The following is a 115,098-nucleotide window of genomic DNA, read 5'->3' on the forward strand; positions in this document are numbered from 1 at the left end:
TAATCGTGGGCTTTAGCTGCGCGGCGAATAACGCGGCTAAATATTTGTACGACGACAAGCCGATGAAGGTGGAAAATATCAATCCGTATTTGGTTGACGGGCCTGTAATTTTTATTGAAAATCGCAATAAGCCTTTATGCGACGTGCCTAAGATGTCTACAGGTAATCGACCGGCAGACGGCGGCGCGTTGATTATTGAAGCGGAGGACTACGATGATTTTATAAAAAAAGAACCGCTTGCAAAGCCGTTAATCAAAAGATTAGTTGGAGCTGTCGAGTTCATCAACAATAGAAAAAGATATTGCTTATGGTTAGTGGGAGTTAGTCCGGCTGAATTACGAAAGTTGCCTGAAGTTATGAAGCGTGTTGAAGCTTGTAAAAATAATAGGTTAAACGGAGCTGTTGATAGGCAGAAATTAGCAGATACGCCACATCTTTTTAGAGAAACAAAAAATCCTGAAACTTATGTTATAGTTCCTGCAACTTCATCTGAAAACAGAAAATATATACCAATAGGATTTTTAGATAGTGACACTATACCTACAAATGCAGCTCTTATAATACCTGATGCAATGTTATATTCTTTGGGAATTTTGTCATCTAACGTCCACATGGCTTGGATGCGTGCGGTCGCAGGCAGATTGAAAAGCGATTATCGCTACTCGAAAGATATCGTCTACAATAATTTCCCGTGGCCCACGCCGACGGCGGCGCAACGCGAAAAAATCGAGCGCACGGCGCAGGGCATTTTAGACGCGCGGGCGCTGTACCCGGACAGCAGCCTGGCGGATTTGTACGACGAGCTGACGATGCCCAAAGAATTGCGCGACGCGCACCGCGCCAACGACCGCGCGGTGATGGAAGCCTACGGCTTTTGGGGAAAATTAAACAGCGAAGCCGCGTGCGTGGCGGAGCTGATGAAGATGTACCGCACGTTGGCGGGGGAATCGTGATAAACTCCCCCGGTCATTTTGCAAGCAAAATGCCAGCCCCCTCTAAGAGGGGGCAAAAAATACAGTTTAAAGCATAAAGTATTTTCCTCCCTCTAAGAGGGAGGTGCCGAACAAAGTGAGGCGGAGGGAGTTTTCGAGTAACGAAAAGCTTGGCAAAAAATGCTTTACCATTATCCACAAGGGGATAGATGTAAGCGAAATGTTACTTCTATCTTACGGTAGCAAGGCCGCGCAGACCGGAACGTACGACGGCTACGGTCGTTTTGCGATGTGCAGAGAAAGTTGTGTCGCAACGGACCAAAGGGACGCCCGTTCACTGCGCGTGTGTTCTGCGCTTCTATTTTCGTTTTCCTTAGCGCATACGCGGAATGCAGCGGGGCGTGACAGTAGGCGGCGGAATCCGGCAAGCGGCTAAAGCTTCTTTTTGCATACTTTTTACCCTAAAGGGCACACGTCTTACATTAAGAAAAAGTATGAATGAGACAGAGTTAAGAGTAACGAAACGATACCGGAAAGAATGTTCGCAAAAAAATAAAGCGCGGGGGCGGTGGTGAAGTGCGGAATGAGAAAAATTTCTGTAAACGCTTCGCCATGCCTTGCGCCCAAGCTAAAAATGTAATATAATTATAAATGAAAAAGGACGTTGCCGATAGACGGTTGTCCCTAGAAGTTAATTGATTAAAAAATAACCGTCAACTTTGGTAGGGTGTGGCGGTTATTTTTTTGCATTCTGAACAACGGACAGAATAATTTCTATAATCTTAATTGCCAAATTCAGCAATCGAATCATAGTATCTATATCCATCACATCACCCTCTTTCCTTCTAATTTCCCGTAACCTAAGCTATGAGATTTCAAACTGAGAGGGCTGCAACCCTCTCCAAGGAAGAGGGACTCCCGCCTACCGTTATGGCAACGCCAAAAGTATTTTACCATAAAGCCACTATAAAGTAAACATTCTTTTTGGAAACGCTTGGGGGCGCGAAACGCGCTAGGAAAGAATGTTCGCAATAAGTAAGGGCGCAGGGGCGGTGGAGAAGTGCGGAATGAGAAAAATTCCTGTAAACGCTTCGCCATGCCTTGCGCTCAAGCTAAAAGTGTAATATAAATTATAAATGAAAAGGACGTTGCCGATAGACGGTTGTCCTTGGAAATAATTCAGTTAAAAATAACCGCTCGTTTTCTCAGGACGGGGCGGTTATTTTTTTGCACTTTTACCGCACGTTGGCGGGGAAGTGAGGGTAGCAAGGCCGCGCAGACCGGAACGTACGACGGCTATGGTCGTTTTGCGATGTGCAGAAAAATTTGTGTTGCAACGGACCAAGGGGACGCCCGTTCTCTGCGCGTGTGTTCTGCGCTTCTATTTTCGTTTTCCTTAGCGCATACGCGGAATGCAGCGGGGCGTGACAGTAGGCGGCGGAATCCGGCAAGCGGCTAAAGGCTCTTTTTGCATACTTTTTACCCTAAAGGGTACAGGTCGTTTCTTTACGAAAAAGTATGAATAAAAATATTCGTATGGAGTTTTCGAGTAACGAAACGTTACTGGAAAGAATGTTCGCAATAAACAAAACGCGGGGGCGTATCGCGATTGTTTAGCAGTACGCCGCCGCGTTATGCAATAAAAAAAGCTCCGTCCATACTGCCTGCGCAGTACGGACGGAGTATTGGAATGATGCGTCAGCTGATTTACTTTACTGGTGCAGCTCCATGTCGCGGCTAGCGACGATGTTCACGCCCAGGCCTAAAATATTTTCTACGACTACGTCGCCGGTTTTTACGGGAGCGTGCAGCTTAACGCCGCGCAGATAGCGGGCGCAGTCCAAAATGCGCTCCTTGGGCAGCACGTTGGCGCTGACTACGGGCAGCAGCGGCAGCGCGCCGCCTTCGATGGCCACGGTGGAGGTCAGCATACGCTTGGGCGCGGTTACTTCGTCGTTAGCGTATTTAGCGCCGCGAGGGCAGGTGTTGCCGGTGACGTTGGTAACGGCTCCGTTTTCAATGGTGACGGTCAGTTCGCAGCCCATGGGGCACATAATGCAGTTCATAACGCGAGTTTCAACAGCCATTTTATACCCTCCTTACAGTACCAGGCCGACGGTAACTTCGTCGCCGATTTGGTTGAATTTAGCTGCGGGGATTTCTACCGCGATCATTTCGCTGGGCTTAGCCACAGGCAGCGGTTTGGACAGCAGCGTGTTTTCGCCGCTCTTGACGACCAGCTTGACCTTGCGGTGGGGCGCCGCTACGCGCATGAACAGCTTGATTTTTTCGTCGGCCGGAATGGCGGCTGGCAGGGTGAGCTGCTGCGGTACGCAGGTGCGCACGCCGTCGACGGCTTTGACGGTAACGGTGCGGTTGTCGGCGGCCAGCTTGCCCTGCGCTTTGAGGGCGGCGTATTTGCCGGCGATTTCCGCCTCTTCGGATACGAAGTCTACCAGGTCGTGAACGTGTACGACGTTGCCTGCGGCAAAGAAGCCGTCCAGGCTGGTTTCGCGGTGCTGGTCGACAACGGGGCCGTTGGTCAGCGGGTTCATGGCTAAATCAAGGCCGCGGGACAATTCGTTTTCGGGAATCAGGCCTACGGACAGCAGCACGGTATCGCATTCGATATCAAATTCCGTACCCGGAATCGGCGTCATATGGTCGTCTACTTTGGCGACGGTGATACCGGTCACGCGCTCCTCGCCGTGGATAGCCACGATGGTGTGGGACAGGTACAGAGGAATATTGTAATCGTTCAGGCATTGTACGATATTGCGGGTCAAGCCGTTGGAGAAGGGGCAGATTTCCAGGCAGGCCTGCACCTTGCAGCCTTCCAGGCTCATGCGGCGGGCCATGATAAGGCCGATGTCGCCGCTGCCAAGGATAACGATTTTATGGCCGGGCAGATAGCCTTCCATATTTACCATGCGCTGTGCGGCGCCGGCGGTGAACACGCCTGCGGGGCGTTCGCCGGGAATGCGGATAGCGCCGCGGGTACGCTCGCGGCAGCCCATGGTCAGGATAACGGTTTTGCCTTCTAATTTCAATAAGCCTTTTTCCGGGTTGACGGCGATAACGGTTTTATTGCTTTGCACGTCGAGTACCATGGTATCGACCAGGGTTTCGATTTCAGGCTTATCTTTAATCAGCTCGATGCAGCGGTGCGCATAGCCGGGACCGGTCAGCTCCTCTTTGAAGTGATGCAGGCCGAAGCCGTTGTGGATGCATTGCTGCAGAATGCCGCCCAATTCGCGGTCACGTTCGATAACGATGATTTTTTTTGCGCCGTTCTGCCAGGCGCTGTAAGCGGCAGAAAGACCAGCAGGGCCGCCGCCGACAATAATTACATCATATAACTGGCTCATAATTATTCCTCCCCGCCGTCTACAGGATATTTTTCATAGAACATATTGGAATCTGCGCGCTCCTTGAGTACATCCGGAATGGGGATATTCAGCTCGCGGGCCAGAATCTGGGTAACGCGCGGGCCGCAGAAGCCGCCCTGGCAGCGTCCCATGCCTGCGCGGGTGCGGCGTTTTACGCCGTCCACGGTGCGGGCGCCTACGGGGGAGTTGATAGCTTCCACAATTTCGCCTTCGGTTACGGTTTCGCAACGGCAGATTACGCGGCCGTAGAGATGGTTTTCCGCAATCTTTTCCGCTTGCTCGGAGGCGGTCATGCGGACGAAAGATTTTTTCTTGGGCAGCGCAGCTTTGAAATCGGCTTTTTTGGCCGCGCCGGATACGCGGGCGATTTCGTTGGCGATGAGTTCGCCTACGGCGGGAGCCGCGGTCAGGCCGGGGGATTGCATACCTGCGGCGTTATACAAACCGGGAACGGCGTCGCAGGGGCCGATAATGAAGTCGCCGGTGCTGGAAACTGCGCGCAGGCCGGCAAATTCGGTAATGGCGGCGCCCATGGGCAGATTGGGGATGAGCTTGCGGGCGGAAGCGATGATTTCGTTCATGCCGCCGGTAGTAACGGCGTGGTCCTCTTTGGATTCCTGTTCGTTGGCGTTGGGGCCGATGAAGGTGTTGCCGTGAGTAGTGGTGCAGACCAGAATGCCTTTGGATTTTTTCGTCGGCGTGGGGAATACGACGCCGTAAACCAGGCTGCTGCACGCGGTCTTGTCGAAAAGAATATATTCGCCTTTGCGCGGGGTGATGGTAAAGCTGTCGTCGCCCGCCAGCTTGGCGATTTCATCCGCATAAATACCGGCGGCGTTGACTACGTATTTAGCTGCGATAACGCCTTTAGTGGTTTCTACGCCGGTAATGCGGCCTTCTTCTTTAATAAAGCCCAATACCTTGCAGTCGCGGATTACTTCCGCGCCGTTTTGCACCGCGCATTGAGCGAAAGCGATGGCTGCGCCGAAGGGCCAGCATACGCCGGCGCTGGGAGCCCACAAAGCTCCTTTGACGGTCGTCAGGTTAGGCTCCTGCTCTACAACCTCTTCGTGAGTCAGGATTTGCAGGCCTTCCACGCCGTTGGCGCGGCCGCGCTGCATAAGCTCCTGTAAAGTCTGCATTTCTTCGTCGGTTGTTGCAGCTACTAAAGAGCCGGTCCATTTGATATCGAGGTCGAGCTCCTTTTCCAATTCGTGATACAGTCTGTTGCCGCGAACATTGGTAATAGCCTTGAGGCTTCCCGTAGGGGCGTCGAAGCCTGCGTGCAGGATAGCGCTGTTGGCCTTAGTCGTGCCTAAAGCGACGTCCGGCTCTTTTTCAACCAGTACGCATTTCAGGTCGTACTTGGAAAGCTCGCGCAAAACGGCAGTACCCACAATGCCGCCACCAATAACGACTACATCAGCGGATTTTACAAATTCCATTCTGTCACTTCCTTGCCGAATTTTCTTGAAAATTACAAGTAAATTTTATCACATTTTGCACAAAAAAAGAACTGCCGCAGAGCAGTTCTTCGCAGATTTTTTCACAATTTCATCAAAATTTGTCCGCGCGGGACACGGTCGTTACCGCTTGAGCATGAAATAACGCAGGGGCAGACGCTTTTCCAGCCATTCGATAAAAATATCGGCGGCGGGAGTCAGGAGCAGCCAGCTTAAAATCACCAGCGCGAAGGAAACGGAACCGACGGCTATATCCGTAAACCAGTGAGCGCCGCTCATAACGCGCGGCAACGAAAAGATAAGAAAAACCGCAAGAGCTTTATAAAAAGCGTCGCGCCCAATATATTTCCACATATAGGCGGCGAAAATCAAAAGCATCATGCCGTGGTCGCCGGGAAAGCTGGCGCCGCTGCTGTCCTTTGCAGGCCAGCCGCTGAGCAGGCGCGTGAAATTAACATTATGATACACACTGTCGAAATAAACGCTGGCGCTGACGCGGTCGATGGGCAGCATGCGGTCGAACTGCTTCATGATGACGGCGCTGGCCAGCATGGCGACGCCGATGCAGAAAAGCCAGCGTTTGCCCTCGACGTTGGCGCGACGGTAATAGCCGTAGTAAATCAGCAGCATAATCGCAAAAGGCACTAAATCGAAGAGGCGCAGGTTGACGAAAGCCACGAGATATAAAAAGCCCTGGCTGAGCGCTAATTGCCGGTTGAAAAAATAAAAAACAGTTTTATCAATTTCAAACCAAAAGCCTTGGAAGGCTGTGGCGTACCAGCTGCCGAAAAGCGCAAACCCTATAAAATTGCAAACGCCGAGTAAAAGCAATTTTTTGTTTCGCATCTGCGTATCCTACTTTCAAAAAAAGTTTGCTGAAAATTCATTGCACAATTTCTTCAATATATGATACCATATTCTTGAAGGTAATGTAAGAAAACAACTTGTGAAAATAATTTACTGCCGCAAGACCAGGCCGAGGGGGGATATTTATGCGCAGGTGGTTGTTTATCGTTTTAGCGTTCCTGGTGAGCGTTCAGGCGGCGGCTTTCGCCAAAGAAAAGCAGGCGGACGTTAAGGAAGAAGGCGCGCGTCCCGCAGCTACGATTACGGTTGAAGAAATGGAGCGCCGCTGGCCGGAGCAGGACGCGGACGCAGATGTGCTTTACGTCAAGGTCAAGGACGATCAGGTGGAGGTTTACGAAGGGCTGGCGAAGGACCGCTCTTTGCGCAAGCAGCTTATTTTGCAGCTGCCCAACGCCGAAATGCTGCGCCTGTACACTTTGAATAAAGCGACCTACGAGCAGATGAGCAAGATGCTGCTCGATTACGAAAACGACAACACGAATTTTAACGGCTATAAAATTATCACGGATAAGGACTTGCCGCGCAAATTGGATAACGGCGCGCAGGTTTACCGCTTCTGGTTCATGAAGATCGAGCGGGAGAAGGCCAGCCGCCGCGGTTGGAACGTGCCTATCGGCATCGGTATCGGCATTGGCGGCCACCGGCACCACGGGCCGTGGATTGGCGTGGGCTGGTAACGGCAGAGTAAAGTTAAAAACGAAAACCAGCCCTGGCTTATGCGGCCGAGGGCTGGTTTAATTTTTCGCAGGGAAATTAGCGATGAAGTTTCAATTTTATTTGGTATGCTCCGTGTTCACCGCCTGTTGGTTGGGCGCGGCGGTGGCGTACTTGCTGAGAGCGACCTTAGTGATACGGAAGTCGCCCACCGTTCCCGGTCCGTCCAGGCAGCCGTTGGGGCAGGCCATACCTTCGAGGTAGCTGCAGTCGAGCTTGCCCGCTTCGGCGTCTTTGACAGCTTGCAGGCAGTTGTCCAGGCCGCCGGCGTAATGCGCTTGGCGCACCTGCCCGCCCATAGCGGCGACGGTGTCCTTAACTGCGGCGGTAACGCCTGCCGTCAGCGGGAAGCCGAGGCCGAGCCTGGAAGCTTCGCGTTCGTATTCGCCTGCGGGCTGCTCGGCAATTTTAATATCCTTGCCCTCCAGCATGCACATAGCTTCTTCAAACGTCAGCACATAATCGATAATGTCGCTGTGCTCGCGGGCTTCGTTTTTCTTGGCGATGCAGGGGCCGATAAAAACAGTGACGGACTTAGGCCGCTGCGCTTTGACGTAACGCCCGGCGGAAACCATCGGCGAATCGGTTTCGCTGACTTTGACTGCGGCCTGGGGCGCTTGCGTTTTAACAAGCTTGACGAAGGCCGGGCAGCAGGAGCTCGTCATATAATTTTGCTGCGCGGGAACTTTTTCGATATATTCTTTGGCTTCTTTGACGCTTGTGATATCCGCGCCGAGCCCGACCTCGACGACGTCGGCGAAGCCGGCTTTTTTCAGCGCGCTGTAAATTTGCCCCATCGTAATCTTCAACCCGAACTGGCCGACGATGGATGGCGCTACCAGCGCGACGACTTCCCGCCCGCTCTTGATGGCGGTAATGACGCGCACGATATTACTGCGCTCGTCGATAGCGCCGAAGGGGCAGGCGTTGCGGCACGCGCCGCAGCTGACGCAGATTTCGTGGTTGATGACGGCCTTGCGGTCTTCGCCGATGCTGACTGCGCCTAAAGCGCAGGCGCGGACGCAGGGACGGTGAATTTCGATAATCGCGCCGTAAGGGCAGACTTGTTTGCAGCGACCGCATTCCACACATTTGGTTTTGTCGATAAAGGCGCGGTTCTGCACCAAGCTGATAGCTTTGCGCGGGCAGTTGTTCATACATTTATGGGCGATGCAGTGGCGGCAGATATCCGTCACGTGGTAAGCTTCGATGGGGCATTGGTCGCAGGCGGCGGGCAGCACGTCGATGAGCGGCAAATCCTTGCGCTCCGGCTCGTGCAGCGTCAGCTTGGACGCTTCGATAATATTTTCTTTACACTCTTGTCCCAGCGCCATGTCGATGCGGTTTTTTAAAACGGCGCGCTCCTTGTAGACGCAGCAGCGGTAACGCGGCGTGTCCTCGCGCACCTCCTGCAGGATATCGTAAACGCGGTCGACGAGCACGTCGTTCCAGGTATAGCGGGATAAATGCTCCAGCACCATGCGGCGCAGTTGGGCAACGGCGGTCAGCTCCATATTTTGTAACCTCCTTGACAATATATTATTTAATTCTGCGTTTTAGTTTAAATTCCTGCCCAAGATTGCAGAAAAAGATTTGGAGGCGCTTAGAAAAAATAAAAAAATTTTGCTTTACCCCCTTTACAAAATCGCCGACTGGCTTTATAATAAGCCCATGAAGCAACAATGCCGTTGTTGGATGTCAATCCAAACTCCATTGTTGCTTTTTTGTTTTAGGTTTCGCAAGAGAAAATTTTTTCCTTGCGGGATAGTGCAACGAAGCACCGGGGTTGCGTAAAGCGGCCTGCGGTGCTTTCTCATTTTCGCAGGGCTAGAGAGAAAAACTTGCGAAAGCACCAAGCCAATATTATTTTTTTGAGAGGGGCTTACGTGAGTAAACCCAAAAGCGCTTCTGGTTTTTAAAACGAGAGAGATTAGGGAGGTTTTACGTATGAACGACGTACCGAAATTATTTGGCAGCTTAGTATTTAACGAAACCGTTATGAAAGACCGTCTGCCGACCGTAACTTACAAAGCCTACAAGGCTGCGGTATTAGAGGGCAGACCTTTAAATTTGGAAATCGCTAATATCATCGCTAACGCAATGAAGGACTGGGCCTTGGAGCACGGCTGCACGCACTTTACCCATTGGTTCCAGCCCATGACCGGCATCACCGCCGAAAAGCACGAAAGCTTTATTTCTCCGACCGCCGAAGGCCGCGTTATCATGGACTTTTCCGGCAAGGAATTGATTCAGGGCGAGCCCGACGCCTCCAGCTTCCCGTCCGGCGGCCTGCGCGCTACCTTTGAAGCCCGCGGCTATACCGCCTGGGACCCGACGTCCTACGCTTTCGTAAAAGATAATTGCTTGTGCATCCCGACGGCGTTCTGCTCTTACACGGGCGAAGTGCTGGATAAAAAGACGCCGCTTTTGCGCTCCATGAACGCAGTAAGCAAAGCGTCCTGCAAGATTTTGAAGCTCTTCGGTATCGATACCGTGCGCGTTAACAGCACCGTCGGTCCCGAACAGGAATACTTCCTGGTAGATAAAAAAATGTGGGAAAAACGCAAGGATCTGGTTTACTGCGGACGCACCTTGTTCGGCGCAAAATCTCCGCGCGGCCAGGAGCTGGAAGACCATTACTTCGGCATCATTAAACAAAGAGTTTTGGCCTTTATGAAGGATTTGGACGACGAATTGTGGAAGCTGGGTGTGCTTGCTAAAACCGAGCATAACGAGGTTGCTCCGGCGCAGCACGAATTGGCGCCCATCTTCTCCTCCACTAACGTAGCGTCCGACCACAACCAGCTGATGATGGAATTTATGAAGCGCGTAGCGCTGCGTCACGGTCTGGTTTGCCTGCTGCATGAAAAACCCTTTGAAGGCGTGAACGGCAGCGGCAAGCATAACAACTGGTCCTTGAGTACGGAAGAAGGCATGAACCTTTTGGATCCCGGCAAGGAGCCTTACAAGAACCTGCGCTTTTTGACCTTCCTGGCCGCAATTTTGAAAGCGGTCGACGAATACCAGGATCTGCTGCGCGTATCCGTAGCGAGCGCCGGCAACGACCATCGCTTGGGCGCTAACGAAGCGCCTCCGGCTATCGTTTCCGTTTTCCTGGGCACGGAATTGACCGCAGTTTTGGAAGCTATCGCCGCCGATAAGGTTTACACCGGCAACCCCGAAGCCTTTATGAAAATCAGCGACGACACCATTCCCGCATTGGTAAAAGACAATACCGATAGAAACCGTACTTCTCCCTTCGCTTTCACCGGCAATAAATTTGAATTCCGTATGCTGGGCAGCATGTTCTCCATTTCCGGTCCCAACATCGTTTTGAACACCATCGTCGCCGAAGAGTTGGACGGCTTCGTCGACAGGCTGGCGAACGCTCCCGATTTGGAAGCCGCAGTTTACGATTTGGTAAAAGAAACTTACCTGGCGCATAAGCGCATCGTTTTCAACGGCAACGGCTACACCGACGAATGGGTGGAAGAAGCCGCTAAGCGCGGCCTGCTGAATCTCAAATCCACGCCGGAAGCTATTCCGTACATGGGCGCTCCGAAAAATGTGGCGCTGTTCACGAAGCATAATATCTTTACCGAAGCGGAAGTTAAATCCCGTGTGGAGATTTTGCTGGAAAACTACAGCACGACAATTTCCATCGAAGCCGCTACTGCGCTGGATATGTTCCACAAGGATATTTTGCCGGCAGTCAGCGCTTATACCAACGATTTGACTAAAGCCGCTTTGGATAAAAAAGCCGCTGGCATCAGCGCAGGCTTTGAAGCGGAGCTGGCAGATAAGTTGAGCAAACTGAGCGCAGAAATGTACGCCGCTTCCGTGAAACTGGAAAAGGATATGCACGAAGCAGCAGCTATCGAGTGTAGCAAGAAGCAGGCTACTTTCTATCATGACGTAGTATTGGAGGATATGGGCGCGCTGCGCAGCGCGGTCGATGCGGCCGAAGCTTTGACCGGCGGCAAATATCTGGATTATCCGACCTACGGCGAGCTGCTCTTCGGCGTCAACGAGTAAGACGCTCGCGGCGAGCGCAACTTAGCTACATTGTTTTGATACACAACGAGGTGTATCCCGCAAGGGGTACGCCTCTTTCTTTTAGCTTTTCATTTGCGAACACTAAAGAGTGCCTAAAAAATAACATGCCGCAGGCATGAAAGATATAAAATATCCATATTTGTATTTTGTTTTGAGGGGTGACTAAGAATGGATAAATTTGCAGCAACCGACACCATATGGGTACTCATTGGTGCTTTCCTTGTATTTTCCATGCAGCCTGGCTTCGCAATGGTAGAAACAGGCTTTACCAGAGCTAAGAACGCGGCCAATATCGTTATGAAAAACGTTATGGACATGTGCTTGGGCTCTATCGTCTTTTGGATTATCGGCTTTGGACTGATGTTCGGCACGGATATCGGCGGCTTCATCGGCACGCCGGACTTTTTCGTACAGGGCGACTATGGCGCCAGCTATCCGTCCACCGTATACTTTATTTTCCAGACCATGTTCTGCGCTACGGCGGCGACTATCGTTTCGGGCGCTATGGCCGAGCGTACTAATTTCCTCGTCTATTGCATCTACAGCGTTGTTATCAGCGCCTTTATTTATCCCATCAGCGGCCACTGGATTTGGGGCGGCGGCTGGCTGGCGCAAATGGGCTTCCATGATTTCGCCGGGTCCACGGCGGTACATATGGTCGGCGGCGTCGCTTCCTTAATCGGCGCGCGCATGATTGGCGCTCGTATCGGCAAATATAATGAAGACGGCAGCGTTAACGCTATTCCGGGACACAGCATTCCGCTCGGCGCTTTGGGCGTGTTCCTGCTGTGGTTCGGCTGGTTCGGCTTCAACGGCGCTTCCACCGTCTGCGCTACGGGCGACGACGTGCTGACTTCCATCGGTTCGATTTTCATTACTACTAATATGGCTGCCGCAGCGGGCGCTACGGCGACGATGATTTACACCTGGGTTCGTTATGGCAAGCCCGATGTTTCCATGACGCTGAACGGCGTGCTGGCCGGTTTGGTCGCTATCACCGCGGGCTGCGATATGGTAAGCCCTGCCGGAGCTTTGATTATCGGCTTGGCCGCAGGCGTGCTGGTAGTTGCTTCCGTCGAATTTTTTGACCATACCTTGAAAATCGACGATCCTGTCGGCGCAATTTCCGTACATGGCGTGTGCGGCGCTTTCGGCACTATCGCAACCGGCCTTTTCGCGTTGGACGGCGGCCTGCTGTATGGCGGCGGCACGGATTTCCTGCTCATTCAAATTCTTGGCGTTGTAGTCGTAGCGGTTTACGTAGCGATTGCGATGACCATCATCTTTAAAGTTTTGGATAAAATCTTCGGTCTGCGCGTCAGCGAAGAAGAAGAAATCAAGGGCTTGGATATGGAAGAACACGGTCTGCTCAGCAGCTATGCCGACTTCATGCCCACAGCTACCGTTGAAGCTCCTGTCGCTGCTTATACCGCTCCCGCAGCAGTAAAAACTCCGGCTGTTAAACCTGAAGGCGCGGCTAAGCTGAGCAAGGTGGTTATCATTACTTCGCAGAACCGCTTTGAAGCTTTGAAAACTGCGCTGGATAAGTTGGGCATCACCGGCATGACCGTAACTAAGGTTTTGGGTTACGGCATTCAAAAGGGCCAGACGGAAATGTACCGCGGCGCTGAAATAGCTGCGCATCTGTTGCCCAAAGTTAAAGTAGAAATGATTGTGTCCGCTATTCCTGTGGCTGACGTAGTCAACACCGCTAAAGCAGTGCTGTACACTGGTAAATACGGCGACGGCAAGATTTTTGTTTATGACGTCGAGGACGTTGTGAAGATCCGCACCGGTGAAACCGGCTTCGACGCTTTGCAGGACAAACCTATTGAAGGTTAATTATATTGCTTCTCCCTAATTACTCCCTAATATAGCAGAAGAGACCGAAAGCCCTTGCGTCATGCGGGGTTTTTGGTCTCTTTTGCATTGAAACAGAGTTAAAACAGCGCAATTTATTTTTAGAGCTGCTTTTTGGGGCAGGGCTTTTACATATAAACGTATTTTTATATATACAATCAGTATACAGCGTGATAAAAACAAACAAAACGCGACAGAATGAATAAATGCCGTATATTTATGCAGCTATACTGCATAAATACGCATAGAAAAATACAGAAAGACAGGAAAATAATCAAGTTACGTCCGATAATATAAATTATGTGAAGAATGCACTGCTGCTATGTTTGCAATAGCACTGCGCCGGGGACAAGGTAGCAGCGCCGTCAATTCTCTTTTCTTTTTAAAATTATAGGCCTCTATTGTAGAGCTGTGCTGTGACAGTAATTTTTATAAATGCCGGGTAAAGTGGCATGGTTGAACGATTTTTGCCGTTTTTAGGGCTTAAAAAAGTGTCACAAGTGTCACAAAAGATTGTTTAAAAACAGAAAACATAAAGCGAAAATTAAGCAATTTTCAACGATTTGGTCATAAAAAATGTGCAAATTTCTGTGACACTGTCACAAATTATTTATTAAACTTTATAAAACGGCTCTTTTTGCGTGAAAACGGCGGCGAAAAAGCCAAAAACAAACCAGCAAAGCGGCCACTATCTAACGCTTGCAATGCGTATAAATGCGCGTTATAATATAAATAAAAGGCGGTGAAGTGTTGAAAACGGCAGAGCTTATAAAGCTTCTAAAGAAGCACGGCGTGTACCTGCTGCGCGAGGGCGGGCGGCATAGTCAATATTACTGCCCTCCGACGGGCAAGGTTATTATGATATGGCGGCACGCTAAAGAAGTACCAACGGGGACGGCCAACGCGATATTAAAGGACGCAGGGCTTAAATAAGCGCGGATAGAATGGAGAGTGAAACGCATGAAATATATTTACCCGGCTATTTTTACGTTAGATAAGAGCGATAAGGCTTTTCCCAACGGCGTATATCAAGTAAAATTCGTTGATTTGGATACTTGCTATACATTCGGTAACACGTTGGAAGAAGCTTATGAAAACGCGGCGGACGCTTTAAATCTTGCTTTATGGGATTTGGAGGAACGCAAGGCCGCAATACCGGCGGCGACGGCGGTCAGCGAGGTACATTGCGGCACTGATGCCTTTGTTTCGCTTGTTACTGCTGATACCTTAGAGTATCGCAAGCAGTACGACACAAAAGCCGTCAGAAAGTCGCTTACTATACCGCGCTGGCTGGATACGCTGGCGCAGGAAAATAATATAAACTTCTCCAACATTTTGAAAAGGGCGCTGCTGAAAGAGCTGAATATAAGCCCGCAATAGCAAAGCGGGGGCTTATGGACAAAAGTGGACATATACAAAATTAAAGCCTTTTGCGATATTAGCGGCGTGTAAAGGGCAAAGACAAAAGGCAAAAGCACTGCAAGCGCAAATAGCGGCAGCTATGGGCTTTTTGTCACTAGATATTTAACATAGGGGCAAAGGGCAAAAGGCGGGAGAGCAAAAGCTTTTCTGCCTTTAGTGTTTTTTTGGTAGCATATAGCTGCTATAATAATCTTGTTAGGGGGTGGCCAGCTTGCAGACAATAGCGGTATTTGAGGAATTACAAAGGGCACGCGCCGCAAGAAAAAGAGCTTTGGAAGAATTTGAAGCGCTAAAGCAGAGGGCGGACGGCGTGGGCGCGGTAAAATACAGCGCCGCAAAGAGCTGTAACACCGGGGCAACGCATAGCAGCGTGGAGAGCATGGCAATTTTGCTAGATATGGCACACGAGCGCTTTGCCGACGCAGTAAATAAGGAATGCGGGTTGATGAAAGAAGTTATGCAGCTTATAGATTTAGCGCCTATGAGTATAGGCCGGGTAGTCCTTTCGCGGCGCTATCTTTTGGGGCAGAGCATAACAGAACTAGCAGAGGAGCTAGACATATCAATCAGCTATGCACACCGGGCGCGAAATAAGGCCATGAAAGAGCTAGCGGCTATACTTGAGAAGCAAACGGCAGCTTGAAAGTATATAGGGACGTGCTTTTTGTTTGACAGCGCCTTTTATAGCAGCCCGCTAGAGCGTTCAATTTTTGTTTGCAAGTAAATTTACCTGTTGACGATAAAAACCGCGTGGCGGTGCAAAGGCGGCGACGTGGGCGGCATATTTGCATAATCCGGCTTGAGTATTACGCAAAAAACTTGTCACGCAGCTTTATTATATAATAAGCAATAACTTAAAAGTGATTGACAATATAATAACTTAAAAGTATAATGAGAGCAGGGAGGGGAAAACGGTTTGCACAAGATATATTTTTACAAAGACAAAAGCGGCAAAACACCAGTGGCCGATTATATCAGAGAATTAGCGGGCAAATCTGATAAAGATAGCCGTATAAAGCTTAGGAAAATACAAGATTATATCAACGCTTTGCGCGAATATGGCTTGAAGCTTACAGAGCCATATATTAAACACCTTGACGGCGAAATTTGGGAGCTAAGGCCATTACGGGACAGAATACTTTTTGTTACATGGTATAACGGCGGCTTTGTGTTGCTTCACCAATTCATGAAGAAAACGCAGAAAACACCTGCGCGGGAGATTGAGAAAGCAAAGCGGGAGCTTGCCGACATGATAGAAAGGGGCGTTGATTATGAATAATTCGGTTATCGGCGGAACATGGGACGAATTAGAAAAAGAGCTTTTCACGCCTGAGGAAATAGCGGCCAGCAATTTCAGAGTGGCCATTATCGGCGAATTGATTAAAGCGCGGCAGGCGCAAGGCCTAAGCCAAAAGAAGCTAGAGGAATTAAGCGGCGTGAAGCAGCCTATTATCGCAAGAATGGAAAAGGGCGTCACAAGCCCACAAATCGATACGCTTTTAAAAGTGCTTGCGCCATTAGGTAAAACGCTTGCGGTCGTGCCGTTGGAAAAATAAAGGGGCGTTGCATACCGGCGGCGGGATAGTTTGTATAAAGCTATCCTGCTTTTTTATTAGCAGGGCGGCGACAAGGATTATTTCCGCGCGAAAAGCGACTAGGGCAGAAACGGAGGCATATTATGGCGATTACACGCAAGATGATTTATAAAGACGAACCGCTTACAGAAGCGCAGATTAAAGAATTGGACGCGCTGGAAAGCCGCCCGGTAGAGTTCGACGCAGACTGCCCGGAATTGACGGCAGACCAATTAAAGCAAATAGCGGCGCAGGCCAGGGCTAAAAGAGTTACCCGCCGTCAAGTGGTAGCATTGAGAGTGTCGGCTGCCACGCTGGAAAAGGCTAAGGCAACAGGCCATGGCTATACTGGATTTATGAGCAGGCTTTTAGACCTTGCGATAAATAATCCGGAAATGGTAAAGCGCTGCCTATAAGAGCAAAGCAGGAGTGTAAAAGCTTCTGCTTTTTTTTATTTTGCCGACGGCATAGCCGCACACTATGCTTGCAAATGGCTGGATAGGTATTAGAGCAGTAACAGCCCAAAGAAAAAGCAGCGTTCGCACACGCGGCTTTTATATCGGCGGCAAAATAAAATGCCCCACAGTCTAGCACACTGCGGGGCATTGCTCCTAGTGGAGAAGCGTTAAAACTCTTTGCACGGTAAGAATACCACAAGAGCCAAAAAAGTCAAATGACAAAACAGCATGAGGTGGCAAAATTTACTTGCAGGGCTGACCAGCGGCGCGGCAAAGCCTAATAGCAAGGGGCTATTTTTCGGGGGCGGGGGTAGAGTTTGGCTTAACGTCGTCGGCGTGCGTTGGCGGCGTTTTTGGGCGTTGGCTACGCAGAAACTCTATATAAGTTTTTATTTTGTCGAATTCATCTTCACTAATACCAATTAAAACAAGCATGGCAAAATAATTAAGCCATTCTATATTTTTGGGCTTGCTTTTATAAAACCATAAATCCAATAACATAAATTTATCGGTTGTAAAAATTGCTTGGCGTTTTTGCTGATGGACTAGAGATAAAAAAGCAGAAATAGAATTACAAGCAAGCTCATCTGAGGGTATTAGTTTATCTAGCGGTACATCTAGTGCGCTATGTAGCTTTAGGAGCATTTCAAGCGGAATATCTGTTACTATCCTCTTTTCGTATTTATATATAGCAGGAGCTTGAAGCCCCAAAAGTTGCGCTAGAGCCTCTTGCGTCATTCCTTTATTTTTTCTAGCTTGTCTTATTATTGCGCCAGCGTCTTTTGATACTTTCATTTTTGCGTATTCCCTTTCAATATGTACTTGTATTATACGAAAGTTCAACGAAAAACGCAAGGAACGCAAGAAAAACATCTTGCAAGACATTTATTTTTGTGTTAAGAAAAAACATCTTATAAGACAAAAAGGAGGGCTGCTAAAATGAATAAAGAGTTGTTCAAATATCATGCGGCTAAAAATCGCGATACTATGCGAGATGTTGCCGAAATTTTGAATATCTACCCGCAAACTTTATCAGCGCGCTTAAATGGCCGTTATGGCAAGTTTTCACTAGATAATATAGCCATTTTGCGCGAGCGTTGGCATTTAACGGCGGAACAATGCGCCGAAATTTTTTTAGATTAAATACATCTTGTGAGATGTATTGGGCGGGCAAGCTGGCGGCGACTTGTCAAAACTTGTCATTGAAAACCTTATAAAACCTAATACGCTACTTATTTTTCGTTGTTGGTAAGTTCAGAGCCATAAATTTTGTTTCTAAAGGCGGGGTCAGCAGCTAGTTTATAATAAAAAGCTTCTAAATAACGAATTTTATTTTTTATTTGCTTTATTTTTTCAATATCTAAATTTTTGTTTAAAGCTTCTAATTCATTGTTTATTTCTTCAAATATTTCTTCTTGTGACACAAAGGCATAATCTGAAAAAATTTCAGCGTTCAACTCTTTTGCAAATTTATCACGAAAGGCTACATTGGCAGCCTTTTGCCCTTTGGCTATTAGCTTTTTCACAAAATCAAAAAAATCTGTTGCTGCTAAATTTAAATTTACCCCAGTTTCTAGGTGATTTAAAATATATCCATTTACAATAGATTTATTGTCTTTGACAGCGTCTTTAAATGACAAATACTCTGTAAAAGTACCTTTAGTTACGCTTATACCGTATTGAGACAATAAAGAAATATATTCTTGCTCTGTACTTGTTTTATAATTTAATAGTTCATTTGGCGTTATATTTAAAACCTTGCATAATTCAATAATAAAGCCTATGCGCGGCTCCGTATTAGTGGTTTCATACCTGCCAATCATAGACGCAGGCACCAAAAGGAGCTGGCCTAATTCTTTTTGTGACAATCCAGCTTTTTCACGCGCTGCTTTTAAGCATTCGCCGAAATTCATAAAACAACACCTGCCTTTTTTTGTTTAAGTTTATCATGTAAAAAGCTAATACGCTATAAAAAGCTTGACAATATAGCTAAATAGATACTAAAATAAAAACAGTATCTATTTAGCTATTAAAGTGGGGTGAAAATATGCAATTAGTAATTAACACAAAAACTCTAGGCTTAGCCATGGCAGAGCAACAACTTAGCATAACAGAATTGCAAGAAAAGGCAAAAATAAGTCAAGCTGTTATAAAAAGCATTAACGCCGGAAAATCGGTAAAGCCTGCAACGCTGGGCAAGTTAGCGGCGGCGTTAGGCGTAGAGCCTAAAGAGCTAGTATAAAAGCCTTGCCCTATTATCGGCAGAGCTAGAAAGCGAGGCGAAACACATGAACAAACTGGAAAAAGACTGGGTATTTAACGAAATTATGCGGCATTTGTCAACACATGGGCGCGGCGGCGATTTTGGCAGTTATACGGCGGGGCGCGTTGACGCGCTTGTCGAGTTTCTACGGAATGCCGGGTATTACAGGCAGTTTTTAAAATGGCGCGCGAAGCAATGCAAGTAAACGCCTATTTTGGGGCGCGTAGGACGCGCTAGGAACGTTATTTGGCAATGCAAACGCTCAACAGGTATAAAGTATCGCGCCGCCGATTTGCAACGCTTAAAATGGCGTTAGGGCGGTAATATGAAGAAAGGAATGGTAAACCATGTTAAACAATCAAAACGCTATTACAGAACAAGAAACAGCCCTGCAAAACAATATGGAGGCAGAGCCGGTTTATATTAACTGCCGCGAGGTTATGCGGATAACGGGCTTGTCGCGCGGCAAAGCCTACGAGCTTATCAGACAGTGTAATAAAGAATTGGCGGCGGCGGGCAAGTTCATTCGGCGCGGCATGGTCAACAGACACTACTTGAATAAAAAATTATAAGCCCTGACTTGCAGGGCTTTAGCGAAAGGGGCGTTCAACATGAGAAAAGCTAATTATCAAAAAGCCGCTTTTTACGTATGGCTGGCGGCGATGCTGGCCTTTATCGCCACTAATGCGGCGGCGAAATTCTTTTGGCTAGGGGGTCGTATAGCATGACTGGACAAAAGCAAATCGGGGGGGTACTTTGCCGCAAATGATTTATGAAATTGTATTGCATACGCCGTGCTTACTGGACGATGCAGAACACGCGCAAGCTTTCAATGGCGTGTTAAAGCGTCAGGGCGAATATAGCGCACGCTGGACGTGTATGCTAATATATACGGCTGGCGTTCTGATGGGCATAAGGCAGGAACGGCAGCGCAGACATAAAAAAAGACATTCCAGCGCGGGCGGCGCGGAATGCCTAAGGCTAAGAAGCGGAAAATAAAGCTTTTTAGCAGCTGTTAGTTCTTTAATATTTTAACAAATTAAGCCGCTTTCCGTCAAGCAATAATGCAAGGCGGGGCGGCTCATTTTATATATTAAGGGGGTACACTATGCAGAAAAAATTATTAACGCTTGACGATATAAGGCCATTGTTAGAGGGAGCAAAAGAAAAGGCGAACGGCCATATAATAGCCACGTGCCCGCTATGCGGCAAGGCGGAACACCTGCATATTGACGAAAAGGACGGCGGCCAGCTTTTAGTTTATTGCCAAAAGTGCAGTGCGCCGGGCGCGGATTTTTTCAAAGAATGGCACAGACTGCTTGACGATGGCAGCGCACACGGGCAGGATACTTACAGCAAGGCCGCCGCTAAGCCAGCGCCGCCAAAGGCAACGCCGCCAAAAGACCACGGGGCGCAAATAGAGGATTATTACCACGTTTACAGAATGCCGGACGGCGCAGAGGTTTTCCGCAAGCGGCGCAGGAAATGGGCAGACGGCCACAAGGCTTTTAGCTTTGAGTTTATGGACGGTACCGGTAACAAGCGTTATTCTAAGCCGGAAAACAGCAATAATTTATATAATCTAGACCTGCTGGAAAAGGCCGCGCCAACGGATACGCTTTACATTGTAGAGGGCGAAAAGTGCGCCGACGCTATGACGGGGCAGGGCTTTTTGTGTACGACGGCTTGCACGGGCGCGCAGAAAAGCATTAAGTTTACTGATACGGACAAGGCCGCGCTGGCCAAATTCCAAAAGCTGGTTATCATTCCCGACAATGACGAAAAAGGGCAAAGCTACGTAGAAGCCTTTGCAGAATTTAGGCCGTATATCTTGCGTCTGCCGTCATTGTGGCCAGTTTGCCCGCCTAAAGGCGATATAGCAGATTATTTTGCACAGGGCGGCGAAGCGGCGGCGGTAACAGGCGCGGAATGCGAAGCGCCGCCAGCCCTGCCGCTGGAATTAAACGCGGAAACGATAAAGGGCTTTAGCGCTGCCGACATAATCGGCGACGGCGTTTTTACGGCGCTTTTCGCTATTACAGACCAATACAAGCGGGCGCAGATAGAGGCGCTGCTGAATACCAGAGCGGCAGAGCTAAAGACCGCGCGGAATTTTGCCAAATGCCTAAAGGCTTATAAAATGACGCGGGCGCAGGAAAAGCGCGGCGGCCACGTTACGCAGTTCCCGGAGCAGCCGTTAGAATTGAAGCTATCCGACAAATGGGGCGGCGATGCAAGCGGCGTGTACTGCTGGAAACAGGCGGGCGACGAATACGTTAAAGAATACGCCAGCTATACGCCTGTTATGCCAATAAAGCTTTTGCACGATGTAGAGCAGCGCACGGATAAGATAGAGCTTGCCTTTTATCGATACGGCCACTGGGAGAGCATTATTACAGACATGAACGCTATCGCCAGCAAGTCCAAAATATTAACGCTTGCTAATTACGGGCTGGACGTAAGCGAAGGAACGGCAAAGCTTTTAATAGAGTATCTTGCGGCGGTTAGAGCTTTAAACAGCGACACGCTGCCGCGCCAAAACATTGTAAGCCGTTTGGGATGGATTGGCGGCGACTTTGTGCCGTATAGCGGGGGCTATGTTATCGACGGCGGAAGCCACGCAGACCTATTAGAGGCAGTGACGCTTAAAGGCAGCCTGCAGGCTTGGGTTGATGCCGTAAAGCCGCTGCAGCAGGATATCCGTTTTAGGTTGACGCTTGCGGCGGCGTTTGCAAGCGTGATGCTGGAAAAAGTAGACGCGCAGCCGTTTATCTTGCATTTGTGGGGGCAGAGCGGCAGCGGTAAAACAGTAAGCTTGCAAATTGCGGCCAGCGTATGGGGACATAATACGCTTATCGGCTCAATGAACGCCACAACTAACGCGGCAGAACATAAAGCGGCGGCGCTCCATAACATACCGGTATTATGCGACGAATTGCAGACCGTCAAAACATACGGGCAAAATAATTATGATGCGGTCATTATGCGCTTGTGCGAGGGCACGGGCAGGGCAAGATTAAACGTAGAGGGGGCAAGCCGTCCGGTTACAAAATGGCATAACTGCTTTATCGTTACAGGGGAGGAAACACTTTGCAAAAAGAACAGCGGCGGCGGCGCGGCTAATCGTGTTATAGAAATTGAAACTGGCGCAAGTATATTGCCCGCCGGGGTCGACGTTGGGGAATTGCTGGCCACGGCGGCGACTAATTGCGGCAACGCCGGGAAAGCGTTTGTAAATGCCCTGCAAAGTATGGAGCTGAAAGAGCTGCAAGACCTTTGCAAAATGTCAGTAAGCATTATAACGCAGACTTGCAAAACCACAGGCAAGCAAGCGGCGGCGATGGGGCTAATATACGCGGCAGACTGCCTTGTAAGCGAGCATATTTTTAATAACCGCGCCGACATACTCAAACCGGAACAGTTAAAGCCGTTTGTAAAAACTCTTGCCGCCGTCGACGTAGCGGAACGCGCCAAAGAATTTATTATAGGCCATATAACAGCACATCAAGCTAATTTTGCGCCGGTAGGGGAAAAATTCGCGCCGTCTTATACCTTTTGGGGCAAATTACTTTGCAGAAACGCAGACCAGCAGGTCGATGGCGTGCAGATAATTAAGCAAGTATTAGACGCAGAGCTTGCGGCGCAAGGATTTGATTTAAAAGCAGTTTGTCGGCGCTGGATTGAAAACGGCTTTATGCAAGAGGGCGGCGCGCAGCAAATACGGCTAAACGGCAACGACAGGACAAGGGTATTAACGCTAAATTTCCGCCTTGCTATCTAGTTTTATAAAGTTTTATAAATGTTTTGTGACAGGCTGTGACAAATTTTGTGACAGAAAAATCGCTCAACCATGCGGCTTTAAGCCCTGCTGTCACAAAAATATTACTGTCACAAGAAAATAATATATACTTAAGTAAAAAAAGAATTGGAGGGGAAACGCTTAATGACAATAGAGCAGTACGAAACTAAAACAAAGGGTAAGCTATGGCGTTATGAATGCGGTTATCGTGATTGGCAGGGCATTTATAAACGGCGCAAGCAGTCGGGATTTAAGACGAAAAAGGAAGCAAAGGCAGCGCAGCAATATTTCCTCGATACGGTAAGCCAGCAGCCTAATATATTATTTGCAGCGCTGGTCGGCGAATACCTAGAGTATTACAGGGCAAGGCGCAAAAAGCAGACAGTGGCCACGGCAGAAAGCTATATAAAATACGCTATATTGCCGTTTTTTAAGGATATGTTGATAACGGATATAACCGCCGCCGCCGTGAGCCGCTGGCAGAACGAAATAATAAAGAAATATGCCTTGACTACACAAAGGCAGATACAAGGCAGGTTGTCGGCGATATTAAACTATGCAATGCGCTTTCGCGGCCTGCGTATGAATGCGGCGCGTGAAGCCGGGAGTATAGGCAAAGACCGCGCAGGCCGGGAACAGATATGGAAGCTGGAAGAATTTAACCGATTTATCGAATGCGTACCGATGGAGTATAAAGCGGCGTTTATAGTGCTATTTTATAGCGGTATGAGGGTAGGGGAATTATTAGCGCTGACGATAGCTGACTACAACGCGGCAGAGCGCAAGCTTAATATCGATAAAAGCCTTTCGCGCGTACATGGGCAAAACATTATAGGGTACACTAAGAACGATAGCAGCAGGCGCGTTATTACGGTGCCTGACATTGCCGCCGCCGCGCTAGACGAATATATAAGCCATTTATACAAGCCGCGGCCATATGAGCGCATTTTTGAGCTTATAAGCAGGGATAAACTACAATACAGGCTAAAGAGGGGAGCAGATGCGGCCAACGTGCCGCCGATACGCATACATGACTTAAGGCATTCACACGCTAGCTTACTAGTGCATATCAACGAAAATATTAAGGTTATACAAAAGCGGCTGGGGCATAGCAGCATTAAGACAACGCTAGGAACATATGGCCACCTATACGAGGAAGCCGACGCGGAAACAGCGGCGCGGCTGGACGGATTAACAGAGCAGAAAAAGGGGCAAAAATTTTAAAACCATGAAAACGCTAGAAAAGAAAGTTAAAATACAGTAACCATAAAAACAAGAAAGCACTATAAAAATTAAAAGTAGGGATATTCGAGGTTACTCCCTAATATAGCAGAAGAGACCGAAAGCCCTTGCGTCATGCGGGGTTTTTGGTCTCTTTTGCATTGATTGGCTTCGGTTTGGTTTTAGAAGCTGCGACTAAGCTTGTCAATTAGCTTTTATATTGGAGTTTATGGCGCAGTGAAGTATAATATAGATATAAAATCCATTAAAAAACAGGATTACAATTAATAGAGAAAGGTCGTTTTAAAATGAAGAATATTGCGTTATATAAAGCCATGCTGCAATATTTCAGCGGTGATCCGCGCCGCTGCCAGCATTTAATTAAGGTTGCCAGCCTGGCGCGGGAAATAGCGCTGCTGGAAAATTTAGATGAGCAGACCGTTGCGCTGGTGGAGGCTGCCGGTTTAGTCCACGACTGCGGCATTAAAATTGGCGAAGCTAAATATGGCGCAGGCAAATGTACCGGCAAGATTCAGGAGCAGGAGGGCCCGGCCGCCGCGCAAAAAATTTTAGCGGAGCTGGGCTATGATGCCGCTGCGGCAGAGCGCATTTGTTATCTCGTAGGACACCACCATACCTATAATAATATCGATGGACTTGATTATCAGATTTTAGTGGAAGCCGACTTTCTCGTAAATTTTTATGAGGACGAGTTGAGCAAAAATGCGATAGCTCATGCCGTGGAGAAAATTTTCCGCACGGACAGCGGCAAATTGCTGGCGCAGGCAATGTTTGGGTTGAAATAAAATAAACTCCTAAAGCAGACCGTCTTGATTTCAAGTAGCTGCTTTAGGAGTATTATATTTTAATGCAGGAAGTTTATTATTTTTTAGCGTGGAGCTTTTTCAGCTTGCGCATCAGCGCTTCTAAATCAAGCCTTTGCCCTTGCAGTAATGCGGCGGCGCGGGCCTTGATCAGCTCGTCTGTGCTGGTGCGGATTGTTTGGCGCAGGGCATCCCTGATTGCCGGTGTCAGCTGCTGTGGCTCCCAGCTTTCCAAAGCGTCGCAGGCACAGCCGCGCAGCAGCTCGTGCAGCGAACCCAGAGCGGCCGTAATAATGGCTTCGCCCTGTCCCGGATGGGTTTGCAGATAGCGGAGCGGCACTACTAAAGCGTGCAGCTCGGCGGCATACAGCGGCAGCCGGTCAGTGATAAGCTGCAGGACGCGCTGGGAACGGTCGTCGCCTTCGTAGGACAGCAGGTAAGGAAAGAGCGTATATTCCAAGGGATGCTGCTGCCAGTAGGCAAACAGCCGAGGCCAAACGTCCATTTCCGTTTCGTAAGCAAAATCAGCCAGCTGGTAATTGATTTGACCGTCGATAATCAGGCGCTGGTGTATCTGCTCTTGCCAATCCTGACAGTAGACCATATTATCGCAGCGGGCAATCAGTTCGTGGCATTGATTTGGCGACAAGGAATAAAGAGTGTTTTCCTCCAGCAGGCTGCGCAGAGTGTTGGCAATAGTTATCATATCCAGCAGGTCTTCGGGGATTACGGCCAGGTATTGCGCATGGCGCAGCAGGCTGCATAGCATGGAATAGATGTCGATGCTATGCAGATTATGGCTTTCGCGCACATTTTGCGGCGGATAATGCAGCAGCATAAATAAATAATTGCCAATTATGGCCATGGCGCTTTTATACACGGCAAAGGAAATTACCGGCCGCTGCAGCACCTGGGCCAGCTTTGTGGCCTGCATCAGCTTAACGGACAGGGGCGGATATTCCACTTCGATATCGGGGCCGTTTTTCAAAAGCCACAAGCGCTGAGCTTCGTCGGCGCATTGGCAGTCGATGATAGCGAAAACCTTGCCCCAGCCTTTGGTACAGCCTAACAGCTCCCATACTGCTTTTTGCGGCGTGTAGTTGCCGATGCGGCAGCCGTATAAAAAGCTGAAGGTAAATTCCTCGCAGTGAGCCAGTGTGACAATATCCTGCCACAGCTGGGGCTCTTCTTTTTGCAGGCGTTCCATGCCGTACAGGCCGAAAAGTATCAGGGCAAATTTCAGCGGCTCGCGGTGGCGGGCGTTGTAGAAGAAGCTACGCGCTAGGTCGAGGGCCACGATGTTCATATCGTCCGCGTCAAAGGAGGATATAAAGGGGTCGCAGTATTCGGCCATGGACATACTTTTGAGATCCTGGTATAGACGCTGGCGATGGGGCTGCAGGGGCTCGGCCAGATAGGCGCGCAGGTCCTTGAGCAGCAAGCTGGCGTCGTCGACCGCAGCGGGCATATCCATGGTGTAGTAAAAAGCGTCGGTATGACCGGGCTCCGTAAAGTAGGGATAATCGCTGCTGTCAGGCAGGTCTGGTTCGGTGTAAAAACCGTCCTCGTCAATATGATTTTTGATGTAATGGTACAATGATTTATTCATAGATTTATTCGCGAAAAAACTTTTACTAAATTTAATTATATGGTACAATAAAGAGGCTGCGACTCTTTCCAGTAGGAGGGAGGTGTCTGGCGTTGGAAGATAGTATCCATACCTTTGTCGTATCTGTTGGAGCAAGTATAGTCGCCTACTATATTTGCAAATGGCTGGACAGATATTAGAGCAGCACCAGCATAATAAAAAAGCAGCGGTCGCCTCCGCTGCTTTTTTTGTGCCACGCTTTGGAAGAAACGTGCCCATAACCTTTTGTGCTTAAAGTATAGCATAGAGATAAGAAAATAGCAAGTTTTTGTTTTACATTTGCGTTGTAATCTCCATCAGGCAGTCGCCGCTTTCCACGCGCTCGCCGGCAGCTACATGAATAGCGCTGACGATACCGGAGATAGGCGCTGATAAAGTCGTTTCCATTTTCATGGCTTCGGTGATAATTAAAGGCGTGCCCTTAGTTACGGCCTGACCCTTTTCAGCCAGTACCTTGACTACGGACCCGGACAGCGAAGCGCCGATTTCACCCAGCTTGCTCTTATCCGCTTTTTTGCGGGTGACGTTGGTCGCTTTGGCGTTGCGGTCCTTGATAATGATTTCGCGTGGCAGTCCGTTGAACTCAAAGGTTACGGTGCGCATACCGGCGGCATTGGCTTCGGAAATATGGTCTAATTTGATGACCAGTACCTTGCCCTGCTCTATTTCTACCTTAATTGTTTCGCCGGGAGTCATGCCGAAGAAGAAGGTGGGCGTATCGAGTACGGATACGTCGCCAAATTCGTTGTAACGGGTTACCCAATCGGTGAATACTTTGGGATACAGGCAGTAGGAGCTGATAGCTTCGTCAGTGGTGGGGGCGCCCATATCCTTGAGCTTGCTGCGAACAGCTTCAAAGTCCACTGGCTCCAAAGCGGCTCCGGGACGTACGGTAATAGGCTGACGGCCCTTGAGAATAATTTTTTGCAGCTTTTCCGGGAAGCCCTGATAAGGAACGCCGATACGCCCTTCGAAAAATTCTACGACGGAGGCGGGGAAGTCCAGCACATCGCCTTTTGCGTAAACATCTTCTTCCGTCAGTTCGTTTTGCAGCATGAACAGCGCCATGTCGCCTACGATTTTAGAGGACGGCGTAACCTTGATTAAATCGCCGAAGAGCATGGATACGCGGTGATACATATCCTTGACTTCTTCCCAGCGGTGAATCAGTCCCAAGGCCTGGGCTTGCTGCTTCAAATTGGTGTACTGGCCGCCGGGCATTTCGTGAACGTAAACTTCGGGGTTGGGGAAGTTTTCCGTTCTGTCGGCAGCTTTATAATAAGGACGCACGGTTTCCCAGTAGCGGGACAGCTCGTTGAGGGAATCAACGTCCAGCCGCGGCTGGCGGGGGTGGCCGCTTAATGCGTAATATAAACTGCTGGTGGAGGGCTGGCTGGTGCCGCAGCTCATGGAACTCATGGCCGTATCCACGATGTCCACGCCTGCGTCGATAGCGCGGGCGTAAGTATAAATAGCGTTGCCGCTGCCCTCGTGAGTGTGCAGGTGAATAGGAACGCCTACATAGGATTTCAAGCTGCTGACTAATCTGTAAGCGGCTTCCGGCTTTAACAGACCGGCCATATCCTTAATGGCGATAATATTAGCGCCGGCTTTTTCCAAAGCCTTTGCCATATCGATATAATATTGCAGGTCGTATTTATCGCGGTGCGGGTCGAGAATATCGCCGGTGTAGCACAGCGCGGCTTCGGCTACCTTGCCGCATTCGCGCACGGTGTCGATGGAAAGACGCATATTATCCAGACCGTTGAGGCTGTCGAAGATGCGGAACACGTCGATACCGTTCTTGGCGGCCAGTTGGATAAAATGCTTCACTACATTATCGGGATAGCTGGTATAGCCTACGGCGTTAGCGCCGCGCAGCAGCATTTGGAATAAGATATTGGGAGCCGCTTGGCGGAATTGAGCCAGACGCTGCCAGGGGCTTTCGTCCAAGAAGCGGTAGGCTACGTCGAAGGTAGCGCCGCCCCAGCATTCAAAGGAGAAAAGTCCGGGCAGCTTACCGGCGGTATCGCGCATGACGCGCAGCATATCGCTAGTGCGCAGGCGGGTTGCGAACAGGGATTGATGGGCGTCGCGGAAGGTGGTATCGGTAACGAGAACCTCCTGCTGGGCCATTACCCAATCGGTTAAGCCTTCGGGGCCTTGGGTATCCAGTACATGCTTAGCGCCTAAAGCTAAAATGCCGTTATAGGGCTTGGGCAGATTCAAAGGCGCGAAGTCGGGCTTGGGCTGCACGCCTACGTTGGAATAGCCGTTGACCGTAATATCGGCAATATAATGCAGCAGCTTGTTGCCGCGGTCCAAGGTTTTGGGGAAAACGAACAGCTCCGGCGTTTCGTCTACAAAGTCGGTGGTGTAGTCGCCTTTGATGAAATGTTCGTTTTGCAGCACATTCTCTAAGAATTGGATGTTGGTCTTAACGCCGCGGATGCGGAATTCTTTTAAGCAGCGCAGCATTTTAGTAATGGCTATCTGGTGGGTCAGGCCCCAGGTAGTGGCCTTAACCAGCAGCGAATCGTAATAGGGAGTGATAACGGAACCGGTGAAAGCGTTGCCGCCGTCCAGGCGGATGCCGAAGCCGCCGCCGCTGCGATAGGTAATCAGCTTGCCGGTGTCGGGCATAAAATTATTGGACGGATCTTCGGTGGTAATACGGCACTGGATGGCATGGCCGATGGTGCGCAGTTCGTCCTGCTGGGGCAGGGCAATTTCCGGCCCGTGCAGGCTGTAGCCTTCGGCAATGCGGATTTGGGTTTGCACGATATCAATGCCGGTGATTTGCTCGGTAACGGTATGCTCGACCTGAATGCGGGGGTTGACTTCAATAAAATAGAATTTGCCGTCGGGAGTGGCTAAAAATTCCACCGTACCAGCGCTGATATAATCTACGTTCTTCATCAGCTTTACTGCGGCGTCGCAAATGGCCTGGCGCTGCTCCAAAGGCAGGGAGAAAGCCGGAGCGATCTCCACCAGCTTTTGGTGGCGGCGCTGCACGGAGCAATCGCGCTCAAACAAATGCATTAAATTGCCATGGGTGTCGCCGATGATTTGTACTTCAATATGCTTGGGATTTTGCAGATATTTTTCCAAATAGATTTCGTCGTTGCCAAAAGCTTTTTTCGCTTCGCTTTTAGCCATGTCGTAAGCGGTTACGGCTTCTTCGGCAGATTTAACGACGCGCATACCGCGGCCGCCGCCACCGTTCACTGCTTTAATGATAATGGGATAACCGTATTGTTCGCCAAACTCCAGAACTTCCTGCAGGCTGTTGACGGTGCCCTTGCTGCCGGGAATCATGGGGATGCCGGCCAGTTCGGCTTGCTTGCGGGCGTTGATTTTATCTCCGAACATAATTAAATGCTCAAGGCGCGGGCCGATGAAGATTAAACCTTCTTCGGAGCAGCGGCGCGCTAGATTGCTGTTTTCGGATAAGAAGCCGTAGCCGGGGTGGATAGCATCTACGTCGTGTTCCTTAGCCACACGCAAAATATCTTCGATATCCAGATAAGCGTCCGTAGGGCTTTTGCCCTCTCCTACTAAATAAGCTTCGTCGGCCTTATTGCGGTGCAGGGATAGAGTGTCTTCTTTAGAATATATAGCAACAGTGCGGATGCCTAATTCATTGCAGGCACGAAAAACACGAATGGCGATTTCGCCGCGATTAGCAACTAAAACTGTGTTAATTTTGGGCATGATAGCTCCTCCTTGTCTTGATTACAGCCTTATTGTATATAAAAGCCGGGTGTAATGCAAGCAGGCAGACAGATGTATACAGGTATTCTTATATATTCTTTCGTGAAAATTGACGTGTACGATGTTAGAAATAAAGAAGAAACCCATACGAAAGGCAGCGCCTTGGGTATGGGTTTGAAGATTTATGGGATCTTTTTATTTCAAACATCTTCTGCTTGCGGATTTTCCGATTCATTATTGTCCTGAACATTTTCGCTTTGGGTATTGTAGGACGACCAAAAGGCGTCTTCTATTTGGCTGCCGTCGGGGCGCAGATAAATTTGAAAATGCTCGTTGCTGTCCGGCAGGCGATAAGCCAGGCTGGCATGATAATCCTGATTAATAAATGCCGCTGCCAGCGTACCGGCGCTGCCGTCGGGCGCAGTATATTCCAGCCATTGGCCGCCGTCGAGACGTTCCTTAAATTGGCTTAGCCAATCGGCGCGCATTTTAGATAAACCGGCTTCGTTCATGCAGAAGTTTATGTCTATCTTATGTCCTTGAACCACATAATTAAAACGGCAGTAGGGATTGTTCTTCGTATAATCTGTGGGCTGGGGATTAAATAATTCCTGGAAGCGATTCAAGCCTTCCTCATCCGTGCGGATGCAGGCTATGGCCTGCTGCTTGGCGTCGGCGTCTTCGTCCAGTCCCTCCTGCAGCTTACGGTCGGCGTCGGGATTTATCCAATGGTATTCCATCCGTTCCAGGGAATCGCCGGCTTCGATTTCCTGACCCAGCGTCAAAAATTCGTAATCGCCGGGAACGGCCTTGAGACCCTGCTGTACGGCGTCCAAGGCGCCGGTCTTATCGCCGAAATGATTGCGCAGCTTTGCTACTTGCAGCCAAACCCAGGGATATTCCGGCTCTTCCGCAGCGCCGCGTTCCGCATATTGCAGCGCTTTTTCCAGCTGGCCGCAGTACATCAGCGCGGCGGAATAACGGTAATACCAAGTGGCGCAGCCTTTTGCATTTTTTTCGGAAGCGGGCATCCACTGCATTACTTTGTAATAATATTTGTAGGCGTCGATATTATTGGCGGCAAAGGCGTACCAGTTAGCAATCTGCAAATCTTCCTTGGCTTGCTGTTCCGTAAAGGCGCCGCTGGCTGTGCCTTCCGTGATGAAATTTTCCAGATAGTTGAGCATTTGGTAAAAATATCCGGATGCGCCGTCGTCGAAGGATTGCAGCGTTTCAATGTCCTGCGGCGACAGCAGCGAGCCTGTTTCTTCGTGTATTGGCGGAGCGGTCTGCGTACCTTCGTCACTCTTCAGCAGGCGGACTGCTCCGGTATAGCGGCGGAAGGAATGGAAATTAGCCCAGGATAAATTTGCGCTTTGCAGAAATTCCTTCGCCGCGTCCAAAACGGCGTACAAATCCCAGGCGATAAAATCCAGATAACCGCAATACAAGCCGGTTGCGCCGCCTAAAAAGGTAACGGCTGCCTCGCTGCCGACCCGCTCGACGATAGCTTTTTCCAAAGCGTCGCGAAAATCTAAAATTGCTTTAGCGCGGTCGTCGCCGGTAAAGCCGTTCAAAGGGTAGCATAAAAATCCCGGAACGGCTCCGTCGTCGTGAAAAGCGTTCATAGCGTCGCAGTAGCCGCGCAAATATTCGTTAATCAGCACGGGCAGACGGGTAGAACCGATATATGTATCCAGCCGCCAATCGGCGTCCGGGTCTTCCACTGCTTCCAGCTCGTAGCCGATATAATTATTGTCTAAAAAATCCTGCGCCGTTAAATTCAGATCGAAGTCCCGGTCGCGTAAAAATTGCGGCAGCTCGTTCAAGGTGATGGCAGCTTCCGATTTAGGTGCAGGCAGCACATTGAAGAATTCAATATAGGCGATAGCGGGAATTTCGCCGATGATTAAATCGGTCAGCGTGCTCAAAAGCCACCAGGCGCGGTTTTCGTTTTCGCTTAAAAGCGGGATTAATTTTGCGCAGTACAGCTCTAAGGCGATGCGCTTATCGCCGCGCATTTCCGGCCAGATTTGGACGTCGCTGCCGTTGATGTCCCAGCCGTTGGAGCACAAAACGTTATTGTCCGAAGGCTGGCGGCCTACAATAATGTTCCAGCGCTGCAAAATTTGCGGCGGCGCGAATTTTTGGAAATATACCAAGGAAAACAGCCGCTTGCTGTCGCCTTCGGGCGTTAGAATCAATTCGTACTTTGCGCCGCTGCTTCCAAGCTCAAAGGCGATGTTGTCAAAGGCAAGCTGCAAAATGCTTTGACATTTGCCGACTAAAAAATCGCTCAGGCTTTCGCGTTCCGGATAATCCAGCAAGCGCCGCAGCTCGCCTTCTTCCGCCAGAAAGGTTTCCCATGCTTTCTGCGTCCGTTGCCGAAAGGTTTGAGAAAATTTTGGCAAGGATAGAATACTGCGGCATTCATTGATAAACTGCTGCGTGTCCTCGTCGCCGGGACGAGCAGCTAGGGCTTTTTCAAAATATGGCAGCGCCAGATATTCTTTGTCCAGATAAAAATAGGCGTAGGCTATGCGGAAATTCCAGCAGTGATCTTCGGCAAAATATTCTTCGTGGGGCTTCAGCAGGTCCAACGCTTTGCGGAACAGCTCTTTATCGCCTGACTGTGCAATATTATTGTAAGCACGGGCCAGTTCGCTGTCGGTTTCCGGTGTGCGTTCTGCGGCGGGCAGAGACTCCAGCGCGTCGATAATTTTTTTGTACTCGTCATTTTCGTGCCAGCTTTGGCATTGTTCCAGCAGTGTCATTTGAACAGCCTCCTTTAGATTAATAATAAATGAAAAAGTAAAGATGATTGCAGTCGCCGAATATCAGGGAAAAATCATAGCTCACAACTCTTCTCTTTAATAGACATAACTATAAAAATGAAATCGTTTTTTTGTTTTTATTCTAACATGATTTACTATTTTAAGCAAGCGAATATAGCGAGTTTGCTTTCTCAAGAGATTTTTCCTTGCTGAATTTTATAAAAATGGTGATATATTCTATGTAATTACCGAAAATCCTGCTGAAAGTCGGTGAAATAAATATTTTAAAATTTGTGCTCTACATATAGACTTTTTCTAAAATTATGTTATGATATTAACAAGCAAAGAATATAACAGGAATATTCTGAAAAGTAAACGCAAAAATGTGATAGAATAATTTGTGAGTGCGTAAAGATTTACAGTGTATTTCTGAGAGAGGCATGGCGAATCTAAAAATTAAAAATTTTATCAATAAGGAGATATCGGTGTATGATGAATGATTTTACTGTGGCGTCCACCAAAGAAACCAATCTGTTTATGCAGCAATATTGCCGAAGCGAGAAATCTCGTCTAAGTATTATAAAACATTTTGCTGTTGAAACTGAAGTGTATGAGGTTCTGGCTCCGGGACAGCAAGTATATAGTTGGATAAATGGCGGCAAGCTGATAGGGGATACGGTTATAGCTTTTCTAGTGAAGGATTTGTATAATTTGAAAATATATTATCCTGTTTTTCCAGAAAGTATAGGCAAGCAATTGCTGAAGGCATGGGGAATGCCGTTACCACCAAAATGGAGTATATATGCGTATGATAATAAGCAGCTGTATATGGAAAAGGCAGATGAATTTAATCAGGAAATGCGCAGGCTGCTGCTTTACGGGCGTTTATTCATCAGTTTACAGCAGCGTGGCTTTTGCCCTATGCCCTATAGTTTTAAAGAAATATATCTTCAATTAAACAAATTTTCTAACGATTCTGTGGACGTGAGCGTTGTACGCATGGTGAATGCTGTACTGCGCGAATATTTACACGTGAAGGGCAGATTTATGAATTGCAATAATCTACAGGATTTTATCGCTTACCTGCATAAAAATATACTTTATTGTCATTTGTCAACGCAGATTTTTCCGGACTGCGGCAGTTATTGGCGCAAGAGAATGAACAATGCTATTTTTAGGAGGGTGCATGGAAACTTGTAAAAAAAGACGGTCTTTGGATGAATTATTTGCTGACTACGAAGGAAGTTATAAATGCCAGAAAGCTGCTTCCGGCGAGTCTGTGGGAAAGAAATTTTAACTAATATAAATTTTTAGCTCAAAACAAAAATTCCTAAACAAAAGAAAGCGCCGCAGAAAAGCGGCGCTTGCGAAACGATGCAGTTGAATAAATGTTAGTTTTTATGCGTTTTCCTTATCATAATCAGGATCGAATTTAGGATTCAGATAGTTTTGGAACAGCCAGGCGAGTACTGCGCCGGAAATATTATGCCAAGCGGAGAACACAGCGCCGGGAACGGTAGCTGCGGGCATTGCGGCAAAGTGAGCTTTAGCCAGGCCGGTTGCCAGACCGGAGTTCTGCATGCCAACCTCTACGGACAGAGCAACTGCTTTTTTCCAGCTGAGGCCGCACAAGCGGGCAATACCGAAGCCCAGCGCATAGCCGCAGCAGTTATGCAGAATAACTACCAGAATAATCAGGCCGGAGGTTTTGAGGATCAGGTCGCGGCTGGCGCCGATTACGCCGGCAATGATTAAAGAAATAGCGATAGTGGAAACTGCTGGCAGATAGTCGGTAGCCGTAGCTGCCAGCTTGGGCAGGAAGGATTTAACAGCCAAGCCCAGGCAGATGGGCAGGATTACGATTTGCACGATGGAAAAGAACATGCCAACGGGGTCGAAAGCAATTTTTTGACCGATAATTAAATAGGTAATAAACGGAGTTAAAATAGGGGACAGCACCGTGGATACGCTGGTCATGGTAACGGACAGCGCTACGTCGCCTTTGGACATAAAGGTAATGACGTTGGAGGAGGTGCCGCCGGGACAGGTGCCTACCAGTACGACGCCGGCAGTCAGCGCCGGGTCCAGGTTGAAAGCCGTAGCCAGCAAATAAGCCAGACCGGGCATAATAAAGAATTGCGCGCACGCGCCGATTAAAACGTCGGCGGGGCGTTTTAAAACTAAAGCGAAATCTTTCAGGTTGAGCGTTGTGCCCATGCCGAACATTACAACGCCTAACAGGCAGCTGAGAACGCTGATGCCGCCTACCTTACCCAATACCCACAGAAAATTCTGGGGCATAACCATACCGAGGATCAGAAAGACGATGGCGATAATGCCAAAGAACTTGCCGATCAATGCGCAGATTTGTTTCATTTGATATACCTCTTTCCCTTAAAAAAATAAATACTGCGGGCGTCCGCCCTTGGAAAAATATCCGCTTGCGCGAATTTTTTCCTTTATATTTTAAACGTCCACTATTATAGCAAAGATATGTTAAAAAATAAAGGGACGTTGCTAAAAACGGCGAAAAAAATTGCCGCGTTGCGGCAATGTGTTATAATAGTTATATAATTGCACTAAACTAAGGACGGAGGTACGCCGTTTGTATACGATAAGCAGGGACTACCGCAAGGAAATTGTTATTGAAAAATCACGCTTCATCTGTACGCTGAAAAAAGTCGGCGATGAAACGGAAGCGCAGGAGTTTATCAAAGCCGTGAAAAAAGAATTTTGGGACGCTACGCATAATTGCTCGGCGTATATTGTCGACGATTTGGCGCAGCGGTCCAGCGACGACGGCGAACCGTCGGGGACGGCGGGCGTGCCTATGCTGGAGGTTCTGCGCAAAAACCGGCTCGTCGGTACGGCGGCGGTAGTGACGCGCTATTTTGGCGGCGTTAAATTGGGCGCTGGTGGTTTGGTGCGCGCTTACAGCGGCAGCGTGGCGGGCGCTTTGAAAGAATGCGGGCTGGCCGAGCGCGTTTTAACGAGCCGCTTTAGCTTTACTTACGACGTGAACAGCGTGGGGCGCGCGTTGAATATTTTGTATCAGCAAAATTTCTTTACTATTGCCGAGGTGGAATACGGGTTGCGCGCTAAAATAATTTTACAGATGCGCGACGACCAAAAGTACGAGGCCGAAGCGTGGCTGACGGAAAACTTGAACCAGCCCGTAGAGCTGGAGCTTGAAAGTAGCGAATACGCCGAAATTCCGGTGCGAGAGTAATCTTAAAGTTTAAGGTAGGGCTGCAGCGCGCCAAAAAGCTTATCCAGCGCAGGGTACAGGCGTTCTTCCTCCAGCCCGGCGTAATTCATCAGCATGGTGCGGCTGTTGTCGTTGACTTTTTGGTAGTAATAATCTGACAAAAATTTTATTTCGATATTTTGCGCGGCTGCCGCTTGCTTTAAAACTGCGTCCGGGGCATCGGTGTCTAGGTGCAGCAAAAAGTGCAGGCCGCTGTCTTCGCCTTCGACTTTAAGCGCGCGCGCCGCCGGGCAGGACGAGAGATATTGCAGCAGCGCGTCGCGCTTGTTGCGGTAATAGGTGCGCATGCGGTTGATGTGGCGCTCGAAGTAGCCGTCGTCGATAAATTTTGCCAGAGTGAATTGTTCGAAATTGGAAACTGTGCAGGAATAAAAGCCCAGTTTTTCGTAAAAAAGCATAGCCAGATGCGGCGGCAAAATCATATAGCTGATGCGGAAGGTCGGCGCTAAGGTTTTGGAAAAGGTATTGATGTAGATAACCTTTTCTTCCGTATCGATGCTTTGCAGCGGCGGTATAGGCTTGCCGGACAGACGGAATTCGCAGTCGTAATCGTCTTCGATAATATAACGGCGGGCGCTTTGCGCAGCCCAGCGCAGCAGCTCGTAGCGGCGGCTGATGGGCATGGTGACGCCGGTAGGGAATTGGTGCGAGGGCGTGATATGCAGAATATCCGCGCCGCTGTCGGCCAGCACGTCGGCGCATAAGCCTTGTTCGTCCATGGGCAGGTGGCGGCAGAAAACGTCGTTGGCACGGTAAGCCGCTGCCAGCTGCGGGTAGCCTGGGTCTTCTAAAGCGTAGATCTTATTGCGTCCCAAAAGCTGCACAACCAGATTGTACAGGGTTTGCGTGCCCGCGCCTACGATGATTTGTTCCGGCTGCACCTGGAGGGCGCGGAACTGGTATAAATGACGCGCCAGAGCCTGGCGCAGGGGAGCAGCTCCTCCGGCGGAGGTGTCGCTGATTAAAGCATGTTCGTCGGCCGTAGTTAAAGTATGGCGCAAAAGGCGCGCCCATGTATTATAAGGAAAGGTGTCTGGCGGGACGCTGCTTTGGGCAAAGCTCAGCAGCGGCTTTTTTTTGCGCGCGGGCAGCGCTGCGGTTGTCACGGCGCGCTTTGGCGGCGGCGCCTGGCGCTGCAGGTCGGCCACGTAATAGCCGCGTCTGGGGCGGGAATAAATATAGCCTTCGACCAAGAGCTGCGCGTAGGCGTTTTCAACCGTGATCAGGCTGACGCCTAAATTTTTTGCCAACGTCCTCTTAGAAGGAAGCTTTTCGTTGGCCGGGAGAGTGCCTGCAGCGATATCGTTTTTGACGCAGTTATAAAGATGGTTGTACATGCTGTCTCCATGCAGGTCGGCAAAATCATAGGTCAACATAGGGCGGCTCCTTATCTGGCAATAATAATTTGGCAAAAAATGAATATAACAATATATTCAGCTGTTTGTATAATACTACGTAGCGGATATTGCTGTAAAGTAAAATCTGCGAGAAATTATTATTGGAGGAATTATGATGAACGAACGCTATAAATTAAACGCGCAGCTGGCCCAAATGCTCAAGGGCGGCGTTATCATGGACGTTACTAATCCGGAGCAGGCGCGCATTGCCGAAGCTGCAGGGGCCTGCGCCGTTATGGCGCTGGAAAAAATTCCGGCGGATATCCGCGCGGCCGGCGGCGTAGCGCGCATGAGCGACCCTAAATTGATTAAAGAAATCCAAAACGCGGTGTCCATTCCCGTTATGGCAAAATGCCGCATCGGCCATTTTGTAGAGGCGCAGATTCTGGAAGCGCTGGAAATCGACTACATTGACGAAAGCGAAGTGCTGTCCCCGGCGGACGACGTTTACCATATCGACAAAACTAAATTTAAGGTTCCGTTCGTTTGCGGCGCCAGGGATTTGGGCGAAGCGCTGCGCCGCATCAACGAGGGCGCGGCGATGATCCGCACTAAGGGCGAGCCCGGTACCGGCGACGTAGTGCAGGCCGTGCGTCATATGCGTAAAATGAACCAACAGATTGCGCAGTTGGCCGCTTTGAATGAGGACGAGTTGTTTAACGCCGCTAAAGAATTGCAGGTTCCTTACGATTTGGTAGTGTACGTCCACGAGCATAAGCGTTTGCCCGTTGTTAATTTTGCCGCTGGCGGTGTCGCAACTCCAGCGGACGCGGCGCTGATGATGCAGCTGGGCGCGGAGGGAGCTTTCGTAGGCTCCGGTATTTTCAAATCCGGCGACCCCGCTAAGCGTGCGCAGGCCATAGTGAAAGCTGTCACTAATTTCAAGGACGCTAAAATGCTGGCCGAACTGTCCGAAAATCTGGGCGAAGCCATGGTGGGCATCAACGAGCAGGAAATACAGCTGCTGATGGCGGAGCGTGGTAAATAATGGTCGGCGTTTTGGCGGTGCAGGGCGCGTTCATTGAGCATATGCAGGCGTTGCGCTCGTTGGGCGTTCCCTGCGTAGAACTGCGGCAGCAGGCGGACGCACGGCAGGAACTGACGGGCCTGGTGCTGCCGGGCGGCGAAAGCACGGTGCAGGGTAAGCTGCTGCGCGATTTAAATATGTTCGACACGCTCAAAGAAAAAATCGAGCGCGGGTTGCCGGTTTTGGCGACCTGCGCCGGGATGATTCTGCTGGCGGAGCATTTGAGCAACGACGATAAGGTGCATTTCGCCACGATGCCCATTACCGTGAAGCGCAACGCTTACGGCAGGCAGCTGGGCAGCTTTCATACGCAGGCAGATTTTGCCGGGTTGGGCAGCGTGCCCATGACCTTTATCCGCGCGCCGTATATTGAAAGCGCGGGTGCGGGCGTAAAAGTTTTGGCGGAAGTCGACGGGCGTATTGTGGCGGCGCGTTACGGGGAACAGTTGGCGTTGGCGTTCCACCCGGAGCTGGACCTGGATAAAAGCATGGCGATTCACAAATATTTCCTCGCCATGTGCGCAAAATAAAATAAAATTCGTAAGCGGTTCGTCGCTGGTCGGCGCGCCGCTTTTTTCTGCCGCGAAACGCAGCGCTGCAGGCTATTATTTAGTAGTGGAATTATTTCACTGCGGGCGTCGCGCGAGCTGTAAGCGAGCGGGAATTTTATATTTATTTTATGGTGAAAATACGGCGTTCTTGTATTTTTTGTAACAAAAGTAATTGACGCAACACTGAAAGATGATATACTATATAGACGAAGCTTTAGATTTTCTGTTTTGTTTGTTGTTTGACGTTTGGAGAAAATAACAATGTTAAGCGCTTATGGGTTCCCCTTTTTGCTTGCCGCTTTGGTGAGCTATATATTGACTCCTTATATAAAAAAATTAGCCTTTCGCATCGGCGCTATTGACAGACCCGATAACCGCAAAGTGCATAAAAAAATTATGCCGCGCTTGGGCGGGCTGGCTATTTATATCGCGTTTATGTTTGCCGCAGTAGCGAGCCTGGAGCTGACTAAGGATATTGTGGGTATTCTGGTCGGCGGTACAGTGATTGTTATCGTGGGCGTGCTGGATGATAAGTACCAGCTGCCGGCGAAGGTCAAGCTGCTGGGGCAGATTTTTGCTGCCTGCGTACTGGTGCTTTTCGATATACGCATCGAATGGGTTAATAATCCTTTGGGCGGCTATTTTTATTTGGATTATCTGTCCATACCGCTGACCATTTTCTGGGTGATAAGCTTTACGAATGTGGTCAATCTGATAGACGGCCTGGACGGCCTGGCTGCGGGCGTATCTGCCATTGCTTCGCTGACGGTGATTCTGGTGGCGGTGCAGATGGGTTACTATCATATTGCTGTGATGACGGCGGCGCTGGCCGGCGGTATTATCGGCTTTATCCGTTATAATTTTAATCCGGCCACTATTTTTATGGGCGATACGGGCAGTATGTTCATCGGCTATATGCTGGCGGCTATTTCTGTATACGGCGCGGTAAAGACCGCAGCGACTGTGGCGCTTATTGTACCCGCCATCGCCCTAGGCCTGCCGATTATGGATACGGCTTTCGCTATTATGCGCCGCTACAGCAACGGGCGCCCCATCTTCCAGCCGGATAAGGGGCATCTGCATCACCGCTTACTGGCCATGGGCATGAACCAGAAGCAGGCCGTGCTGCTGATGTATGGTATTACTGCCGTCCTTGGCATTGCAGCCGTGCTGTGGGCCGAGGTGGACGGCTTTTACGCGGCCTTGATTATCGCCGCGATTATTACGGCTGTCGCTGTAGGCGCGAAAAAAATCGGTATTCTGAACGACAGGTAAAGGGGAGGAAGAACCGTGAAGAAACTTAAATTGATGACTGTCTTTGGCACTCGTCCGGAAGCAATTAAAATGTGCCCGCTGGTCTTGGAGATGCGCAAATATCCTGAATATATCCAGCCCATTGTGGCCGTTACCGCACAGCACCGCGAAATGTTGGACCAGGTACTGGAGCTTTTCGGCATCAAGCCGGACTATGATTTGAATATTATGACCAGCGGCCAAACTCTGTACGACGTTACTACCCGCGCGTTGATGGGCTTGAAGCCGGTTATGGAGGAAGCTAAGCCCGATATGGTTTTAGTACACGGCGACACCACGACTACCTTCGCGGGGGCGTTGGCGGCATTTTACGCGCAAATTCCAGTGGGGCACGTGGAGGCCGGGCTGCGCACGGGCAATAAGTATTCGCCCTATCCGGAGGAAATGAACCGCAAGCTGACGGGCGCTATCGCCGATATGCACTTTGCGCCGACTTCGACGAGCAAAGCCAATCTGCTGCGGGAAAATGTAAAGCCGGAAAATATTCTGGTGACTGGCAACACGGTTATCGATGCTTTGCAGACTACGGTGCGAGCTGATTATCATTTTGAGGACGAGGACTTTAATAAGGTATTTGCCAGCGGCCGCCGTCTGATTTTAATGACCACGCACCGCCGTGAAAATTTGGGCGAACCCATGCGTCATGTGTACCGCGCACTGAAAAGCGTGCTGGAAACGCATGAAGACGTGGAAGCCATCTTCCCGGTGCATAAAAATCCCAAGGTGCGCGAAATCGTCAACCAGGAGCTGGGGCATTTAAACCGTGTGCATCTTATCGAGCCCATGGATTACGAGCCCTTCGCTAATTTAATGGCCAAGGTGGATATCGTGCTGACGGACAGCGGCGGCATTCAGGAGGAGGCTCCCGCTTTAGGCAAGCCGGTGCTGGTGCTGCGCGATACTACGGAACGCCCCGAAGCTGTGGTCGCCGGTACGGTAAAACTGGTAGGCACGGCTTACGAGGATGTGTTGCGGGAAACGAACCGCCTGCTGGACGACGCCGGATATTATCGCTCGATGGCGGAGGCTGCCAATCCTTACGGCGACGGCAAGGCTTGCCAGCGCATTATCAGCGCTATTTTGCGCAAAAACGGTTTTGACGCAGAAATTTTTTCCGAATTTCAGCATAATTGAGTGGACATTGTTTGTGAAATAATTTAAAATTATATTATACCATTCTGTGAACTGCAAAATGGTCTGTTAAGTGTGTGACGATTTGAAAGGACTATATGGATAAACGCAAGGAAGCGCGGGAACGTGTTAAAATGCTTAATGCGCTGGCGACGGTTTCCTCCTTGGCTATCATGATCGTTTGCGATTTTTTGCTGGCGTATTGGGGCGGGGACTGGCTGGATAATTATTTTCAAACTGGCGACCATTCTTTTCGCGTGGGCTGTATTTGCCTGGCCATCGTTACAGTATTCCTGACATTCTTCAAGCTGATATATTCAGTTATGCTTGATAAGGACGACGACGAGAAAAAATCATGATGAAATTTGATTTGGCGCCGTCGCTGAAAAGCGGGTACAAGCAATTCCTTGTTGGGCCTGCCGTCGGCGGCGTGGCGATGGCCATAGCGGCGCATATTCTGATATCGCCCGCCTGGGCGCTGGCTTTGTTTAGAGGCAGTATTGTAGGCTTACTGGATAAAGTAATAATGCTTCACGGTATCAGGCGCGCTATGCCGTATGAAAAGGAGCCTGAAAAGGGCCTGGCTATTATGCGTCGTTACCGCTGGTACAGGGTTATAGCGGCTTCCAGTATTATAATAATGTTGTTGAAGCAGGGGCGCGATGTGACTGGCGTTTGCATCGGGCTTCTCCTGATACATATATTTTACTTAATCAATTTAACATTTATCGCGTACCGACTGAATAAGGAGGAGACGTGAAGAAAGGAGTAAAAGAATGGGAAATGAAGCAGCAGCTGCGGCACAAGAACATTCCGGCGAGATCGTCCATTACCTTGCCACGGAAGTAGCCCCTGGTATCGTCATCAATATGCAGACAATGTATATGACCTGGATTACCATGGCTGTCGTTTTCGTGCTCTTTGTTATGGCTGCAAGAAGTCCGAAGCTGGTTCCCAGCGGTTTGCAAAATGTAATGGAATTTTTTGTCGACTTCCTTAATGGTCTGATGGAAGGTACCCTTGGTGCTAAAGGAAGCAAATATATGGCTCCTTTTATCATCACCCTCTTTATGTTTATCTTCATCGCCAATGAACTCGGCATGCTTCCTCAGGTTGGCGTACACTGGACGTCTCCGACTAACGATATCAACACCTGTTTTGGTTTATCTTTGATGGTTGCCGCAGGCGTATATGTTGTCGGCGTATGTCAAAAAGGTTTAAGCCACTTCAAGCATTTTGTCAGCCCTTCCCCGGCTTTCTTGCCCTTGCATTTGTTGGAAGAAATCACTAAGCCGCTGACCATGGCTCTTCGTCTATTTGGTAATATCCTGGCAGGCGAAATTTTGCTGATTGTACTGTATCAATTGGCTCCGTGGGTAGTACCCGAATTCTGGGTAATGTTCAGCTTATTCATCGGCTTCTTGCAGGCCTTTATCTTCACCATGCTGACGCTGACCAGCTATGCTATCGTATTCGCTCATCACGAATAAGAGGCAGTTCAGCACATCACATCATTAAATTTTAAAGTATTTAGTTCTGAAAGGATGAATGAAATGACTGAAAACGCTATGATCATTGCAGCATCTATGTTTGCTGTTGCATTTATTTGCTTGGGCGCAGCTCTGGGCGCTGCTCTTGGTAACGGTAACTTGACCGGTAAAGGTCTGGAATCTATGGCTCGTCAACCGGAAGAAGCCGGCAAGCTGTTCACCAACATGCTGGTATCCGTAGGCTTGGTAGAATCCATGCCTATTCTTTGCTATGTAATCGCAGTAGTATTGGTATTTGCTAACCCCTTCGTTAAATAATTGTATCCCTGATTTTAAGAAAACAATAAAGGAGAGTGCTATAATTGGTTAATATTAACGCAACACTTATCGCGCAAATCCTGAACTTTTTGGTTCTTGTTTTCGTTCTTGCAAAATTTGCTTATAAACCTTTATTAGGTATTATGGAAGAGCGCAAGAATAAAATTGCCAGCGATTTGGAAGCTGCTGAAAAGGCTAAAACCGACGCAGAAACAGTTAAATCCGAATACGCTGCTAAATTAGCGGATGCAAGACAGGAAGCACAGGCTATTATCGATAATGCCCGCAAAACTGCACAGGCTGCTCATGATAAGATCATGGCTGACACTAAGGCAGAGCAGGAGCAGCTGATTGCCGCTGCTAAAGAAACCATCGCTTTGGAGAAGCAAAAATCTCTGGACGATATCCGTGCTCAGGTTATCAACCTGTCCATGATTGCTGCTGGCAAGATCGTTGAACAAAAATTAAGTTCTGAAGAAGACAAAAAATTAGCCGGCGAAATCGTTGATTCTATTCTGAAATAAGCGTTTTGCCGCTTTCTCTAACAAGCCGGACAAATCTGCTGAAATGCGAATCAGCAAAGATGAAAGCCGGTATTCGGAGGTGATTGGTACAATATGAAGAGCGAAGAAAATATTGCTTTGATTAAGCAAGAATTATCCAGCTTCAAAATTGATCTCGGCTCCATTAAAGAGCTGTTAGATGTAAATGTTACCACGGCTAAAAAATTATCCGTGGACGAGTATCAATCCATTTCTGCAATTCTCACCGAGAAACTGGGCCGCGAAATCTTCCTGAATAAAAAGGTTGATCCGGCAATCCTCGGCGGTATCATTATCCAAGTTGGCGATAAGGTTTACGACGCTTCCGCAGCTCGCAAGCTGAAGAAAATGGAAGTTGCTCTGAGTGGTATTGACATTCACGAGTACACTAAACCCGAAGCCATGGGTGATGCTCTGAGCGCTAAGCTGGAGAATTACAATGTGGATGCTGATCTTGAAGAAGTTGGTATCGTAGAGAAGATCGGTGACGGTATCGCAAACGTTATCGGTATGAAAAACGCAATGGCAGGCGAGCTGGTAGAGCTGCCGCACAACGTATCCGGCATGGTACTGAACCTGAACCCTGATTCCGTCGGCATCGTATTGATGGGCGGCGAAACCAAGATTAAGGAAGGCGACATTGTACGCCGCACCGGTCGCATCATGGAGGTTCCCGTAGGCGAAAACCTGCTGGGCCGCGTTGTAAGCGCTATCGGCGATCCTATCGACGGCAAAGGTGAAATCGTTGCCGCTGAATATCGTCCTGTTGAATCCCCTGCACATGGTATCGCAGACCGTAAGTCCGTTGATACTCCTTTGCAGACCGGTATTAAATGTATCGACGCGCTCGTTCCTATCGGACGCGGCCAGCGCGAATTGATCATCGGCGACCGCGGCACCGGCAAGACGGCTGTTGCTATCGATACCATTATTAACCAAAAAGGCCTGGGCGTTATCTGCATTTATGTAGCTATCGGTCAAAAGGCTTCCAATGTTGCCCGTATCGTTCGCACTTTGGAACAACACGGCGCAATGGAATACACCATCATCGTTGCCGCTACCGCAGCAGATTCCGCTCCGCTGCAATATCTGGCTCCGTATGCGGGCGTAACCATGGCTGAATATTTCATGGACCAGGGCAAAGACGTTCTGTGCGTATACGACGACCTGTCCAAGCACGCCGTTGCTTACCGCGCCATGTCCCTGCTGCTCCGCCGTCCGCCAGGACGCGAAGCTTATCCCGGCGACGTATTCTACTTGCATTCCCGTCTGCTGGAACGCGCTGCTAAGCTGAACGACGAGTTGAAGGGCGGTTCCATCACCGCGCTGCCGGTTATTGAAACCCTGGCAGGCGACGTAGGCGGCTTTATTCCGACCAACGTAATTTCCATTACCGACGGTCAGATCTTCCTGGAATCCGAGCTGTTCTATTCCGGTATCCGTCCGGCTATCAACTCCGGCTTGTCCGTATCCCGCGTAGGCGGCGCAGCTCAGATTAAAGCTATGAAACAGGTTGCAGGTACTCTGCGTCTGGATTTGGCACAGTTCCGCGAACTGGCAGCATTTGCTCAGTTTGCTTCTGACCTGGATAAAGCTACCAAAGCTCAGTTGGATCGCGGCCAGCGTCTGACCGAGGTTTTGAAGCAAGGTCAATACAGCCCGTTGTCTGTTGAAAAACAGGTTATGGCCATTTACCTTGGTACTAAAGGTTATCTCGACGACGTAGAGGTTAAAGAAGTAACCCGCTGCGAAAAAGAATTCCTGGACTTCATGGAAGCTAACCATCCTGAAGTAGGCGCAGATATCCTCAAAACCAAGAAAATCACCGATGAGAATGAAGAAGCATTGAAGAAAGCTATCGCCGAGTTCAAGGAAACATTTGTATCCAGTGAAGGCAGGTGATTAACTAATGGCTACTGCACGCGAGATTCATCGCCACATGAAGAGCGTAGGTAACATTGGTAAGATCACCAAGGCTATGAAGATGGTTGCCGCCGCCCGCCTGAGACGTGCTCAGGAGCGCGCTGCCGCCAGCCGTCCTTACGCCATCAAGATCAAAGAAGTGTTGTCCAACGTTGTGAGCGATCCGAGTATTCTTGCAGGCCTAAGTGCCAAAAAACACCCGCTGCTTCAACATCGTGAAGTTAAAAAAGTTGGTTATCTGGTGCTCGCCTCTGATAAAGGTCTGGCTGGCGCATACAGCTCCAACGCATTGAAGCTGGCCGTTGCGGAAATTTCCGCCTGCGACTCTGAAGTCGTTGTAATTACCAGCGGTCGCAAGGCAAGGGATTTCTTCCGGCGCCGCGGCTATAATGTGCTGAGCTCTCATATGGGCTATTCCGACAGACCTTCCTATGATAACGCGGTAGAAATTGCTCAGGATGCGGCAAAACGCTTTGCAGACCAGGGCTTTGACGAGCTGCGTATCATCTTTACTCTGTTTAAAACCGCTTTGTCCCAGACTCCTACCTGCGAAAAGATTCTGCCGGTAGAGCCTCCTGTGAAGGAAAAGGGCAAGGCTGAAGCAACCTTTATGTTCGAGCCCGGCGAAGACGAAACCTTGGAAGTCCTCGCTCCCAAGTATCTGGAAACCGTCGTTTACGCCGCGCTGGTACAATCCGCTGCCAGCGAGCTGGGCTCCCGTATGACCGCTATGTCTTCTGCTACTGATAACGCCGCTAAGCTGGTACAAAATCTGGAGCTGTCCTACAACAAGGCGCGTCAGGCTACCATTACCCGAGAGCTGACGGAAATCGTCGGCGGCGTAGAAGCGCTGAAGCAAGCGCAACAATAATCTTAATTAATTCGTAGGGAGGCTAAAACCTTGAATACAGGTAGAATCGTACAAGTTGTTGGCCCTGTTATCGACATTGAGTTCCCTCCGAAGAGCATGCCTGCTATCCTGAACGCTATCAAAATTGATGGCACCACCGATGAAGGTAAGGTAAAAATTCACCTGACCGCTGAGGTTATGCAGCATATCGGCTACAATGTAGTTCGTGCCGTTGCTATGAGCTCCACCGATGGCCTTGTTCGCGGTATGGAAGCAGTTGATACCGGCGCTCCTATCAGCGTACCGGTTGGCCCCGGCGTACTGGGCCGTATCTTCAACGTGCTCGGCGAGACTGTTGACCATGACGATACCCCTGTTGAAGCTGCCGACCACTGGCCGATCCACAGACCGGCTCCCAGCTTCGACCAACAGGCAACATCTACTAAAATTTTGGAAACCGGCATTAAAGTCGTAGACTTGATCGCTCCGTATGCAATGGGCGGTAAAATCGGTCTGTTCGGCGGCGCCGGCGTAGGCAAAACCGTTATTATTATGGAGCTGATCCATAACATCGCAACTGCACACGGCGGCTATTCCGTGTTCGCAGGCGTTGGCGAGCGTACTCGTGAAGGCAACGACCTGTGGGGCGAAATGAAAGAGTCTGGCGTTATTAACAAGACCGCTCTTGTATACGGCCAGATGAACGAGCCTCCTGGAGCACGTATGCGCGTTGGCTTGACAGGCCTGACCATGGCTGAATACTTCCGTGACGTTGGCGGCCAGGACGTATTGCTCTTTATCGATAACATTTTCCGTTTCATTCAAGCTGGCTCCGAAGTATCCGCATTGCTGGGCCGTATGCCTTCCGCAGTAGGTTATCAGCCTACTCTGGCAAACGACATCGGCGCTTTGCAAGAGCGTATTACCTCCACTAAGACCGGTTCCATCACCTCCGTACAGGCTGTATACGTACCTGCGGACGACTTGACTGACCCGGCTCCGGCAGGCACCTTCGCTCACTTGGATGCAACCACCGTACTTTCCCGTCAAATCGCAGAGCTTGGTATTTATCCGGCAGTTGACCCGCTCGACTCCACCAGCCGTATCCTTGACCCGCTGGTAATTGGTGAAGAGCACTATAAAGTTGCTCGTGGCGTACAAGCTATCCTGCAACGCTATAAAGAATTGCAAGATATTATCGCAATTCTTGGTATGGAAGAATTGAGCGAGGACGATAAGGTAACCGTTGCCCGTGCTCGTAAGATTCAGAAATTCCTCAGCCAGGCATTCTTCGTTGCTGAACAATTTACCGGTACTCCCGGCCAATATGTTCCGCTGAAGGAAACTATTCGCGGCTTCAAAGAAATCCTTGAAGGCAAGCACGACGACCTGCCCGAAGGCGCTTTCTATATGGTTGGTACCATTGATGACGCTATTGCCAAGGCTGCAACTATGAAGGAATAATAATGGCTACACCTTTTACATTTGAAATTGTCACGCCGGATAAGATGCTTTTTTCCGCTGAAAATGTAACCTATGTTGGCTTCCGCTCTTTGTCCGGTGGCCTGGGTATCAAAGCCAAGCATTTGCCCATCATTGCTACCCTGGACATTGCGCCTATGAAGCTGGAGTTTACTGATGGCACTGCGAAGAGTTTTGCAGTGTGCGGCGGCTTCCTGGAAATGAAGGACAATAAATGTACCGTTTTGGCAACTATTGCCGAAGCTGATACAGATATTGATACTGCCCGCGCTAATGCAGCTAAGGAACGCGCCGAACATCGTTTGCAAAGCCAAAGCAACGATATCGACCATGCCCGTGCAGAGCGTGCGCTAAAGAGAGCGCTCACTCGTCTGCGTGCCGCCAGCAAGGCTTAAAGCATTTCAAGACAATGCAATGAAAAAACAATTAAGCCCCGCTCGTAAGAGCGGGGCTTTTTGTATGCAGAAGAGTATGTTATTCGCCACTGCCTGCCATAGCCTGTAAAATTTCGATGTGTTCGTTTTCCGTCAGCACGTAGATAAAATCGCCGGGCAAAAGGCGCGTGTCGCCTGTGGGAACGATTTGCTGCTCGCCGCGCTTGACGTCTACTAAAAGCGTGTTATGCGGCCAGGGTATATCCTTGATAAGTTTATTAGCAACCGGGCTGCCGCTGCAAACGGCAAGCTCGATAACATTACGCTGCTCCAGCGTATCGGGAGCGGGCTTATCCTTTTGCAGCATGCGGTTCAGCAGCTCTTCGTAAATAGGCTTGCTTTGGCACAGCTCCGCGATAACGAAAGCTACCATGGAGGCGATAGCCAAAGAAAGCAGCTGCTGGTAAGACGAAGTCATTTCCATAATCAGTACGGTACCTGTAATTGGCGCGCGCACTGACGAAGAAAAGAGCGCCGCCATCGCGACAACCATAATATTAGCGGCGTAAAGCGGTTCGATAACCTGCAACTGAATTAAAATATTGGCGCAAATACTGCCGCTCAGCGCGCCGATAACGAGCATGGGCAGAAAGAAGCCGCCGGGGACGCCGCAGCCGTAGCTTACAAGCGTAAAAAGCAGCTTGCCCGCTAAAAAGCACAACAGCAGCTGCAAGGATACCGGCGTTTGCGCAAGATGGTTGATGAGTTCGTTGCCGCCGCCGAGTACCTGCGGTAAAAAATAACCCAGCGCTCCGGCCGAGAGCAATGCGAAAATAATCTTATGCGCTTGGCTTTTAAACGGCGGCAGGCTGTAGAAGCGACCGATATTCAGCAAACCTTTATTAAAGATTACGCCCGCCGCGCCTGCGAACAGCGCGACTAAAACGACAATTCCGTAATAATTCAGAGGCAGGAGCTGCAAATCGGGAATGGCGAAAATAGAAGCGCGGCCGAAAAGCGCGCGCGAAATCACCGTCGCCGTCATGGCTGCGGCCATGGAGGGCAGCAGCACCATAATAGAAAAATTGCGGTGCAGCTCTTCCAAAGCAAAAATTACGCCTGCTAGGGGCGCGTTGAAAGCTGCGGCCAAGCCGGCGCTGGCGCCACTGGTCATTAAATAGCGTTCCTCCATGCGCGTCCGCCCTAAAAGACGGCTTACTCCCTGGGCCGCTACTGCGCCCAGCTGAATGGACGGGCCTTCGCGTCCCAACGACAGGCCGGCGCCGATGCCTAAAACGCCGGCAACAAGCTTGACCCACATAACGGAAAACCAGCGCATTTTCATCAGGCCGAGCAGCGCCCCCTTAACCTGGGGGATACCGCTGCCTGCGGCCATGGGCTCCAGCTTTGTCAGGCGATATAAAATCAAGCCCAATATTACGAGCGCGGCGAACCAGGCGGCGCTCCACGGCCATTTGCAAAGAGCCAGTTGTTCGTACAGGTGGGCGCGGCCCGCTTCCGCTTCCGATAAGCTCCAGCGAAACAGGCTGATGACCAGACCGGCAAAGACGCCGGTTAAAATACCTTCGGCGAAGAGGCGCAGACGAAAGCGGTGCCAATTGCCGATGGATTTATAAGTTCCGATAATTTGTTTTTTACTGTCCATGATAACGAGCTTACTTTTTGAGCAGGCTGCCCAGCAAGCCGCGCGCTAAAGACGTGGCGATGGTGCGCCCGAAGGTTTGCAGCGCGCTGGTCGCTACTTTTTCCAAAACAGACGGCGCTTCGCGCGTCGTGCGGGAGGAACGCGCAGTCGAAGCCGTCTTTTTACCGGCGGGCGCGTTGCGGCGGATTTCGTCGCGCAGGCTGTCGGAATTTTGCTCTTCTTCCTTTTTGTTCGGAATTGCTTCCGCCTGCTGTGCGCGCTTTTGCAAAACCTCGTAGGCCGATTCGCGGTCGATAGCTTGCGCGTATTTATGGTACAGATAATCGGAGTTTATTTGCTGTTGGCGCAGGTCGTCGCTGCACACGCCCAAATAACTGCGCGGCGGCATAACGTAAGCGCGCTGTACAACGCCGGGCACGCCCTCTTCGTCCAGCAGGGAAACCAAAACCTCGCCCGTTCCCAGCTCGCTGAGCGCCGCCTCCGCATTCAGCTCAGGATTAGGACGGAAGGCTTGCGCCGCCGCTTTCAAACCTTTGCGTTCCTTCGGCGTATAAGCGCGCAGGGCGTGCTGCAATTTATTGCCCAGCTGCGCTAAAATGCTTTCGGGAATATCTGCGGGCTGCTGCGTTACGAAATAAACGCCCACGCCCTTGGAACGGATTAAACGCACAATCTGCTCCACTTTATCCAGCAGGCTGCGCGGAGCGTCCTTAAAAATCAAATGCGCTTCATCGAAGAAAAAGATAATCTTCGGTTTATCCAGGTCGCCCGCTTCCGGCAAAATTTCGTACAGCTCCGACAGCATCCACAGCAGGAAAGTGGAATAAAGCAGCGGGCTTTGATACAGCTCGGCGCAGTGCAGCAAATTTATTTTACCGTGCCCCTGAGTATCGATAGCGAACCACTCGCTGATATCCAGCGCGGGCTCGCCGAAGAAAATATCGCCGCCCTGGTCCTCCAAGCGCAGCAGCGCGCGCTGGATAGCGCCTATGCTTTGCGGCGACACGTTGCCGTATTGCAGCTTGATGGCGGCGCTGTTGTCGCCGACGTATTGCGTCATGCTGCGCAAATCCTTTAAATCCAAAAGCAGCAGGCCCTGCTCGTCGGCCACGCGGAAGATAATATTCATGACGCCCGTTTGGGTATCGTTAAGCTCCAGCAAGCGGCTTAAAAGCTCCGGTCCCATTTCGGAGATGGTGGTGCGCACCGGCAAGCCCTTCTTGCCGTAAACATCCCAAAAGCGCACGGGATAACCGGCAAACTGCCAGTCAATGGCCAAACCTAATTTTTCCCGGATACGTTTTTGAAAGCCGGGGCTGTCCTCGCCCGGCAGGCACATGCCGGATACGTCGCCTTTGATGTCGGCTAAAAATACGGGCACGCCCATCTCGCTGAAGCTTTCAGCCAGAACTTTTAGCGTAACCGTTTTGCCCGTGCCGGTAGCACCGGCGATGAGCCCGTGGCGGTTCGCCATTTTTGGCGTCAGATAAATGCTGCCCTGAGCGTTTTGGCAGAGCCAGACCTTGTGCAGTTCGGGTACATACATAGGCTTTCCTCCTCAATATGAACGCTTGCCCAGCAGCGGGTGGCTGCATGGCTTGAGCGTCAGGTGCTGCACCATATAGGCGGCTTCGTCCAAAGGCAGGTCGTCCCGACCGCCGCTGCGCTCCAATACGCAGATGGGCCGTTCCGAGCCTACTTCGCCGCCCGGCAGATAAATATATTCGTTATTGTCGCTGTCGCCGAAAATAATTCCGGCCAACAGCTTTTCAGCAATTACTTTAGACATAAGCTCTCCTTCTTGCAGGGTGCGTCAGAACATACGCCGCTTCCACAGCCACAGAGCGCTGCCGATGGCGACTACGAAGGCCAGCACCACGACGACGGTGAAGCCGTAAGGGCTGTCCTCGAAAGGCACGGCGACGTTCATGCCCCAGAAGCTGCTGACTAACGTAGGGATGGCCAGCAAAATCGTAATGGAAGCTAAAAATTTCATGACTAGGTTCAGATTGTTGCTGATGATACTGGCGAATACTTCCATCATGCTGTTGAGAATGTGGCTGTACATCTCTACCATTTCCACGGCTTGCTTGTATTCGATAATAACGTCGTCCAGCAAATCCTCGTCCTCTTCGTAAACCTTAATGAGATGTTGGGATTGGGTGGCGTTGCGCAAACGCAGCAGTCGTTCCATAACTATGGAATTGCTGCGCAGGGACGTAGAAAAATACGTCAGCGACTTTTGTAAATCCAAAAGATTAAACAGCTCGTTATTTTCCATGGACTGGCGCAGATGAATTTCCAATTCGTCGGTACGGCGGATGATAATACGAATGTATTTCAAATATAAGGTCGCAGATTTATACAGAATCTGGAACAGGAAGCGGGTCTTTTTAAAGGTGCTGAACAGGCGGCTGTTGTGGCTGCCGAAATCAGCCGTGACCCCGTTAGGCTCCAGGCAAATGGTAGCGATGCCCGTGGCCGTTATAATGATGCCTAAGGGCAGAGTATCGTAATCCTTATTGCTGCGCAGAAACGGGATATCCACCAAAATAAGAATTTGGTCTTCTTCTACTTCGATACGGGATTTTTCTTCCTCGTCCAGCGCGGCGCTCAGAAAATCCATTTGGATTTTGGTGGCCGCCGCAATTTCCTGCAATTCCTCTTCAGAGGGCGCCACTATATCGAGCCAGTAGCCCTTTTCTAAATTGTCCAGCTCCAGCTCGTCCAAACCATTGTCGGTACTTTTTAAAATTTTGTACATGGCGATCCCTCCCTTCGTGTAGTAAACGGCGCTTACAGATTGGCTAAAATAGCCTTGGACAGCTGATCGGCGCAGCTGGTGCCGCGACCGTTGCAGTCGTTGCCCGCTAAAATTGCGGCGACGCTGCGGGCGTCCTGACCCTCTACAAGCTTACCGATGGCCGCTAGATTGCCGGGGCAGCCGCCGATAAATTTTACATTGTGCAGCTTGCCGTCGATAATATCAAAATTTATTTTACGGGCGCAAACGCCGCTGGGTGCGTAAGAATACATATAATTTTCCCTCCAGGCTTCGGCGCGGGGCCGATAGTTTTATACTACTTGACATAACATACATTAAAAATTTCGACATAAAAAAATAAAATCCTTTTTCTGACGCGGCTTTCGTAAAAATTTTACGAGATTTTTCCTGGCGAGGATTTTTTCAGAAATACTTTTAATTGCAGCTGATTATTGGTATAATTAAAATTAATCTTACCCGTGTAGCATGGTAGTATGGTAAGCAGTTTATCGTTATGCGTACAAGGGAGCATGGAAGAAAGGTAGTGTATTTATGTCTATTCAATTGGTTATCGTTTGTCTGTACATCGTGATGCTGTTCGGTATCAGCTTTTGGGTAAAACGCCGGGCTGACAAGGGCTCGACGGAATACCTCTTTGCCGGGCGCAAGCTGGGCAGCGCGTTGATTGCCGTCAACATCACCGGCTTGGCCGTCGGCGCGGCTTCTACCGTCGGCGTGGCGGAAAGAGCCTTCTCCGTCGGTATGGCGGCAGGCTGGTATAACGCCGCCTGGGCGGCAGGCTCCGTAGTAATGGGCCTGGTGGCGGCCGGCAAGCTGCGCGCTTTGAAGGTTTCTACTATTCCGGAGTTTTTTGAAAAATATTATGATACCAAGGGCCGCGTTATCAGCGCTATCGGGTTGATCATTATAATGTGCGTTATTACGGCTTTGCAATATTTAGCGGGCGGCGCTATTCTGTCGTCCCTGCTGCCTAACATTTTTACTTTTAAGAGCGGTATGCTGATGAGCGCCGTGGTATTTATCGGCATTACGCTGATCGGCGGCCTGTGGTCCAGCGGCCTGGCTAATATCGTCAGCGTTACGCTGATTTATCTGGGCATCATTTACTCCTGCATCGAAGCCGTAATTCACGTGGGCGGGCTGGAAGCGTTGGAGGCTAATCTGCCCAACGCGTCCGTGATGATGAATCCGCTGGGCGGTATTCCTATCGTAGTTATCGTAAGCTGGTTCATCGTTATGATTACCCAGGCTATTACGGCGCAGGGCCCGGTGCAGATTGCCTGCGGCGCCAGCAATGAAAAAACTGCCCGCAACGGCTTTTTGCTGGGCGGTCTGCTGATTTTCCCCATCGGTTTTTTGTGCGCGATTCTGGGCCTGGTCGCTAAGGTTATGTTCCCGGATATTCCTGTGGAAAAGGCTGCGCTGGCTATGCCTAAGGTAGTTATGAGCCTGAATCCTATTGCCTCCGGTGCTACGCTGGCCGCTTTGTGGGCCGCCGACGTATCCACCGCCTGCACAATTTTGCTGGGCGCGGGCACACTGTTTTCTCAGGATATTTATAAGCGCTTTATCAATCCCCAAATCAGCGATACGGCTTTTGTCAAGATTAACCGTATCATTATCTTTGTCGTAGGTATGGTAACGCTGTGGTTTGCCTTCAATGCAGCGGGCATTCTCAAAACTATGATCGCCGGCCTTTCTATGACGACGGCGCTGACCTGCATTTTCTTCTTTACGGTTTTTGCGCCGGGCGTCTGCCGTCGCAGCAGCGCTTTCTGGACTACGCTGGTAGGTATAGTGGGCATTGTGCTGTGGTATATGCCGGGGAATGTTTTGGGCGCTGTTAAACCCTTCTTCCAAGAGGTAGTTTACTTTGAATGGGTGATTTGCATTATCACTTTCCTGTTGGTTGCCGTTGTGGATAAAAATAAAATTAAGGATGTAGAAAAAACAGAAGAGGCTTGATAAAATGCATGAAAATGGCAAAAACTCTTTAAACAGTATCGAAATAGGCCGCGCCGCTCTGCGCATCGCCCTGACGGAAAACCGGCAGGAGGAACTGCGCGTTAAGGAAAGGCTGGCGGCTGTGGGCATCCGCGCGACGGCTGTGGATTTTGGCGGCGAGTTTATTCCCTCCATCGTTAAAATCATCGAGCGCGCCGTAGTTGCGGCCCAGAGGCAGGGCTTGGTAACGGAAACTCACGTTGGCGCAGGCGCGGTGGCGGGGGCGGCTCACGAGGCGCTGGAGCAGGTGAAGAATAAGGCCGTGGGCTTTAACGTGGGCGGCAAGATCGGTCTGGCCCGCTGCGGCGAGCATTTATGCGTGGCGCTGTACATGGGCGTGGGCGTACTCAACCTTAATGAAATGTGCGTGGGGTTGGCTCACCGTTCCCTGGCCAGCGATGAATAAAGGGTGATTGACCATGAATATTATTGACGTTATCGGTCCGGTGATGATTGGGCCGTCCAGCTCCCATACGGCCGGGGCGGTGCGCTTGGGGCTGTTGGCCTCCAGCATTTTAGGAGCGCGGCCGGTAAAGGCGGAAATTAACCTGCACGGCTCCTTTGCCGAAACCTATCAGGGTCACGGCACGGACATGGCGCTGCTGGCGGGGCTGATGGGCTGGCTGCCGGACGACGAGCGCATCCCCAGGGCCGCAGAATATGCTGCTGACGCAGGGCTTGTTTATTCCTATCATAAAATAGACTTGGGCAACAAAGCTCATCCTAATACGGTGCTGTTTAAGCTGACCTCTGCCAGCGGCAGCTACTGTGAAATTATCGGCTCCTCCGTTGGCGGAGGGCAGGTCAAGGTAACGGAAATCGACGGCTTCCCCGTGGAGCTGACGGGCAGGCTGCCGGCCATTTTAACCGTGCATGTGGACGCGCGCGGTGTGATCGCGCTGGTGACGAGCACGTTGGCTAATGCCGGAGTGAATATCGCTACGATGCGCGTCTTCCGCAGCAATAAGGGCGGGATGGCTTCCATGGTTATTGAATGCGACCAGGCTGTGCCGCAGGAAATTATCAATCTTATCGCCGCTTTGCAGCAGATAGAATCGGTGCGCTTTATCGGCAGTGTTTTGTAAGGAGCTTGCGATGAAAAAAGAAATGCTTTCGCTAAACGGCTGGATTGATGAAGCCGTCGGCTGGCAGCAGCCTTTGGACGAATTTTTACTGGATTATAATATGCGCGAGCTGGAATGCAGTCAGGAGGATTTGCTGGAGCAAATGAAAGCCATGCTCGCGGTTATGGAAAAATCTGTGGAGCACGGCTTGACCGGCGTTCGCTCTCACAGCGGCCTGACGGGCGGCGACGCGAAAAAATTAGCTCAGGCGGCTGCCGGGCAGCAGCTGGTCCGTCTTTTGGGAGATAAAGCGCTGGACGCAGTTATTTATGCTACGGCGGTGGGCGAATGCAACGCGGCCATGGGCCGGATTGTGGCCGCGCCGACGGCGGGAGCCAGCGGCGTACTGCCGGGAGTATTTTTTTCTTTGAAAAAGCATTGCCAGTTAAACGAAGATACGCTGGCCCGCGGGCTGGTGGTGGCAGGTAGCATCGGCCTGGTAATCGCCGAGCGCGCTTCGCTGGCAGGAGCTATGGGCGGCTGTCAGGCGGAATGCGGCAGCGCGGCCGCTATGGCTGCGGGGGCTGCCGTATCCATGCTGGGAGGAACGGCTCAGCAGGTTGGCACTGCCGTAGCTATCGTCTTTAAAAATATTTTGGGCTTGGTCTGCGACCCGGTGGCCGGGCTGGTAGAGGTGCCCTGCATTAAACGTAACGGTTCCTGCGCTTTGCAGGCGTTGCTGGCGGCGCAGCTGGCGCTGGCCGGCATCGGCAGCTTTATTTCGGCCGACGAAGCTATTGACGCTATGAAAAGCGTGGGGGACCAGCTTCCCTGCGCTTTGAAGGAAACTGCCGGCGGCGGTATGGCCGTCACGCCGACAGCTCTGGCCTGGGCTAAGCAATATTTTTCCCGGGCTGATAAATAAAAAAGCAAAGGAGATTTTTAGTATGCAAGTTATCGCAAGCAGCAAAGCGCCTAAAGCCTTAGGCCCTTATTCCCAAGCTATTTTAGTAGGCGGCACCTTGTACATGTCGGGCCAGATCGCTATTAACCGTTTGACCGGCGAGTTTGTGCAAAGCAGCATCGAAGCGGAAACCGAACAGATTATGCATAATATTGAAGCCGTGCTGGAGGAAGCGGGCTACCATCTGCAAAACGTAGTTAAGACTACAATTTTTGCTACGGATATCAAGGATTTTGAAGCTATCAACGGCGTGTACGCTAAATATTTTAAGGCTAACCCTCCGGCGCGTTCCTTTGTGCAGGTTGCGGCTTTGCCTAAAGGCGCACGGGTAGAGATTGAGGCTGTCGCTTACAAATAAGCCGCGCTCTGAATTTTTTCGGCTGGCCGTCAGGCTGGCGAACAATTTTCGTACTGACACTTTTGTTTTAAAGGCAGCAATTTATGTAAAAATTTTACATGTTTTTTGCAAAAGGTGTTGACGAAAAGGGCGCTATATAGTATAATACTATTCGTCGCCAAGCTATTAAGTTTGGAAACAATTTGGTGGCTGTGGTGAAGTGGTTAACACGGCGGATTGTGGCTCCGTTACGCGTGGGTTCGACTCCCACCAGTCACCCCACCTTTCAGAATGCTTTGCATTCCAAGGTTAACCATATTTTACAATTGGGGCGTAGCCAAGTCGGTAAGGCACGGGACTTTGACTCCCGCATGCGTTGGTTCGAGTCCAGCCGCCCCAGCCATGTGATTCACTAGCTCAGTTGGTAGAGCACCTGACTTTTAATCAGGGTGTCCCGGGTTCGAGTCCCGGGTGGATCACCAGCGACATTTGACGCCGTAGCGAAAGCTACGGCGTTTTTAATTACTATATTTTGCTTTCGTTACCGTTTTAGGATATAATATAAAAAGAAAAGGTAATAAACGACGGAGGAAAATACAATGCCGACAATTTCAATGTTCAGAGGAATAAAGGTATATATAAATTGGAATGATCATTTGCCGCCGCATTTTCATGCTAAATATGGCAGCGATGAAGTTATAGTAGATATTAATTCTATAGAAGTATTAGATGGGGGTTTACCTAATAAACAATTAAAAATGCTTTTGGGGTGGGCTGCTTTTCATCAAGAAGAGTTATTGGAAAACTGGGAATTAGCTACGAAAATGCAAGAGTTGTTTAGTATTGAACCTTTGAGATGAGGTGAGAATAATGGCAAAGGATGTAAAATATTATCTTTCTAAAGGTTTTAGCCAAAAGGCGGCAGAATATTTTGCTGGCGGTCGAAAAAAAATTAAAGCTGTACAGGCTAATGACAATTTTACTTTAACGCTTACATTTGATAATGGAGAAAAACGTCTGTATAATATGTATCCGTTGCTGCAGCCCGATACTATTTTTGAAAAGCTAAGAAATATTAATGTCTTCAAAAGAGTTTATTTGGATGATTCTGCTTGTGTGTCTTGGGATATCGATCCTGCTGTTGACAGCAGTAAAGTTTGGAATAATAAAATAGATTTGTGTCCTGATAGCTGTTATATAGATAGCGTACCTGCGTAAATCTACTTCTACAAGACTTTAAATAAATTTATAGCAAAAATCAAATAAGTATGCGCCTTACACTGAATTGCTTCGGTATAAGGCGCATTGTTATCATAGATGCTTTTTCGGTTAATTGCTGGCTGAATTATGTAGTTCTTTGCATTTTCCCTTACAACTCGTTAATCATTTCTATGAGCCTGTCCACCTCTTCGTCCTTCGTGGCCCAGCTGGTGCAGATGCGCACGCTGTAATTGCCGTCGGGCAGATAGGCGATATGGCTCAGGGCAAATTCTTCGCTGAGCTTAGCGAATTGCGCGGGCGTCATAATTACGAATTGCTGGTTGGTGGGCGAATCGGTAACGAATTTAAAGCCGCGGGCCAGCAGCGCTTCGCGAATTTTCAGCGCCTGCAGCGTGCCCTTGGCGCAGATTTTAGTATACAGATCGTCGGTGAAAATAGTGCCGTACTGCACGCCTAAAAGACGGCCCTTGGCCATTATCGCGCCGCATTGCTTGGCGATGGTGCGAAAGTCCGGCTTGAGCGCGTCGTTGGTGATGACTACCGCTTCGCCGAAGAGCAGGCCGCATTTTGTGCCGCCGATATAGAATACGTCGCAGTTAGCCGCCAGATCGGCTGCGGTCATATCGTTGCTCGGAGCGCCCAGCGCGTAGCCCAGGCGCGCGCCGTCCACGAACAGGTATAACCCTGCTTCTCTGCATACGGCGTACAACTCCTGCAGCTCTTGCTTGCTGTACATACTGCCGATTTCTGTGGGCTGAGAAATGTAAACCATTTTCGGCTGCGCCCAATGCTCGCGGGACGGGTCGGTATCGTATTTAATCCATTCGGCCTTAATTTGGGCTGCGGTCAGCTTGCCGTCGTCGCTGGGCAGGGGCAGAACACGGTGCCCCACATGCTCGATAGCTCCGGCCTCGTGGGTATTGATATGGCTGGGAACGGCGCCGAAAACGGCTTGGTGAGGACGCAGCGCGGCGCAGATAACCGTAAGGTTAGTCTGGGTGCCGCCGACTAAAAAGTGGACGTCTGCGTCAGGGCAGCTAAAGGCCTTTTTGATTTTTTCTCTTGCCTCGTCGCAGTACGGGTCGAGGCCATAGCCGTCCGTCTGCTCCATATTGGTTGCGATCAGCCGTTCCAAAACGGCGGGATGGCAGCCTTCGGTGTAGTCGCTGTTGAATCTGTACATAAATAAACCCCCTCGTAAAATCAAATTATATATTAGTAATCCAGCCGGCAGCAAAATTAAATTTCTCTTTAATTTTTGTGCAACAGCTTTTTGCCAACCAATTCATATAAAACCGGCAGCACGGAAAAGATAACGATGCCCAAGGTTACGAGCGTAAAATTTTGCTTGATAACGGGGATGTTGCCGAAGAAATAGCCGCCGCCGACAAAAAGGAAAACCCAGGTTACGGCGCCGATTACATTATAATGGGCGAAGGTCAGATAGTGCATTTTGCCTATGCCTGCCACAAAGGGCGCGAAGGTGCGCACGATGGGCACGAAGCGGGCTAAGAATATAGCCTTATGCCCGTGCTTTTCGTAAAAGGCGCTGGCTTTGTCGATATGCTCCTTTTTTATCAGGCTGTGCTTGGCGTTGATTAAGTGCAGCCCCAGCTTTTCGCCGATCATATAATTGCAGGCGTCGCCTAAGATTGAAGATATTAAAAAGATAATGGTGATGATTTTTATATCCATACCTTCCGGCGCAGTAGCGGCCAACGCGCCGCAGGCGAAAAGCAGGGAATCGCCGGGCAGGAAAGGGGTGACGACCAGACCCGTTTCACAAAATACAACTAAAAATAAAATTGCGTAAATCAAATGACCATAGGCCGCCATAATCTCCGGCAGATGCTTGTCAAGGTGCAGCACCAGGTCGATAAAATACATTGCGTAGGCTTCCATTCTTTGCTCTCCTTTTCACTATCGATATAAAAATATTTTAGCAGAAAAATTTCTCCTTGTCATAATATTTTCGCAGGGAATTGTGATTTTTTCCTTAAAAATGTGATAAAATAAAAAATATAATCAGTAAAACTTTAATAAGTGATAAAGACAAGGAGCATATTTGATATGGAAGAAAAAGAAGTATTATGCTGGTGCGGAAGCGGTAAGGCTTACGCTCATTGCCATCAGATGAACGACGCTAAGCTGGCGTTGCTGCAATCTCAGGGACAGGAAGTGCCTTCGCGGGATATGATTAAAACGCCGGAACAGATTGCCGGTATCCGCGAGGCCTGCGCTATCAATACGGCGGTGTTGGACGAGGTGGCAAAATACATTAAGGTCGGTATGACTACGGAAGAAATCAATACCATCGTTTACGATTTTACTATCGCTCACGACGCGGTGCCTGCGCCTTTGGGCTTTTGCGGCTTTCCTAAATCCGTCTGCACCTCTGTGAACGATCAGGTGTGCCACGGCATTCCCAGCGAAAAGGACGTGCTGCGCAGCGGCGATATTGTCAACGTGGACGTTTCTACTATTTATAAGGGTTATTACGCCGACGCTTCCCGTATGTTTATGATTGGCAAGGTTAAAAAACCGGCTGCCGATTTGGTGGCTATCACCAAGCAATGCCTGCTCAAGGGCATTGAAGCGGCGCAGCCCTGGGCTCATCTGGGCGATATCGGCGCGGCGGTTTCCCAGCTGGCGCGCAAGCACGGCTACAGCGTCGTTACCGAATTTGGCGGTCACGGCGTGGGTATAGATTTTCACGAGGACCCCTTCGTCTGCCATGTTGGCAAGCGCAACACCGGTATGGTGCTGGCTCCCGGTATGATTTTTACCATCGAGCCCATGATCAATATGGGGCGCAAGGATATTTTTGTGGACGCGGCTAACGATTGGACCGTTTATACCAACGACGGCAGTCTTTCCGCTCAGTGGGAGCATACCATTTTAATCACCGAAAACGGGCCGGAGATTTTGACTTACTGATGCAGGCTGAAAGCGGCTTGGCTTTTTATACTGCAATTTTATTTTAAGAAAGTAGAGGGAATTTATGCTTACCCATATCCGCAGCGTGGCGTTGGGCAGGAAGCCGGCTGATTTGCTGCTGCAAAACGGCAGGGTGGTCGACGTGCTGACAGAAACTATTTATGAGGCCGACGTGGCGCTGGCCGACGGCCGTATTGCCGCTGTGCTGCCGGCCGGCACGCCCTGCGAGGCGGCGGAGATAATCGACTTGGCTGGCGCTTATGTCGCTCCCGGTTTGATTAACGCTCACTGCCATGTGGAAAGCAGTATGGCGGCTCCGGAAAGCTATTGCGCCGAAGAGCTGCGCTGGGGCGTGACGACGCTGATTACCGACCCGCACGAAATTGCCAACGTGGCCGGGGCCGAGGGCATTCGCTATATGCTGCGCGCTGGCAGGCAGATGCCGCTCAATTATTATGTGGAGCTGCCAAGCTGCGTGCCTGCCACGCCTTGGGAGCATGCTGGCTGCGTTATGGAAGCTGCGGCTATTGCCGAGCTGCTGGAGGAGCCGGGAGTTTTAGGCCTGGGCGAGATGATGAATGTGCCGGGCGTACTGCACAACGACGCGGAGGTTTTGGCGAAGCTGCGGCTATTCCTGAAAGCGGGGCGCATCGTCGACGGGCACGCGCCTTTGCTGACGGGGCGGGAGCTGCAGGCCTACGCTGCCAGCGGCATCTCTACGGACCACGAGGTCGTAAGCTGGGAGGAAGCAAAAGAAAAGCTGCGCGCCGGTCTGGCCGTTTTAGTGCGAGAGGGCAGTGCTTCGAAAAATTTGCGGGCCATTTTGCAGGGCGCTGTCAGCGAGGGCATTGCTACCCGTAATTTTGCTTTCTGTACCGATGATAAGCATTTGGCGGATATTCGCCGCGAGGGCACGATTCGCCATTGTGTGCGTCAGGCGGTGGCCTTGGGATTGCCGCCCGCCAAGGCTTTGGCTATCGCCAGCATTAACGCTGCGCAGATTTATGGTTTGCGACGTTTGGGCGCTATTGCTCCCGGCTGGCAGGCGGATATCGTAGTTTTTAAGAATTTGCAGGATTTTGAACCGCTGCGGGTTTTCCATCAGGGCAGGGACGCTTGGGCGGTATGCGCGGAAATTAAGCCGGTAACGCCGCCAGCGGTCTTGCGCGGCAGCGTGCGGCCAGCCCCCTTCAGCGCCGCCGATTTTTCTTTAAGTAAATTTTTGCCTGATAAGGAATATCCCGTGATCAAAATGCTGCCGGATAATATCTGCACCGAACGGGGTAGCATTCAAGGCTGCGAAATTGCTTCGGCCTTGGCGGCAGGGAAGTTGCACTTGATAGCTGTGCTGGAACGGCATCACGGTACCGGACATTTAGGTTTGGGGCTGTTGCAGGGCTACGGCCTGAGCGACGGCGCTGCCGCTACGACGGTGGCCCACGATTCCCATAATTTAATCGTTGCCGGCACCGACCCTGACGCTATGGCAATAGCGGCACAGGAGCTGGTGCGGGTGCAGGGCGGCTATACGCTTGTGCAGAACGGCAAAGTCGCAGGTACGGTGCCTCTCAATATCTGCGGCCTGATGAGCAGCGCGGATACGGAGAACTTAATAAAAAGCTTGGAAAATATCGCAGCGCTGGCTCATGCCCAGGGCGTGCCGAAGAACATCGACCCCTTTGTTTCCTTGAGCTTTATGGCGCTGCCGGTAATTCCCCGCCTGCGCATTACCGATATGGGACTTTTTGACGTGGATAAATTTCAATTTGTAGAAGGAATGGGAGCGTAATATGCATAAGCTTGTAGCGCAACTTATAGTTTACCGTAATCTGCCGCCGGACAATTTATTGCAGCCCCTGGCGGCTGTCTGCGAGGAATTCAGCAGCGGCGTCTATCAGCGGGAGCAGCTGGTGGCCCGCATCTACGACCAGGTGCATAAGCTGCTGGACGTGGCGACGGTTTACGGCTTCGATAAAAATTTATGGCATAATTATCTTACTTATTTATTGGTGAGCTGCGAGAATCCTTTCGCCATTACCTGTGAAAAGGAAGGCGCCTGCGACGGCAGCGTCAACCGGTTTGCGAAAAATGATTTTGCCGTGTTCAAGCAGCTTTTCGATTATGATTTCAGCGAGCTGGAGCAAAAGCTGCATATCAGCTGCTTTTCCATAATCAGTAATTACCGGGCAGTGGTGAAAAAGGAACGCCGCTATAATAAAAATATCAGCGAAAAGGTGCAGGCTTTAAGCGCCGCCATCGAGCAGGCCGCCGACGCCGAGGAAATTTTTAAGCTGGTAACGGATTTTTATAAAGCCTACGGTGTGGGCAAGCTGGGCTTGAACAAAGCCTTTCGTCTGGCGCATGAGGAGGCGGGCGTAGAGCTTGTTCCAATATCCAATACGGAAAGCATTACCTTCGACGATCTTATCGGCTATGAGCGGCAGAAGCAGCGCCTGATTGAAAATACAGAAGCCTTCGTCGCTGGCCGTCCGGCCAATAACGTGCTGCTGTTCGGCGACAGCGGTACGGGCAAGTCCAGCAGTATTAAGGCCGTCATCAATAAATATTACGACCAGGGGCTGCGGCTGATAGAAATTTATAAACATCAGTTCCGCGATTTGTCCGCCGTGATTGCCGGTATCAAAAACCGTAATTACCGTTTTATTATTTATATGGACGATCTTTCCTTTGAGGATTTTGAAATCGAGTATAAATATCTCAAGGCTATTATCGAAGGCGGGCTGGAGGTGCGTCCCGATAATATTTTGATTTACGCTACCAGCAACCGCCGTCATTTGATTAACGAAACCTGGAAGGACCGTAATGATTTGACGGAGGAGGACGGTATCTATAAATCGGATACCATGCAGGAAAAGCTGTCCCTGGTTAATCGCTTCGGCTGTACGATTTATTACGGACAGCCGGACCAAAAGGAATATTTCAATATTGTTTGCCAGCTGGCGCGGCGGCAGGGCATTACGCTTGACGAAACGACGCTGTGCGCCGAGGCTAAAAAATGGGAGCTGAATCACGGCGGCGTTTCCGGACGCACGGCGCAGCAGTTTATCAATTATTTGCTGGGCGTAAGAGAGCCTGCCGAATAATTTCAGCGGGAGGCAAGCATGACAAATTTTACTAACATGATTTTTTGGTACTGGCTGTATAACCAATTATTCTTTTTGATTGGCGCCCTGGGCTTTCTGCTGGTGCTGTTCGTAGTCGGGCTTTTGGGCCTTGGCGGTATGGATACTGCCGTCAGCTTTGTTTTGGACGTGCTGCTGCTCAGCCTGCTGTACAAATGGTTCGGCCGCTTTTACTGGCGAGGACGGCTGGCGCAGTATGCGCAGGCGGGCAAAACGCTGGCGACGGCTGCCGTGCTGCCCGTAATTGCCGGCAGCGTGGTGCTGACCGTTTGCTTTGCGCTGGCAGGCGGCAATCATAAAGAAACGATGATTGGCATGCCCTTTTTGGCTGTGGTTAATCTTAGCTTTGCCTATCTGCCCTTAGCTAACAGCGTTTGGACTATGCTGGTGCTGGCAGTGGGCTTTAATTTGTTGTCGCTGGGCTGCTTTGTGCGTTATTGTCGGCAGTATGCGGCGCTGACGCTGCCTTGGCGTACTTTGGTTAAGTATTTGGCCGTTTGCTTTGCAATTTGTACGGGCGTAATTTATTATTTCACGCTGGCCTTCGTCGCCGCCGTTAGATAAGCATAAGTGAAAATGAAAAAATGAACTGCCGCCTCAGGCTCAAAGGTCTGCGCGGCAGTTCGTTTTTTATTCAGCATTTAATTATCAAAGCCTGCAAAAGCAAATCTTCGGCGGCGTCCTTGGCGTTGCCGATGGAATGGCTTTCGCCGCTGGGGCAGTGTACGGTGTCGCCGGGATGCAAAAGCATCGGCGTGCCGTTGTCGTTATATTCGGCCGTGCCCCGGAGTACGACGATGGTTTCGTTGTTGCCAGTGTGCTGGTGGTAGCCCAAATTGCAGCCGGGCTTGAGCGTTAACTTAGCGTACATTACTACGCTATCGTTTAGCAGGCTCTCGTCCAGATAATGTTCGATAATAATGTCGCCGTCGCCGCCGAAGCGGTTGGCGCAGATATCTGTTTTACTATTTTTAATCAACATACGCTTTGCCTCCCGTAAAGCTTTATTATATTCTATTATACTGCAAGCGGGGGAAAAAACCAAAAATTTTTCACGTTAGTGCTTTACAAATTTAATATACTAAAGTATAATATGTTTGTACTCACTAAGAAGTGCTTGCCTAGCAAGCGAAAATTTTGCGAGAGGTGTAAAGGTGAAATGAAAAAATTATTAGCTTTAGTTATGGGCCTGATGATGATGTTAATGATGGTTGCCGGCTGCGGCAGCGACGGCCCGAAAAAAATGGTTATCGGCCTGGACGATAATTTTGCGCCCATGGGCTATCGTAACGAAAAGAATGAAATCGTCGGCATGGATATTGATTTGGCTCGCGAGGCCTGCAAACGCGCCGGGATGGAGGTTGAATTCAAGCCTATTGATTGGGGCGCTAAGGAAGCCGAGCTGAAATCCAAACGCATCGACGCTATCTGGAATTGCTTTACTGTTAATCCGGAGCGCGAAAAAGTTTACGGCCTGTCCAAGCCTTATATGGTTAACGCCCAGCTGGTAGTAGTACCTAAAGATTCTTCCATCCAAAAAATTGCCGACCTCAAGGGTAAGGTAGTTGCCGTGCAGGACGACAGCACCGGTTCTTATCTGCTGGAGCTGCCCGAAAACAAGGAATTAAAAGACTCCTTGAAGGATTACCGCAAATACCCGGACTTTGCCGCTATTTACATGGAGCTGGATAATAAGCGCGTGGACGCCGCTATTGTCGACGCCGTTCTGGCCCGCGGTTATTACGACAAACTGAAACCGGGACAATACAGAATTTTGGATGAAAACATGGGCGACGAGGTTGTAGCTATCGCTTTCCGCAAGGACGATAAGGAATTTCTGCAGCGCATCGACAAGGCTATGGATGAAATGAAGAAAGACGGCACCTGCAAAAAGATTTCCGAAAAATGGATGGGCGCCGATATTACCAAATATTAATGCAGTAAAATTTGCGAGGGCCGAAGCAGTTCGGCCCTTTCTTTGTCCTTCCCTTGTAAATACTTTAGTAAAGTGCTACAATAAAGCATGACTGACATTACTGCGGTTGAAATTTTATTTGATGGAGAAAATTATGGATTACGTTTTGAGAATCATCCCCCAGATGATGGAGGGCTGTGTAGTTTCCTTTCAGGTTTTTCTGATTACCATTGTGTTAAGCATTCCTTTGGGAATTTTGCTTAGCCTGGGCCGTGTGTCCGGCATTAAGCCCTTGCAGAAGCTGATTGGTTTTTATGTGTGGGTGCTGCGCGGTTCGCCGCTGATGCTGCAAATCTTTTTCGTTTACTTTGTGCTGCCGTCCGTAGGCGTGCGCCTGCCCGATTTTGAATCGGCCATCGTGGCTTTTGTTTTGAATTATGCAGCGTACTTCTGCGAAATTTTCCGCGCCGGTATTCAGGCTATTCCCCAGGGGCAATACGAGGCCGCGCATACCCTGGGCATGAATTATGTGCAGACCATGCGCCGCATTATCCTGCCCCAGGTAATCCGTATCATTCTGCCGCCTATCAGCAACGAAACTATTACGCTGGTTAAGGATACGTCCCTGGTTTATGTTTTGGCGATGAACGATTTAATGCGCACAGCGCGTAATCTGGTGCAGCGCGATTTCAGCATTACTCCTTTTATCGTAGCGGCAGTTTTCTATCTGGCGGCTACGCTGGTGCTGACCGTGCTGTTTGAGCGTCTGGAAAAGCACTTCTCCAGATACGACCAATAGGAGGAGCCATAGATGAATAAAATCAAAGCGCAAAATATCTGGAAAAATTTTAATAAGCTGGAGGTGCTCAAGGGCATCGACCTGGAGGTCAACGAGGGCGAGGTAGTAGCTGTTATCGGTCCGTCCGGCGGCGGTAAAAGCACGCTGCTGCGCTGCCTGAATAAGCTGGAAACTGTCGACCGCGGCAGTATCACCATCGACGGCGAGGTTCTGTGCCGCGAAACCGGTTCCGGTGCGGAATATGTAAACAAGAACGATGTGCGCCGCGTGGCCTGTAAAATGGGCATGGTGTTCCAGCAGTTCAATTTGTTTCCTCATATGACGGTGCTGCAGAATCTTATCGAAGCGCCCGTAAACGTACAGAAGCGCGATAAAGCTCAGGCTATTAAGGAAGCGGAGGCGCTGCTGGCCAAGGTTGGCTTGTCCGATAAGCGGGACGAGTACCCCCGCAAGCTGAGCGGCGGCCAGCAGCAGCGCGTAGCCATCGCCCGCGCTTTAGCTATGAAGCCGTCCATTATGCTGTTTGACGAGCCTACCTCTTCGCTGGATCCGGAGCTGACGGGCGAGGTTTTGAAAACCATGCGCGAGCTGGCCGAAGAAAAAATGACTATGGTGGTAGTAACGCACGAGATGGCCTTTGCCCGCGAAGTGGCGACGAAGGTTGTGTTTATGGCTGACGGTCATGTGCAGGCGCAGGGCACGCCGTCAGAGATTTTCGATAATCCGCAGAACGAGCGCTTGAAGGCTTTCTTAAACGTAATTCTCAAATGAATATTTCACAGCCGTTGGGTTTGCCGCCCGGCGGCTGTTTTTTCACAAACATGTTACTAGCTGGACTAACTTTGGTCATATCCATTTGCTACAATAGTAATCGGAGAAAGGAAGAACCCCTTGAGCGAAGCAAGCGCTTCTTTCTAACGACTCCACTAAACATATCTTTTCATCATACACCTCTCCTTAAATTACGCCGTACAGCACGCTAACGTACGGCGTAATTTTTTTGCGCGTTGAAGGGAAATTAAAAATTAGAAATTAGTCTCCCCTGCAAGGGAAGGAGAGCCGCCGTTAGGCGGCGGAGAAGTTGCGCGCAAGCACGCGCTAAATTGGGTAGAACCCTGGCAAGAGCGGCCGCGGAAGCGGCCGAATTAAGACGGGCGTGGGTTTAGAACGAACCTTACATAAATTTTGCTAATTTTTGCGATAAGTCTAACTAATTTACTCTTGCCGGGGGGGACAAGTGTGGTATAATGTATCCAAAGCAAGGTGCGGACGTGAGAGATTGCTCTGTCAGGGGTGGCAGAGAGTTAAAAAAGTCCGCTGCGAGTTATACTCTTTCCTTGCTGGCTGTTTGAGCTAGTGGGGCTGGGTGCCTACCAGTCCTACAAGCCTGCTTATAGAGCATCATCTGCTTTGTTGCGGCTCCTAGACGTACTCCTAGTACGCCGTCGTCGCCCTTCCTCGCATCTAGCACTTTCTAATCAATCATTGCTTTACTAATCGCTGAATCGTTTGGCAATAAATTTTACCACCCCGACTTCACCCAGTTTATAAATTGTCCGAGAGGAAAAACCTGAACCGCGAAGCGTGAGGAAACAAGGCAACTCATAAGGAGCGGCGAGGCGAAGCTTTAAGGACATTTTATAAAAATAAAATAATCCTTAGAGGAGGAAAACAAAATGAAAAAATCCTTAGTACTCGCAATGGCTATGGCATTGGGCGTAACCGCATCCGCTTACGCAGCCAATCCGTTCTCCGACGTTCCGGCCGGCCACTGGGCATATGACAGCGTAAACAAGCTGGCAGCAGCAGGCATTGTTGACGGTTACGGCGACGCTACCTTCGGCGGCGACAAGCTGATGACCCGTTATGAAATGGCTCAAATCGTTGCTAAAGCAATGGCTAAAGGCGCTAACGTAGACAAACTGGCCGCTGAATTTGCTGACGAGCTGGATACTCTGGGCGTGCGCGTTGCTAACTTGGAAAAGAAAGCTGACGCTGTAAAGATTACCGGTGAAGTTCGTTATCACTACACTGATACGGATAGAGATTATGGTGCTGGTTATGCAACTAAGCTGCGTTCCCGTATTTGGTTCAACGGTCAAATTAACGATGACTGGACTTACACTGGCATGTTACAAAACGAGCAAGATCTTAAAGATGACGATGGCGAAGAAACTACAGATTTCCAACGCGCTTATGTAAACGGCAAATTGGGTGGCGTAGCAGTTCAAGGTGGTCGTTATAATTTGAAAGTTGCTGAAGGCAACGTATATGATAACCGCTTTGATGGCATTCAAGCTTCTTATGGCAAAGACGTTAAACTGACCGCTGGTTATGGTAAAGCTGCTCAAAAAACTACTGATGTTGCTGATGAAGTTATCTATGCTGAACTGACTGGTAAAGTAGCTGGCTTGGGCTTAGCTGCTGGTTACTATAGCTTCAATGATATTGAAGGCATTGATGACTTAGATAACGATATTTGGGCACTGAGCGCAAACTACGCATTTGATAAGAATGTTAAATTAGGCGCTATGTATCTTAAAGGCGATGATTATGATATTAACGTTGATGATGATGGTTATGTAGTAACCGCATCCTACAAAGGCGCTAAAGCTTCCCAACCCGGTTCTTGGGGCTTGGTAGCTAAATACTATGACCAGGGCTTAGGCACTTACATGGATCACACTATGAATGGTGCAGCAGATGACTTGTTTGGCTTCAAAGGCTACAGCGTATTTGCTAACTATGCTTTGGCTAAGAATATTGTAGCTCAAGTTGAATGGTATGACTTGGAAGATAAAGAAAATGGTGAAGACGCAGAAACCATTTGGACTCAGGTAGTATTCACTTTCTAATCCAAGCGCAAGTTAATATTTCTCAAAAATTTAGGGACGGCTGCGGCCGTCCCTTTTTGTCGATTTAGGCGCGCAAAGACCGCCGTACTTTCGCAGGTACGGCAGCCTTTGTTATGAGTAAAAATATTTTCATATAATTGCGCTAAACGCTTCGCAAGCGTGCGAATGTGTGTTATAATATTTGCGAGATAGTCTGATTGTCGGTTTTCTTCCCGTTGTGGGGAGGTGGTAAGCAGTGAGAGTATATGAAGCGTTATCGTTGATGATAGCTTTCGGTATCCTCGTAGCCACCATTATTTCGGCTTGTAAGTAATTTCGCTTACAAAATGAAATAGAGCCGCTTAAGGCGAGCAGCTCTTCTTTCACATAATTCGGTTTTGAAGAAAGCTGACCAGCCAAAGTCAGACTATCTCTTTAGTTATTATAAGCGGAAAATTAGAAATAGTCAATAGTATGAAAAAAACCGCTTAACGGTAAGCGGCTCTTTTCCAAATATTAAACATTTTGAGGAGAGGCCGACTTACCACAACCGGCTATCTCTTTACCTATTATAAGACTAAAAATATGAATAGTCAATATTTGCCGTCGTGCTTTCGCAGGTACGGCGGTTTTTGCTGCGCCGATTAAATTTTAAGCGCGCGGCAACCATTGGTCGAAGATATGTACATGATTGTCGTAAAGTTGCACCCAGCGGTCGACTAAAAGCGCGGCGACGATCGTACCGACGCCGACGCCCTGCATACGGCCAAATTCTGTGAAAGAAATTATCAGGCTGATGGCGACGAGCGAAAGGTCGAAGTAGTTTTTGATAACGCTGAACTTAGCTTTGCTGACAAAGGCAATGACCAGCACTATGCCTTCGCCGGCGGAGGCCGCTCCGTTGCTTTTCAACCGTAAAAAAATTTTACGCAGATTTGATTTTTTAGTATAATAGAAGCACCAATAATATGAGAGGTGCAATTAACTTATGCTCGTATATTTTTTAGGCTTTTTAGGCGGCATCGCCTTGTTTATGTATGGTATGCAGCTGATGGGCGACGGTTTGCAGAAGGCGGCCGGAGCTAAGCTGCAAAAAATATTGGAGGCCATGACCGGCGTGCTGGCCATGGGCGTGCTGCTGGGCGCCGTCGTTACGGCCGTGCTGCAGGCCAGCGGCGCGACGACGGTTATGACCGTAGGTCTGGTGAACGCCGGACTGCTGACCCTCAAGCAGGGCTTTGGCATCATCATGGGCGCTAATATCGGTACGACTATGACGGCGCAGCTCATTGCCTTTAAGCTGTCTGATTATATTACGGTGCTGCTCTTCGCGGGCTTCTTGACGCAGCTATTGGCTAAGCGCCGCCGCGGCAAATATTTAGGCCAGGTTGTGCTGGGCTTTGGCATTTTGATGCTGGGCATGGATATGATGGGCAAGGCTGTGATGCCCTTGCGGGATTATCCCGGCTTCGTCGATTTTATCAGCCATTTTTCCAGTAATCCACTGCTGGGTATCTGCGTCGGCACGATTATGACGGTACTGATTCAGTCCAGCAGCGCTACGATAGGTATTCTTATCGCTATGGCGGGGCAGGGGCTGATTCCTTTGGAGGGCGCTATTCCCGTGCTGCTGGGCGATAATATCGGCACCTGTGTGACGGCGGTACTGGCGTCGCTGCGGGCCAATATTACGGCTAAGCGGGTGGCTGTGGCTCACGTAATGTTCAATGTAATCGGCAGCCTTATCTTCGTAACCTTTATGCACTGGTTCGTGCAGATAGTTATGTATGTGTCGCCGCCTCAGGATATTGCCCGTCAGATAGCCAACGCGCATTCGGCCTTCAACATTATCAATACGCTGCTGTTTATGCCCTTTGTCAATCCTTTTATTAAGCTGGTGGAACGCCTTGTGCCCGGTAAGGACGACAGCGTTTCCCTGCGGCCCGTTTACTTGGATAAGGCTATGCTGAGCACGCCTTCCATTGCCATGAGCCTGGCGGTGAAGGAGGTAGTGCGCATGGGCAATCTGGCGCGTAAGGACGTGCGCCTGGGCATGGAAGCCATTCATGCCTACGATGCGGAAAAAATAAAATATGTGCTGGAGCACGAGCCGGTAGTGGACACGCTGGAGCGGGATATTACCGATTACCTGACGGAGATGAGCTCTACGGAAATGAGCGAGGCTTTGTCCGCCCGTCATACCGGTCTGCTGCACGCCTGCAACGATATCGAGCGTATCGGCGACCATGGCGAAACGCTGGCGAAAAAGGCGCGGATGATTTTTGAGGACGAGGTGCGCTTTTCTGAGGAAGCGCGGCAGGAGCTGCTACAGCTGAGCGAAATGGTGCTGCGCGCCAGCGGCAGAGCGTTGGAGGCGCTGGAGAAAAACGATAAGGAAATCGCCGCTGACGCGGTGCGTTTGTGCCGCGAGGTGAAGCATTATCAAAAGGAAATCCGCAAGAATCATATTGTACGTTTGAACGAACACCGCTGCGACCCTGTGGCCGGCTTCGTGATGCTGGAGCTGCTGATAAATATGAAGCGCGTATCCGACCATTCTAAAAATATCGGTCAGCTGGTGCAGGGAACGTTTTAGCAGTAAAAAAGAGCAGCGGAATATTTTCTTTTTCTTGCAATTTGCTGCGGCCTTTGCTATACTAAGCTTAGCAAGACTGTATTCTGGTACAGCTAGAATGCAGTCTTTCTTTTACTGATAATTTCAAATTCAAATTTTAATTATAATACGAGGTGATGGAAATGATTTTTACCCGCAGGCATAAGCAGGCTGTAGCGGCGGCGCTTGTAGTAGCGTTGGGCGTGGGCGGCTTTTTCTATTGCCGCGCCAACCGGGACGACGGTAAACTGACGCTGTACGGCAACGTGGACGTGCGGCAGGTTTCTCTGGCTTTTAACGCCAGCGAGCGCATTGACAGTATGCTGGCCGAGGAGGGCGAGGCTGTGAAAAAAGGCCAGCTTTTGGCGACTCTGCGCACGGACACGCTCAAGCTGAACATTGCGCAAAGCAAAGCGCAGATTAAAACGCAGGAGGCGGTAGTGGAACGCCTGCATAACGGTTCGCGTCCGGAGGAGATTGTGCAGGCCGAAGCGCGTCAGCGCGAAGCGGCGGCCGACCACGAGTACGCTCTGCTGTATAAACGGCGGATGCGGAATTTGTACGCGCAGTCCGCCATCAGCAAGCAGCAGCTGGACGACGCCAACGCGCGTTATAAAGCCGCCGCAGGAGCGTTGGACGACGCGCGCGCGGCGCAGCGTTTAGCGGAAATCGGCCCGCGCGCCGAAGATATCAAAGAAGCGGAGGCGCAGCTGGCGTCGCTGAAGGCCAACCTTAAAATTAAGGAATACAATTTAGAGCAATCGCAATTAATCGCGCCGTTGGACGGCGTTATCCGTTCGCGTTTGCAGGAGCCGGGCAATATGGTGTCGCCGCAGAACCCGGTATATTTAATCAGCGTTAATGAGAAAAAATGGGTGCGCGCTTACGTTTCCGAAATGCAGCTGGGCAAAGTGAAACCGGGGCAGCGGGCGCAGGTGATTATCGACAGCTATCCCGACAAGCCTTTGCGCGGCAGCATAGGCTACATTTCGGATACGGCGGAATTTACGCCTAAGAACGTGCAGACGCCGGAGCTGCGCAGCGACCTTTTGTACGAAGTGCGCGTTTACGTGGACGATACGGACAATGTGTTGCGTCTGGGGATGCCCGCTACCGTAACGCTTGAGTAGAAGGTGCGTTGTTATGGAAAAAGATTTTGCCGTTGTTGCGGAAGGATTGACGCGAACCTTTAACGACGCGGCGGCGCATAAAAAAATATACGCCTTGCGCGATGTGTCGCTGAAGATAGCGCAGGGACGCATGACAGCTTTAATCGGGCCGGACGGCGCGGGCAAGACGACGTTTTTGCGTATGTGCTGCGGGCTGTTGCGTCCCGACGCAGGCTCGCTGCTTGTTTTGGGACGGGACGTCGTGCGCTGCGCGCAGGAAATCCAGTCGCGCATCAGCTATATGCCGCAGAAGTTCGGCTTGTACGAAGATTTAAGCGTGCAGGAAAACATGAACCTGTACGCCGATTTGCACGGCATCGCTGCGGACGTGCGGCAGAAGCGTTTCGCGCGGCTTTTGCGGATGACGGGTCTTGCGCCCTTTACCGACAGGCTGGCGGGCAAGCTTTCGGGCGGCATGAAGCAAAAGCTGGGGCTGGCCTGCACCTTGGTGCGTTCGCCGGAGCTATTGCTATTGGACGAGCCGACGGTGGGCGTCGACCCTTTATCACGCCGCGAGCTGTGGGAGATTTTGCAGGAGCTCGTTAAGAGCGAAGGGCTTACAGTCGTTGTGAGCACGGCCTATATGGACGAAGCGGAGCTGTGCGACAGCGTTATCGTCGTCCACGAGGGCGCGGTGCTGACGCAAAGCGCGCCGCAGGCGCTGCGCAATTTGGCGGCGGGGCGCTGCTTCCGCCTGCAACCGCCGACGGGCGTGCCGACGCGCATTTTGCAGGCCTGCCTGCTGGACGACAAGCAGCGCGTACTGGACGCCGTGCCCGAAGGCGGCGTTGTGCGCTTTATTGCCAGCGACGAGAGCGAATTGCGCGACCTTGACGTGTATAAATATTTCGCCGGGCTTATCCTTACGCGGGTAGAGCCTCGCCTGGAGGATGCGTTCATGCTGCTTTTGCGCGAGCGCAGCGGCGATAAATTCAATAACGAAAGCTTCCCCATCGACTATCGGAGCGGCTTTAGCGTGGGAACGGACGTTGATATAGAAGTGCGCGACCTAGTGAAGCGCTTCGGCGATTTTACGGCTGTGGATAATACTTCCTTCAACGTGCGGCGCGGGGAAATTTTCGGCTTGCTGGGGCCCAACGGCGCGGGCAAGACGACGACCTTCAGAATGCTGTGCGGACTTTTGCCGGCGACCAGCGGCAGTTTGTCGGTGGCGGGAATGGATTTGCGGCGGGCGCGTAATCAGGCGCGGGCCAACGTCGGTTATGTGGCGCAAAAATTTTCCTTGTACGGCAATTTGACGGTGGACGAAAACCTGCACTTTTACGGCGGCGTGTACGGCTTGGACGACGCGCGGCTGGACGAGCGTATGCGCATGGTTAAAGAGCAGTTTGATTTGGCGGGCGTGGGCGAAACGCCGACGGAGCAGCTGCCCGGCGGCTATAAGCAGCGGCTTTCCATGGCGGCGGCGCTGCTGCACGAGCCGAAAATTTTATTTTTGGACGAGCCGACCAGCGGCATCGACCCCTTGGCGCGGCGCACGTTCTGGCGGCAGATTACGGCTTTGGCCGCGAGCGGCACTACGATTATCATTACTACGCATTTTATGGAGGAAGCGGAATACTGCGACAGGATTATGATTCAGGACCAGGGCAGGATGCTGGCGCTGGATACTCCGGCGGCTATCCGCTGTCAGGATGGGCGGCACCTGCCTAATATGAACGAAGCCTTTATCGCCATCGTCGAGCGGGCGCGCGCTGCCGAAAAAGGGAAATTATGATGAACGGATTTTTTACGCGCTTAGGCGCTTTAGTAAAAAAAGAATTTACGCAGCTCTTGCGCGACCGCAGCAGCTTACTCATCGGCGTCGTTCTGCCTATCATGCTGATTTTTATTATCGGCTACGGCATCTCCCTGGACGTAAAAAAGGTGCCGACGGCAGTGGTTTTGCAGGATACGTCGCCGACGGCGCAGGATATGGTGAGCTTTATGAACGGCTCGGACTATTTTGAGCCGCGCTACGTAACCTCCATGCGCGAAGCGGTGCGCCTGATGGACGCGCGGCAGGCGGACGCGATTGTGGTCGTGCCGCCGCGGTTTACGCAGCAGCTTTACCAGCAGCGCGGGCAGGTTCAGCTCATCCTTTACGGAGTGGACTCGGTGACGGCGACGATGATTAAGGGCTATGTGGAAAGCGGCCTTATGCAATGGCAGCAGTGGATGTCGCTCTTGGCTGCGGCGGATATGGGGTCGGTGACAGTCGTCAGCCGCATTTGGTTTAACGAAGCCAACACCAGCACCTGGTACTTTATCCCAGGCATTATCGTGCTGATCATGTCCCTCGTCGGCATTTTTTTAACGTCGCTGGTCATGGCGCGCGAATGGGAGCGCGGCACGCTGGAGGCAATCTTCGTTACGCCGGTGCGCGTTCTGGAACTGGCGCTTGCCAAGGTAGCGCCTTACTTTTGCGTCGCCATGCTGGGCTTCGGCCTGTGCCTGGCGTCCGCGTATTATATTTTCGGCGTGCCGGTACGCGGCTCGCTCTGGATTATCATTTTATCGTCCATGCTTTATCTTTTAGTGGCGCTAAGTATTGGCCTGACAATTTCGGCGCTGACGAAGAACCAGTTTCTTGCTTGTCAGGTATCCATTATCGTCAGCATTATGCCGGTGATGATGCTGACGGGACTGCTCTTCGATTTGCGCAGCGTGCCCGAATGGATAAGCGCCATCGGTTACGTGCTGCCGCCTACGTACTATATGCAGCTTTTAAAAACGCTGTTTTTGGCGGGCGATAATTGGGGATTGATTGTTAAAAATAATCTTATCCTGTTGGGGTACGCAATTCTGTTTATGGCGCTTGCCTTTAAGGTGACGCGCAAAAGGCTGGATTGATGCGAGGGGGAATGAAAGTGCAAGAGTTAAAAATATTTTTACGCCGACTCAAATTTATTATCGTGAAGGAAATTCTCGCTACGATTAAAGACCCGCGGGTGCGCATAATTTTAGTAATTCCCGTTATTGTGCAAAGCATTGTTTTCGGTTATGCGTCGACGTATAATTTGGATAATGTGCCCTATGCGCTGCTGGACCACAGCCGCAGCGCGTTGTCCGCTGAATTTGCGGCGCGGCTGGACGGGACGGGGATTTTCCACCGCGCCGCTACCTTGCAAAGCAGCGCGCAGATAGCGGACTGTATCGACTCTGACGCCGCTTTGCTGGTCGTCGTCATTCCGCAGGATTTTGCCGACCGCCTGCACGCGGGCGTACAGGCGCCGCTGCAAATTATTACGGACGGACGCAATACTACGACTGCCGGCATCGTGGCTGGGTATGTGGGCAGCGTCGTCGCCGGGTTTAACGCCGCGCTGCACGACGGCCGCCAGCTTCTGCAAATTGAAACGATAAGCTGGTACAATCCTAATTTGATTACGCGCTGGATGTTTTTGCCGGCTATGTTGGGGCTGCTGACTTTTATTCAGGTGATGATTCTGGCGGGGCTTTCCGTAGCCAAGGAACGCGAGCAGGGAACATTCGACCAGCTTTTGGTAACGCCGCTGACGCCGGGCGAAATTTTGCTGGGCAAGGCCGTGCCGCCGATTCTCATCGGTATGCTGCAGGGGACGCTGGTGCTGTTGGTGGCGCGTTATTGGTTTGCGATTCCTTTCGGCGGTTCGCTGTTGACGCTGTACCTGACGCTGTTCATTTTCCTCGCCAGCAGCGTGGGCATCGGGCTGTCGGTTTCGGCGATTTCCAACAATATGCAGCAGGTTATGGTGTACAGCTTCGTTTTGCTGCTGCCCATGGTGCTGCTGTCGGGCATGGCTACGCCGGTGCGCAATATGCCGGAAGCGCTGCAATACGCTACTTACGCCAACCCTTTGCGTTTTGCCATCGAAGCGTTCCGCCGCATTTATCTGGAGGGTTGTACGCTGGGCGATATCGCCTTTAATTTTATTCCCATGCTGGCGGTGGCGTCGGTGACGATGCCGACGGCGGGCTGGCTCTTCCGCAATAAATTATCCTGAGCCGGATTTTTAAATTTGCGTTTTTGACAATGGACTATACGAGGAGTTAGATATAATGAAACAACCAGCTTACGCGCATCTTGCTTCGCGCAGCGACGGCTTGGAAACGCGCGCTCATATCATCGAATGCGCCGGACGGCTTATTGCCGAGCGCGGCTTTGCGCAGACCACCAGCAAAAGCATTTGCCAGGCGGCGCAGGTTAATATGGCCGCCGTCAATTATCATTTTGGCAGCCGTGAAGGCTTGTATATAGCGGTTTTGCAGGAGGTACACGACCATTTGATGAGCTTGGAAGAGCTTGACGCTTTGCTTGGCAGCCCGCAATCTTCCGAAGAAAAGATAACGGCGTTTTTGCGTTTGTATATCGTTAATGTTTTGCAGCAGACGAATTGGTATGTTGAAGTGTGGACGCGCGAATTGCTTACGCCGTCGCCGCAATTCATGGAAATCTTCAATAGCAATTTGCCTAAATTTACTATTGTTGTGCAGCTATTCGCGCAATATCTGGAGCTGCCGCGCTCCGATATGCGCCTGTACGCTTGCATCTTCGGGACGATGGCTCCGTTCATGCTGATTTATTTGCAGCACCGCAGCCCGATTATGCAGCATTTGCCGGATTATTTTGATCGCGACGATTTTTTGGGCAAGCTGGAAAGCTATGTTTTGGAAAATTTGGCGCGTTATAAAAAGGCGTTGCCTAAAAATGAATTAAAGATGAATTAATTGTGAAGTTTGCGTTTTTTTTAGTTGTTTATTCGCATAACCCTTTTACTAATTTGCAGTTAAGCGGTAAAATATAAAGTGAAAATTTATGGGCAGATGAATCAAGGCTAACGGAGGTTACTATGCGGATTGGATTGGACGTTGGCAGCACCACTATCAAAATAGCGGCGCTCGATGACGCGGGCAATTTGCTGTATTGCAAATACCAGCGGCATTACAGCCAGATCGCCAAAAGAATACTGGAATTGCACGACGAACTTTTACAAAAATTTCCCGGCCTGCGCACGGCGCATTTGGCTATCAGCGGCAGCGCGGGCATCGGCGTTGCCGAAGGCTGCGGCCTGCAGTTTGTGCAGGAGGTCTTTGCCGAAAAGGTTTGCACGGAACGGCTGCACCCGGAAACGGACGCGGTTATTGAGCTGGGCGGCGAGGACGCGAAAATATTATTCCTGGGCCGTCACTTTGACGCGCGCATGAACGACAGCTGCGCGGGCGGCACCGGCGCGTTTATCGACCAGATGGCCTCGCTTTTGAACGTAGAAACTGCGGACATGAACGATTTGGCGCGGCAGGCTACGACTACCTACACCATCGCCAGCCGCTGCGGCGTCTTTGCCAAAAGCGATATCCAGCCGCTGCTCAACCAGGGCGCTGCTAAAAGCGATTTGGCGGCCAGCATTTTCCACGCCGTTGCCAGCCAGACGGTTACAGGGTTGGCGAAGGGCCGCCCCATTGAGGGCGACGTCCTGTACCTTGGCGGGCCGTTGACTTTTATCAGCTGCTTACGCGAAAGCTTCGATAATATTTTGCATATCAAAGGCGTGTGCCCGGAGAACAGCTTGTACTACGTGGCGATGGGCGCGGCCTTCTGCGCTGAGCGCGAGGTGGATTTGGACGCGCTGCCGGCAAAATTAGAAGCGGCGATTAAGACGCATACCTTTGAGCATTTGCCGCCGCTGTTTAAAAACGAGGAAGAATATGCGGAGTTCGCGCGCAGGCATCAGCGCGAGTCCGTCGCTATCGGTTCGCCGGAGGACGCAGAGCAGGCGTTTATCGGCATAGATTCCGGCAGCACGACGATTAAAATCGCCGTCATCAGCCCGCAGGGCGAACTGTTGGATTCTTTTTACCAGAGTAATAAGGGCAATCCCGTTGTGGCGGTGCGCGATTATTTAACGGGCTTTTATCAAAAATATCCCGGCTGCCGCCTGCTTGGCGGTGCCGTTACCGGCTACGGCGAGGATTTAATCCGTCACGGCTTCGGTATCGATTACGGCATTGTCGAAACCATGGCGCACTTTTACGCCGCGCAGCATTTGGAGCCGCAGGTGGATTTTATTCTGGACATCGGCGGGCAGGATATGAAGTGCCTGAAAATCCACAATGGCGCGATTGACAATATCTTTTTGAACGAAGCCTGCTCCAGCGGCTGCGGCAGCTTTTTGCAGACCTTCGCCGAAATCTTAGGCTACACGGCGGAAGAATTTGCTAAAATCGGCTTGCTGGCCGATAAACCCGTGGATTTGGGTAGCCGCTGCACCGTATTCATGAATAGCAGCGTTAAGCAGGCGCAGAAGGACGGCGCTTCCGTCGCCAATATCAGCGCGGGTCTGTCCATCAGCATTGTGAAAAACGCTTTATATAAAGTTATCCGCCCCGGCAGTAAGGAAGCCATCGGCAAGCACATCGTCGTACAGGGCGGCACGTTCCTGAACGATTGCGTGCTGCGCGCTTTCGAGCAGGAGATGGGCCTGCAGGTAGTGCGCCCCAATATCGCGGGCTTGATGGGCGCTTACGGCGCGGCGTTGTACGCGCAAAGACGATACGTAGAAGAGCCGCGACCGACAACGATTTTGAATTTACAGCAGCTGCGCGATTTTACGCACACCGTTAAGGGCGTGACCTGCGGTTTGTGCAGCAACCATTGCCATCTGACGGTCAATACCTTCGCCAGCGGTAAGCGCTTTATCAGCGGCAACCGCTGCGAACGCCCCATTACGCATATGGCTCCCAAGGATGATTTGAATCTGTACCGGCAAAAGCTGGAGCTGCTCAAGCAGCTGCCCAACAACGACCGCCAGACACGTGGCACTATGGGCGTGCCCATGGGGCTTAATATGTACGAGCTGCTGCCGTTCTGGCAGGCGCTGCTCAACGCTTTGGGCTTTAAAGTCGTTACCAGCCCTATTGAAGATAAAACCATTTACCGCCTGGGGCAGAACACGATACCCAGCGATACCGTCTGCTATCCGGCGAAGCTGATGCACGGGCATATTAAATGGCTCCTGGATAAGGGCGTGCAAAATATTTTTTATCCCTGCATGACGTATAATATCGACGAACACAGCGCGGAAAACTGTTATAACTGCCCCGTAGTGGCTTATTACCCCGAAGCGCTGCACGCCAATATGCGCGAATTGGGGAAAGTAAATTTCTTTTTTGATTATCTGGGGCTGCTGCATAAAAAGGTTTTGGTGAAAAAGCTTTACGAAATGTTTAGCAAGGATTACCCGGATATGACTAAGGCGCAAATAAAAAACGCCGTCGACGCAGCGTTTAAGGCGTACTATGCGTTTGAAGCGCAGGTGCGCGAGCGCGGCGAAAAAATTATCGCGCAGGCGCGCGCGTTGGGCACACCCATCGTAGTGCTGGCCGGGCGGCCGTATCATATCGACCCCAAGGTCAACCACAGCATTGACCGGCTGATTACGACCATGGGCGCGGCGCTGGTCAGCGAGGACGCCGTGAGCGTTTATGTAAAGCCGCAGGAGTTGGACGCCGATTTGCAGGTGCTCAATCAATGGACGTACCACAGCAGGTTGTACGCCGCCGCTAAATACGTCGCCGAAAATCCGGATATGCATATGATCCAGCTGGTAAGCTTCGGCTGCGGCTGCGACGCCATTACTGCGGACGAATGCCGCCGCATTCTGGAGGAGTGCGGGCGTATTTATACGCAGATTAAAATAGACGATATAGATAACCTGGGCGCTGCCAAGATCCGCATTCGCAGCTTGTTCTCGGCGGCCAATCTGTTCGATCTGGATAATAATTAAAGGAGGGCTTTGGATGGCGGAAACTACAAATTCCGGTTTCGTCCCCTTTACTGAGGCAATGAAAAAGACCCATACCATTCTGATTCCCGGTATGCTGCCGTTGCATTTTTCGCTCTTGCAGGCCGCGCTGAAAAGCTGCGGCTATAAAGCGGAAATTTTGCAGAACACCAGCCGCGAGGTAGTGGAAACGGGCCTTAAATATGTAAATAACGATATTTGCTATCCCGCGCTTTTGGTAATCGGGCAGCTGCTCAACGCTTTGGAAAGCGGTAAGTACGATTTGCAGCGCGTGGCGCTGATTATCAGCCAGACGGGCGGGGGCTGCCGCGCTTCCAATTATATTTATTTGCTGCGCAAAGCTTTGGAAAAAGCGGGGCTTAGCCATATACCCGTTATCAGCTTAAATGTCAGCGGTTTGGAAAAGCAGCCGGGCTTTCATCTGGACGCTTCCATGCTGCGCAAATTTTTAGCGGCGGTGATTTACGGCGACGCCTTGATGTACCTGACGAATAAGATTCGTCCCTATGAGGTGGTGCAGGGCGCCAGCGACGCTTTGGCTAAAAAATGGCTGGACAAGCTGGACGCCGCTTTTCAAAACGGCAAGGCCCAGGCTTTGAGCAGCATTAAAAAGCTGACTAAGGCTATAGCCGAGGAATTTGCCGACGTGCCCATCGTCAGCACGCCGAAAACCAAAGTCGGCATCGTGGGCGAAATTTATATTAAATACGCCGCACTGGGCAATAATAATCTGGAAAAATTTTTGCAGCAGCAAAAATGCGAATATATGCTGCCCGGTCTGCTGAACTTTGTTATGTACTGCGTGGATACGTATTTAACCGACTATAAGCTTTACGGCGGCAGCTTTTTGACCTACGGAGCGAATAAGGGCGCGATGTGGTACCTGAAGCATTTGGAAAGCATTCTGCACCAGGCGCTGAGCAAGGCGCCTTTCAGCCCTCCGGCTACTTATGAAGAAACGAAAGCCTTGGCGAAAGGCGTGATTGGTTACGGCAATAATATGGGCGAGGGCTGGCTGCTGACGGCGGAAATGCTGGAGCTGGTACACAGCGGCTATACTAATATTATCTGTGCCCAGCCCTTCGGTTGTCTGCCCAATCATATCGCCGGGCGCGGCATGATCAATAAGATTAAGGAGATTGCCGAGGAGGCCAACATTCTGGCTATCGATTACGACGCCAGCGCCTCCCGCGTCAATCAGGAAAACCGCATCAAGCTGATGCTGGCTACGGCAAAATAAGCAAAATAAATTGATAATGAAAACAACGGCTTCGCTTACGGATTTTGGTAGGCGAAGCCGTTGCTTTTTGTCTTGATTGCGCTGAGGATAACGATGGCTTTAATTCACACGGCTTGTGCTGACGAGACTAATCTGCCGCACACTTGTGCAATGTTTCTGCGCATTTCGATTCACACGCCCCTTGGGGAGCGACTGATAGGACGTATAATGTTACTCCTGCTTGGATTCAAATTCGGCGATGGCGGGGTTGATAAGCGTCATATAAAAGGAAGCGATCTGCTCCGGCGTCTGCCGCATATTATTTTTCAGCCACCAGCGCACCATGCCGATGAAGCTGCTGGCGATGTGGCTGATAAGAAAATCCTCCGGTACTTGAGCTATCTTGAGCCTGTTGGGGCCTGCGACGATGATGCGCAGGTTTTCCTGCATATATTCGCGGAAGAAGCGCAGAAAGAGAGAGCCTTCGTCATAATTGATGATGCCCAGATAGTATTGCCGCTTGTCGCGCAGATGATAAAGAATATGCGCAATACGATTTTCCGCCGTAGGCTGAACCTCGGAAAAATTATGGGTGCTGCAGGGCGGTATGGTATGACTGAAAATATGCTTGAAGAGCATCAGGCACATTTTGCGCGCCAATTCGTCCTTCGTTTCAAAATGGCTGTAAAAGGTGCTGCGGCCGATATCGGCAGCGTCGATGATGTCCTTGACGCTGATTTTTTCGTAGCTGTGCTTAGCAAGCAGGCGCACGAAAGCGTCGATAATAGCTTGTCTTGTTTTTGTTTGGCGTCTGTCCATAGCGTTACTCCTGTCTGGATGGCATTGCTGAACGCAATCCTTATTATGTTTATTTTAGTACACTTTAACTTATGTGTCCAATAATAAACAGTAAAAAATTTTGTAGCTGTTCCTTTGCCCCGCTTTTTAATATTATATTGATGAAGAAACGCTGCCTGATAAAATGGCGGCTGAAAATATGAGCAATATGAAAGGAGCAGATGCAAAATGCATACTTTGGAAGCTTTAACGGCGGCCAAGCCTGTTATCGGCCGCAGAGTAATAATTTGTAAAGGGCAGGAACGCGAGTGGCTGACGCCGGTGGATCAGCTGGCCGTGGGCGACACGCTGCGAGTGCTGCCGGGCGAGCGCATTCCCTTAGACGGAGTTATTGTGCAGGGCGCGAGCTGCGTCAGCCGTCATGTGGTCAGCGAGGGTGCACATTTGTTGGAAACAAAGCGGCAGGGCGATAAGGTGTACTGCGGTACGCTTAACGCGGCGGCAGCTATTGAAATGCGCGTTACCGCCGATTGGCGTCACAGCGGTTTTGAGCAACGGCTGGAGCTGGCGCGGGAAGAACTGGATAAACAGTCCTGCTTGGTCAGGCTATGGCGGCGCGTAACCAGTCCCTGTCGTCCCAGCTATAATTAAAAATTTGACGGTTAAATTATGGATTTAATCTAAAATAAGCGAAGCTCCGCTTCTATCGTTGCTTAGAAAGCGGAGCTTCGTTTTTATTTTATGAAGGAGATGTTATGTGTGGGCTGTAAAATTTTAATCGAAGGCCGGGCAGTCGGGTCGCGGGCCGCCGTGACGCGGGCCGGGGCCGCCCCAATGTCTGTCGTCGTGACGCCAGCCGCGATAGCGTTCGCCGTCGCGCCAATGTCTGTAGCCGCCGCGATGGCCGCGCCATTCCTTATGGTGCAGCGGCAGGTTGGCGCGGACTGCTTCGCGCTGCTCCGGCGTCATGCCGTCTAATTTTGCGCGGCGCTCCTGGCGTTGAGCGATATCTTCTTTAATGAAGGCTTCTACCTCGGCTTTTTGTTCGTCGCTCAACTTGGCCATTGCCGCTTTAGCGTATTCTTCGTGGCGCTCTTGCCATTCCTTTTGCCATTTTTCGCGGGCTTCGCGGCGTTGCTCTGGCGTCATCTTTTCCCACTCGGCGCGGCGCTGGGCCAGCTTCTCGCGTTGTTCCGGCGTCAGCTTCGGGCGGCGTTTTTCACCGCGCGGGGCGCGGTCGTTATCGGTTGTGCCGCCATCGCTCAGGATGGCGTTGACGCGCTCACGCATCGTCGGTTGGCTTGCGGAATTATCCGCCGGTTCGGCGGCAAAAACGCTGGCGCACAGTGCGGTTAAGACGGCGCCTGCCAGTAAGGTTCTTTTCAAGTTCAACATAAATAATCACTCCTCGTCTGTAATTTTTTCCTGCTTTTATTTTTAGGATGCCGGGCGCTGGACGCGCCCTGATTTTTGTTTTACTTTTTGACTTGCTCCTTGGATTGTCTTTATTGTACAGGACGATTATGGCTTTTTTATGTTTTTTGGCGGCGTTTTAGAAAAAATTATTTTAGTCGGCGGTCATACTTTTAACACAATTTTGCGTTACGCTATTATATAATATAGAAGAAAGGAATAATCTGGCGGAAGCTGCGGAGGTGACGCATATGAAAAAAATTTTAATCGCCGACGATAATAAACAAATTACGACCATTCTTTCCGGCTATGCCAAGAAGGAGGGCTTGGAGCCCGTTGTCGCTCTGGACGGAGCGGAAGCGTTGGATAAATACGCCCGCTATCAGGAGGAAATCGTTATGGTGCTGCTGGATGTGATGATGCCGCAGGTGGACGGCTTTGAAGTTTGCCGCCGTTTGCGGCGCGAATCCATGGTGCCAATTATTATGATTACGGCTCGCGGCGAGGATTACGATAAAATTATGGGGCTGGACATTGGCGCGGACGATTACGTTATCAAGCCATTTTCCGCCAGCGAGGTGATGGCCAGGGTGCGGGCGGTGCTGCGGCGGATTCAGGTGCAGGAGCCTGCGGCGAAAAATGTTTTAACCTGCGCCAACCTTTTTATCAATCTGGATAAGTACGAGGTGCAGATTGACGGGCAGGAGGTGCCGCTGACCAAAAAGGAAATCGAACTTTTGTGGACGCTGGCGAAAAACAATACTAAGGTTTTCAGCCGCGATAATCTTTTGGACAGCATTTGGGGCTACGATTACTTCGGCGACAGCCGTACCGTCGATTCCCATATTAAACGGCTGCGCGCTAAGGTAGATAAATTGGAGCATCCGGGCTGGGAGATAAAAACAATTTGGGGCGTGGGCTACCGCTTTGAGGTAAAGGCATAGGCAGGGCATGATGAAAAATAAAATCGCTCTTAAACTGACGTTGTATTTTACGGCGGTGCTGCTGGTGTTCGCGCTGATTATCGGCGGCGTGTTTTACGAATTTTTCCGCCAGCATACTATCGATTTAAAAAAGCGGGAGATGCGCGTGCAGGCGCAAAAAATCGCCGAGGTTATCAGCGATAATATGGGCTTTTTGGAGCAGCGCTACGGCGCGGGCATTTCGAGCAGCCGTTTTATTAACTACCTTGATAATATTACGCAGGAAATCGTCTGGGTGGTGGACAGCGAACGCGGGCTGAACATCAATAAAGAACGTATGGAGCGGCAGATGCAGGCCCGCAGGCAAAAGATGCACGGGCATGGGCGGCACGGCGGTATGCAGATGCCGGCGCCGCCGCAGAATCCCAAGGAAGCCTATGATAAGCTGCCGCCGCATATCCGTGAAAAAGTGGAGCAGGGCTTTGCCGGGCAGCGCTTTAACGTAGAGGAATATAACGATTGGCTGGACGGGATTATGCTGACGGTCGGCGAACCTGTTTACGATAAAACCGGCGCGGTCAAGGCCGTAGTGCTGCTGCATTCGCCGGTGCAGGGCCTGCACGACGCAATTTGGGCGGGCTTGCGCATTTTATTTTTGAGCGTGTTGGCGGCGCTGGCTTTGGGCGTAGTGCTGAGTGTTATTTTAAGCTGGCGCTTTACGCGGCCCATGAAGCTGATGCGCAACAATGCGGAGCGTTTGGCCGAACGTGATTACGAAGTGCGCAACGATATCGTGCAGAAGGACGAGATAGGCGAGCTGGCGCGCACGCTGGATATTTTAGCGCAGCGCTTGCAGCTGGCCGACGAGGAAAGCCAGAAGCTGGAAAAGCTGCGCCGGGACTTTATCGCCAATATTTCCCACGAGCTGCGCACGCCGGTGACGGTTATTCGCGGCAGCCTTGAAGCTTTACGCGACGGCGTAGTGACGGACAAGGCGGAGGTGGAGGAGTTCCACGAGCAGATGTATAATGAAAGCATTTTCTTACAGCGCTTGATTAACGATCTGCTGGATTTGTCGCGTTTGCAGAATACGGATTTCCCGATTGAAAAAGCGCCGCTGAATTTATGCGACGTGATTCAGGATGCGGCGCGCGGCTCGCGGCAGCTGGGCAAGGAGAAAAATTTGCAGATTACCTCGCGGCTGGATACCGATTTATATATGCTCAACGGCGATTATGGACGCTTGCGCCAGATGCTGATGATTTTTCTGCATAACAGTATTAAATTTTCGCCGGAGGGCGGCGGCATCGAGCTGCGCCTGGCAGGCGGCAAGCTGCAAATAATCGACTACGGCTGCGGCATTAAGCCGGAGGACGTACCCCATGCCTTCGACCGTTTTTACAAGGCGCGTAACGAGCAGAATAAAAGCGGCAGCGGCCTGGGCCTGGCCATTGCCAAGCAGATTGCCCTGCGCCACGATATGCAGCTGGAGCTGAGTAGCGAGCTGGGAGCAGGCACTACGATTACGGTGCTTTTGCCGCCGCAGCTCAAGATGAAGGAGAATGATAATGAAGAAGCTTAATTACGGCTGTCAGGGGTTGACGGCGTTAATCAGCGGCGGCACGTCGGGCATTGGGCTGGCGGTGGCCGCTAAGCTGCTGGCCGACGGCGCGCGGGTGTATATTTTGGGACGCAGCCGCCAGCGGGGAGAGCGGGCGGTGGCTACGCTGCGGCAGCAAACGGGAGCGGAGGCTGTTTATCTTGCCTGCGACGTGCGCAGTGCCGCTGCCTGTCGTCAGGCGTTGGCGGAAATCGGCGTTTGCGAAGGGCACGCGGACTGGACGCTGGATATTTTGGTCAACAGTGCGGGCGTATACCGGGAGCAGCGCCTGGAACAAATGTCGGAGGCGGATTATGCGGAAATTATGGATTGCAATGTGAAGGGTACGCTGCTTTTGACGCAGGCGGCGCTGCCGCGGATGTATGGCGGCGGCAGCATCGTTAATATCGCTTCGGACGCAGGCGTCAGCGGCAATTACGGTTGCCCTGTGTATTGCGCCAGCAAGGGCGCGGTGGTGGCGCTGACGCGGGCGTTGGCGCTGGATTTGGCTCCGTCCGTCCGCGTGAACTGCGTGTGCCCGGCGGATGTGGATACGCCGCTTTTGGCGCGGCAGCTGGTGGACGCGGACGAGAGCTATACGCTGGCGGACATGGCGGCGGCTTATCCCTTGGGGCGCATAGGCCGCGCTGAGGAAATCGCTCATGCGGTGTGCAGCGTGGCGTCGCCCGCCAACAGCTTTATGACGGGCTCGGTTGTGACCGTCGACGGCGGCTTGACTGCGGGCTGATAAATAAATATATTGAAGAAAAATAACGACGGCTCTGCCTGAAGCGCAAGGTTTCAGGCAGAGCCAAATTTTTATATTTGCGTTTTTCTTCGGATAAGTAGAAAGTTTCAGAAAAAAGTTTACAATTGTGCTGACAAATGTTAAAATAAATACAGCGAAAGGAACGGTGATAATATGCTGACGTTAGAATTGCTGCAAAGCATGCTTTTAGCCGCCGCTATAGAGCTGAAAGATAAGAGCATGATGCTGTGCGAATTGGACGGCGTAGCCGGCGACGGCGACCACGGCCTGACCATCGGCAGAATGGCCGACGCTATCAAGGCTAAGGTGGAAGCCGGGGACAGCGCCGACATTAAAGAACTGCTGGACGATTTATCGATGGCTTTTATGGGCGTGAACGGCGGCAGCGCAGGCCCGCTGTGGGGTACTGTTTTCGGCGGCTTTGCCGAGGGCGTGGACGAGGGCGTTACTGCGCTCGATACTGCCGGTATGCACAAAATGCTGGCGCAGGGCAAGGAAGATTTTATGGATATTTCCAAAGCCAAAATTGGCGATAAAACCATGGTGGACGCTTTGTATCCTGCTTTGGACGCAGGCCTGGCCACTAATGGCTGCGCTAAAGAAATTTTTGCCGCTATGGCGGAGGCGGCCTGCAAGGGCGCGGACGCCACTGCCGGAATGGTAGCGCGTTTTGGCCGCGCTAAAAATGTGGGCGAGCGCAGCCTGGGAACCAAGGACCCGGGGGCAGTATCCATGTCCATTTTATTTTCTTCGATGGCGTCCGCCTGCCAATAGGCCGCATATGCTTGACAGTCAATCTAAATAATATATAAACGGAGGCGTAATTATGCAGAAATTTATCAACAATCCTGAAAATCTTACCAGCGAATTATTGGAAGGCCTGGCTTTGTCCAATCCGGATATCATTTCCTTGGAGCAGGGCAATCTGGTGGTCAACAAAAAGCTGGCCGAGGCTGACCGCGTTACCATTGTTACCTTGGGCGGCACCGGCCACGAGCCTGCCATCAGCGGCTTTGTCGGCGAGGGCATGGTGGATATTTCCGTAGCCGGCAATATTTTTGCCGCACCGGGACCGCAGGCCTGCGTGGAAGCTATTAAAATGGCGGACAAGGGTCACGGCGTACTGTTTGTAGTTTTGAACCATGCGGGCGATATGCTGACCGGCAACCTGACTATGAAACAGGTGAAGAAGCTGGGACTGAACGTCGTTAAGGTGGTTACTCAGGAGGATATCGCCAACGCTCCCCGCGAGAACGCCGACGACCGCCGCGGCCTTGTTGGCTGCGTGCCTTTGTACAAGGTAGCAGGCGCCGCTGCGGCAGCAGGCAAATCCCTGGAGGAGGTTGCCGCTATTGCGCAGAAATTTGCCGATAATATGGCGACCATCGCTGTGGCTACCAAGGGCGCTACTCATCCTGCTACCGGTATGACCATTGCGCAGATTGAGGACGGCGTTATGGAGGTCGGCATGGGTCAGCACGGCGAAGGCGGCGGCGGCAGCCAGCCCATGAAATCCGCCGATGAAACTGCGGCCATTATGATGAACGCTTTGCTGGCAGATTTGAACGTACAAAGCGGCGAAAAGCTGCTGGTAATCATCAACGGCAGCGGCGCTACCACGCTGATGGAGCAGCTGATTGTGTTCCGCGCCTGTCACAAGCTGCTGGCTGCAAAGGGTATCGAAATTGTTGCCAGCATCGTAGGCGAGGTGCTGACCGTACAGGAGACCGCAGGCTTCCAGATGTGCATTGCCCGCATGGACGAAGAAATGCTGGGTTACTGGAATGCGCCCTGCCGCACTCCTTATTACAAAAACTAAGATTGAGCTTTGACGGGCGGAGCAGGCTGCGGCAGCAGCCGCCCTGCTGCCGCCGTTTGGGAGGATTTTAGATGGCTGATAAAGATGGTAATGTTTTAGCTAAGGATTACGGTATCGGCATTGAGCCGCCGCAGCGCATTTTCTCCGTTAAGGGACATCAATGCGCCGGTTGGGGGATGCAGGGCCGTTTGTCCCAGATTTTTGGCGACGATGGCCGTACTATTATGCTGGCCTTTGACCATGGCTATATTATGGGCTCTACCGCCGGGCTGGAGCGTTTGGATTTGGTTATTCCGCCGCTGCTGCCCTATGCGGATTGCCTGATGGCTACCCGCGGCGCGCTGCGTACCTGCATTCCCGGCAATCACCGCAAGGCTGTGGCGCTGCGCTGCACTGCCGATACCAGCGTACTCAAGGACGATATGAGCTTTGGCTCTGCCGGAGTGGATATCGAGGACGCTATCCGCATGAACGCTTCCTGCATGGCTGTGCAATGCTTTGTGGGCGCTGCCGGCGAGCTGGATTCTCTGAAAACGCTGTCCTATTATGTAAATCAGGGCGAAAAATACGGCGTGCCGGTGCTGGGCGTAGTGGCCGTAGGCAAGGAAATGGAGCGGACGACCCGTTATTTCTCCCTGGCTACCCGCTTGCTGGCGGAGCAAGGCGCGCATATCATTAAAACCTATTACTGCGATAATTTTGAGCAGATTACCGCCGCCTGCCCTGTGCCCATTGTGATTGCAGGCGGCAAGAAGATTCCTGAAAGCGAAGCTTTGGCAATGGCTTACCGCGCTGTCAACGAAGGCGCCGCCGGTGTGGATATGGGCCGCAACGTATTGCAGGCCGCCTGCCCCAGCGCTATGCTGCGCGCTATTCGCATGGTAGTGCACGAAAACGCTAAGCCGGAAGAGGCATATCACGCTTATGAATTATGGCGGAAGGATGTGAAATAAATGAAAGAATTTATGCATGTGGGCGTACCTACCGATATTGCCCGTGAAGGCGAAATTTATGCCGAGGGCATTAAAACCCATATTATTACTCCCGATACCAATGAATTCCATATCGAATATCTGCGCTTTGAGAAGGATACTCCCTTGCCGCAGGAATTGCAGACTTTGGTGCATGTAGCCTATAAGGTGGACGATTTGGACAAGCAGCTGGCAGAAAATACGGTAGTTGTGGAGCCGTGGATGGCGGACGAGCATACCCGCATTGCTTTTGTCATGAAGGACGGCATTTTGTTTGAATTGATGGAAGAAGTTAAATAATGCTGCAGGCAGGAGAACGGGCACAGCTGATCGCTGCTGCCCGTTTGTATTACGAGGAGGAACTTACTCAGGCCCAGGTGGCTCAGCGTCTTGGCGTGTCGCGTCCTTCCGTCAGTAAGATGCTGACCCGTGCTAAAAAGCTTGGCATTGTCCGCATCGAGATTTTCGCCGGGGACGAGGGCGAAAGCAGCTTGCTGGAGCGCCTGCGCACTAGATATGGACTGGAGGGAGGCTGCGTGCTGCCCGCGGGCAGCAATCCCTGGCAGCAGACGGCGCGCTACCTGCTTTCGGAAACAGCTGCCGATATGACTTTGGGTCTGGGCTGGGGCTACGCTTTGGGCGAAACCGTTTGCAGGCTGGAGCGGGGGCGTTGGTACCAGCAGATGGGCAAGGTGCTGCCCTTGATCGGCGAGGCGCATTTCCCTCATAAGGGCTACCATCCCGACGCCTTGGCGCTGCTGTGGGCAGAGGCTAGCGGCCGGACTGCCTATAGCCTGGGCTGCAGCGCCTTTCCCGCTTCGGAGGAGGAACGGGAGGAGCTGGAAGGTAAGAACGAGTTCCTGCAATTATCCGGTTTATGGCAGCAGCTGGACGCGGCCGTCGTCGCCGTCAGCGGCTATCCCGGCGTGCCGGACGAAGGCACGGCTACCCGCTTTGGCGATTCCTTGAGCAGGCAGCGTGCCGTAGGCAGCTTTTTATCTTATTATTATAACGAGCGCGGGGAATTTATCAGCGGCAATAACGATTTTTGCCTGCATATTCCCATGTCGCAGCTGCGCCGCTGCCGCAAGCTGATAGGTATCGGGCTGAACGCTGGCAGCAGAGCCTTAAAGGGCGCGTTGGCGACGGGGCTGTTCACCCATTTGGTTATTGATGAGGAGCAAGCGCGCAGTTTGCTGTAGGCTGTTTCAGACCGCAGGCGTGACGGAATTTTCGTCGCACCTGCGGTTTTCTCTTTCAGCAACGGCGATGTGTAAGCTTTGGAACATTATCGGCGGAGCCGAGAATAAAATCTTTAAAATACTCCAGCGGATATTTACATTCTACAAGAAATATTATACAATCAATACAACTACAGCATACACTAAAAATGTAGGATGGAAGGATGGTAAAGATGATTTCTTTGAAAAATTGCAAAATTAAGGCGTTGGCTGCCGGTTTGCTGCTGACCCTGACCCTGGGCGTAGCGGGCTGCGGCGGCGACAGCAAGGAGGCTCCCGAGAAAGCGGAGAAGGTCAACGTAGGCATTGTGCAGCTGGTGGAGCATGCCGCTCTGGACGCTGCCAATAAGGGTTTTGTAGAAGGTTTGGCTTCCAAGGGCTATAAGGAAGGCGAAAATATAGCCTTCGACCGGCAAAATGCCCAAGCGGACCAATCTAATCTGCAAAATATTGCGCACCGCTTTGTCAATAATAAGGTTAATCTGATCTGCGCTATTGCGACTCCGGCTGCGCAGACGGTGGCTAACGTAACCAGCGATATTCCTATTGTGGCTACAGCCGTAACCGACTATAAAACCGCCAAATTAGTTAAAGATAACGCTAAGCCGGGTACTAACGTAACCGGTACTACCGATATGAATCCTGTGGAGCAGCAGCTTGATTTGCTGCTGAAGATTGTGCCTAACGCTAAATCCATCGGCACGATTTACTGCTCCAGCGAGGTTAATTCCCAGCTGCAGGTAGATATTCTGAAAAAAGCTGCCGCCGCTAAGGGCGTTACCGTAAGCGAGGCTACCGTTTCCAATGTCAACGACATTCAGCAGGCAGCGCGCAGCCTTTTGGGTAAGGTGCAGGCTATTTATGTTCCGACCGATAACGTGCTGGCGTCTGCGATGCCGACGCTGACCACCGTTACCGAGGAGGCCAAGCTGCCCGTAATTTGCGGCGAGGGCGGCATGGTTAAAGCAGGCGGCCTGGCTACGCTGGGCGTGGATTATTACAAGCTGGGCTTCCAGGCAGGCGAAATGGCAGCGGATATTCTGAGCGGCAAATCCAAGCCCGCCGATATGGCAATTCAGGCGCAAAAGGAATTCAAGGCTACCATCAATATGAAGGAAGCTGACAAGATCGGCCTGAAGCTGCCGGAGGACGTGCTGAAGAGCGCAGAAATTATTAAATAAGCCCGTGGGCAAAACGGCGGTCTGAGTTTGCAGTCCGTGCATAAGTTTAGGAAATGATGCGGAAGTCTGTCATAGATGCCTATGGCAGACTTTCCTTTATTTATAAAGAAGTTTAACTATTTGCAGCATATTTTTCAGCATAATTTTGTTGCTTGTGCTATAATAATAGGAGCTGTAAGAGATTTTAACGACGGAAGGATGTTCCTGATGATTGATTTGTTGATTCCCACAGTGGCGCAGGGCTTGCTTTGGGCGCTGATGGCTTTGGGCGTATATGTGACTTTCAGGGTGCTGGATATCGCCGATTTGACGGTAGAAGGCAGCTTTCCTTTGGGCGCGGCTACGGCTGCTTCCATGATGGTGGCCGGTTACGGCGTGATGCCGGCGCTGCTGGCCGCGTTTATAACGGGTACGCTGGCCGGCATTGTTACCGGCCTGCTGCATACGAAAATGAAGATTCCGGCGCTGCTGGCCGGGATTCTGACGATGATCGCTTTATATTCCGTTAATCTGCGCATTATGGGCAAGGCTAATTTATCCTTGCTGGGCGTGGATACCTGCTTTAAAATTGCCCGCGAGGCTTTGGGCATGAATATGGCGCAGACCACGCTGCTGGTTGGTTTGGCCGCTACTGTTTTAGTGGGGCTGTTCCTGTACTGGTTCTTTGGCACGCAGATTGGCGCGGCTATTCGTGCGACCGGCTTCAACCAGCAAATGATCAGGGCGCAGGGCGTGGATACGGATGTGACCATTATTTTGGGCCTGCTGCTGAGCAACGGCCTGGTGGCTTTGTCCGGCGCGCTGGTGGCGCAGTCCAACGGTTTTTCCGACGTGGGTATGGGCACGGGCACTATCGTCATCGGTTTGGCCTCCGTTATTATCGGCGAGGTGCTGTTTGGTACGCGCAGCTTTAAAAATTGTTTGATTTCCGTAGTTTTGGGCTCCATAGTTTACCGTATTGTTATCGCTGCGGTTCTGGCTATGGGTATGCCGCCTAACGACCTCAAGCTGTTTACTTCCGTGTTGGTGGCTCTGGCTTTGTCCATGCCGCTGATTAAGGCTAAGATGAGCGGTAGAAAGGCGGTGCGGTAAATGCTGCAGGTAGATAATATTTATAAAACCTTTTTCCCTGGGACGATTAACGAGAAGCGCGCGCTGCAGGGATTGACCTTGAATTTGCAGCCGGGCGATTTTGCGACGGTTATCGGCGGCAACGGCGCGGGCAAATCCACGACGCTGAACGCTATTGCCGGCGTCTTTCCGGTGGATTCCGGCAGAATTGTTATCGACGGCGAGGATATTACGAAAAAGCCGGAGCATAAACGGGCTAAATATATTGGCCGCGTTTTTCAGGACCCGATGCTGGGGACGGCCGCCGGTATGATGATTGAAGAAAATCTGGCTTTGGCCGCTCGCCGCGGTGAAACTCCCGGCCTGGGCTGGAGCCTGTCCAGCGACCAGCACGACCGCTTTTACGAGCTGCTGAAGGAGCTGGATTTGGGGTTGGAGGAACGCATGACCGCTAAGGTGGGCCTGCTTTCCGGCGGCCAGCGTCAGGCGCTGACGTTGCTGATGGCTACTTTGAAAAAGCCCAAGCTGCTGCTTTTGGACGAGCATACGGCCGCTTTGGATCCGAAAACTGCCGCTAAGGTGCTGGCTTTAACGGAAAGAATAGTTAACCGCGACCGGCTGACCACGCTGATGATTACTCATAATATGCGCGACGCGCTGCGTTATGGCAACCGTTTGATAATGCTGCATAACGGACGCATCATTATCGATGTGCAGGGTGAGGAAAAACAACATTTGCAGATACCGGATCTGTTGGCTATGTTTGAAAAGGCCAGCGGTTCGGAGATGGCCAGCGATCGTTTGCTGTTGGGCTAAGGTTGTCCGCCGATAAGTATTTCAATAAACATTTGTATATTTTAGCAATACGATAGTGCTAAAAAGCAGAGGTTTACCTGCTTTTGTTGTGATATATTATCGATATCGATAATATATAGAAGAAAATAAATAAATTTTAGAAGAAAAAGACTTGATAATTTTGCGATTCGTGGTACACTTTAAATAAGTGCCTGATTAGTTTAAGAATGTTTATTGCAAATTAACCGAAAGGCGGTGCAGAACAATGCAGGAAGAAATCAAGCTTATTGGTCGCAGAATAAGGTTGCTGCGGACGGCTAAGAATTTAACTCAAACTAAGTTGGCAAAGGCAATGGAAATTTCACAAACGCATTTATGTAATATTGAATGCGGTCGTGTGCCCGTTACCCTTCCGAATCTCTTAAAGCTTCATAACTTACTGGAATGTAATATGAGCAGCTTTTTTGTTGATTTGGATCAACAGCCTGATACGAAGGATCAGGATATCAGTTTGGATGAGGTGCTGCAGGTCGTTAAGCTGCTGAAGCAAAGAAAGTAAACAGAGAATTTATTTTGCTTTATGGCAAATTGCGGCAATATAAAAACTGGCGTAGGCTTTTGGGCTTACGCCAGTTTGCTTTACATCAGAGAGCTTGCAAATGATAATGCCTGCTTGCGGTGCGGCAGTGAATATACTATAATATTGATGTATGTAACGTGCGCCCGGAAGGGCGGCGCAAGCGAAGGGAGAGGGACGTATGGCTTATGTTGCGCTGTACCGCAAATGGCGGCCGCAGAATTTTGATTCGCTGGTAGGGCAGCAGCCTGTGAAAACGGCGCTGACCAACGCCTTGACCAGCGGCAGAATAGCTCACGCTTATTTGTTCGCCGGGCCGCGGGGTACGGGCAAGACCAGTACGGCGCGTATCTTAGCGAAGGCGCTGAACTGCGAGCAGGGGCCGACGCCTGCTCCCTGCGGCTGCTGCGATAATTGCGTGCGGATTGCCGCCGGAACCTCCATGGATGTGTTCGAAATCGACGCGGCCTCCAACCGCGGCATCGACGAGATCAAGGCTCTGCGCGATCAGCTGGCCTTTACGCCGGTGGACTGCCGCTACAAGGTATATATTATTGACGAGGTGCATATGCTGACCACCGAGGCTTTCAACGCTTTGCTGAAAACCTTGGAGGAGCCGCCGCCGCACGTTATTTTTATTCTGGCGACGACGGACCCGCACCGGATTCCGGCGACGATTCATTCCCGCTGTCAGCGCTTTGATTTCCGTAGGGTGACGGTGGACGAAATTGCCGCGCATTTGGCTTTGGTAGCCGAGGGCAGCGGCATTACTGCGGACGCCGAGGCTTTGCGGCTGATTGCTATTCAGTCCGAGGGCGGTATGCGCGATGCGCTGAGCCTTTTGGACCAGTGCGGCGTGATGGCCAGGACGGTGACGGTGGACGTAGTGCGCGAGGTGTTGGGCATCGTGGGGCGCGAAGCTTTGCGGGAGCTGGTAGGAGCTATAGGACGGCAGGATCTGGCGGCCGCTTTAGGCAAGCTGAACCAGCTTTTGGAGCAGGGCAAGGACGTGGGGCAGGTGCTGACGGAGCTGGCGGAATATCTGCGGGCCTTGCTGCTGTATCAGGCGGTGCCGGGCTATGACGAGGTTTATTTAACGGATACGCAGGAAGCCTTTCAGGCCCTGTCGCCGCTTTTTGCCCGCGACCGTCTGCTGGCGGCGGAGGAGCGGCTGCATGCCGCTGTGCTGGAACTCAAGGGTACGCTGCGTCCGAAGATTACGGCGGAGCTGTGCCTGCTGGATTTGTGCCGTATCGAGGGCAGCACGCTGGCGGCGCTGACGGCCAGAGTGGAGCAGCTGGAGCGGCGGCTTGCCGGAGGCGCGGCTGTGCCGCCTGCGCCCCTTGCAGCCGGAGCTGGGGCCGCAAGGACGGAGGTGCAGGTGCAGCCTAAGGTTCAGCCTGCTTTTGTGCCGCCTGCCGGAGCTAAGCTGTATACCGGGCCGGAGGAGCCGCCGGAAGCGGAGCAGGACGACGGGCCTACGGCGGAGGAATTAGGGCAGCTGTCGTCTGCTCCGCCGATAAATAACCGTCCGCCAGTAGCTAAACCGGTTCCTGCCGCTAAAGCGGGCGCAGCGTCGCAGAAGGTTGCGTCGCAGGTTCCGGCGCAGTCTGTCGTCCGGCCGACGGCAGCAGGCGAGGAATACGGCGGCGATTGGGCGGCTGGCGACGATTTCTGGAAGCAGACCTTGGAGCTGGTGCGTTCGGAAAAGAAGATGTCCATGTATTCCTGCGCCAAGGACGGGCGGGTCTACAGCTTTAGCAACGACGTACTGGTGGTGGCTTTTAAAGCGCCCTTTAAGAGCGAGCGCATGAATAAGGACGATTTCCGCAGCTATTTTGAGGAAATATTGCTGCGGCTGGCGCGTAGGCCGCTGCGGCTGCAGTGCGCGGCGGAAGCCAGCCTGCGGGCTTCAGGCGGGGCTGCTGCGGGAGCGAAGGCGCAGCCTGCTCCCCCCCAAAAAGAACAGGCGCCTGCGGCGGCTCCTCAGCAGCTGCCGGACAGCCTGCGCAAGGCTATGGACGCCTTCGGCGGTACGATAACCGAGCTGTAATGCGATATGACGCTTTGTAATGCACAAGGCTCAATATAAATATTAAGCAATTAACGTATATTAAGGAGGAATTTGATTATGTTTCCTGGTGGCATGGGTAATATGCAGGCAATGATGAAAAAGGTGCAGAAGATGCAGGCCGACATGGCAAAAATGCAGGAGGATTTGAAAAACCGTACTGTAGAGGCTTCTGTGGGCGGCGGCGCCGTAACCGTCGTAGTCAATGGCAAGAAGGAGCTGAAATCCATCAAAATAGCTCCGTCCGCTGTGGATCCGGAGGATGTGGAGATGCTGGAGGACATGCTGCTGACTGCCGTTAACGACGCTATGAAGCAGATCGACGAAATGACGGAAAAGGAAATGGCTAAGGTTACAGGCGGCATGAAGCTGCCAGGCATGTTCTGATATGGCAAGAATGATCAGGCCGCTGGCTAATCTGTACGAGCAGCTGCGGCGGCTGCCGGGCGTAGGCTCCAAAACGGCCATGCGCCTGGCCTATCATATTATTGATATGCCTGCGGAGGAGGTGCGGCAGCTGGCGGAGGCCTTGAACGGCGCCAAGCAGCACATCCATTACTGCAGCCAGTGCTATAACCTGACGGACGGCGAGCTGTGCGAAATCTGCGGCGCACCCGACCGCGACCGGCATATTATCTGCGTAGTGGAGCAGCCCCAGGATATTGCCGCCATGGAACGCAGCCGCGGCTATAACGGGCTGTACCATGTGCTGCATGGGGTACTGTCGCCCTTGGACGGCGTTGGTCCGGACAAGCTGCGCATCAGGGAGCTGTTCCAGCGGCTGCAAAGCGAAACAGTCAGCGAAATTATAATCGCTACCAATTCCGACGTGGAGGGCGAGGCCACGGCTACCTATCTGGCGCAACTTTTGAAGCCCTTGGGCATAACTGTCAGCCGCATTGCGCATGGCCTGCCCATGGGCGGCGATTTGGAATATGCGGATGAGGTTACTTTGTCCAAGGCTTTGGAAAACCGACGGGCTATGTAAAGAGGTGGACTTATAAATGGAAATGTTGGAGGGGATTGCCGCCAGCGCAGGGCTGGGGCCTTTGGGCGCTTTAGGGCCGCTGCTGGTGGGCGTAGTGCTGCTGCTGCTCGTGGTCAAGCTGCTTTCCATGCCCTTTAAGCTGGTGTGGAACGGCATCTGCGGCGCGCTTTTGCTGTGGGTGGTCAATCTTTTGGGCTCCTTTGTGGGTTTTGGTTTGAAGATCACCGTCATTAAAGCGCTGATCGCCGGTTTCTTCGGCGTTCCCGGCGCAGCGGCAGTTATATTATTTGAAATATTTGGCTAGTAAGCAGATTCCCTGTGAGACGTAGCGCTTCGCAGGGATTTTTTGTTACTATTGTAATCTTTGCGTAAATATTATGTATACACGGGAATAATACTGTATACAATCAGACTTTTACGTTTTCCTCTGCTATAATTTAAAGCAGGAATAAGATTACATTTTTATTAGGGGGTTGTCAAAGTGAATTTATCTACAAAAATTTTAATTGGTCTGGCTCTCGGTATTATCGCCGGTTTAGAGCTGGGCGCTGAGGGCGCAGGCTTTGCCAAAGCCTGGATTGGACCCTTAGGCACTATCTTTATGAACATGATCAAAATGGTCATTGTTCCGCTGGTATTTTCCAGTCTGGTTATCGGTGTGTGCAGCTTAGGCGATATTAAAAAGGTTGGCCGCATCGGTATTAAAACTCTCGCTTACTACCTGTCCACCACCGCTTTCGCTATCGTTATCGGTTTGGTAATCGGCACTGTTATGCAGCCCGGCGTAGGATTGTCCATGCCGGTAGAAACTGCTAAAGTTGCAGCTAAAGCCGCTCCTCCGATAATGAAGGTTATCGTGGATATTTTCCCGACCAATCCGATGGAGGCAATGCTGAAAGCTAATATGCTGCAGATCATCGTCTTCTCCCTGTTCATCGGCGTAGGCATTACCGCTGTGGGCGAAAAGGCTGATTACTTAAAGCATACCATCGACGGACTGGCTGAGGTTTCCTATAAAATTGTCGGCATCATCATGTCCGTCGCTCCTATCGGCGTGTTCGGCTTGATTACTCCCGTTGTGGCAGCGAACGGCCCCGCCGTACTGCTGCCCTTGCTGAAGGTTGTTATCGCCGTATACTTGAGCTGCTTGCTGCACGCAATCTTTGTATATGGCGCAATGCTGAAATTTATTGGCAACACCGACGTTGTGAAATTTGCCAAGGGTATCGCTCCCGCTTCTCTGATGGCTTTCAGCTCCTGCTCCTCCGGCGGCACTTTGCCCCTGACCATGAGCTGTGCGCAAAAGCTGGGCGTTTCTAAAGAGGTTTCCAGCTTCGTTCTGCCCTTGGGCGCTACTATTAACATGGACGGCACCGCTGCCTACCAGGGCGTATGCGCTCTGTTTATCGCTCAGCTGTACGGCATCGACCTGACCGGCGCGCAGTACTTCACCATCATCGTTACCGGTACCTTGGCTTCTATCGGTACCGCAGGCGTTCCCGGCGCGGGCTTCATCATGCTGACCATGATCCTGACCGCTTTGGGCTTGCCCTTGGAAGGTTCCGCTTTGATCGCAGGTATCGACCGTATTCTGGATATGCCGCGTACCTCCGTGAATATCACCGGCGACGCAGCTGTTGCTTTCCTGGTTGACAAGAGCGAAAGAGCTAAGGCTAAAGAGCCTCTGTACTAATTTTCATATCGTCTTTCCCTGGCGTCGTTCGCTTCTGGCGGGCGGCGCCTTTCCTTATGTAAAATTGCTTACATTTGTCGGCTGCTTATGAGCAAATAAATAAATTTGCTGGCGGCATCTGGAAATTTGTACTATAATTTCTTATAAATCGCATATAAGTTTTCGAAAGGAAGGATTGTAGTATGGTAAATTTCAAAAAAATATGCGCAGGAACTTTATTGGCGGCAGCAATGCTGGGAATCGGCGGCCTTTTGCCGTCGGCTGAAGCTGGCAGGCTGCAGGATATTCAGGAACGCGGAACCCTTTTGGTAGGCAGTACCGGCGATTATAAGCCCATGTCCTATCTGAATAAGGAAACAGGAAAATATGAAGGCTTCGACTGCGAGGTGGCGGAGCTTTTAGCGAAGTCTCTGGGCGTAAAGGTGCAGTACGTGCCTACAACCTGGAAGACGCTTTCTGCCGACACTATGGCCGGTAAATTTGATATCGCTATCAGCGGCATCACCCGCACTTTTGCCCGCGCCAAAGATATGGATATGTCCCATGGCTATTTGCTGTTTGGCAAAACTATTTTGTGTCGTAAGGAGGACGCTAAAAAATTCACCTGCGAAGCGGATTTGAATAAGAAAAATGTGCGCGTGATGGTAAATCCCGGCGGCACTAACGAAAAATTTGCTTTGTCCAATTTGCCGGACTGCACCTTGCTGGTGCATCCGCAGAATGCGGAAATTCCTTCGCTGATTGCCGAAGGCAAGGCTGACGTTATGATTACCGAAACCATGGAAGCCAGACGTTATGTGCGCGACGACGCGCGCCTGGCTGCGCCGCTGATCGAAGATCCATTTACCAAGAACCAGTTCGGTATCCTGATGGCGAAGGGCGATCAGGAATGGCTGAACTATGTCAACTTTTTCATGGAAGAAAAGGATATGGACGGCACGCTGGACAGGCTGGAAGAGGAATATATTAAATAATTATTGCCTTTGTGCCGCAGGAAGCAAAAAATAACCGTAAGTAAAAACTTATAACCCCATATGAAGTTCAAAAGCAGTCGCGTTGACGTTCAAGCGTTTGGCGCGGCTGCTTCTGCTTTGGGAAGCAAGACGCTTACCAAAGCAAAAACGCTTGATTTTCACCAGAAATTACAATATAATGATAATAAGAGGTGAAAATATGATAAAAACTCTTGCGATGCTTCTAGATGAATTAAAGGATTACGCTAATCCTTATAGCAAAATTTCGCGGATGGTAAAACAGGGCGAGTGTTTTCGCGTTGTCAAAAATTTGTATGTGACCGAGCGTAATATACCTGGACATTTACTGGCTGGCAGCATATATGGGCCTTCATATATTTCTTTCGATTACGCCTTGAGCTATTATGGGATGATTCCCGAAGCAGTATATACTATAACTTGCGCGACGTTTGCAAAGAAAAAAAAGAAAAAATATGAGACACCGTTCGGCGTATTTACGTACAGGGATGTGCCGGATGCCGCTTTTCCATTATGCTTACAAGTGCTTCAAGAGGGCGAATATTTTTATCGCATTGCTGAACCGGAAAAAGCGTTGTGCGATAAATTGTATACGCTTGTACCAATGGCGAATGCAAGAGCGCTGGCGGATTTATTGTTAGATGACCTTCGCATGGAAGAAGAAGCGTTAGCTGCTTTAAATCTAGATAAAATAAAGATGTTGAGCGAACATTATCGTATTGGTAATATCCGAAAGCTTGTTACTTTGATAAGGAGAATGCAAAAATGAGCGCAGTTATCGAGCAAATGCTTGCTAATTATAAAATAGAAAATTTTTATGACCAAAAGAACGCTATGAAAGAAATTATGCAAGAAATTGTGCTATGCGGTTTATCGCGCGCAGGTTTTTTTCAAAAGGCTGCTTTTTACGGAGGAACGGCTTTAAGAATTTTTTACGGTTTGGATCGTTTTTCTGAGGATTTGGATTTTTCGTTAGAAACTCCCGACTTCGAATTTGATTTGGGTGGATATTTTCCTGTTTTACAAAAAGAGGTAAGGTCATTTGGCTTAAATGTAGAAATAAAAGAAAAGGCTAAGAGCAAGGATAGTAATATTCGTTCGGCGTTTCTTAAGGGCAATACCAAGGAGCATATGCTTTTATTTTACGCTGATTCTAAATTGGCAGAATCGGTCGCTAAAGGAGAAGTAGTAAAAATAAAATTTGAAATAGACGTTAATCCTCCGCCATATGCCACGTTTGAACATAAGTATCGTTTGCTGCCAACTCCTTACGCCGTAACAATGTATGATATGCCATCGCTCTTTGCCGGGAAAATTCATGCCGTTTTGTGTCGCGCTTGGCAGAATCGCATTAAAGGACGCGACCTTTACGATTACGTATTTTATCTGACGAGGAATGCCGCGTGCAATCAAAAACATTTGCGGGCAAGGCTGTTGCAATCAAGTTATATTGACGAGCAAAAAGAATGTTCTTTGGCAGGAATTAAAGAAATGCTGAAAAATAAATTTGCTCAGATAGATTACAAACAGGCTAAACAAGACGTCGAACCTTTTATCAGGGACGCTAGGGTTTTAGATGTATGGAGCGCAGATTTTTTTCAGCAGATAACAGAGGGATTAAGGTTTGCTGGCGATTGAGTCGAGAATATTTTTGGCGGATAGCGTAACGATTTCTTTCCCCCACCGCGTTGCAACGTGGCGGCGAAATTTTGCCGTAATATAAGAAATAGTGTAACAAATGATAAGTTTAACAGAAATTTTCAGAAAAGTATATTGACTATGCGGTCAAAATCGCATATAATAGTCACAGTAGCTTAGCAAATGGTATACCCTAGGCAAGTATATCGCAAGCTGCTTCCACCCCACGTATTATAAAATTTCTGAGGCACGGGTAATGGCTGCCAGCTGGAGGAAACAAGGCAACTCTTGGCGGACCGCAGTACATGAGCCTGCGCAAGGAGATTTTGTAATAAATAAAAATCTCTCATTAAAGAGGAGGAAAACAAAATGAAAAAATCCTTAGTACTCGCAATGGCTATGGCATTGGGCGTAACTGCTTCCGCTTATGCTGCAAATCCGTTCTCTGACGTTCCGGCTGGCCACTGGGCATATGACAGCGTTAACAAGCTGGCTGCTGCTGGCGTAATCGACGGCTACGGCGACGCTACCTTCGGCGGCGACAAACTGATGACCCGTTATGAAATGGCTCAAATCGTTGCTAAAGCAATGGCTAAAGGCGCTAACGTAGACAAGCTGGCCGCTGAATTTGCTGACGAGCTGGATACTTTGGGCGTTCGCGTAGCTAACTTGGAAAAGAAAGCTGACGCTGTAAAGATTACCGGCGAAGTTCGTTATCACTATGCTGATCATGATACCAAAATTAAAGGTAAAGACGGCAATGAAAACAAATTGCGTTCCCGTATTTGGTTCAACGGCGCTATCAACGACGACTGGACCTATACCGGTATGATTCAAAACGAGCAAAACTTTGATAACGACGACGGCGACGAAGACACCGATTTCCAACGCGCTTACATCAATGGTAAATTGGGCGGCGTAAAAGTTCAAGGTGGTCGTTACAACCTGAAGGTTGCAGAAGGCAACGTATACGATAACCGTTTCGACGGTATCCAAGCTGCTTATGGCAAAGATGTTAAACTGACCGTTGGTTATGGCGAAGCTGATCCTGGTAACCACAAAGGTAGCAAGGCTGACGAAGTTTGGTACGCTGAATTAGGCGGCAAGATTTCTTCCTTGAGCTTAGGCGCTGGTTACTATGACTTCAAAGATATCGGCAGAGGCGAGAACCTTACTGCTGCGGCTTCTGGCAAAGACCAAGAGATTTGGCAAGTAAATGCTACCTACGCATTTGATAAGAACTTCAAATTAGGCGCTATGTATCTGAACGGTGATAAAGATGGGTATACTGGTAGCGACGACGACGGCTATGTAGTAACCGCATCCTACAAAGGCGCTAAGGCTTCCCAACCCGGTTCTTGGGGCATCGTGGCTAAATACTACGACCAAGGCGGCGCTTCTTATGTTGACCACACCATGAACGGTTTGGCTGATAGCATGACTGGCAAAGGCTTTGAAGGCTACAGCATTTTCGCTAACTACGCATTCGCTAAGAACATTGTTGGTCAAGTTGAATGGTACGACTTGGACGGCAAAGATGACAGCGAAGACGCAGAAACTCTGTGGGCTCAACTGCTGTTCACTTTCTAATCCAACTCTTAGACAAGTTAATACTTATCAACAATTTAGGGACGGCTGCGGCCGTCCCTTTTTTGATATGCGTTAAAGCGCATTAAAACTTATGGAACAAAGTAAAAACCCCGGAGCTGGCACTCCAGGGTTTCTTGTTTTGCGTGAAGCTAATGCTCACATAATTAACACCTTTTGGTTAAGTAAAGTATAGCATAGTATTTGATGCAATGCAAGATCGATAAAGCAAATAATGGTATGATTTTGTGAATGAATTGCACGTAAAAAATATTGCATAATTCTGAATGCATATGATAGAATAAAAATGCTGTGACTTCTTCCAGCAGGAAGGAGGTGGGGCTAGTGTTGGAAATAATTAACACCTTTTGTTTACATAAAAGTATAATATATTGTTTGATGTTTGACTGTCAAGTCAGAAAAATTTTCTGAAATACTGTCTTTTGCTGCGGTTTTGTGCTACAATAAGTATGTATTTCAGCATTTGCTAATAATGCGTCTGGAGGAATTAAAATGAAAAAATTGTATCGCTATTTGTTAATGGCTGTTATGGCTCTGTGCTTTAGCGTTCCCTGCTTTGGCGCGGCAGAAGCAGCAGGTATTGCGTTGATTCCCCTGATTAATAATGTTCAGGGCGACGAGCTGGCAAATCAAGTGTTTTATAAAAATGCTATTGCCGCTATCAACGCTAAAAAAGGCTTCTACATGGTGGAAAACGACAAGCTGACCGCCGTTATCGACGCCGCCAAAATCGGTAATAAGGTACCGAACGCCGCAACCCTGGCAAAAATTGCTAAGGACGGCGACGTGGACATCGTTATCGCTATCCAGCTGGATAAGCTGCAAGACAATGTTATCGATTCCAGCGAAGAGCGCAAGCTGCAATTAGATTTGCAAGGCTATGCCGTTTCTTATAACAAGCTGACCGGCAAAGCCTACGAGCACCGTCTGTACAACGACAAGGTTATTCCCGAAGCCTTGACCAGCCGTTGGGATTGGGTGCATGAAGAATGGGGTCGCGTAGTGCGCGTTGAAATCGACCGCATGCTGCGCGACAAATAAAAAGCATAAACGCATCATCTCCTTTTGGGGGCCGCTACGGCGGCTCTCTTTTTTTGTACGGCTTTACATACGTAATATTACGTGTTAAAATGGATACAAAGGAGGAAAGATGATGGCCAAATATTTTTACCCCGTAGTGTTTGAACCGGAAGAAGTAGGCGTTTCTGTTTATGTGCCCGATATTCCCGGTTGTTTTACGCAGGGAGATTCGTTAGAAGACGCTCTCGACAATGTGCAGGAAGCTATAGGGCTGATGCTGGAAGGAAAAGCGCCGGAGGATTATCCGCAGGCGTCCAAGCCTAACGCATTGGCAATAGAAGGGCAGCAGTTTGTCATGATGGTCGCTTTTGACAAATTAGCTTACGATAGGAAATACAATTCTAAATCGGTTAAGAAAACTTTGTCCATTCCTGCGTGGTTGAATAATTTGGCGCAGGAGCGCAACGTTAATTTTTCTAATTTATTACAACGAGCGTTGCTCAACGAGCTGGGGCTTACGCGCTAGTGTGCGTGTTTTGCGGACAGCAGGAGTACGCTCTGTGTTTTACAACGCGGACAAATTCCTAATTGTGCGTAATTTGCGCATAGAGGTACACTGTTAAGCGAAAATAAATTGTATACATTCGCTAAGGGCTTGCGCGTAATGCTAAAGTATGTTACAATAGCTTCATAAAAATTTTACATTAGCTTTACTGATAGCAGGTTGAAAGCGTGTTAGCGGGAGTATGGTAGAGGAAACAAGGCAACTCTTACGGGAAACGGCTGATTGACGTTGATGCAGGCGAAAGCTAAAGCGCAGGTAAGATTTTTAAATCACACCCTAAAATGGAGGAATTGACAATGAAAAAATCTTTAGTTTTAGCAATGGCAATGGCTTTGGGCGTAACCGCTTCCGCTTACGCAGCCAACCCGTTCAGCGACGTGCCCGCAGGCCACTGGGCATACGACAGCGTTAACAAGCTGGCAGCAGCAGGCATTGTTGAGGGTTACGGCGACGCTACCTTCGGCGGCGACAAGCTGATGACTCGTTATGAAATGGCGCAAATCGTTGCGAAAGCAATGGCCAAAGGCGCTAACGTAGACAAGCTGGCCGCAGAATTTGCCGACGAGCTGGATACTCTGGGCGTGCGCGTAGCTAACTTGGAAAAGAAAGCCGACAATGTAAAAATTACCGGTCAAGCGCGTTTCCGTTATCAATCCCATGAAAATGGTCATGATAAAGGCGATCTGCGTACCCGTCTGTGGGTTGCAGGCCAGGTAAACGACGACTGGACCTACACCGCTATGTTGCAAAACCAGCAAGACTTTGATGATAATGACGGCGAAGAAACTACTAGCTTGAAGCGTGCTTATGTAGACGGTCGTATCGGCGGTTTGCAAATTCATGCAGGCCGTTGGGACGAAGTTACCTACACTGGCGCTATCCTCGATTCTTATGTAGACGGCATTAAAGTTTCTTATGGCGATAAAGTAAAAGTTTACGGTATCGCAGCTAAAGGCGCTGACAATGACGCTATTGACGGTGGCTTGACTTATGATAGCGGAGATCGCATTTACGTTGCCGGCGTAGAAGCTAATGTTGGCGTTGTGAACGGTTACTTCAACTACTTTAAAGCTGATAACGCTGCAACCGATCCTGCATTTGATAAAAATGGCGCTCTTGATAAAGATAACTCTACTTTCGATACTAAGGAAATTTACAACGTAGGCGTTTCTTTGGACGTAGCTAAGGATTTGAATCTGGCTTACGAATATATGTGGAGCGACAAGAAATATAATAAAGACGTTTCTAAAGACGGCTTTGTTGCAACCTTGGCTTATAAAGGCGCTGACGCCGAAGTAGCAAATACTTGGGGCGTACACGCTTCCTACTATGACCAACCGATCAACGCTATCCTGTCCCCGACCTACGACGCTACCATGTTCTTGGATCAAGGCGGCTACAAGGGCTGGAGCGCAGGCGTGGATTACACCTTCGCTAAGAACATTCAACTGTGCGTAAACTACTACGACACCGAAGCTAAGATTGGCAACGACGACGACCAAACTATCTTCACCGAATTGTTCTTCTTCTTCTGATAACTATTTGGAGCTTACTCAAAAGGACTGCTGCGGCAGTCCTTTTTTGCACCCTGCCGCGCACGGTAGCGTTGTGAAATTTTCGCCGGGCTGTGGGCAGCGGGGCTGGTTTATGTTACAATAGAAGTGTAGAGAATTTTTATCTCCCCCAGTCACCTTCGGTGACAGCCCCCTCTAAGAGGGGGCACTTAAAAGCTAGTCTTTTTGTTATGCTTTTGCTCCCTCTTTGAGGGACAAGGTGAATTGGCCGCAGGCCAAGAGAGGGCGGCCTGGGCCGGCTGGCATTTTGCTGTGCAAAATGACTGAGGGAGCTATTGTTTTACAAAAATTTATAATTTACGCAAGGAGGCTTTATTTATGAGAAAAGTATTGCGCTGCTTATTGCTGACACTGATGACGCTGTGCTTCAGCCTGCCCGCTTTGGGCGCCGCCGAAGCCGCTACGGTGGCGTTGCTGCCGTTAATTAACAATGTAGCGGGCGACGAGCTTGCGGGACAAATTTATTACAAGGAAGCCATTAACGCTTTAAAAAGCAAAAAAGGCTTCGTGCTGGTGGAAAACGACGCGCTGACCGCCGCTATCGAAGCCGCTAAAGTAGGCAATGCCGTGCCGACGCAGGCCGCTTTAGCCAAAATCGCTAAGGACGGCGATGTGGACATTGTTTTCGCTTTGCAGCTGGACGAATTGAGCAAACGCGAACGCCAGTTGCCGGGCGAGCGCATCGCTAAACTGAATTTGCAGGGTAAGGCCGTGGCGTACAACCGCCTGAACGGCGCTTTTTACGAGCATAAGCTGAAGAGCGATAAGGAAATCGACGTTAGCCTGACGGCGCGTTGGGACTGGAAGCACGAGGAGTTTGGCCGCGCGGTACGCCAGGAGATAGACCGGGCGCTGCGCGCTAAATAAAATGTAAAGTACGAGGCGGGGGCTGCGGCTCCCGCTTTTAACTTGTCAAAATTGACGCTTTTTGATAAGATAGGGTTAGCATCTTATCAAAATTGACGATTTTTGACAAGATGGCTTTGGCAACTTGTTAAAATTGACAAGTTTTGATGAGCAGGGAAGGAGGGAGCGAAATGAGATATTCGTCGTTAAAAAAGATATTTTATACTAATGAACGCTTGTGGCAACAGGAATATGCCGGGCGATTTAACGCTCCCTTTGTTGAGCATTTTGATTTTTCTATAAAACAGTATAATTATGCTCAAGCATATCCGGCCTTTTTGAATTATACAAAGGAATTATTGACGTTGGTCGATAGTATACATAGGCTGAATTTCGAGCTGCAGGATGTGGAGCGCTTTTTGCCGCCGATAGCGATACGCCAGTATTTGCAGGCGTGTATGGTCGAAGAAATACAAGCTAGCAATGAAATTGAAGGCGTGCGTAGTTCGCGTAAAGAAATTCGCGAGGCTATCGAACATGTGCAGAGCAATAGCGCGGCGACAGGAGTACGCTTTCAAAGCGTTGTGTCTAAATATCAAAAGCTTTTATCTGCAGCAAAAATTGATTTTATCGTGAGCTCCGACGTGCGAAAATTTTACGACGAGTTTATTTACGATGAAGTAAAGCTGGAAAACCCATTTAATTTGCCCGATGGGAAAATATTCAGGGCGGGACAGGTAGAAATTACGGCAGGCACGCAAAAAGTATTGCATATGGGCGCGTTTCCGGAAGAAGAGCTCATCAAAGGAATGGATAAGGCATTAGCCTTATTGAATGACAGAAGCTTTGCCGCAGTAATAAGATTGGCGATATTCCATTATTTATTTGGGTATTTACACCCGTTCTATGACGGTAATGGACGCACGGTAAGGTTTATAACGTCCTATTGTTTAGCAAAAGAGCTGTCGCCTTTGATAGCGCTCAATATGTCGCTGGTTATTAAGCATGATAAAGTGCGGTATTATAGAATGTTTAATGAAACAAGCGCTTATGCCAACTGCGGCGATTTAGGGCCTTTTGTAGTGGGCTTTTTACAAATAATCGAGAATGCCGCCCAAGATACGTTGCGTTATCTTCGTCAACAATCGCAACGCTATCAGGAGTATTTGACAAGGATAAAGGGGTTATCTGTAAATGATAAGCTGACCGGCGAGCTATATAATTTGCTGTTGCAAACCGCGCTGTTTTCTCCTGCGGGGATTAGTATGCAAGAACTTTCCGGCGTTCTAAAAAAATCGCGAAATACCATTTCCGCCCGATTGGATGCTATACCGGCAGAATATTTGATAGTCGATAAAGAGAGCAGGCAGCATCGTTTTAAATTGAATCTTGCAGGCTGGCAATAATATGCCATGCGCCGCGTGTCGCGGCGCTTTTTCGCCTTGACGCAAAACGATATATATACTATAATAAGACTGTATACTAGTAGGCGAATAAAGTAATTGATGTATGCGAGTATTAACGCTTGCATATTTTGTTTGCTTGTGCTATAGTATATATGCAAATGCATAAGCTAACTGTAATCACCAATTAGCAAAGACTTTAAACGCGACGCAAGGAAACAAGGCAACTTACGGGCAGCGGGTAAGGCCGCGGCTAAGCGGGATGGCAGGGCTAAAGCATTTAGTGTGTTTTCCGCAAGGAGGAATTGAAAATGAAAAAATCTTTGGTACTGGCAATGGCTATGGCATTGGGCGTAACCGCTTCCGCTTACGCTGCCAATCCGTTTAGCGACGTGCCCGCAGGTCACTGGGCATACGACAGCGTGAACAAGCTGGCTGCAGCTGGCGTTATCGACGGCTATGGCGACGCTACCTTTGGCGGCGATAAACTGATGACCCGTTATGAAATGGCGCAAATCGTTGCGAAAGCAATGGCTAAAGGCGCTAACGTAGACAAGCTGGCCGCTGAATTTGCCGACGAGCTGGATACTTTGGGCGTGCGCGTTGCTAACCTGGAAAAGAAAGCCGACAACGTAAAAATTACCGGCGAAGTTCGTTACAAATACATGAGCAAGGAAGGCGACGCTAACGGCGGCGAATCTTATGAAAACGACCTGCGTTCCCGTATCTGGATCAACGGTCAGGTAAACGACGATTGGTCCTACACCGGTATGATTGAAAATACCCAAGACTTTGGTAACGACAACGGCGACGAAGACACCAGCTTCCAACGCGCTTACGTTGAAGGTAAATTGGGCGGCATTAACGTAACCGCAGGCCGTTACAACGCTTTCTTCGCTAACGGCAATATTTACGACGCCCGCGTGGATGGCGTGGAAGCTTCCTATGGCAATAATATTAAAGTAACCGGTTTCGCAGGCAAAGGCACAGATGCAGATGACGAATCCAACGGCAACTACGCTGGCGGCGAACTTTCCGCTTCCTTTGACGCTTTAAATGTGGCTGCAGGTTATGTAAACTTTAAAGATATGTACACTGGAGTTGGCGAGAAAGATAGCAATATTGATAATGCAATTTGGTATTTGGGCGCCGATTATACCTTTGACGAGACGGTAACACTATCCGCCATGTATTTAAAAGGCGATTTGAGTGATCACGATAAAGATGCCGATTACTTAGACGACGACGGTTTCGTAATCGGTTTGTCCTACAAGGGTGCGGAAGCAGATACGCCGAACAGCTGGGGGATTTTCGCTAATTACTACGACCAGGGCGGTCAGACCTATATCGCTCATACCACTGACGCCAACGTATTTGATGGCGCTGGCTTTAAAGGTTACGGCATTGGCGCTAACTACACCTTCGCTAAGAACATTGTCGGCACCGTAGTTTACTACGATACTGAAGATAAGCTGGACAGCAAGATTGACGACCAACGCATTTGGGCCGATTTGACCTTCACTTTCTAATTGACATTAGCATAACGCATTTAAGAGCCGTTCCTGCGGGAGCGGCTCTTTGGCATGGTGCAAAGATTTTTGGCTCAACGGTCGGCGCGTAAAAAATATGACAGCGCCGAGGTGAAAATGATATAATGTGAACACACAGCGATTGGCGAGCGAAAAGCGAAGACAGAGCTGATGTGGAACATATATCTGTCGCCCGGCGATTGGCGAGCGAAAAGCGAAGACAGAGCCGCGGTAGACATGATATAATGTCTGTACGCAGGGATGCGTAAGGCGAAACAGTAATCTTAGCGAATTTGTTGGCGCGAATAAAAAGCGATAAGTAGCTCGCAAAATTTTTGCGAGCGTTTGCTTGAGGAGAAGTTTATGTACGGGTTAAGGCGGCAGCTGCTGCAGGCGTTGTTAGAAATGGCGCGACAATATGGAATAGAGAAGCTCATTTTGTTTGGCTCCCGCGCGAGGGGCGACAATAAGGAGCGCAGCGATATTGATTTGGCCGTGAGCGGCGGCAATATCAGCGCTTTTGCGGCGGCGGTCGACGAGGAGTTGCCAACCTTACTATTGGTTGACGTCGTTAATTTGGACGCAGCCGTCGACGAGGACTTGCGGCAGTCCATCAAACGGGAGGGGATTGTGCTTTATGAAAAAATACGCTAATTTTTGCCAAGCTTTAAAAAATTTGCACGAGCTGGAAAGCTTTACGGGCGAATACAACACAATTAACCTTACCGGCATGGCGTCGTTATATGGTATTTGCTTCGAGCAGAGCTGGAAGGCGATGAAAGAAATTTTAGAGCAGCAAGGCTTCCTTGCGGAAAATCTCGGTTCGCCGCGCATGGTGTTGAAGCGCGCCTATACGGCCGGGCTGATCGCCGACGAGCAGTTGTGGCTGGACGCGCTTGCGTCGCGCAATAACGTAGCGCATTCGTACAACGAGGCGGTCGCTAAAAATATAATCTTAGACGCCAAGGAAAAATATTTGCCGATGTTCGACGCTTTGCAAAAAGAAATTGAAAGCAAATGGCTCTAACGTAGTCCCTCAATCCGGTTACGGGTTGGGGACTTTTTTGCGTTTGCTCACCGCTTAAATTTGTCAACGCACGCCTTTATATGTTATAATATAAATAATTTAGGGAATTGAGGTTAGAGGAGGAGATTTTATGTTTGCAGAAATTATTGGGGCTATCAGCGGCTTTATGTACAGCTATTTGCTGATTGTCATGCTTATCGGCGTGGGCTTGTACTACACCTTTCGCACGCGGCTGATACAGGCGCGCCTGTTGGGGGAAACTATCCGCGTCATTTTGGAAAAGCCTGTGGGCAAGGGCGAGCACGCCGTTTCGTCCTTTCAGGCTTTGATGGTATCCACCGCTTCGCGCGTAGGCACGGGCAATATTATCGGCATTTCTACGGCCATTTGCCTGGGCGGTTACGGCGCTGTGTTCTGGATGTGGGTTATCGCCGTTGTCGGCGGCGCGTCCGCTTTTATTGAAAGCACCTTGGCGCAGATTTACAAAAAACGCGGCGAGCACGGCAGCTACGGCGGCCCGGCTTATTATATTGAAGCCGCTTTGGGCAGCCGCGCGTTGGCGGTTATTTTCAGCATTTCCCTGATTGCTACTTATGGCGTCGGCTTTAATATGCTGTGCGCGTACAATCTGCAATCTACTTTTATCGCGTACAGCTTCTACGACCCGGCTACCACTCCCTGGATTATCGGCGCAGTGCTGGCTGTGCTGGTGGGCTGGTGTTTGTTGGGCGGCGGCAAGCGTGTGATTAAAGCCACCTCCACTTTAGTTCCCATTATGGGCGTTATTTATATTTCCGTAGCCTTTGTGCTGACCATGATGCATATCGATTTACTGCCGGGAGTATTGGGCAATATCTTTAGCGAAGCCTTTGATTTTCAGGCGATTTTCTCCGGCTTGGCAGGCTCCTGCATGATGTACGGCATTAAGCGCGGCTTGTACAGCAACGAGGCCGGCGTAGGCTCCGCTCCTAACGCTGCCGCTGCCGCAGACGTGTCCCATCCCGTTAAGCAGGGCCTGGTGCAAATGCTGTCCGTATTTATCGATACGCTGCTGATTTGCACGGCTACCGCTTTTATGTGCCTGTCCTCCGGCGTCGCTCCTGTTCCGGAGCTGGCCGGAGCGCCCTATGTGCAGGAGGCTTTGGCTGCCAGCATGGGCGCTAACGCTAAAGCGTTCATCACTGTGTCCATGGTACTGTTTGCCTTTACTACGCTGCTGGGCAATCTGTATTATGTTGATAACTGCTTCGCTTATATTTTGCAGCGGTTGCCGGGCAAGACCTTCGTTTTGACGTACCGCGTTATTGCCTGCGTGGTTATTTTCATCGGCGCGGGTTCCAGCATGGGCCTGATGTGGGATTTGGCCGACGTATTGATGGGCTGCATGGCCATCATTAACCTGCCGGTTATCTGCATTCTGGGCGGGCCTGCTTTGCGCGCTTTGGACGATTACGTAGCGCAGCGCGACGCGGGCAAGAACCCTGTTTTTAAGGCTGCGTCCGTCGGCATTACGCAAAAGCTGGATTATTGGCAGAAGTAAGGACGTGGCGTTGGCAAAACGGCGTTTAAGTCTATTTGACTTTTTCGTCGCCTGATGTTATAATATAAATACAAAAAGGTGCTACCGATAAGCGGTTGCCCCTCAAACTTTTAGTAAAAAATAACCGCGAGTTTGGTCGACTGGGCGGTTATTTTTTATGCTTATCGCGAATAGAAAGACCAAGACTAATACTGGCAATTACTACCAAAAGCAATTCCAGCACAGCATGAATGTCCATCGCATTGTAATTTTATCTACCGGCAGAAAAGCCAAAAAATGTTTTATAAATATTGACGAAGTAACTGCGGCGAGCGAGGTAAAACCTGCCCGCCGTATTTTTGTAAAT

The 115,098-nt window shown here is 50.4% G+C and carries 110 protein-coding genes and 3 tRNA genes; 90 read left to right on the plus strand and 23 right to left on the minus strand.

Translation table 11 applies throughout. The annotated features are described in order from the left end of the window. The coding region (locus Q4E64_RS00005; RefSeq protein WP_303165565.1) for a type IIL restriction-modification enzyme MmeI at nt 1-953 on the plus strand (953 nt) is incomplete at its 5' end. 1,691 nt (nt 954-2,644) lie between these two features. Here Q4E64_RS00005 and Q4E64_RS00010 read toward each other — a convergent pair. The 4 genes from Q4E64_RS00010 to Q4E64_RS00025 form a co-directional block, all read right to left on the minus strand. After that, nucleotides 2,645-3,019, minus strand: a complete 375-nt coding sequence (locus Q4E64_RS00010; protein ID WP_303165567.1) for a DUF1667 domain-containing protein — start codon at nt 3,017-3,019, stop codon at nt 2,645-2,647. Between the two features lie 12 nt (nt 3,020-3,031). Then, entirely contained in the window at nt 3,032-4,300 is a 1,269-nt protein-coding gene (locus Q4E64_RS00015; RefSeq protein ID WP_303165569.1) for an NAD(P)/FAD-dependent oxidoreductase, read from the minus strand. A 2-nt stretch (nt 4,301-4,302) separates the two neighbouring features. Then, nucleotides 4,303-5,766 (minus strand): NAD(P)/FAD-dependent oxidoreductase, encoded by a 1,464-nt coding sequence (locus Q4E64_RS00020; RefSeq protein WP_303165571.1) that lies wholly within the window; start codon nt 5,764-5,766, stop codon nt 4,303-4,305. 141 nt (nt 5,767-5,907) lie between these two features. Next, nucleotides 5,908-6,630 (minus strand): phosphatase PAP2 family protein, encoded by a 723-nt coding sequence (locus Q4E64_RS00025; protein WP_303165573.1) that lies wholly within the window; start codon nt 6,628-6,630, stop codon nt 5,908-5,910. A 146-nt stretch (nt 6,631-6,776) separates the two neighbouring features. Here Q4E64_RS00025 and Q4E64_RS00030 point away from each other — a divergent pair, with 146 nt between their 5' ends. Next, nucleotides 6,777-7,328 carry a hypothetical protein gene (locus Q4E64_RS00030; RefSeq protein WP_303165575.1) on the plus strand — a complete coding sequence of 184 codons (552 nt, stop codon included), beginning with the start codon at nt 6,777-6,779 and terminating at the stop codon, nt 7,326-7,328. Between the two features lie 96 nt (nt 7,329-7,424). On the opposite strand, the gene Q4E64_RS00035 is transcribed toward Q4E64_RS00030, so the two are convergent. Next, nucleotides 7,425-8,879: a 4Fe-4S dicluster domain-containing protein gene (locus Q4E64_RS00035; protein WP_303165577.1), complete on the minus strand. Its 1,455-nt coding sequence runs from the start codon at nt 8,877-8,879 to the stop codon at nt 7,425-7,427. A 433-nt stretch (nt 8,880-9,312) separates the two neighbouring features. On the opposite strand from Q4E64_RS00035, the gene Q4E64_RS00040 reads away from it, so the two are divergent. From Q4E64_RS00040 to Q4E64_RS00080, 8 genes are all read left to right on the plus strand, one after another. Further along, nucleotides 9,313-11,400: a glutamine synthetase III gene (locus Q4E64_RS00040; protein WP_303165579.1), complete on the plus strand. Its 2,088-nt coding sequence runs from the start codon at nt 9,313-9,315 to the stop codon at nt 11,398-11,400. Between the two features lie 189 nt (nt 11,401-11,589). Then, entirely contained in the window at nt 11,590-13,263 is a 1,674-nt protein-coding gene (locus Q4E64_RS00045; protein ID WP_368501458.1) for an ammonium transporter, read from the plus strand. A 765-nt stretch (nt 13,264-14,028) separates the two neighbouring features. Next, on the plus strand, nt 14,029-14,214 hold the full coding sequence (locus Q4E64_RS00055; protein WP_303165581.1) for a type II toxin-antitoxin system HicA family toxin: 186 nt from the start codon (nt 14,029-14,031) through the stop codon (nt 14,212-14,214). Between the two features lie 27 nt (nt 14,215-14,241). Then, nucleotides 14,242-14,661, plus strand: a complete 420-nt coding sequence (locus tag Q4E64_RS00060; protein ID WP_303165842.1) for a type II toxin-antitoxin system HicB family antitoxin — start codon at nt 14,242-14,244, stop codon at nt 14,659-14,661. Nucleotides 14,662-14,974: 313 nt separating this feature from the next. Then, nucleotides 14,975-15,346, plus strand: a complete 372-nt coding sequence (locus Q4E64_RS00065; RefSeq protein ID WP_303165583.1) for a hypothetical protein — start codon at nt 14,975-14,977, stop codon at nt 15,344-15,346. A gap of 273 nt (nt 15,347-15,619) precedes the next feature. Continuing rightward, complete coding sequence (locus Q4E64_RS00070) at nt 15,620-15,982, plus strand: type II toxin-antitoxin system RelE/ParE family toxin (protein ID WP_303165584.1); 363 nt, start codon at nt 15,620-15,622, stop codon at nt 15,980-15,982. Beyond that, nucleotides 15,975-16,259, plus strand: a complete 285-nt coding sequence (locus Q4E64_RS00075) for a helix-turn-helix domain-containing protein (protein ID WP_303165586.1) — start codon at nt 15,975-15,977, stop codon at nt 16,257-16,259. Before Q4E64_RS00070 ends, Q4E64_RS00075 begins: the two co-directional genes overlap by 8 nt. 140 nt (nt 16,260-16,399) lie before the next feature. Further along, nucleotides 16,400-16,693: a BrnA antitoxin family protein gene (locus tag Q4E64_RS00080; protein ID WP_303165588.1), complete on the plus strand. Its 294-nt coding sequence runs from the start codon at nt 16,400-16,402 to the stop codon at nt 16,691-16,693. A 333-nt stretch (nt 16,694-17,026) separates the two neighbouring features. Here the strand turns inward: Q4E64_RS00080 and Q4E64_RS00085 are convergent, their stop codons facing one another. After that, nucleotides 17,027-17,530, minus strand: coding sequence for a helix-turn-helix domain-containing protein (locus Q4E64_RS00085; RefSeq protein WP_303165590.1), 504 nt, complete (start codon nt 17,528-17,530; stop codon nt 17,027-17,029). A 144-nt stretch (nt 17,531-17,674) separates the two neighbouring features. On the opposite strand from Q4E64_RS00085, the gene Q4E64_RS00090 reads away from it, so the two are divergent. Continuing rightward, entirely contained in the window at nt 17,675-17,878 is a 204-nt protein-coding gene (locus tag Q4E64_RS00090; protein ID WP_303165592.1) for a hypothetical protein, read from the plus strand. A gap of 89 nt (nt 17,879-17,967) precedes the next feature. Here Q4E64_RS00090 and Q4E64_RS00095 read toward each other — a convergent pair whose 3' ends face one another. Beyond that, nucleotides 17,968-18,648 carry a helix-turn-helix domain-containing protein gene (locus Q4E64_RS00095; RefSeq protein ID WP_303165594.1) on the minus strand — a complete coding sequence of 227 codons (681 nt, stop codon included), beginning with the start codon at nt 18,646-18,648 and terminating at the stop codon, nt 17,968-17,970. A gap of 134 nt (nt 18,649-18,782) precedes the next feature. On the opposite strand from Q4E64_RS00095, the gene Q4E64_RS00100 reads away from it, so the two are divergent. The 6 genes from Q4E64_RS00100 (at nt 18,783) to Q4E64_RS00125 (ending at nt 24,824) form a co-directional block, all read left to right on the plus strand. Further along, a complete protein-coding gene (locus Q4E64_RS00100) occupies nt 18,783-18,977 on the plus strand; it encodes a helix-turn-helix transcriptional regulator (RefSeq protein WP_303165596.1) in 195 nt (64 codons plus the stop codon). 46 nt (nt 18,978-19,023) lie between these two features. Beyond that, entirely contained in the window at nt 19,024-19,203 is a 180-nt protein-coding gene (locus Q4E64_RS00105) for a hypothetical protein (RefSeq protein WP_303165598.1), read from the plus strand. 142 nt (nt 19,204-19,345) lie between these two features. Beyond that, complete coding sequence (locus Q4E64_RS00110) at nt 19,346-19,570, plus strand: hypothetical protein (RefSeq protein ID WP_303165600.1); 225 nt, start codon at nt 19,346-19,348, stop codon at nt 19,568-19,570. Between the two features lie 536 nt (nt 19,571-20,106). Then, the gene (locus Q4E64_RS00115) at nt 20,107-22,779 is read left to right on the plus strand and encodes a DUF927 domain-containing protein (protein ID WP_303165602.1); all 2,673 of its coding nucleotides are present in this window, start codon (nt 20,107-20,109) and stop codon (nt 22,777-22,779) included. 162 nt (nt 22,780-22,941) lie between these two features. Next, a complete protein-coding gene (locus Q4E64_RS00120; protein ID WP_303165604.1) occupies nt 22,942-24,021 on the plus strand; it encodes a site-specific integrase in 1,080 nt (359 codons plus the stop codon). A 305-nt stretch (nt 24,022-24,326) separates the two neighbouring features. Continuing rightward, complete coding sequence (locus Q4E64_RS00125; RefSeq protein WP_303165606.1) at nt 24,327-24,824, plus strand: HD domain-containing protein; 498 nt, start codon at nt 24,327-24,329, stop codon at nt 24,822-24,824. 76 nt (nt 24,825-24,900) lie between these two features. On the opposite strand, the gene Q4E64_RS00130 is transcribed toward Q4E64_RS00125, so the two are convergent. The 3 genes from Q4E64_RS00130 to Q4E64_RS00140 all read right to left on the minus strand — a co-directional run bounded on the left by Q4E64_RS00130 (nt 24,901) and on the right by Q4E64_RS00140 (nt 32,978). Then, on the minus strand, nt 24,901-26,451 hold the full coding sequence (locus Q4E64_RS00130; RefSeq protein WP_303165608.1) for a hypothetical protein: 1,551 nt from the start codon (nt 26,449-26,451) through the stop codon (nt 24,901-24,903). A gap of 312 nt (nt 26,452-26,763) precedes the next feature. After that, nucleotides 26,764-30,204 carry a pyruvate carboxylase gene (pyc, locus tag Q4E64_RS00135; protein ID WP_303165610.1) on the minus strand — a complete coding sequence of 1,147 codons (3,441 nt, stop codon included), beginning with the start codon at nt 30,202-30,204 and terminating at the stop codon, nt 26,764-26,766. A 200-nt stretch (nt 30,205-30,404) separates the two neighbouring features. Beyond that, nucleotides 30,405-32,978 carry a M48 family metallopeptidase gene (locus tag Q4E64_RS00140; RefSeq protein WP_303165612.1) on the minus strand — a complete coding sequence of 858 codons (2,574 nt, stop codon included), beginning with the start codon at nt 32,976-32,978 and terminating at the stop codon, nt 30,405-30,407. A 489-nt stretch (nt 32,979-33,467) separates the two neighbouring features. Between Q4E64_RS00140 and Q4E64_RS00145 the strand changes: the two genes are divergently transcribed. Then, nucleotides 33,468-34,178 (plus strand): hypothetical protein, encoded by a 711-nt coding sequence (locus Q4E64_RS00145; protein WP_303165614.1) that lies wholly within the window; start codon nt 33,468-33,470, stop codon nt 34,176-34,178. A 198-nt stretch (nt 34,179-34,376) separates the two neighbouring features. Here Q4E64_RS00145 and Q4E64_RS00150 read toward each other — a convergent pair whose 3' ends face one another. Beyond that, a complete protein-coding gene (locus Q4E64_RS00150; protein ID WP_293728077.1) occupies nt 34,377-35,354 on the minus strand; it encodes a bile acid:sodium symporter family protein in 978 nt (325 codons plus the stop codon). 229 nt (nt 35,355-35,583) lie between these two features. Here Q4E64_RS00150 and Q4E64_RS00155 point away from each other — a divergent pair, with 229 nt between their 5' ends. Beyond that, nucleotides 35,584-36,207, plus strand: coding sequence for a YigZ family protein (locus Q4E64_RS00155; RefSeq protein ID WP_303165617.1), 624 nt, complete (start codon nt 35,584-35,586; stop codon nt 36,205-36,207). A gap of 2 nt (nt 36,208-36,209) precedes the next feature. Here Q4E64_RS00155 and Q4E64_RS00160 read toward each other — a convergent pair whose 3' ends face one another. Beyond that, nucleotides 36,210-37,622, minus strand: coding sequence for a PLP-dependent aminotransferase family protein (locus Q4E64_RS00160; protein ID WP_303165618.1), 1,413 nt, complete (start codon nt 37,620-37,622; stop codon nt 36,210-36,212). Nucleotides 37,623-37,755: 133 nt separating this feature from the next. Here Q4E64_RS00160 and pdxS point away from each other — a divergent pair, with 133 nt between their 5' ends. The 13 genes from pdxS (at nt 37,756) to atpC (ending at nt 48,666) form a co-directional block, all read left to right on the plus strand. Continuing rightward, nucleotides 37,756-38,631 (plus strand): pyridoxal 5'-phosphate synthase lyase subunit PdxS, encoded by an 876-nt coding sequence (pdxS, locus tag Q4E64_RS00165; protein ID WP_303165620.1) that lies wholly within the window; start codon nt 37,756-37,758, stop codon nt 38,629-38,631. Further along, a complete protein-coding gene (pdxT, locus tag Q4E64_RS00170; RefSeq protein WP_368501461.1) occupies nt 38,628-39,200 on the plus strand; it encodes a pyridoxal 5'-phosphate synthase glutaminase subunit PdxT in 573 nt (190 codons plus the stop codon). Before pdxS ends, pdxT begins: the two co-directional genes overlap by 4 nt. A gap of 282 nt (nt 39,201-39,482) precedes the next feature. Next, nucleotides 39,483-40,496: a glycosyltransferase family 4 protein gene (locus Q4E64_RS00175; protein WP_303165624.1), complete on the plus strand. Its 1,014-nt coding sequence runs from the start codon at nt 39,483-39,485 to the stop codon at nt 40,494-40,496. A gap of 15 nt (nt 40,497-40,511) precedes the next feature. Continuing rightward, entirely contained in the window at nt 40,512-41,669 is a 1,158-nt protein-coding gene (gene wecB, locus Q4E64_RS00180) for a non-hydrolyzing UDP-N-acetylglucosamine 2-epimerase (RefSeq protein ID WP_368501460.1), read from the plus strand. Nucleotides 41,670-41,764: 95 nt separating this feature from the next. Next, complete coding sequence (locus tag Q4E64_RS00185) at nt 41,765-42,025, plus strand: AtpZ/AtpI family protein (RefSeq protein WP_303165626.1); 261 nt, start codon at nt 41,765-41,767, stop codon at nt 42,023-42,025. Further along, on the plus strand, nt 42,022-42,426 hold the full coding sequence (locus tag Q4E64_RS00190; RefSeq protein ID WP_303165628.1) for a hypothetical protein: 405 nt from the start codon (nt 42,022-42,024) through the stop codon (nt 42,424-42,426). Before Q4E64_RS00185 ends, Q4E64_RS00190 begins: the two co-directional genes overlap by 4 nt. 16 nt (nt 42,427-42,442) lie before the next feature. Further along, complete coding sequence (gene atpB, locus Q4E64_RS00195; protein ID WP_303165630.1) at nt 42,443-43,156, plus strand: F0F1 ATP synthase subunit A; 714 nt, start codon at nt 42,443-42,445, stop codon at nt 43,154-43,156. Nucleotides 43,157-43,234: 78 nt separating this feature from the next. After that, nucleotides 43,235-43,474, plus strand: a complete 240-nt coding sequence (atpE, locus tag Q4E64_RS00200) for an ATP synthase F0 subunit C (RefSeq protein ID WP_303165844.1) — start codon at nt 43,235-43,237, stop codon at nt 43,472-43,474. 44 nt (nt 43,475-43,518) lie between these two features. Continuing rightward, complete coding sequence (gene atpF / locus Q4E64_RS00205) at nt 43,519-43,998, plus strand: F0F1 ATP synthase subunit B (RefSeq protein WP_303165631.1); 480 nt, start codon at nt 43,519-43,521, stop codon at nt 43,996-43,998. Between the two features lie 93 nt (nt 43,999-44,091). Beyond that, entirely contained in the window at nt 44,092-45,918 is a 1,827-nt protein-coding gene (atpA, locus tag Q4E64_RS00210; RefSeq protein ID WP_303165633.1) for a F0F1 ATP synthase subunit alpha, read from the plus strand. A 7-nt stretch (nt 45,919-45,925) separates the two neighbouring features. Further along, complete coding sequence (gene atpG / locus Q4E64_RS00215) at nt 45,926-46,810, plus strand: ATP synthase F1 subunit gamma (protein WP_303165635.1); 885 nt, start codon at nt 45,926-45,928, stop codon at nt 46,808-46,810. Nucleotides 46,811-46,840: 30 nt separating this feature from the next. Further along, nucleotides 46,841-48,253, plus strand: a complete 1,413-nt coding sequence (atpD, locus tag Q4E64_RS00220) for a F0F1 ATP synthase subunit beta (protein WP_303165637.1) — start codon at nt 46,841-46,843, stop codon at nt 48,251-48,253. 2 nt (nt 48,254-48,255) lie between these two features. Continuing rightward, nucleotides 48,256-48,666 carry an ATP synthase F1 subunit epsilon gene (gene atpC, locus Q4E64_RS00225; RefSeq protein WP_303165639.1) on the plus strand — a complete coding sequence of 137 codons (411 nt, stop codon included), beginning with the start codon at nt 48,256-48,258 and terminating at the stop codon, nt 48,664-48,666. Between the two features lie 79 nt (nt 48,667-48,745). Here the strand turns inward: atpC and Q4E64_RS00230 are convergent, their stop codons facing one another. From Q4E64_RS00230 to Q4E64_RS00250, 5 genes are read right to left on the minus strand one after another with little or no spacing between them, the layout of a single operon-like run. Next, complete coding sequence (locus Q4E64_RS00230) at nt 48,746-50,311, minus strand: ClC family H(+)/Cl(-) exchange transporter (protein ID WP_303165640.1); 1,566 nt, start codon at nt 50,309-50,311, stop codon at nt 48,746-48,748. Nucleotides 50,312-50,321: 10 nt separating this feature from the next. After that, nucleotides 50,322-51,857 carry a helicase HerA-like domain-containing protein gene (locus Q4E64_RS00235; RefSeq protein ID WP_303165642.1) on the minus strand — a complete coding sequence of 512 codons (1,536 nt, stop codon included), beginning with the start codon at nt 51,855-51,857 and terminating at the stop codon, nt 50,322-50,324. Nucleotides 51,858-51,869: 12 nt separating this feature from the next. Continuing rightward, nucleotides 51,870-52,100 (minus strand): hypothetical protein, encoded by a 231-nt coding sequence (locus tag Q4E64_RS00240; RefSeq protein WP_303165643.1) that lies wholly within the window; start codon nt 52,098-52,100, stop codon nt 51,870-51,872. 24 nt (nt 52,101-52,124) lie between these two features. Then, nucleotides 52,125-53,075 (minus strand): magnesium transporter CorA family protein, encoded by a 951-nt coding sequence (locus Q4E64_RS00245; RefSeq protein WP_303165645.1) that lies wholly within the window; start codon nt 53,073-53,075, stop codon nt 52,125-52,127. 32 nt (nt 53,076-53,107) lie between these two features. Next, complete coding sequence (locus Q4E64_RS00250) at nt 53,108-53,347, minus strand: TIGR03905 family TSCPD domain-containing protein (RefSeq protein WP_303165647.1); 240 nt, start codon at nt 53,345-53,347, stop codon at nt 53,108-53,110. A gap of 280 nt (nt 53,348-53,627) precedes the next feature. On the opposite strand from Q4E64_RS00250, the gene Q4E64_RS00255 reads away from it, so the two are divergent. The 10 genes from Q4E64_RS00255 (at nt 53,628) to Q4E64_RS00300 (ending at nt 58,683) form a co-directional block, all read left to right on the plus strand. Then, nucleotides 53,628-55,061 (plus strand): sodium:solute symporter family protein, encoded by a 1,434-nt coding sequence (locus Q4E64_RS00255; protein ID WP_303165649.1) that lies wholly within the window; start codon nt 53,628-53,630, stop codon nt 55,059-55,061. A gap of 4 nt (nt 55,062-55,065) precedes the next feature. Continuing rightward, the gene (locus tag Q4E64_RS00260; protein WP_303165651.1) at nt 55,066-55,506 is read left to right on the plus strand and encodes a HutP family protein; all 441 of its coding nucleotides are present in this window, start codon (nt 55,066-55,068) and stop codon (nt 55,504-55,506) included. A gap of 13 nt (nt 55,507-55,519) precedes the next feature. Continuing rightward, nucleotides 55,520-56,185 carry an L-serine ammonia-lyase, iron-sulfur-dependent subunit beta gene (gene sdaAB / locus Q4E64_RS00265; protein WP_303165653.1) on the plus strand — a complete coding sequence of 222 codons (666 nt, stop codon included), beginning with the start codon at nt 55,520-55,522 and terminating at the stop codon, nt 56,183-56,185. A gap of 10 nt (nt 56,186-56,195) precedes the next feature. After that, nucleotides 56,196-57,089, plus strand: coding sequence for an L-serine ammonia-lyase, iron-sulfur-dependent, subunit alpha (gene sdaAA, locus Q4E64_RS00270; RefSeq protein ID WP_303165655.1), 894 nt, complete (start codon nt 56,196-56,198; stop codon nt 57,087-57,089). A 22-nt stretch (nt 57,090-57,111) separates the two neighbouring features. Further along, complete coding sequence (locus Q4E64_RS00275; protein WP_303165657.1) at nt 57,112-57,486, plus strand: RidA family protein; 375 nt, start codon at nt 57,112-57,114, stop codon at nt 57,484-57,486. Between the two features lie 185 nt (nt 57,487-57,671). Next, a tRNA-His gene (locus tag Q4E64_RS00280) sits at nt 57,672-57,747 on the plus strand. Between the two features lie 45 nt (nt 57,748-57,792). Continuing rightward, a tRNA-Gln gene (locus tag Q4E64_RS00285) sits at nt 57,793-57,868 on the plus strand. A gap of 3 nt (nt 57,869-57,871) precedes the next feature. Further along, nucleotides 57,872-57,947, plus strand: a tRNA-Lys gene (locus Q4E64_RS00290). A 117-nt stretch (nt 57,948-58,064) separates the two neighbouring features. Then, nucleotides 58,065-58,325: a DUF4160 domain-containing protein gene (locus Q4E64_RS00295; RefSeq protein ID WP_303165659.1), complete on the plus strand. Its 261-nt coding sequence runs from the start codon at nt 58,065-58,067 to the stop codon at nt 58,323-58,325. A gap of 10 nt (nt 58,326-58,335) precedes the next feature. Then, nucleotides 58,336-58,683, plus strand: coding sequence for a DUF2442 domain-containing protein (locus tag Q4E64_RS00300; RefSeq protein WP_303165661.1), 348 nt, complete (start codon nt 58,336-58,338; stop codon nt 58,681-58,683). 151 nt (nt 58,684-58,834) lie between these two features. On the opposite strand, the gene Q4E64_RS00305 is transcribed toward Q4E64_RS00300, so the two are convergent. Next, nucleotides 58,835-59,869 (minus strand): low specificity L-threonine aldolase, encoded by a 1,035-nt coding sequence (locus Q4E64_RS00305; protein WP_303165663.1) that lies wholly within the window; start codon nt 59,867-59,869, stop codon nt 58,835-58,837. Between the two features lie 68 nt (nt 59,870-59,937). Further along, on the minus strand, nt 59,938-60,588 hold the full coding sequence (locus Q4E64_RS00310; RefSeq protein ID WP_303165664.1) for a DedA family protein: 651 nt from the start codon (nt 60,586-60,588) through the stop codon (nt 59,938-59,940). A gap of 168 nt (nt 60,589-60,756) precedes the next feature. Here Q4E64_RS00310 and Q4E64_RS00315 point away from each other — a divergent pair, with 168 nt between their 5' ends. The 4 genes from Q4E64_RS00315 (at nt 60,757) to Q4E64_RS00330 (ending at nt 65,330) form a co-directional block, all read left to right on the plus strand. Beyond that, the gene (locus tag Q4E64_RS00315; RefSeq protein WP_303165665.1) at nt 60,757-61,623 is read left to right on the plus strand and encodes a methionyl aminopeptidase; all 867 of its coding nucleotides are present in this window, start codon (nt 60,757-60,759) and stop codon (nt 61,621-61,623) included. Between the two features lie 64 nt (nt 61,624-61,687). Next, nucleotides 61,688-63,412, plus strand: a complete 1,725-nt coding sequence (gene ade, locus Q4E64_RS00320; RefSeq protein ID WP_303165666.1) for an adenine deaminase — start codon at nt 61,688-61,690, stop codon at nt 63,410-63,412. 1 nt (nt 63,413) lies between these two features. Continuing rightward, complete coding sequence (locus Q4E64_RS00325; protein ID WP_303165667.1) at nt 63,414-64,727, plus strand: ATP-binding protein; 1,314 nt, start codon at nt 63,414-63,416, stop codon at nt 64,725-64,727. An 18-nt stretch (nt 64,728-64,745) separates the two neighbouring features. After that, complete coding sequence (locus tag Q4E64_RS00330; protein ID WP_303165668.1) at nt 64,746-65,330, plus strand: hypothetical protein; 585 nt, start codon at nt 64,746-64,748, stop codon at nt 65,328-65,330. A gap of 70 nt (nt 65,331-65,400) precedes the next feature. Here the strand turns inward: Q4E64_RS00330 and Q4E64_RS00335 are convergent, their stop codons facing one another. Continuing rightward, complete coding sequence (locus Q4E64_RS00335; RefSeq protein ID WP_303165669.1) at nt 65,401-65,748, minus strand: cupin domain-containing protein; 348 nt, start codon at nt 65,746-65,748, stop codon at nt 65,401-65,403. A 177-nt stretch (nt 65,749-65,925) separates the two neighbouring features. Here Q4E64_RS00335 and Q4E64_RS00340 point away from each other — a divergent pair, with 177 nt between their 5' ends. From Q4E64_RS00340 to Q4E64_RS11405, 5 genes are all read left to right on the plus strand, one after another. Further along, nucleotides 65,926-66,702: an amino acid ABC transporter substrate-binding protein gene (locus Q4E64_RS00340; RefSeq protein WP_303165670.1), complete on the plus strand. Its 777-nt coding sequence runs from the start codon at nt 65,926-65,928 to the stop codon at nt 66,700-66,702. 133 nt (nt 66,703-66,835) lie between these two features. Continuing rightward, nucleotides 66,836-67,480: an amino acid ABC transporter permease gene (locus Q4E64_RS00345; protein WP_303165671.1), complete on the plus strand. Its 645-nt coding sequence runs from the start codon at nt 66,836-66,838 to the stop codon at nt 67,478-67,480. 12 nt (nt 67,481-67,492) lie between these two features. Then, nucleotides 67,493-68,251, plus strand: a complete 759-nt coding sequence (locus Q4E64_RS00350; RefSeq protein ID WP_303165672.1) for an amino acid ABC transporter ATP-binding protein — start codon at nt 67,493-67,495, stop codon at nt 68,249-68,251. A gap of 905 nt (nt 68,252-69,156) precedes the next feature. After that, the gene (locus Q4E64_RS00355; RefSeq protein ID WP_303165673.1) at nt 69,157-70,335 is read left to right on the plus strand and encodes an S-layer homology domain-containing protein; all 1,179 of its coding nucleotides are present in this window, start codon (nt 69,157-69,159) and stop codon (nt 70,333-70,335) included. A gap of 235 nt (nt 70,336-70,570) precedes the next feature. After that, nucleotides 70,571-70,648, plus strand: coding sequence for a putative holin-like toxin (locus Q4E64_RS11405; protein ID WP_366936050.1), 78 nt, complete (start codon nt 70,571-70,573; stop codon nt 70,646-70,648). 317 nt (nt 70,649-70,965) lie between these two features. Here the strand turns inward: Q4E64_RS11405 and Q4E64_RS00360 are convergent, their stop codons facing one another. Continuing rightward, a complete protein-coding gene (locus tag Q4E64_RS00360; protein WP_303165674.1) occupies nt 70,966-71,226 on the minus strand; it encodes a hypothetical protein in 261 nt (86 codons plus the stop codon). Between the two features lie 76 nt (nt 71,227-71,302). Between Q4E64_RS00360 and Q4E64_RS00365 the strand changes: the two genes are divergently transcribed. The 8 genes from Q4E64_RS00365 (at nt 71,303) to Q4E64_RS00400 (ending at nt 83,121) form a co-directional block, all read left to right on the plus strand. Continuing rightward, nucleotides 71,303-72,910: a Na/Pi cotransporter family protein gene (locus Q4E64_RS00365; RefSeq protein ID WP_303165675.1), complete on the plus strand. Its 1,608-nt coding sequence runs from the start codon at nt 71,303-71,305 to the stop codon at nt 72,908-72,910. A gap of 155 nt (nt 72,911-73,065) precedes the next feature. Then, complete coding sequence (locus Q4E64_RS00370) at nt 73,066-74,058, plus strand: HlyD family efflux transporter periplasmic adaptor subunit (RefSeq protein WP_303165676.1); 993 nt, start codon at nt 73,066-73,068, stop codon at nt 74,056-74,058. A gap of 13 nt (nt 74,059-74,071) precedes the next feature. Beyond that, nucleotides 74,072-75,835, plus strand: coding sequence for an ATP-binding cassette domain-containing protein (locus Q4E64_RS00375; RefSeq protein ID WP_303165677.1), 1,764 nt, complete (start codon nt 74,072-74,074; stop codon nt 75,833-75,835). Next, nucleotides 75,832-76,950: an ABC transporter permease gene (locus Q4E64_RS00380; protein ID WP_303165678.1), complete on the plus strand. Its 1,119-nt coding sequence runs from the start codon at nt 75,832-75,834 to the stop codon at nt 76,948-76,950. The genes Q4E64_RS00375 and Q4E64_RS00380 overlap by 4 nt, the downstream gene beginning before the upstream one ends. Nucleotides 76,951-76,961: 11 nt before the next feature. Further along, nucleotides 76,962-78,083 (plus strand): ABC transporter permease, encoded by a 1,122-nt coding sequence (locus tag Q4E64_RS00385; RefSeq protein ID WP_303165679.1) that lies wholly within the window; start codon nt 76,962-76,964, stop codon nt 78,081-78,083. Nucleotides 78,084-78,138: 55 nt separating this feature from the next. Next, on the plus strand, nt 78,139-78,807 hold the full coding sequence (locus Q4E64_RS00390) for a TetR/AcrR family transcriptional regulator (RefSeq protein WP_303165680.1): 669 nt from the start codon (nt 78,139-78,141) through the stop codon (nt 78,805-78,807). A gap of 122 nt (nt 78,808-78,929) precedes the next feature. Further along, nucleotides 78,930-81,863, plus strand: a complete 2,934-nt coding sequence (locus Q4E64_RS00395) for an acyl-CoA dehydratase activase-related protein (protein ID WP_303165681.1) — start codon at nt 78,930-78,932, stop codon at nt 81,861-81,863. Nucleotides 81,864-81,876: 13 nt separating this feature from the next. Beyond that, nucleotides 81,877-83,121 carry a 2-hydroxyacyl-CoA dehydratase gene (locus Q4E64_RS00400; RefSeq protein WP_303165682.1) on the plus strand — a complete coding sequence of 415 codons (1,245 nt, stop codon included), beginning with the start codon at nt 81,877-81,879 and terminating at the stop codon, nt 83,119-83,121. 210 nt (nt 83,122-83,331) lie between these two features. Here Q4E64_RS00400 and Q4E64_RS00405 read toward each other — a convergent pair whose 3' ends face one another. Continuing rightward, entirely contained in the window at nt 83,332-83,919 is a 588-nt protein-coding gene (locus tag Q4E64_RS00405) for a TetR/AcrR family transcriptional regulator (RefSeq protein ID WP_303165683.1), read from the minus strand. A gap of 207 nt (nt 83,920-84,126) precedes the next feature. Here Q4E64_RS00405 and Q4E64_RS00410 point away from each other — a divergent pair, with 207 nt between their 5' ends. Continuing rightward, nucleotides 84,127-84,549: a hypothetical protein gene (locus tag Q4E64_RS00410; protein WP_303165684.1), complete on the plus strand. Its 423-nt coding sequence runs from the start codon at nt 84,127-84,129 to the stop codon at nt 84,547-84,549. A 123-nt stretch (nt 84,550-84,672) separates the two neighbouring features. On the opposite strand, the gene Q4E64_RS00415 is transcribed toward Q4E64_RS00410, so the two are convergent. Continuing rightward, nucleotides 84,673-85,293 carry a DUF3106 domain-containing protein gene (locus Q4E64_RS00415; protein ID WP_303165685.1) on the minus strand — a complete coding sequence of 207 codons (621 nt, stop codon included), beginning with the start codon at nt 85,291-85,293 and terminating at the stop codon, nt 84,673-84,675. A gap of 269 nt (nt 85,294-85,562) precedes the next feature. Between Q4E64_RS00415 and Q4E64_RS00420 the strand changes: the two genes are divergently transcribed. The 30 genes from Q4E64_RS00420 to Q4E64_RS00565 all read left to right on the plus strand — a co-directional run bounded on the left by Q4E64_RS00420 (nt 85,563) and on the right by Q4E64_RS00565 (nt 114,752). Then, the gene (locus tag Q4E64_RS00420) at nt 85,563-86,255 is read left to right on the plus strand and encodes a response regulator transcription factor (RefSeq protein WP_303165686.1); all 693 of its coding nucleotides are present in this window, start codon (nt 85,563-85,565) and stop codon (nt 86,253-86,255) included. Between the two features lie 7 nt (nt 86,256-86,262). Continuing rightward, the gene (locus tag Q4E64_RS00425; RefSeq protein ID WP_303165687.1) at nt 86,263-87,816 is read left to right on the plus strand and encodes a cell wall metabolism sensor histidine kinase WalK; all 1,554 of its coding nucleotides are present in this window, start codon (nt 86,263-86,265) and stop codon (nt 87,814-87,816) included. Continuing rightward, nucleotides 87,803-88,582: an SDR family NAD(P)-dependent oxidoreductase gene (locus Q4E64_RS00430; RefSeq protein ID WP_303165688.1), complete on the plus strand. Its 780-nt coding sequence runs from the start codon at nt 87,803-87,805 to the stop codon at nt 88,580-88,582. The genes Q4E64_RS00425 and Q4E64_RS00430 overlap by 14 nt, the downstream gene beginning before the upstream one ends. A gap of 174 nt (nt 88,583-88,756) precedes the next feature. Then, on the plus strand, nt 88,757-89,377 hold the full coding sequence (locus Q4E64_RS00435) for a DAK2 domain-containing protein (protein WP_303165689.1): 621 nt from the start codon (nt 88,757-88,759) through the stop codon (nt 89,375-89,377). A gap of 52 nt (nt 89,378-89,429) precedes the next feature. Then, the gene (locus tag Q4E64_RS00440; RefSeq protein ID WP_303165690.1) at nt 89,430-90,422 is read left to right on the plus strand and encodes a dihydroxyacetone kinase subunit DhaK; all 993 of its coding nucleotides are present in this window, start codon (nt 89,430-89,432) and stop codon (nt 90,420-90,422) included. A gap of 71 nt (nt 90,423-90,493) precedes the next feature. Next, nucleotides 90,494-91,375 carry a 3-hydroxy-5-phosphonooxypentane-2,4-dione thiolase gene (gene lsrF, locus Q4E64_RS00445; protein WP_303165691.1) on the plus strand — a complete coding sequence of 294 codons (882 nt, stop codon included), beginning with the start codon at nt 90,494-90,496 and terminating at the stop codon, nt 91,373-91,375. Beyond that, nucleotides 91,376-91,693, plus strand: a complete 318-nt coding sequence (locus tag Q4E64_RS00450) for a hypothetical protein (protein ID WP_303165692.1) — start codon at nt 91,376-91,378, stop codon at nt 91,691-91,693. Continuing rightward, entirely contained in the window at nt 91,693-92,595 is a 903-nt protein-coding gene (locus Q4E64_RS00455; protein ID WP_303165693.1) for a sugar-binding domain-containing protein, read from the plus strand. The genes Q4E64_RS00450 and Q4E64_RS00455 overlap by 1 nt, the downstream gene beginning before the upstream one ends. Before the next feature lie 212 nt (nt 92,596-92,807). Beyond that, complete coding sequence (locus tag Q4E64_RS00460) at nt 92,808-93,815, plus strand: ABC transporter substrate-binding protein (RefSeq protein WP_368501462.1); 1,008 nt, start codon at nt 92,808-92,810, stop codon at nt 93,813-93,815. Between the two features lie 210 nt (nt 93,816-94,025). Beyond that, nucleotides 94,026-94,907 (plus strand): ABC transporter permease, encoded by an 882-nt coding sequence (locus Q4E64_RS00465; protein WP_368501464.1) that lies wholly within the window; start codon nt 94,026-94,028, stop codon nt 94,905-94,907. Further along, nucleotides 94,908-95,702, plus strand: coding sequence for an ABC transporter ATP-binding protein (locus Q4E64_RS00470; protein ID WP_303165696.1), 795 nt, complete (start codon nt 94,908-94,910; stop codon nt 95,700-95,702). It begins immediately after the preceding gene. Nucleotides 95,703-95,946: 244 nt separating this feature from the next. Then, on the plus strand, nt 95,947-96,240 hold the full coding sequence (locus tag Q4E64_RS00475; RefSeq protein WP_293728121.1) for a helix-turn-helix domain-containing protein: 294 nt from the start codon (nt 95,947-95,949) through the stop codon (nt 96,238-96,240). A gap of 199 nt (nt 96,241-96,439) precedes the next feature. Next, nucleotides 96,440-98,311, plus strand: coding sequence for a DNA polymerase III subunit gamma/tau (gene dnaX / locus Q4E64_RS00480; protein ID WP_303165697.1), 1,872 nt, complete (start codon nt 96,440-96,442; stop codon nt 98,309-98,311). A gap of 78 nt (nt 98,312-98,389) precedes the next feature. After that, complete coding sequence (locus Q4E64_RS00485) at nt 98,390-98,716, plus strand: YbaB/EbfC family nucleoid-associated protein (protein ID WP_303165698.1); 327 nt, start codon at nt 98,390-98,392, stop codon at nt 98,714-98,716. A 1-nt stretch (nt 98,717) separates the two neighbouring features. Further along, the gene (gene recR, locus Q4E64_RS00490) at nt 98,718-99,317 is read left to right on the plus strand and encodes a recombination mediator RecR (protein WP_303165699.1); all 600 of its coding nucleotides are present in this window, start codon (nt 98,718-98,720) and stop codon (nt 99,315-99,317) included. Nucleotides 99,318-99,333: 16 nt separating this feature from the next. Then, a complete protein-coding gene (locus Q4E64_RS00495) occupies nt 99,334-99,621 on the plus strand; it encodes a pro-sigmaK processing inhibitor BofA family protein (protein WP_303165700.1) in 288 nt (95 codons plus the stop codon). A 177-nt stretch (nt 99,622-99,798) separates the two neighbouring features. Then, nucleotides 99,799-101,010, plus strand: a complete 1,212-nt coding sequence (locus Q4E64_RS00500) for a dicarboxylate/amino acid:cation symporter (protein WP_303165701.1) — start codon at nt 99,799-99,801, stop codon at nt 101,008-101,010. Nucleotides 101,011-101,192: 182 nt separating this feature from the next. Further along, nucleotides 101,193-101,984 (plus strand): transporter substrate-binding domain-containing protein, encoded by a 792-nt coding sequence (locus Q4E64_RS00505; RefSeq protein WP_303165702.1) that lies wholly within the window; start codon nt 101,193-101,195, stop codon nt 101,982-101,984. A gap of 82 nt (nt 101,985-102,066) precedes the next feature. Beyond that, a complete protein-coding gene (locus Q4E64_RS00510; protein WP_303165703.1) occupies nt 102,067-102,771 on the plus strand; it encodes a hypothetical protein in 705 nt (234 codons plus the stop codon). Further along, a complete protein-coding gene (locus tag Q4E64_RS00515) occupies nt 102,768-103,640 on the plus strand; it encodes a nucleotidyl transferase AbiEii/AbiGii toxin family protein (protein ID WP_303165704.1) in 873 nt (290 codons plus the stop codon). Before Q4E64_RS00510 ends, Q4E64_RS00515 begins: the two co-directional genes overlap by 4 nt. A gap of 369 nt (nt 103,641-104,009) precedes the next feature. Then, entirely contained in the window at nt 104,010-105,230 is a 1,221-nt protein-coding gene (locus Q4E64_RS00520) for an S-layer homology domain-containing protein (RefSeq protein WP_303165705.1), read from the plus strand. 510 nt (nt 105,231-105,740) lie between these two features. Further along, entirely contained in the window at nt 105,741-106,289 is a 549-nt protein-coding gene (locus tag Q4E64_RS00525; protein WP_303165706.1) for a hypothetical protein, read from the plus strand. Between the two features lie 109 nt (nt 106,290-106,398). After that, complete coding sequence (locus Q4E64_RS00530; protein WP_303165707.1) at nt 106,399-106,794, plus strand: type II toxin-antitoxin system HicB family antitoxin; 396 nt, start codon at nt 106,399-106,401, stop codon at nt 106,792-106,794. A 335-nt stretch (nt 106,795-107,129) separates the two neighbouring features. After that, the gene (locus Q4E64_RS00535) at nt 107,130-108,368 is read left to right on the plus strand and encodes an S-layer homology domain-containing protein (protein ID WP_303165708.1); all 1,239 of its coding nucleotides are present in this window, start codon (nt 107,130-107,132) and stop codon (nt 108,366-108,368) included. 357 nt (nt 108,369-108,725) lie between these two features. Next, nucleotides 108,726-109,274, plus strand: a complete 549-nt coding sequence (locus Q4E64_RS00540) for a hypothetical protein (protein WP_303165709.1) — start codon at nt 108,726-108,728, stop codon at nt 109,272-109,274. 170 nt (nt 109,275-109,444) lie between these two features. Beyond that, entirely contained in the window at nt 109,445-110,659 is a 1,215-nt protein-coding gene (locus Q4E64_RS00545; protein ID WP_303165710.1) for a Fic family protein, read from the plus strand. A gap of 308 nt (nt 110,660-110,967) precedes the next feature. Then, complete coding sequence (locus Q4E64_RS00550) at nt 110,968-112,185, plus strand: S-layer homology domain-containing protein (protein WP_303165711.1); 1,218 nt, start codon at nt 110,968-110,970, stop codon at nt 112,183-112,185. 363 nt (nt 112,186-112,548) lie between these two features. Next, nucleotides 112,549-112,839, plus strand: coding sequence for a nucleotidyltransferase family protein (locus Q4E64_RS00555; RefSeq protein ID WP_303165712.1), 291 nt, complete (start codon nt 112,549-112,551; stop codon nt 112,837-112,839). Beyond that, nucleotides 112,823-113,212, plus strand: coding sequence for an HI0074 family nucleotidyltransferase substrate-binding subunit (locus tag Q4E64_RS00560; protein ID WP_303165713.1), 390 nt, complete (start codon nt 112,823-112,825; stop codon nt 113,210-113,212). The genes Q4E64_RS00555 and Q4E64_RS00560 overlap by 17 nt, the downstream gene beginning before the upstream one ends. A 130-nt stretch (nt 113,213-113,342) precedes the next feature. Then, a complete protein-coding gene (locus tag Q4E64_RS00565; RefSeq protein ID WP_303165714.1) occupies nt 113,343-114,752 on the plus strand; it encodes a sodium:alanine symporter family protein in 1,410 nt (469 codons plus the stop codon). Nucleotides 114,753-115,098: the final 346 nt, after the last annotated feature.

Source organism: Phascolarctobacterium sp. (assembly GCF_030531065.1).
GTDB lineage: Bacteria > Bacillota > Negativicutes > Acidaminococcales > Acidaminococcaceae > Phascolarctobacterium_A.

Coding starts and splice junctions, on each gene's coding strand:
- Q4E64_RS00010 (WP_303165567.1), bottom strand. CDS start 3,019: ATGGCTGTTGAAACTCGCGTTATGAACTGCATTATGTGCCCCATGGGC.
- Q4E64_RS00015 (WP_303165569.1), bottom strand. CDS start 4,300: ATGAGCCAGTTATATGATGTAATTATTGTCGGCGGCGGCCCTGCTGGT.
- Q4E64_RS00020 (WP_303165571.1), bottom strand. CDS start 5,766: ATGGAATTTGTAAAATCCGCTGATGTAGTCGTTATTGGTGGCGGCATT.
- Q4E64_RS00025 (WP_303165573.1), bottom strand. CDS start 6,630: ATGCGAAACAAAAAATTGCTTTTACTCGGCGTTTGCAATTTTATAGGG.
- Q4E64_RS00030 (WP_303165575.1), top strand. CDS start 6,777: ATGCGCAGGTGGTTGTTTATCGTTTTAGCGTTCCTGGTGAGCGTTCAG.
- Q4E64_RS00035 (WP_303165577.1), bottom strand. CDS start 8,879: ATGGAGCTGACCGCCGTTGCCCAACTGCGCCGCATGGTGCTGGAGCAT.
- Q4E64_RS00040 (WP_303165579.1), top strand. CDS start 9,313: ATGAACGACGTACCGAAATTATTTGGCAGCTTAGTATTTAACGAAACC.
- Q4E64_RS00045 (WP_368501458.1), top strand. CDS start 11,590: ATGGATAAATTTGCAGCAACCGACACCATATGGGTACTCATTGGTGCT.
- Q4E64_RS00060 (WP_303165842.1), top strand. CDS start 14,242: ATGAAATATATTTACCCGGCTATTTTTACGTTAGATAAGAGCGATAAG.
- Q4E64_RS00075 (WP_303165586.1), top strand. CDS start 15,975: ATGAATAATTCGGTTATCGGCGGAACATGGGACGAATTAGAAAAAGAG.
- Q4E64_RS00080 (WP_303165588.1), top strand. CDS start 16,400: ATGATTTATAAAGACGAACCGCTTACAGAAGCGCAGATTAAAGAATTG.
- Q4E64_RS00085 (WP_303165590.1), bottom strand. CDS start 17,530: ATGAAAGTATCAAAAGACGCTGGCGCAATAATAAGACAAGCTAGAAAA.
- Q4E64_RS00090 (WP_303165592.1), top strand. CDS start 17,675: ATGAATAAAGAGTTGTTCAAATATCATGCGGCTAAAAATCGCGATACT.
- Q4E64_RS00095 (WP_303165594.1), bottom strand. CDS start 18,648: ATGAATTTCGGCGAATGCTTAAAAGCAGCGCGTGAAAAAGCTGGATTG.
- Q4E64_RS00100 (WP_303165596.1), top strand. CDS start 18,783: ATGCAATTAGTAATTAACACAAAAACTCTAGGCTTAGCCATGGCAGAG.
- Q4E64_RS00105 (WP_303165598.1), top strand. CDS start 19,024: ATGAACAAACTGGAAAAAGACTGGGTATTTAACGAAATTATGCGGCAT.
- Q4E64_RS00110 (WP_303165600.1), top strand. CDS start 19,346: ATGTTAAACAATCAAAACGCTATTACAGAACAAGAAACAGCCCTGCAA.
- Q4E64_RS00115 (WP_303165602.1), top strand. CDS start 20,107: ATGCAGAAAAAATTATTAACGCTTGACGATATAAGGCCATTGTTAGAG.
- Q4E64_RS00120 (WP_303165604.1), top strand. CDS start 22,942: ATGACAATAGAGCAGTACGAAACTAAAACAAAGGGTAAGCTATGGCGT.
- Q4E64_RS00125 (WP_303165606.1), top strand. CDS start 24,327: ATGAAGAATATTGCGTTATATAAAGCCATGCTGCAATATTTCAGCGGT.
- Q4E64_RS00130 (WP_303165608.1), bottom strand. CDS start 26,451: ATGAATAAATCATTGTACCATTACATCAAAAATCATATTGACGAGGAC.
- pyc (WP_303165610.1), bottom strand. CDS start 30,204: ATGCCCAAAATTAACACAGTTTTAGTTGCTAATCGCGGCGAAATCGCC.
- Q4E64_RS00140 (WP_303165612.1), bottom strand. CDS start 32,978: ATGACACTGCTGGAACAATGCCAAAGCTGGCACGAAAATGACGAGTAC.
- Q4E64_RS00145 (WP_303165614.1), top strand. CDS start 33,468: ATGATGAATGATTTTACTGTGGCGTCCACCAAAGAAACCAATCTGTTT.
- Q4E64_RS00150 (WP_293728077.1), bottom strand. CDS start 35,354: ATGAAACAAATCTGCGCATTGATCGGCAAGTTCTTTGGCATTATCGCC.
- Q4E64_RS00160 (WP_303165618.1), bottom strand. CDS start 37,622: ATGTTGACCTATGATTTTGCCGACCTGCATGGAGACAGCATGTACAAC.
- pdxS (WP_303165620.1), top strand. CDS start 37,756: ATGATGAACGAACGCTATAAATTAAACGCGCAGCTGGCCCAAATGCTC.
- Q4E64_RS00175 (WP_303165624.1), top strand. CDS start 39,483: ATGTTAAGCGCTTATGGGTTCCCCTTTTTGCTTGCCGCTTTGGTGAGC.
- Q4E64_RS00185 (WP_303165626.1), top strand. CDS start 41,765: ATGGATAAACGCAAGGAAGCGCGGGAACGTGTTAAAATGCTTAATGCG.
- Q4E64_RS00190 (WP_303165628.1), top strand. CDS start 42,022: ATGATGAAATTTGATTTGGCGCCGTCGCTGAAAAGCGGGTACAAGCAA.
- atpB (WP_303165630.1), top strand. CDS start 42,443: ATGGGAAATGAAGCAGCAGCTGCGGCACAAGAACATTCCGGCGAGATC.
- atpE (WP_303165844.1), top strand. CDS start 43,235: ATGATCATTGCAGCATCTATGTTTGCTGTTGCATTTATTTGCTTGGGC.
- atpA (WP_303165633.1), top strand. CDS start 44,092: ATGAAGAGCGAAGAAAATATTGCTTTGATTAAGCAAGAATTATCCAGC.
- atpG (WP_303165635.1), top strand. CDS start 45,926: ATGGCTACTGCACGCGAGATTCATCGCCACATGAAGAGCGTAGGTAAC.
- atpC (WP_303165639.1), top strand. CDS start 48,256: ATGGCTACACCTTTTACATTTGAAATTGTCACGCCGGATAAGATGCTT.
- Q4E64_RS00230 (WP_303165640.1), bottom strand. CDS start 50,311: ATGGACAGTAAAAAACAAATTATCGGAACTTATAAATCCATCGGCAAT.
- Q4E64_RS00235 (WP_303165642.1), bottom strand. CDS start 51,857: ATGTATGTACCCGAACTGCACAAGGTCTGGCTCTGCCAAAACGCTCAG.
- Q4E64_RS00240 (WP_303165643.1), bottom strand. CDS start 52,100: ATGTCTAAAGTAATTGCTGAAAAGCTGTTGGCCGGAATTATTTTCGGC.
- Q4E64_RS00245 (WP_303165645.1), bottom strand. CDS start 53,075: ATGTACAAAATTTTAAAAAGTACCGACAATGGTTTGGACGAGCTGGAG.
- Q4E64_RS00250 (WP_303165647.1), bottom strand. CDS start 53,347: ATGTATTCTTACGCACCCAGCGGCGTTTGCGCCCGTAAAATAAATTTT.
- Q4E64_RS00255 (WP_303165649.1), top strand. CDS start 53,628: ATGTCTATTCAATTGGTTATCGTTTGTCTGTACATCGTGATGCTGTTC.
- Q4E64_RS00260 (WP_303165651.1), top strand. CDS start 55,066: ATGCATGAAAATGGCAAAAACTCTTTAAACAGTATCGAAATAGGCCGC.
- sdaAB (WP_303165653.1), top strand. CDS start 55,520: ATGAATATTATTGACGTTATCGGTCCGGTGATGATTGGGCCGTCCAGC.
- sdaAA (WP_303165655.1), top strand. CDS start 56,196: ATGAAAAAAGAAATGCTTTCGCTAAACGGCTGGATTGATGAAGCCGTC.
- Q4E64_RS00275 (WP_303165657.1), top strand. CDS start 57,112: ATGCAAGTTATCGCAAGCAGCAAAGCGCCTAAAGCCTTAGGCCCTTAT.
- Q4E64_RS00295 (WP_303165659.1), top strand. CDS start 58,065: ATGCCGACAATTTCAATGTTCAGAGGAATAAAGGTATATATAAATTGG.
- Q4E64_RS00300 (WP_303165661.1), top strand. CDS start 58,336: ATGGCAAAGGATGTAAAATATTATCTTTCTAAAGGTTTTAGCCAAAAG.
- Q4E64_RS00305 (WP_303165663.1), bottom strand. CDS start 59,869: ATGTACAGATTCAACAGCGACTACACCGAAGGCTGCCATCCCGCCGTT.
- Q4E64_RS00310 (WP_303165664.1), bottom strand. CDS start 60,588: ATGGAAGCCTACGCAATGTATTTTATCGACCTGGTGCTGCACCTTGAC.
- Q4E64_RS00315 (WP_303165665.1), top strand. CDS start 60,757: ATGGAAGAAAAAGAAGTATTATGCTGGTGCGGAAGCGGTAAGGCTTAC.
- ade (WP_303165666.1), top strand. CDS start 61,688: ATGCTTACCCATATCCGCAGCGTGGCGTTGGGCAGGAAGCCGGCTGAT.
- Q4E64_RS00325 (WP_303165667.1), top strand. CDS start 63,414: ATGCATAAGCTTGTAGCGCAACTTATAGTTTACCGTAATCTGCCGCCG.
- Q4E64_RS00330 (WP_303165668.1), top strand. CDS start 64,746: ATGACAAATTTTACTAACATGATTTTTTGGTACTGGCTGTATAACCAA.
- Q4E64_RS00335 (WP_303165669.1), bottom strand. CDS start 65,748: ATGTTGATTAAAAATAGTAAAACAGATATCTGCGCCAACCGCTTCGGC.
- Q4E64_RS00340 (WP_303165670.1), top strand. CDS start 65,926: ATGAAAAAATTATTAGCTTTAGTTATGGGCCTGATGATGATGTTAATG.
- Q4E64_RS00345 (WP_303165671.1), top strand. CDS start 66,836: ATGGATTACGTTTTGAGAATCATCCCCCAGATGATGGAGGGCTGTGTA.
- Q4E64_RS00350 (WP_303165672.1), top strand. CDS start 67,493: ATGAATAAAATCAAAGCGCAAAATATCTGGAAAAATTTTAATAAGCTG.
- Q4E64_RS00355 (WP_303165673.1), top strand. CDS start 69,157: ATGAAAAAATCCTTAGTACTCGCAATGGCTATGGCATTGGGCGTAACC.
- Q4E64_RS00365 (WP_303165675.1), top strand. CDS start 71,303: ATGCTCGTATATTTTTTAGGCTTTTTAGGCGGCATCGCCTTGTTTATG.
- Q4E64_RS00370 (WP_303165676.1), top strand. CDS start 73,066: ATGGAAATGATTTTTACCCGCAGGCATAAGCAGGCTGTAGCGGCGGCG.
- Q4E64_RS00375 (WP_303165677.1), top strand. CDS start 74,072: ATGGAAAAAGATTTTGCCGTTGTTGCGGAAGGATTGACGCGAACCTTT.
- Q4E64_RS00380 (WP_303165678.1), top strand. CDS start 75,832: ATGATGAACGGATTTTTTACGCGCTTAGGCGCTTTAGTAAAAAAAGAA.
- Q4E64_RS00385 (WP_303165679.1), top strand. CDS start 76,962: ATGAAAGTGCAAGAGTTAAAAATATTTTTACGCCGACTCAAATTTATT.
- Q4E64_RS00390 (WP_303165680.1), top strand. CDS start 78,139: ATGAAACAACCAGCTTACGCGCATCTTGCTTCGCGCAGCGACGGCTTG.
- Q4E64_RS00395 (WP_303165681.1), top strand. CDS start 78,930: ATGCGGATTGGATTGGACGTTGGCAGCACCACTATCAAAATAGCGGCG.
- Q4E64_RS00400 (WP_303165682.1), top strand. CDS start 81,877: ATGGCGGAAACTACAAATTCCGGTTTCGTCCCCTTTACTGAGGCAATG.
- Q4E64_RS00405 (WP_303165683.1), bottom strand. CDS start 83,919: ATGGACAGACGCCAAACAAAAACAAGACAAGCTATTATCGACGCTTTC.
- Q4E64_RS00410 (WP_303165684.1), top strand. CDS start 84,127: ATGCATACTTTGGAAGCTTTAACGGCGGCCAAGCCTGTTATCGGCCGC.
- Q4E64_RS00415 (WP_303165685.1), bottom strand. CDS start 85,293: ATGTTGAACTTGAAAAGAACCTTACTGGCAGGCGCCGTCTTAACCGCA.
- Q4E64_RS00420 (WP_303165686.1), top strand. CDS start 85,563: ATGAAAAAAATTTTAATCGCCGACGATAATAAACAAATTACGACCATT.
- Q4E64_RS00425 (WP_303165687.1), top strand. CDS start 86,263: ATGATGAAAAATAAAATCGCTCTTAAACTGACGTTGTATTTTACGGCG.
- Q4E64_RS00430 (WP_303165688.1), top strand. CDS start 87,803: ATGAAGAAGCTTAATTACGGCTGTCAGGGGTTGACGGCGTTAATCAGC.
- Q4E64_RS00435 (WP_303165689.1), top strand. CDS start 88,757: ATGCTGACGTTAGAATTGCTGCAAAGCATGCTTTTAGCCGCCGCTATA.
- Q4E64_RS00440 (WP_303165690.1), top strand. CDS start 89,430: ATGCAGAAATTTATCAACAATCCTGAAAATCTTACCAGCGAATTATTG.
- lsrF (WP_303165691.1), top strand. CDS start 90,494: ATGGCTGATAAAGATGGTAATGTTTTAGCTAAGGATTACGGTATCGGC.
- Q4E64_RS00450 (WP_303165692.1), top strand. CDS start 91,376: ATGAAAGAATTTATGCATGTGGGCGTACCTACCGATATTGCCCGTGAA.
- Q4E64_RS00455 (WP_303165693.1), top strand. CDS start 91,693: ATGCTGCAGGCAGGAGAACGGGCACAGCTGATCGCTGCTGCCCGTTTG.
- Q4E64_RS00460 (WP_368501462.1), top strand. CDS start 92,808: ATGATTTCTTTGAAAAATTGCAAAATTAAGGCGTTGGCTGCCGGTTTG.
- Q4E64_RS00470 (WP_303165696.1), top strand. CDS start 94,908: ATGCTGCAGGTAGATAATATTTATAAAACCTTTTTCCCTGGGACGATT.
- Q4E64_RS00475 (WP_293728121.1), top strand. CDS start 95,947: ATGCAGGAAGAAATCAAGCTTATTGGTCGCAGAATAAGGTTGCTGCGG.
- dnaX (WP_303165697.1), top strand. CDS start 96,440: ATGGCTTATGTTGCGCTGTACCGCAAATGGCGGCCGCAGAATTTTGAT.
- Q4E64_RS00485 (WP_303165698.1), top strand. CDS start 98,390: ATGTTTCCTGGTGGCATGGGTAATATGCAGGCAATGATGAAAAAGGTG.
- recR (WP_303165699.1), top strand. CDS start 98,718: ATGGCAAGAATGATCAGGCCGCTGGCTAATCTGTACGAGCAGCTGCGG.
- Q4E64_RS00495 (WP_303165700.1), top strand. CDS start 99,334: ATGGAAATGTTGGAGGGGATTGCCGCCAGCGCAGGGCTGGGGCCTTTG.
- Q4E64_RS00505 (WP_303165702.1), top strand. CDS start 101,193: ATGGTAAATTTCAAAAAAATATGCGCAGGAACTTTATTGGCGGCAGCA.
- Q4E64_RS00515 (WP_303165704.1), top strand. CDS start 102,768: ATGAGCGCAGTTATCGAGCAAATGCTTGCTAATTATAAAATAGAAAAT.
- Q4E64_RS00520 (WP_303165705.1), top strand. CDS start 104,010: ATGAAAAAATCCTTAGTACTCGCAATGGCTATGGCATTGGGCGTAACT.
- Q4E64_RS00525 (WP_303165706.1), top strand. CDS start 105,741: ATGAAAAAATTGTATCGCTATTTGTTAATGGCTGTTATGGCTCTGTGC.
- Q4E64_RS00530 (WP_303165707.1), top strand. CDS start 106,399: ATGATGGCCAAATATTTTTACCCCGTAGTGTTTGAACCGGAAGAAGTA.
- Q4E64_RS00535 (WP_303165708.1), top strand. CDS start 107,130: ATGAAAAAATCTTTAGTTTTAGCAATGGCAATGGCTTTGGGCGTAACC.
- Q4E64_RS00540 (WP_303165709.1), top strand. CDS start 108,726: ATGAGAAAAGTATTGCGCTGCTTATTGCTGACACTGATGACGCTGTGC.
- Q4E64_RS00545 (WP_303165710.1), top strand. CDS start 109,445: ATGAGATATTCGTCGTTAAAAAAGATATTTTATACTAATGAACGCTTG.
- Q4E64_RS00550 (WP_303165711.1), top strand. CDS start 110,968: ATGAAAAAATCTTTGGTACTGGCAATGGCTATGGCATTGGGCGTAACC.
- Q4E64_RS00555 (WP_303165712.1), top strand. CDS start 112,549: ATGTACGGGTTAAGGCGGCAGCTGCTGCAGGCGTTGTTAGAAATGGCG.
- Q4E64_RS00560 (WP_303165713.1), top strand. CDS start 112,823: ATGAAAAAATACGCTAATTTTTGCCAAGCTTTAAAAAATTTGCACGAG.
- Q4E64_RS00565 (WP_303165714.1), top strand. CDS start 113,343: ATGTTTGCAGAAATTATTGGGGCTATCAGCGGCTTTATGTACAGCTAT.